This window comes from Caenimonas koreensis DSM 17982, assembly GCF_009646335.1.
Lineage (GTDB): Bacteria > Pseudomonadota > Gammaproteobacteria > Burkholderiales > Burkholderiaceae_C > Ramlibacter > Ramlibacter koreensis.
The window spans coordinates 169130-282666 of record NZ_WJBU01000009.1 but is presented as its reverse complement, the minus strand read 5'-3'; the positions used below and the strand labels follow the sequence as shown (position 1 = coordinate 282666).

Genomic DNA, 113537 nt, shown 5'->3' with positions numbered 1-113537 from the left:
GCAAGATGAACAGGCCCCAGCCCGGGCGCGGCGTGTAGCTGCCACGCTTGACGAGCCCCCAGAGCAGCCACAGCGCATTGATCAATGCACCGATGCTGATCGACAGGGCCAGCCCGGCGTGACGCAACCACGGCACCAGCACGACGTTCAAGAGCTGCGTGATGACCAGCACGACGATGGCGATGCGCACGGGCGTTCGCATGTCCTGGCTCGCATAAAAGCCGGGTGCCAGGATCTTGATCGCCACCAGCCCCACCAGGCCCACGCCATAGGCCGCCAGCGCGATCGAGACCATCTGCACGTCGGAATCCTTGAAGGCGCCGTAGTGGAACAGCACTGAGACCAGCGGCACGTTGAACACGAGCAGCGCAATGGAGCTGGGCACAGCGAGCAGTACGACAAGACGCAGCCCCCAGTCGAGCATGTTGGAGTAGCGCACGCTGTCGTCGGCCGCTTTGGCGCCAGCCAGTTGCGGCGTCAGCACCACGCCCAGCGCCACACCCAGCATCGCCGTCGGAAACTCCATCAGGCGGCCCGCGTAGTCGAGCCACGTGACGTTGCCAGGCCCGAGCCATGACGCAATCTGCGTATTGATCATCAGCGAGATCTGCGCAACGCCGACACCCAGCAGCGCGGGTGCCATCATCCCGGCCACCTTGCGCACGCCAGGGTCAGCCCAAGCCTCGCGCAGGCGATTCCACGTGATGCCGATGCGCGGCATCAGGCCCAGGCGTTTCAACGCCGGAATCTGCACCGCGAGTTGGAGGATGCCGCCCATCATCACGCCGCCGGCCATGGCGTAGATCGGCTCGATGCCAAGCGTCTTGAACCACGGCGCGCCCAGCCAGGCGGCGGTGATCATGCACAGGTTGAGCAACACGGGCGTAATGGCCGGCACTGCAAAGTTCTTCCAGGTGTTCAGGATGCCCGCCGACAGAGCCACCAGCGACATGAAGCCGATGTAGGGGAACATCCAGCGCGTCATCAGCACCGCCGCCTCGAAGGCGTGGGGCGACTGCTTGAAGCCGCTCGCCAGCATCCAGACCAGCACGGGCGCCGCTGCAACGCCAATCACGCAGGTGACCAGCAGCGCCCAGGCGAGGGCCGTGGCGACTGCGTCGATCAGCCTGTGCGTTGCCTCATCGCCGTCGGTTTCCTTCGAATAAGCCAGCGCCGGAACGAAAGCCTGGCTGAAAGCGCCCTCGGCAAAGAGCCGCCTGAACAGGTTCGGGATGCGGAAAGCGACGTTGAATGCGTCCGTCAGCGCGTTCGCGCCGAAGGTGGATGCCATCACCAGATCGCGCACCAGCCCAGTCACGCGGGAGGCGAAAGTCATCAGCGAAACGGTGGAGGCGGATTTGAAGAGGCTCATGGACTGCGGCGAAACCAGCGGAGTGTAGCCCCGCGGTCTATAATGGTGGGCTTTGCTGGCAACATCCTCAGACTCCAAGGAACCTACTCATGGCATCAGCCAAACCCAAGAAAAAGAACCCCCGCCTGGCATCCGGCCGCAAACGCGTGCGCCAGGACATGAAGCTGAACGCCGCGAACACCTCGCTGCGCTCGAAGTACCGCACTGCAATCAAGAACGTCGAGAAGGCCGTCGCCTCCGGTGACAAAGTGAAGGCGACTGAAGCTTTCGCCAAGGCACAAAGCGTGGTCGACAAGATCGCCGACAAGGAAATCTTCCACAAGAACAAGGCAGCTCGCGACAAGAGCCGCCTCGCCGCCAAGGTCAAGGCACTCGCCCTGGCCCCCGCCGCCGCCTGACGCTTCAGGCAAACAGCCCGTCCCTGCCAAGGGGCGCCGTTTGAAACGGGTGCGCTGCCAGCAAAGCAAAAAGCCTCCTCACGGAGGCTTTTTTGCGTCCAGGCCCCACCGCCAGCTACTTGCCGTCAGCGATTTCCAGCTCGTTGTCCTTGGCGAAATTCATCACGAAGTCCCAGGCCATGGGCTCGGCGGCGCGCAGCTCGGTGTTGACGATGACGGCCTTGACGCCATCGACCAGGTTGGGAACGCACCAGGGCGAATAGCTGAGGTGGCTGCCGGGCGTGGCGCCACCGGGGCGAAACGAGCTCATCACGCCAGCCAGCCGCTCTGCCCAGTCGCTGGGGCGGAACGTCTTGCCATCGCGGGTCCTGCCCAGGATGACGATTTGTTTGGCGCTGGGCAAAACCATGGATGTCGGTTCGTTGTTCGGGCCGGTTACGCGGGGGATCGGCCCCGTGCTGCGGCGCACAAGAATTCTATCTTATATAAGACTTGGACCAAGACGGGAAGCTGGGGCGGACGCACCGCAGCGGCCAGGCAGGGGCATCGCTGTGATGCGGAATTGTCATCCAACCAAGGCAATCTCTGTGCCTAGAATCTGTCCTCAGCGGCTCACTCGTTGAGCCGATTTCTTTTTTTGAGGAGCTTGAATCCATGTCATTCATCGAGGCAGCATCGCCCCACGTCATGAACACCTATGGCCGCGTGCCAATCGCGCTGTCGCACGGCCAGGGCGTGCGAGTGTGGGACGTGAATGGCAAGCAGTACCTCGACGCCCTCGGCGGCATTGCAGTGAACACGCTGGGCCACAACCACCCGCGCCTGGTGCCCGCTCTTCAAGACCAGCTGGCCAAGATCATCCACAGCAGCAACTACTACCACGTGCCCAACCAGGAAGTGCTGGCCAAGAAGCTGACCGAGCTCTCGGGCATGACCAACGTGTTTTTCTGCTGCACCGGGCTGGAAGCGAACGAAGGCGCGCTGAAGCTGGCGCGCAAGTTCGGGCATGACAAAGGCATCGAACGGCCCGAGATCGTCGTTTATGAGAAGGCATTCCATGGCCGCAGCATCGCCACGCTGTCGGCCACCGGCAATGAGAAAGTCCAAAAGGGGTTCGGCCCGCTCGTCGAAGGATTCATCCGCGTCCCCCAGAACGACATCGAGGCCCTGAAGGCCGCCACCGAAGGCAACAAGAACATCTCTGCCGTGTTCTTCGAAACCATCCAGGGTGAAGGCGGTGTCAACCCCATGCGCATCGAGTACCTGCAGCAGGTGCGCGAGCTGTGCGACCAGCGCGACTGGCTGCTGATGATCGATGAAGTGCAGTGCGGCATGGGCCGCACGGGCAAGTGGTTTGCGCACCAATGGGCCAATATCGTCCCGGATGTGATGCCGCTGGCCAAAGGCCTCGGCTCGGGCGTGCCGGTCGGTGCGATCGTTGCCGGCCCCAAGGCCGCGAACATCTTCGGGCCTGGCAATCACGGCACGACATTCGGCGGCAACCCGCTGGCGATGCGCGCTGGCGTCGAGACGATCCGCATCATGGAAGAAGACGGCCTGCTGGAAAACGCAGCGCGCGTCGGCGCTCACTTAAAGGGCGCGCTCGCGCGCGAGCTCGGCGCTTTGCCCGGCGTGGTCGAGATTCGCGGCCAGGGCCTGATGATCGGCGTCGAACTCGCCAAGCCGTGCGGTGTGCTCACACAGCAGGCGGCCGACGCGGGCTTGCTGATCAGCGTCACAGCCGACAGCGTGATCCGCCTGGTGCCACCGCTGATCCTGACCGAAGCCGAAGCCGACGAAATCGTCGCCATCCTTGCGCCGCTGGTGAAGGCATTTTTGGCCTGACCCAGCTCGCGCACTAGACTGCCCCCTTCATGCCAATCAAGCACTACCTCCAGTTCAGCGATTTCACGGCCGACGAATACGCGTGGCTGTTCGAGCGCGCGGCCCTCATCAAGAAGAAGTTCAAGTCGTACGAGAAGTACCACCCGCTCGCCGACCGCACGCTCGCGATGATTTTCGAGAAGGCCTCCACCCGAACGCGCGTGAGCTTCGAGGCGGGCATGTACCAGCTGGGCGGCAGTGTGGTGCACCTGACCACAGGCGACAGCCAGCTTGGCCGCGCAGAGCCCATTGAGGACAGCGCCAAGGTCATCAGCCGCATGGTGGACCTGGTGATGATCCGCACCTTCGGGCAGGACAAGATCGAGCGCTTTGCAGAGCATTCACGCGTGCCCGTGATCAACGGGCTGACGAATGAATTCCACCCGTGCCAGATTCTTGCGGACATCTTCACCTACATCGAGCAGCGCGGCTCCATCAAAGGCAAAGTCGTGGCTTGGGTGGGAGACGGCAACAACATGGCCAACACGTGGCTGCAAGCTGCCGAACTGCTTGGCTTCACAGTGCATGTGAGCACGCCCAGCGGCTACGAAGTGGACCAACACGTTGCTGGCCTGCGCAGCGCCGACAGCTACAAGGTTTTCAAAGACCCGATGGACGCATGCCGCGGCGCGCACCTGGTCACCACCGACGTGTGGACCAGCATGGGCTACGAGGCCGAGAATGAAGAGCGCCGCAAGGCCTTCACCGACTGGTGTGTAGATACCGAGATGATGTCTGTCGCCCAGCCTGACGCACTCTTCATGCACTGCCTGCCCGCGCATCGCGGCGAGGAAGTGCAGGCCGATGTGATCGACGGGCCGCAGTCGGTCGTCTGGGAAGAAGCGGAGAACCGCATGCATGCACAAAAGGCACTCATGGAATACCTGTTGCTCGGCAAGGTGGGCTGACCCATGGCTTACCCACTACGCCCCATCGCTTTCGTGCTGGCAGCCAGCAACCACGGCATGATGATCGTCAACCGCAACGACTACCGAATGGTCGATGCGGCGCACGGCTACGGCGTCGGCTACCAGATCCTCAACCAGTCAGCGTTCGACCCCAGCGAGATTGGCCTGGCCATCGCGCTGCTCGACGCGCGCCGCAAGCACTTCGGCAGTGGCGTCTGCGCCATCGACGGCGGCGCCAATATCGGCGTCCACACGATCGAGTGGGCGCGCCACATGCACGACTGGGGCTACGTGATGTCGTTCGAGGCGCAAGAGCACGTGTATTACGCGCTCGCCGGCAACATCGCCATCAATAACTGCATGAACGTGCATGCGTACCAGGCGGCACTCGGCGAGAAAGCGGGCGAGCTTTCAATTCCGCATGCCAACCCGCATGTGGCGGCAAGCTTTGGCAGCCTGGAGCTGCGCAAGCGCACCAACACCGAGTTCATTGGCCAGGACATCTCGTATGCGCCTGAGAAGATGACGACCGTGCCGATGATGACGCTCGACTCGCTGAGCCTGCCGCGCTGCGACTTCGTCAAGCTCGACGTCGAAGGCATGGAGGCTGACGTGCTCAAGGGCTCGCTGGACCTCATCAAGCGCACCCTGCCCATCCTGATGATCGAGGTGATCAAGTCGGACCAGGCGGTGCTCGAGTCGCTGCTCAAGCCGCTGGGCTACCAGGTGTTCAACCTCGGCATGAACCTGCTCGCGATCCACCAGGCTGACCCGACGCTCAAGTCCGTGAAGATCAGCGGCAACAACTTCACGCTCACAGCCTGAGCGCCCGCGCGCTCCACGGCGCGCTCCACGGCGCGCGTCACGAGGCGCGTCACGAGGCGCGCTACACAGCGCGCGTGCGAAAGGGCACTGAGCCGTCCCTGGCTTGCAGCTTGCCGAGCTTGACCAGCCTCGCCTCCACCGAAAAACGTGTGCGACCCAGCTTGGCCATGATCGCCTTGGTGTCAACGCCTGCATCGAATGCCACGACCAGCGCCTGGTCATCCGCTTCGGTCCACGGCTTGCCTGCATTGGGCGGCAGCACCTTCACGGGCACGTGGGGGAACGGCACATCGAGCGCTTTCGATACGACCACCAATGCACGAATGACCGGCGGCGCGTTGTAAGGGCTGTCGTCCGGCAAGGCCGCGCCAGTGACGGGGTGGATGCCCTGCGCGAGTGTGTCGATGATCTGGCGGGCGGCGTGCAGCTCCATGTCGGAAACCTCCTGTAGTGAATAGAATGAATTACTGTATCTTTATACAGCTTTCTTCGCAACGACCCAACGCCAGAGGCGGTTGACGCTGCAGGCGGCACGCACCAGATCCTTCATGCTTCAACTATTTCTGCGGCCTGTGGGCATTAACCGACACCACGCCATCGGCATCCGTCGCACACTTTTTTCCGATGAAAAAACTCTGGGACATCTCACCGCCTGTCAGCGACCAGTCGCCGGTATTTCCCGGCGACACGCCCTATGCGCAGGCGTGGAGCGCCACCCTCGGGCCGGGCTGCCCTGTCAACGTCGGCAAGATCACGATGTCGCCGCACGTGGGCGCGCACGCAGACGCTCCGCTGCACTACGGCAATGAGGGCTTCGCCATCGGCGCCGTCGACCTCGCGCCTTACCTCGGCGCTTGCCGTGTGATCCATGCGATCAACAAAGGCCCGCTCATCGAGTGGCATCACATCGCGCACGCCGTGCAGGACTTGCCGGCGCGCGTGCTGGTGCGCACTTACAAGCGCATGCCCGTCGATCGGTGGGACGGCGAACTTGCTGCCTTCGCGCCCGCCACCATCGAGCAGCTCGCCGCCCGCGGCGTCAAGCTCGTGGGCATCGACACCGCGAGCATTGACCCCGCTGACAGCAAGACACTCGACAGCCACCAGGTGATCCGCCGGCTCGACCTGCGCGTGCTTGAAAACCTGGTGCTCGACGACGTGCCCGAAGGCGACTACGAACTCATTGCCCTGCCCCTGAAACTGATGACAGCCGACGCCTCACCCGTGCGCGCCGTGCTGCGAGAACTATGACCACTACTTTGCAAGACTGCCGCGCGATGGACGCGCAAGACCCGCTGCGCCCATTGCGCGATCTCTTTGTCGTGCCGCAAGGCGTGACCTATCTGGACGGCAATTCGCTCGGCGTGATGCCGAAGTCGGCAGCGGCGCGCGTCGCGCAAGTGGCGACCGAAGAATGGGCGCAGGGCCTGATCCGCTCGTGGAACGCAGCAGGCTGGTTCACCATGCCGCAGCGCCTGGGCGACAAGCTCGCGCAACTGATGGGCGCGAAGGCAGGCGAAGTGGTGGTGACCGACAGCACGTCGATCAACCTCTACAAAGTGCTGAGCGCTGCGCTCACCATGGCAGCGCAAGACGCGCCGCATCGCACAGTTGTCGTGAGCGAGCGCACCAACTTTCCGACAGACCTCTACATCGCGCAGGGCCTGTGCAAGGCGAACGGATTCACGCTCGAACTCGTTGATGACGGCGCGCTGGATGCAGCGATGCGGCCCGATGTCGCGGTGCTGATGCTCACGCACGTCAACTACCGCACAGGCGCCATGCACGACATGAAGGCCATCACTGCTGCGGCACAGGGAGCAGGCGTGTTGACCATCTGGGACCTGGCCCACAGCGCAGGCGCAGTCCCTGTTGATCTGAATGGCGCCGACGCCGACTTTGCCGTGGGATGCGGCTACAAATACCTCAATGGCGGGCCGGGCGCACCCGCGTTCGTGTGGGTGCATCCACGCCACGCGGGCCGCTTCGAGCAACCGCTGTCTGGCTGGTGGGGCCACGCTGCGCCCTTCGAATTCGCGCCGGGCTATCGCCCCGCAGAAGGCATCTCGCGCTACCTGTGCGGCACGCAACCCATCATCAGCATGGCGGCACTTGAATGCGGGCTCGATGCCATGCTCGCCGCGCAACCACTGGGTGGCATGCAGGCACTGCGCGCCAAGTCGCTGGCACTCACCGACTTGTTCATCTCACTCGTCGAGCAGCGATGCGCGGGCCATGGCATCGAGCTCGTCACGCCTCGCGGCCACGCACAGCGCGGCTCCCAGGTATGCCTCACACGCAGCGAAGGCGCCTATGCCATCGTGCAGGCGCTGATTGCCCGCGGCGTGATCGGCGACTATCGCGCCGCCGATGTAGCCAGTGGCGTGCAGCAAGAGATCCTGCGCTTCGGATTCACGCCGCTGTACATCGGCTTCGAAGACACCTGGAACGCCGTTGAACACCTCAAACAGGTGCTCGACACCCACGAGTGGCAGCGCGCCGGGTTCAACCAGAAACACGCGGTGACGTGATGACAGGCAAACCAAACGACCCCAGCAGCCACCAGGGCGAGCACATCGTGGCGCAGGAAGGCGCGCAGCTGGATTTCAGCCGGTCGATGAGCTATGGCGACTACTTGCAGCTCGGCGCGATCCTCAATGCGCAAAAGCCGCTCTCGCCCGACCACAACGAGATGCTCTTCATCATCCAGCACCAGACAAGCGAGCTGTGGATGAAGCTGATGCTGCACGAGCTGGCAGCGGCCATCGCGGCAGTCGCAAGCGATGAACTCGGCACGGCATTCAAGATGCTCGCTCGCGTCTCACGCATCATGGAGCAGCTCGTGCACGCGTGGGACGTGCTCGCGACGATGACGCCACCCGAGTACAGCGCGATCCGCCCTTACCTCGGCCAGTCGAGCGGCTTCCAGAGCGCGCAGTACCGGTGCATCGAATTCGCACTCGGCAACAAGAACGCAGCCATGCTCAAGCCGCACGCACATCGCCCGGAGTTGCTTGCGCAGGTGAAGCAGGCTTATGAATCACCGTCGCTCTACGACGTGTCGCTTCAATTGCTCGCCCGGCGTGGGCTTGCACTGCCGCCGTCGCACCTGCAGCGCGACTGGACGCAGCCGTATGCCACCAGCGACGAGGTCGAAGCCGCCTGGCTCGTGGTGTATCGAAACCCCAGGGAGCATTGGGACCTGTACCAGCTCGGCGAAGAGCTCGCCGACCTCGAAGACGCGTTCCGGCTCTGGCGGTTCCGCCATGTCACGACAGTCGAACGCATCATCGGCTTCAAGCGCGGCACGGGCGGCACTGGCGGCGTGAGCTACCTACGCAAGATGCTGGATGTGGTCTTGTTCCCGGAAATCTGGAGGCTGCGCACGCAACTCTGACAGCTCATGCATACTGGCGCTTTGAGCTGTGCGCAGGGGTGAGGATTCGATGAGCAAGCGGCGAACCGCAAAAGGCCGCGAGCAGCCCGTGGAGCCGTTGCCGGCCGAAAAACGCGTGGCTCGCCGCACCGACAACAGCAGCGTCGCGTTTCGTACCAGCCGCCTGGAGCCGCGGCTGGTATGGGCCATTGCCCTCTTCACGATCTGGTCATGCCTGGTGCTCTCGCCCGGTGCCAGCGTTGTCTGGCTGCTGGCGCTGTATGCCTCCAGCATCGGCGCCTGGAGCCGGCTGCGACCAGCCGGGCACCAGGCGATCATGCTGGCCCGCGCGGCGCTGCTCCTGGTGGGCGCATTCGTGCTGCAAGTCAGTGCTGACACCGGCGGTGCGGACGGCCCCTACTTCATCTGGCCCGTCATGGTGGTGGCGGTTTACTCGCTGCTCGTCTCCGGCCGCTGGCGCTACGCCCTGTGGTCGCTGGCTGCGCTGGAGTTTGTCGTGTCCCGCGCCTTCTCCGGCACGGCGCCCTCGTGGCAGCTGGCGCTCGCCCAGGCCGGCGTGCTCGCCGCCATTTGCTTCATCGCGCACGAACTGCGCCAATCGATGGACGACATGGAAAACGTGGTGGAACAGGCCAGCACCGACCCCACCAGCCGCCTCTACAACGATGCCGGCTTCTTTGCCAATGGCAGCCTCATCTTCGACGACTGCCGCCGGCGCAACCGCCCCTTCACCATGGTGCTGCTCTACAGCGCCAACCTGCGCGACGTGGCCGACGTGGCGGGCAAGAAAGCGGCAAACCAGCTGTTCGGGCAACTGGTTCGCAGCATCGACGCCGCAACACCCGGTGGCAGCCTTGCCGCCCGCACGGATGCCGTGGAGTTCGGCCTGGCGCTCGCGGGCATGACGGCCGTGCAGGCCGGCGCTTTGCTGGAGGATAAATTCGGCCAGCCGCCCAAGGTCGAGGTCACGCTGAGCGACGTGAAACTCACCGTCATGCTGGATTCAGTGGTCGCGCAAGCCACCGCCGACGTCGCCACACTTGAAGACATGTACGACCGATTGCGTGCCAAGCTGCTGCGCCGCTCCGGCGTCGACCACACCAAGCCGGCCGAGATGCACAGCACGTTGCAAGGCATGCTGCAAAGCGACCCTGCCATTCCCTTCCATGCCCGGCCCACGGTGCCGATGCCGCTCGGCAAGACGCCCAGCTCGAAGCCGCGTCGGATCAGACCTGGCAGGGCCTGAAGCGGCATGGTGGCTGGGCTGCATGCCCGGCCTGCCTAGCCGCGATACAGCCACGGCTGGTCGAGCAGCCCTTCGCCCAGCACGCGCATCGCGATGTCGCGCCCCCAGCGGACGACGCCCGTCGAATGGAAGATGTCGCCGTTACCCTGAGCCCGGATCTGCACCTGCGCATTACGCTGCCAGCGATTGAGCGCATATCGGCTGAGCGCCAGCGGCACGTCGATGCCGGCCTCCTTCACCATTGCCAGGCAGCGTGCCAGCTCGACGCCATCCTCAATCGCCATCGCCGCGCCCTGCGCGAGGTAGGGTCGCATGGGATGCGCTGCATCGCCCACGAGCGCAATCCGCCCTGACGCCATCTCTGCGGCGCCACGCACGGCGGGCCGGTCATTGAGCGCCCACAGCCTCCAGCTGTGGATCGCGTGAATCAGCTCGCGCAAGGGCGCGCACATGTCGCCAAGCGCGGCATGCAGCTGCGCAGTGACGCCCGCCTGGTCCCAGTCGCGCAAATCGTCCGGCTGCTCGCCCTGGACAATCGCCACCACATTGAGCAGCTCGTCTCGCCGCACCGGATAAGCAACAACGTGCAGGCGGGGGCCAAGCCAGACGTGAACATCGCGCTGGCGCATGGCAGCCGGCAGGTCGGTCTGCTTGATGAGACCGCGGTAGGCCAGGTGCCCCGTGAAAGACGGCGGGGTGGCGCCTGCGACGTAGCGGCGCACGGCGCTCCACAGACCGTCTGCACCCACCAGCACATCGCACTCGACCGGTGAAGCCGCTGCCGATGTTGAAACCGAAACCACACTGCTGCCGGCAACGACGGACTCGATCACTGCGCCAGTGCGCAGGTCGACACCCGTCGCGCAGACCGCGTCGAGCAGCATCACCTGCAGGTCAGCGCGATGCATCGTGGCGTATGGCGCGCCGTAGCGCTGCGCGATGTCGTCGCCGAGCGAGAGTTGCCCCAGCGTCTTTCCGGTCAATGCACTGCGAATGCGCAAGCTGGACGGAAACGACGCCAAGGCCTGCAACCGGTCACCCAAGCCCATCGCCTGCAAGCGGCGCGTTGCGTTCGGCCCGAGCTGCAGGCCCGCACCGACCTCGCTGAATCCCACCGCCCGCTCGAACAGCCGGACATCGAAGCCTGCCTGCACACACGCCAGTGCTGTGGCCAGCCCGCCGATGCCACCGCCCGCAATGAATATCTGAGTGCCCATGAACGGCGATTGTGCCGAAAAGGATGCGCCGGCAAGCGCTGCACAAGGGGACGCGTTCCGCTCGAAGGACCTGCTACGCCCTCACGCGCCGACCTGCTCCGCATCCGCGAGCACGGCGAGAAAATCCACGATCTCGCTGCTGGCGAGCTTGACGATTTCCGCCGGCAATGGCCTTCTCGCACCACGCTTGAGGAACTCACCCACGCTGCGCGCGATGAGCTCACACGGCGCCACCAGCTGGATGTCGGGCATCGACGCGGCGGTGTTGGCGGCCAGGGCGACACTTGCCGCCAGCTCGATCGCCGGCTCGGGCCGGGAGCCGAGCAGCAGCGCCAGCGTCTTCACGTTGGCGAGCGACTCGCGAACCATGCGATGGCCGAGCGCGCGGCGCGAAATCACCTGCACGCGTGACGAATGGCCTTCCAGGTCCAGGTCGACGTAGGCGCCGCCCACATCACGGCTCGCCGGGTTGCCATCAGCGAATCGCTGGTACACCACGCGGCTGGCAAACCGGTCGCCGAGCTTGCGCAGCACATCGATGGAGCTGTTGTCGTCACAGGCCATGACTGCAATGCCTCGCTTGGGTCGCGGCGCTTCGCCGGGCGGCGGCAAGGTACAGGGCGCGCTCAGCTGGTGCCAGATCGCCGCGGGCGTCATCGAATTGCCGGACGATGCAATCGCATGGATGCGGCGCGCGAAGTCGAAGGGCTGGTCGGCCCCCTGCGTGGTGACGAGCGTGATCTTGTCGGCCAGCGCACGGTGGCCCCTGGTGCGGTGGATCAGGCGCATGCGCGCGTGCCGCGTGTCGCGGCCGGCGCGCCGCAGCGTGGCTTCGATGCCAGCTTCGCTGCCTTCGAGCCATATCACGAACCAGCCGCTGGCATACAGCAGCGCACCATGAACGTCCTTCGAGTCTTCGGCCGCCATGAAGCTGTGACGCACGCCGAACATCTGCTCCATGACGGAGCCATGCACCCGCGACTCACTCGCGACGACGACACGCAGGACGCGGTCTTGGTCGTTGGGGCGCACAGCAGTCATCATCTTCGTCGGCATGGGCGATTCCAGTGGTGGTGCGAGTGGTGAATTCGGTCGGGGCCGGGCGAGGTGCCGGTCCGGCGGGGCGCGCAGTCGCACAGGGCGCCCCACAAACTTCAGGTCGGTATTGTTTACACCTCAACTAAATCCGTCCAATGCATTGTTTGGCTAATATCAATGCAGTGGCTGCATTGCAGGGCCTGCTGAAACCTTCACAGGGAACGCGCCATGGATCTCAAACGCCTCGGGCATATCGTCGCCCTCGCCGACGAAGCGAATTTCTCGCGCGCTGCCGAGCGCGTGCATCTCAGCCAGCCCGCTTTCAGCCGCAGCATCCAGGCCGCCGAACACGAGCTCGGTGTCAGGCTGTTCGAGCGCGGCACCGGCGACGTCACCACCACACCAGCGGGCAACTTCGTTGCCGAGCGGGCGCGCCGCGTGCTGCAGGAGAGCCGCCGGCTCGAGCGCGATGTGCTGCTGTATCGCAAAGGCATGATCGGCCGCGTGTGCATCGGCGCCGGGCCCTTCGTGGCGGCTTCCCTGCTGCCACAGGTGGTAACTGACATTCGCGGGGAGTACCCCGAAGCGCAGCTGCACATCCAGGTGAACAACCCCGTGAGCATGCTGGAAGCGGTGCGCCGTGAAGAGCTGGACTTCTTCATCGGCGAAACGCGCGACGTGACGCGCGACGGCACGTTCGAAGTGCGCAAACTCGGCGGCCAGCGCGGCGGATTCTTCGTGCGTGCAGGCCACCCGCTCCTGGCCAGGGAGAAGCTGCGCATGGCGGATCTCGCACCGTTCGGCCTGGCGACCGGCCGCCTGCCAGGCCAGGTGCGCACGGGGCTGCACCGTGCCATGGGCATTCCAGCCGCCTCAACGCTGCCTGTGGCGGTGGAGTGCGATGACACGCACGTGTTGCGCAAAGTCGCGATGACGACCGACACGGTGATGATCGCCAGCCAGGAAATCCTCACGCAGGAAGTCAAGGCGGGCACGATGTATCGCCTGGCGTTGTCAGATGCCGGGCCCGCTTACACCGATCTCGGCGTTGTCTCGCTGGCGGGCCGCATGCATTCGCCGCTTGCCCAGCACGCGATCGAAAAACTCGCAGCCCTGGCAGAAGGCCTAGGCGAGTAGCTGCCTCAGCACGAACGGCAGAATGCCGCCGTGGCGGTAGTAGTCCACCTCGATCGGCGTGTCGATGCGCAGCTTGCAAATCACTTCCAGGCTGCTGCCGTCGGCGCGGTGAATCACGAGCCTGGCATCGCTTTGCGGCTTGAGCTCGGGATCGGGAATGACGTCGACCAGCTCTTCGCCATTCAGGCGCAGCGACTGCCAGGTGTCGCTGCCCTGGAACTGCAGCGGCAACACGCCCATGCCCACGAGGTTGCTGCGATGGATGCGCTCGAAGCTGCGCGCAATCACGGCCTTGATGCCCAGCAACTGCGTGCCCTTGGCGGCCCAGTCGCGCGACGAGCCGGTGCCGTATTCTTCGCCGGCAAACACCACCGTAGCGCGGCCCTGCGCCACATACTTCATGGCCGCGTCGTAGATGAACATCTTCTCGGCGTGGCCCGCAGCATCACGATAGAGCGTGACGCCACCTTCTTCACGCGAGCCATCGGCGGCCGCCGGAATCATCAGGTTCTTGATGCGCACATTGGCGAACGTGCCGCGCATCATCACTTCATGATTGCCGCGCCGCGCGCCATAGCTGTTGAAGTCGGGCTTCTTCACGCCGTGGGCAAGCAGCCACTGCCCGGCAGGTGAGCTCTCCTTGATCGAGCCGGCAGGCGAGATGTGGTCGGTGGTGATCGAGTCGCCAAAGAGCGCCATCACGCGCGCATTGCGCACCGACACATCGCCGCCCGCTGCAGCGGGCGCCATCTGGAAGCCTTCGAAGAACGGCGGCTCGGCGATGTAAGTGCTTTGCGGCCAGGTGTAGGTGCCGCCACGCACGCCGTGAATCTCCTGCCAGAGCGGACCGGGCTCGGTCTTGACCTTCGCATAGTTCGCGCGGAAGGCCTTGCCCTTCATCGCGTACTTCATCAGCGCGTGGATCTCGTCGCTGCCCGGCCAGATGTCGCCCAGCCACACGTCCTTGCCGCCTTTGCCCTTGCCCACGGGCTCGGTCATCAGGTCGCGCAGCACGGTGCCAGCAATCGCATAGGCCACCACCAGCGGCGGGCTCGCGAGAAAGTTGGCTTTCAGGTTGGGGTGAATGCGCGCCTCGAAATTGCGGTTGCCCGACAGCACGGCAGCGCACACCAGGTCGCTCTGCGTGATCGCTTCGTTGATCTCGGGCGTCAAGTCGCCTGCATTGCCGATGCAGGTCGTGCAGCCATAGCCCACCAACGAAAAGCCAAGCTTTTCCAGATAGGGCATCAGGCCGGATTCAGTGAGGTATTCAGTAACGATGCGCGAGCCCGGCGCCAGCGAAGTCTTCACGTGTGGCTTGACTCGCAGCCCCGCCTCGACCGCCTTCTTCGCGAGCAGGCCGGCAGCAAGCAGCACGCCAGGGTTGGAGGTGTTCGTGCAGCTCGTGATGGCCGCGATCAGCACGTCGCCATTGCCGATCGTCACGTCTTCCACCCGCACTTCAGAGGCTGCATCAGAGTGGGCTGAGGCGAGCGTCGGCTTGTTGCCTTCCATCTCCATGACCGAGCGCGGCGCCGCCAGCGGCGTCGGCGGGCTGGCCAGACTCTTCGGGTCCGGCGTTTGTCCGGCGCGCTTGACAAGGTGCCGCGTGAGCAACGTTTCCTTTGGCTGGTTGAAGCCGTTCTCGGTGGGCGGCTTCGAATACAGCGAGGCGAACTGGCTGGCAACCTTGCCGATCTCGATGCGGTCCTGCGGGCGCTTCGGGCCAGCCAGGCTCGGCGTGACATCGCCCAGGTCGAGCTTCACGACACTCGTGTAGTCGATCTCGCCGGCCACCGGAACGCCAAACAAGCCCTGCGCGCGGAAGTACGCTTCGAACGCCTCGATCTCGTCCTTCGTGCGGCCGGTGCCGGTGAAGTATTCGATCGTGCGTTCATCCACAGGAAAGAAGCCCATCGTGGCGCCGTACTCGGGCGCCATGTTCGCGATCGTCGCGCGATCGGGCAGCGCCAGCGTGCGCGTGCCCTCGCCGAAGAACTCGACGAACTTGCCGACCACTTTGTGCCTGCGCAGGATTTCCGTGACAGTGAGCACGAGGTCCGTCGCAGTGCAGCCTTCACGTAGCCGGCCCGTGAGCTCGAAGCCCACCACATCGGGCGTGAGCATGTACACCGGCTGGCCGAGCATGGCCGCTTCAGCTTCGATGCCGCCAACGCCCCAGCCGACGACGCCAATGCCATTGATCATGGTCGTGTGGCTGTCGGTGCCCACGAGTGTGTCGGGGTAGTACACGCCGTCTGCCGTCTTGAACACACCGCGCGCCAGGTATTCAAGGTTGACCTGGTGCACGATGCCGAAGCCCGGCGGCACCACGCCGAAGGTGTTGAACGCCTGCATGCCCCACTTCATGAACTGGTAGCGCTCGCGGTTGCGCTTGAACTCCAGCTTCATGTTCAGGTCGAGCGAATCCTTCGTGCCGTAGTGGTCCACCATGATCGAGTGATCGACCACAAGATCAACGGGCACCAGCGGCTCGATCGCTGCGGCGTTACGCCCCAGGCGTGAGGCAGCGCTGCGCATCGCAGCGAGATCGGCGAGCAGTGGCACGCCGGTGAAGTCCTGCAGCACGACGCGTGCGACGACGAACGGGATTTCGTCCGAGCGATCGGCATTCGCAAACCAGTTCGCAACCTGGCGAACGTGCTCAGCGTTGACCTTCAGGCCGTCGCAATTGCGCAGCACCGACTCGAGCACGATGCGCATGCTGACGGGCAGGCGATTGATCTTGGGGTACTGCTGCGCAAGAGCCGGCAGCGAGTGAAAGCGCCCGGTCTTGCCGGAGGCTGTCTTGAAGGTCTTGAGGGTGTGGGCGAAGGCGTGCGGCATCCGGGAAAACCTCGGTGTGGTTGCGGTTGCAGCCATTGTGCAACTCGCAACCAACCCCGTGGGGTGTGATGGCTTCCTGCCCAGCCGTGCCCCGCCCGCCGTACTCAGCCGTGGCGGACTTCGAAATCCTTCATGTAGGCCACCAGCGCCTTCACGCCTTCGATCGGCATCGCGTTGTAGATCGAAGCGCGCATGCCGCCGGAAATGCGGTGGCCCTTCAACTGGATCATTCCCTTGTCCGCCGCGCCTTGAAGGAACGCTTCATCGAGCGATTCGTCCTTGAGCTTGAACGGCACGTTCATCAGCGAGCGGTCTTCACGCGCGACCGAGTTGTAGAAGAACTTGCTCTCGTCAAGAAAGTCGTACAGCACCGCTGCCTTGGCCTCGTTGTGCACCTGCATCGCCGCCAGGCCGCCCTGCGCCTTGATGTGGTTGAACACCAGCCCCGCGATATAGATCGCGTAGGTGGGCGGCGTGTTGAACATCGAGTCGGCTTCGGCTTGCAGCTGGTAGTTGAAGGCCGAGGGCGTGATGGGCAAGGCGTGGCCGAGCAGGTCGTCGCGCACGATCACGATCGTCAGGCCCGAAGGCCCCATGTTCTTTTGCGCACCCGCGTAGATCAGCCCGTATTTCGACACGTCGAGCGGCCGCGACATGAGGTTCGACGACATGTCCGCCACGAGTGGCACGCTGCCCGTGTCAGGCGTCCAGTGATATTCAACGCCCCCAATCGTCTCGTTGGAGCAGATGTGCACGTACGAAGCCTGTGGGTCGAGCTTCCACGTCGATTGTTTGGGGATGCTGCGGAACTTGTCGCCCTCGCCGGTGGCGGCAATGTTGATCGTGCCGAACGTTTGCGCTTCCTTGAACGAGCGCTGCGACCAGTCGCCTGTGAGCACGTAGTCGGCCTTGCCTGTCTTGCCGATCAGGTTCATCGGCACGATGGCGTTCTCGCCAATGGCGCCGCCCTGCATGAAAAGCACCTTGTAGTTGGCTGGCACGGCGAGCAGTTCGCGCGCGAGCGCCTGCGCCTCGTCGTAGATCGAAATGAACTGCTTGCCGCGGTGGCTCATCTCCATGACCGACATGCCGCTGCCGTGCCAGTCGAGCATCTCTTGCGCTGCTTTGCGCAGAACGGGTTCGGGGAGCGTGGCGGGGCCGGGGCTGAAATTGAAGACGCGCGTCATGGAAATGGAGGCTGTAGGTACAGAGCTGGACTGTGCAGGATCGGTCTTCGAGCATACAAGACATGACGTGCCAGGTAGTGGGCAGGCGCCGGGGGAATGCCTACCATGACGTCATGAATACTGCGCCTGACTTCGCCCATCGCCCGACGCCGCGGCCGTTCGGCGAGCACCTGAAGCACTGGCGGCAACACCGGCGGCTCAGCCAGCTCGACCTGGCGCACCAGGCCAATATCTCCACCCGCCACCTGAGCTTCGTCGAGACGGGCCGGTCGGCGCCCAGCCGCGAGATGGTGCTGCGCCTGGCCGCACGGCTCGACGTCCCGCTGCGCGAGCGCAATACCTTGCTCGTTGCCGCCGGCTACGCACCGATGTACAAGGAGCACGCGCTGAGTGACCCGGCGCTGGCGAACGCGCGCAGCGCGGTGGAACTGATTCTCAAGAGCCACGAGCCGTATCCCGCCCTGGCGGTAGACCGGCACTGGAGCCTTCTCGCGGCAAACCGGATGGTCCCGCTGCTGATGGCGGGCGCCGACCCGGCGCTGCTGGAAGGCCAGGTGAACGTGCTGCGGCTGAGCCTGCATCCGCGGGGGCTTGCGTCGCGCATCCTGAACCTGAACCAGTGGCGCGCCCACATCTTCGAGCGGCTGCGCCAGCAGATTGAAGTGACAAACGACCAGGCGCTGGCCGATCTGCTGCAGGAGTTGCGCACGTACCCCGCAGCAAACGGCGCGCAGGACATCCGCATCGACGGCGAGCATCTGGGGGTGGTGATGCCGCTGTCGTTCCGCACGCCTGCGGGCGTTTTGAACTTCATCAGCACGACCACCGTTTTCGGCACACCCATTGACATCACGTTGCAGGAGTTGGCGCTGGAAACCTTCTTTCCGGCAGATCAAGCGACGTCCGGCGCCTTGCGTGACCTGGTGGCACAGCTTGAATGAGTGCGTGGCGCGGCCCGGACGTCCGCACATTGTCTTTGCCCGGCAATTCGAAAACTGTTACACCATATAGGTGTTCCCAGCCTCAACGTTCCGAAACGGGGAAGTGCTCTACGAAAGCCCGACCACGCGGGTTTTTCGATCGCTGCACCCACAACCCTATATCTGCAAAGAGCAGGTCGGACCCGATGCTGCGCGGCGCATGCGTCACGAGACCAGCTTGCTGCAACGGCTCAAAGCGATCGAAGGCATTGCCCGATTGGCGGTGGGCATCGAAGTCGACGGGATGCTCGTACTTCACGACCACGGGGGCACGACGCTGGCGCAGCAGCTGCAGGCGGGCCCCGTCGACGCTGACACGCTGGTGAAGCTGGCGATGCAGCTGGCTCGCACGCTGGCCGAAATTCACCGGCGCGGCGTGGTCCACCGGGACGTGAATCCCACCAACATCGTGATGTCGTCGTCCGGCGATGCTGTGCTGATCGACTTCGATCTGGCAGGCATGCCCGGGCAGCCCGGCTTTGTGCCGCCAGACGGCGAAGTCATGGGCACCCTGGCCTATCTGGCACCAGAGCAAAGCGGTCGGACCGGCCGCGCTGTGGATCAGCGCGCAGACCTGTACGCGCTGGGCGTCACGCTCTATGAGGCGGCCACAGGCCGGCTGCCGTTCGAATCACTTGAAACCCTGAACCTGATCCACCAGCACCTGGCGGTCGATCCGGTGCCGCCACACCAGCTTGACGCCCGGGTACCGGCGGGCCTGTCGGCCATCGTGCTGCGGCTGATGGCCAAGGCGCCGGAGCAGCGCTACCAGAGCGCCGACGGCCTGCTGAACGACCTGAGGCTGCTGCGCCAGAAACTGGACGCTGGCGATCACGGCATGTTCGAGCTGGGCGAGCGCGACTTTCCGGCGAGGCTGGCGCCACCGCGTCAGCTTGTCGCACGCGACGCCGAACTCGCCAGCCTGGCTGGCGCGTTTGCGCGTGCGCTCGACGAGCCGCAAGGCGCCGTGCTGGTCGAGGGCGCAGCGGGTGTTGGCAAGAGCGTGCTGATTCATGAACTGCGCGCTTTGGCTGCAGCGGCGGGCGGCTGGTTCGTCCACGGCAAATTCGACCAGTTCCAAAAGGACGCTGCCACCGCCGGCGCAGTGACACAAACTACCCAGGCAGTCGCTCGATTGCTGCTGGCCCTGCCACCCCAGGATCTGGCCGCGCAGCGCCAACGCATTCTCAGTGTGCTGGGCCACAACGCGGGCCTGATGACGCGCCTGGCGCCTGAGTTTGGTTTGCTGTTGGGTGCGCACCCCGCGGTGCCTGAAGTTGACCCGAGCCAGGCCGAGGAGCGCTTTCAACAGGCCATCTTGGACCTGCTCACAGCCATCGTGTCACCTGAGCGGCCGCTGGTGGTCGTGTTCGACGACCTGCACTGGGCCGGTCCGGCGTCCCTGCGCGGGTTCGCGCGCATGGTGAGTGAAAGCGGTGTGCGCGGCCTGCTGCTGGTGGGCGCATACAGACCCGAAGAAGTAGGCCCGGACGATGTCCTCACGCCGATGCTTGCGCAGTGGAGCCAGCTCGCTGCGCCGCCACTTCGAATTGCGCTGGGCAATCTCGATGAAGGCAGTACGGGGCTACTCCTCGAGAAGATGCTGCGCCTGGGAGGCGATCGCGCTCTCGAACTGGCGCGCGCAGTGCGCACCCTGAGCGCAGGCAATCCATTCGACACACTGGAGATGGTCAATGCATTGCGCGCAGATGGCGTGCTCGGTCACGACAATACCGGCTGGCATTGGAACAGCGATGAAGTGCGCCACTACGTCGGCGCCAGCAACGTGGTGGACCTGCTCAAGGCGCGTATCGAACGCCTGCCCGCCGCTTCTCGCGAGCTCGTGGAGTTCATGAGCTGCCTGGGCAACTCGGTGGAATTTCAGCTGCTGGCGGCGGCGGTGAGGCTGGGCGCGAGAGAGCTTGAAGAGCGGCTGGGCGCTCTGCTTGAAGACGGCTTGCTCCTTGCCGAATCGGTGGCCGGCCAGCGCATCGTGCGCTTTCGGCATGACCGGGTCCAGCAAGCCGTGATGGGCGCCCTGCCTGGCGAGCGGCGCATGCACCACCAGCTTGCGATGGCGCGATCGCTGTCGGCTCACCCCGCGTACGAGCACGAGGCAGCTGCGCAATACCTGCCCTGCGCCGGCGCGTTGCGCGAACCCGCCGAACAGCGGCTGGCTGCACGCCTGTTCGTTGACCTGGCACGTCGGCTCGCCAGCACGGCGACCTACCAGCTCGCCGAGCGGTACCTTGCCGCCGCCAGCGACCTGCTTGAACAGGGCGAGCCAGACACAGCCATGCGCGCGACGATCGACAAAGGTCGACACGCGGCTTTGTACAGCCTGGGCAGACTGCAGGAGTCCGATCCGGTATTTGCCGCGCTACGCTCACGCGCCACTGACGCGCTGGAGATGGTCGAGCCTACCTGTCTGCAGATGCGCAGCCTCTTTATGCGGGGGCAGACCGAGCAAGCCAAGACACTGGGACTGGACTTGCTCAAGCAGCTGGGCCTGCAAGTGCCGCCGAATTACGACGCGCCGGATACGCACGCGCGAATGGATGGCCTGGCGCAATGGGTGCGCGAGGACTCGCAACTGGACCACGGGCGCCGAAAGTGCATCCAGGACGAACGCCTGCTGGCCATCGCCAAAGTGCTGGGCCGACTGACGCGGCCGGCGTATTTTCCGCCGGACAGCAAGGCCTTCCAGTGGCTCTTGTTGCAATGCCAGCGCCTGTGGGCCGAACACGGTCCTTGTCCTGAACTGGTGTCAAGCCTGGGACGCATGAGCAGCATGCTCATCACGCTGCGTGGCGACTACCGGACTGCCTATGAGGTGTCACGCCACGTGCTGGCGGTGGGCCAGGCGCTGGGCTGGGAGCCGCAGACATCGGAGGCGCGCTTTCTCTTCGCGACGTTCGCGGGCCACTGGTTCGAGCCGCTCGAACAGGTGTTCCGGCAGTTGACTCAAGCGTGCGAAGGCGTGCGCTCTTCGGGCGACGCGTCCTATGCGGGCTATGTGCACGCCGTGCTGATCACAAGCCTGCTGGAGATCAACGCGACTGTGGGCGCTTCCATGACCGAGCTGCAAGCAGGCATTGCCATGTGCCAGCGCGCAGGAAACGTTCACGCGGCTGCGCAGCATATGTGCGAGCTCCAGATGCTGCGCGCACTGGCAGGGCAAACCACGCGGTGGGACAGCTTCGACGACGGCCAGTTCAGCGAACAGGACTTTCTGGCGCGAGTCGGGCAGCTGCCTTATATGCAGCACACCTACGCTGAGTGCCGCGCGATGCACGGCCTCATCATGGGCGAAGCCGACATCCTGGTGCCTCACGCAGTGCTCGGCAAGGCGCAGTCCGGCGATGTGGCCGGGTACTACATGAGCGTGTATGCCAACCTCTTCCATGCCTTGGCGCGTGCATGGCAACTGCGCGCGGGCGTGACCGCCGAAGAGCGCGAGCATCTCACCGATGAACTCCAGGCCAGTCGCGCATGGCTGGCCGCTCGCGCCGTGGACCAGCCCGCCAACTTTGCACACCTGCTGCGGCTGGTCGAGGCCGAACAAGCCTGGGCAATTGGCGACATGTGGGGCGCCGCAGCAGCCTTCGATGCGGCGTTTGCCGAGCCTGGCATCCGTGCGCGCCCTTGGCACCGCGCGGTCATCACCGAGCGCGCCGGCCTGTTCCACCTTGCGACAGGCGTGAGCCATATGGGCCGCCGGCTTGTGGCGGATGCACGCGACCAGTTCCTGGCCTGGGGCGCGAAGGCAAAGGTCGCCGTGATGCAGAGCCGCTATGACTTCCTCAGTGAGCCGCAGCCGGGCGAGACCCATAAGATTCGCGCTGGTATCGCCTCCGCAGCCTCCATGCCGGCACGCGCCAGCACCAGCGGCCTTTCGTCCGGCGAGATCGACCTGCTGGGTGTTCTGCGCGCGTCCCAGGCGCTCAGTTCTGAAACGAGCCCGGAGCGGCTAGCCACCCGAGTCACGCAGGTGCTGGCTGCCCTCACCGGCGCGACGCGCGTGCATGTACTCGCCTGGATAGACGACGACTGGCTGCTTCTGGCGCCGTCGCCCGGCGAGTCATCAATCCCTGTCGCCGTGGCCGGTCAACGCGGCGTGCTGCCACTGTCGGTCTGCTCTTATGCGCAGCGCACGGGCGAAGCACTCGTGGTGGACGACGTGCTGGCCGACGACCGCTTCTGGCGTGACCGGTACTTCGCCTTCCTGCCGCGCTGCTCGGTGATGGTTGCCCCTATCGTCGGCCAGGGCAATACACGCGCCATGCTCTATCTGGAGAACACGCAAGGCACTTCGACATTTAGCGCGCAACGGCTCGAAGCCGTGATGCTGATTGCCGGGCAGCTGGCCGTGTCGCTGGCGAACGCGTGGCTGTATGAGAGCCTGGAAGAGCGCGTACGCAAGCGCACGGTCGAGCTGGAAGAAATGCAGGAACGACTGGTGGACACAGCCAGGCGCGCCGGCAAAGCAGAGGTTGCGAACAACGTGCTGCACAACGTGGGCAACGTGCTCAACAGCGTGACCGTATCGACCAGCCTGGTACGTACAACCTTGGCCAACTCACGCCTGAGTGGCTTCGACCGCGCGCTCCAGATGATGAAAGATCGCGAGCGCCAGCTGGCGAGCGTGCTGCCCGGCGACATGCAAGGTGCTGCCTTGCTGGCCTACCTGGACAGCCTGGCCACGACGCTGCAGCAGGAGCAGAAAGACGCGCTCGACAACCTGGACCGCGTGACGCGCAGCGTGGACCACATCAGCTACGTCGTGGCGGCGCAGCAGTCGCATGCGGGCGCGTCCACCGTGGTCGAGTCCGCGCAGCCCCAAGACATCCTGGAGGAGGCGCGGGATCTCTGCAACGACGTGATCGCGCGTGGCGGCATTGACGTGACGCTGCGCAGCGAGGCAAACGCCGCCATGCTTCTGGATCGCTCGCGGCTGCTGCAGATCCTGGTGAACCTCGTCAGGAATGCGGCGCAGGCCATGGAGGGTATGCCTGCAGGCGCGCGGCAACTCATCTTGTCCGCCAGCGTGGTCGAACATGAACTGGGCGAGTACCTGCGCATCGCTGTGCAAGACGTCGGTGAGGGCATACCGCAGGAGCTGCTTACGCGCATTTTTGCGCACGGTGTTTCAGCGCGCAAAGGCGGACACGGCTTCGGCTTGCACAGCAGCGCGCTGGCTGCGATGGAGATGGACGGCAAGCTCACCGCGCACAGCGACGGGCCAGGACGCGGTTCGACTTTTGTGCTGGAAGTGCCAGCGATACCCGCTTAAGTGCGCGTCAGCTGCAAGGCTGCCTGCCTGCCGCGCTCAACATTCACGCGAGTGAGGATCGCCAGGCCCACGATGAACAGCCCGGCTGTCGACAGGATGGCCATCCGCTGGTTGCCACCGGTCAACCAGGTGATCGTGCCGTACGACAGCGGGCCAATAATGCTGGCCAGACGCAAAGCAAACGTCCACAGCCCATAGAACTCAGCGCGCTGCCCGGCTGGCGCGAACACACCAGCCAGTGCCCGCCCGGCCGACTGGCTCGATCCCATGCACAGACCGGCGATGGTGCAGGCCACCCAGAACTCGAGCTTGCTCGTCGAAGCAGACGCCAGTACACAGACGAGCGTCCATCCGACCAGCGTGGCGCCCAACGCGCGCTTGTGTCCGACGCGGTCCTGCAGGTAACCCCACGCGAAAGAGCCGCCGGCCGCAGCGAGGTTCAGCACGAAGATCAGCACCATCGTTTCCTGCGGCTTGAAGCCGATCACCTGTTCGGCGTAAATCGCTGCCAGCGAGATCGCCACTGCGATGCCGCCCTGATAGAACACGGCGCACGTCATGAGCCACATGAAGTCGGTGTATCGACGTGCCTGCCGGGCCGTGCTGCTCAACTGGTGCAGCGACGCGATAAAGCCGCCTTGGCGCAGCGATTCAACGTTGACTTGCGCACGCTCCTTGAGCAGCCAGAACGTGGCCAGCGATGCCAAGCCGTAGATCGCTGCCGTGATCAGCATCGTGACCGGCACAAACTCGGAAGCCGGGATTTTCTGCCCCTGCGCCCAGATCACATAGGCCAGGCAGATGCCCAGCGTCAGCATGCCGCCCAGGTAACCGAAGCTCCAGCCCCAGCCGCTCACCTTGCCCAACGACTCGGGCTTGGCAAGTTCTGGCAGGAAGGCAGCCGTGAGCGATTCGCCATACGTGTAGAACACGTTGGACACGATGATCAGGAACATCGCCAGCACCACCGCACCCGGCTGCGCCCAGACCAGTGCGGCCGTGCCGAGCACACAACCGACCGTGATGATCGCGAGCAAGCGTTTTTTCGCGGCGCGCAAGTCGGCATACGCGCCGATAGTGGGCATGGTCACCATCACGATCAGGTGCGAGATGCTCAAGGCCAGCGTCCAGGCAAAGGTGGCCCACGGCGCCTTTTGCGCAACGCCACTCACGAAGTACGCGGCAAACACGGCGGTGATGACCACCGTGGTGTAGCCCGAGTTGGCGAAGTCGTACATCGCCCAGCCAAACACTTCGCGCTTGCGAACACCGGGGTTCAATGCGTCCTGGGAAAACAGGTTCATGACATTTATGGATGAGGTACTTGTCGCCAGTTTAAGTGTCGCGGCGAACGCTCGCGTGAGCGCGGTCCGCGCCTACGGCTGAGTCTGCAATGGCTCACGGCATTGATGCGCAAGCGCCGACGGATGGACGATACGGCATTGACGACCATGGGACCAGCCCTTTGAGGGCCCTATTAACCGATATCGCTTCCGTCTGGAGTTACCTGATATGACATTTGCAAAAAACAAAATCGTTACCGCCGCCCTCGCCGTGGTCCTTTCCGGCACCCTCGGCCTGGCCATGGCAACAGGCTCTAGCGGCAGTTCAGGTGGCGGCTCTGGTGGTGGCACGGGTGGTGGCACGGGAGGCGGGTCGGGCAGTTCCGGCGGCGCGGGCGCTGGCGGTACCGGAAGTGGATCGGGCGGCGGCGGCGCTGGCAATGCGAGTGGCAGCAGCGCTGGTGGCGCGTCTGTTGGAACGGCCACTGGCTCTGGCATCGGCTCCGGCTCGAACGGGGGCGTGACGACGTCTACAGCAAACTCGGCGTCGATGGGCGGCTACGGCAAACCGGTCACTGCAATGGGCACAGGCTCGACGACAACGAGCTCGATCGGTACACCGATGGCGTCTACGTCGATGGGCGCAAGCGCAAAGAAGCGCAGTCACCGCGCGAAGGCCGATCGCAACTGACCGGCTACGGCCACGCCTTGGCTGACATTGCCTGACAAGGCGCGATGAAAGAAAAAAAAGCGGCCCGAAGGCCGCTTTTTTTGCGAGCCACGTGCGTGATCAGGCCGCGACTGAATCCGCAGCGTCCGTGTAGTCCTTCACCTTGTCGAAGTTCAGGTACTGGTACACCTTGTCGCTTGCCGCCGTGAGCACGCCCATGTCGGCCATGTATTCCTCTTTGGTTGGAATGCGTCCGAGCTTCGAGCAGATGGCAGCAAGCTCTGCGCTGCCGAGGTATACGTTGCTGTTCTTGCCCAGGCGGTTGGGGAAGTTGCGCGTGCTGGTCGAGAACACGGTCGCGCCTTCTTTCACCTGCGCCTGGTTGCCCATGCACAGGCTGCAACCTGGCATTTCCATACGCGCGCCTGCTGTGCCGAGCACGCCATAGTGGCCTTCTTCGGTGAGTTGCTTCGCATCCATCTTGGTGGGCGGAGCCATCCACAGCTTCACGGGAATGTCGCGCTTGTTTTCGAGCAATTTCGATGCCGCGCGGAAGTGGCCGATGTTGGTCATGCACGAGCCGATGAACACTTCATCGATCTTCGCGCCGGCCACTTCAGACAGTGTCTTCACGTCGTCCGGGTCGTTCGGGCAGGCCACGATGGGTTCGTGGATTTCGGCCAGGTCGATCTCGATCACGGCAGCGTATTCGGCGTCGGCGTCGGCCTTCATCAGCACGGGGTTCGCCAGCCACGCTTCCATCGCCTTGATGCGGCGGTTGATGGTGCGCACATCCGTGTAGCCCGACGCGATCATCCACTTGAGCATCGTGATGTTGCTCTGGATGTATTCGATGATCGGCTCCTTGTTCAGGTGCACGGTGCAGCCGCCTGCCGAACGCTCAGCCGAAGCGTCGCTCAGCTCGAAAGCCTGTTCGACCTTCAGGTCAGGCAGGCCTTCGATTTCCAGGATGCGGCCCGAGAAGATGTTCTTCTTGCCTTGCTTGGCGACCGTGAGCAGGCCCGCCTTGATCGCGTACAGCGGAATGGCGTTCACCAGGTCGCGCAACGTGACGCCGGGCTGCATCGTTCCCTTGAAGCGCACGAGCACGCTCTCGGGCATGTCCAGCGGCATCACGCCCGTGGCAGCGCCGAATGCGACGAGGCCGGAGCCGGCGGGGAAGCTGATGCCGATCGGAAAGCGCGTGTGGCTGTCGCCGCCCGTGCCCACCGTATCGGGCAGCAGCATGCGGTTGAGCCACGAGTGGATGATGCCGTCGCCCGGGCGCAGCGGAACGCCGCCACGGTTGCTGATGAACTCGGGCAGCTCGTGATGCATCTTCACGTCCACCGGCTTCGGATAGGCCGCCGTGTGGCAGAAGCTCTGCATCACCAGGTCGGCGCTGAAGCCCAGGCACGCGAGGTCTTTCAACTCGTCGCGCGTCATCGGGCCCGTCGTGTCTTGCGAGCCGACTGAGGTCATCTTCGGTTCGCAATACGTGCCCGGGCGCACGCCCTGGCCTTCAGGCAGGCCGCAGGCCTTGCCGACCATCTTCTGCGCGAGCGTGAAGCCCTTCTTCGTGTCGAACGGTGCAGTGGGCAGGCGGAACATCGTGGAAGGCGGCAGGCCCAGCGCCTCGCGTGCCTTGGCCGTCAGGCCGCGGCCGATGATCAGGGGAATGCGGCCACCGGCGCGCACTTCGTCGAACAGCACGTCGCTCTTGAGGCGGAACTCGGCGATCACCTCGCCGTTCTTGAGCGCCTTGCCTTCGTACGGGCGCAGCTCGACTTCATCGCCCATCTCCATCTTGCTCACGTCGAGCTCGATCGGCAGCGCGCCCGAGTCTTCCATCGTGTTGTAGAAAATCGGCGCGATCTTGCCGCCCAGGCACACACCGCCAAAGCGCTTGTTCGGCACGAACGGAATGTCTTCACCCGTGAACCACAGCACCGAGTTGGTGGCCGACTTGCGCGATGAGCCCGTGCCCACCACGTCGCCCACATAAGCCACGAGGTTGCCCCTGGCGCGCAGTTCCTCGATGAACTTCACCGGGCCGCGCTTGCCTTCTTCTTCGGGCGTGATGCCCGGGCGCGGGTTCTTGTGCATGGCCAGTGCATGCAGCGGAATGTCGGGGCGGCTCCATGCATCGGGCGCGGGCGAGAGGTCGTCGGTGTTGATTTCGCCGGACACCTTGAAGATGCTGACCTTGATGCTCAGCGGCACTTCGGGGCGGCTGGTGAACCACTCGGCATCCGCCCAGCTTTGCAGCACCGCTTTGGCGTTGGCGTTGCCCTTGTCGGCCTTGTCCTTGACGTCATGGAACTGGTCGAACATCAGCAAGGTCTTCTTCAGGCCCTCGGCTGCGACGCCGCCGACTTGCGCGTCGTCGAGCAAGTCGATCAGCGGGCTGATGTTGTAGCCGCCAAGCATCGTGCCGAGCAACTGCGTTGCATGTTCGCGCGTGATCACCGGGCACACCTCGGTGCCATGTGCCACGGCTGCCAGGTAGCTCGCCTTGACCTTGGCGGCGTCGTCCACGCCAGCGGGCACACGGTGCGTGATCAGATTGACCAGGAACTCGGCCTCACCTGGCGACGCCGTCTTGAGCAGCTCGACGAGTTCGGCGGTTTGCTGGGCCGACAGCGGCAGCGGCGGGATGCCGAGCGCGGCGCGTTCGGCGACGTGATTCACATAGGCTTGCAACATGATCTCTCTCCGTTCAAATAGTCTTGGTTTTCAGTTCGGCCCACTCGGCTTCGACGTTGCCGTGGTCGAGGGGCCTGCCGGTGTGGACTCAAGCAAGTTCACTGCCGGTTTTTTCTTCATCTCTTCTGCGAAGGTGACTTGCGCGGGGCTCTGGCATTCGTCGGCCAGGCGCTGGCCGAGCTTCTGGCTCATGAGCATCGACTTGTTGCCCAGCTGCAGCCACATTGCGCCGCGCTTCGGGTCTTCCAGGCGAATGGCGCCCGTGCGGCTTTCCACCGGGTGCATCGCAAAGCGGTAACCCTTGGTGGACACCAGAAAGAGGCCTTCACGCTTCATCGGTGCGATTTTTACCGTGGCGCCGAGTTCGCAGGGGATGTCGCCCACGAAGATCTTTTTGGCGACTTCAAGGTCAGCTTCAGTGAGCGTGACAGTCGGGTCGTCGTCGATGGGCGTCATTTCCTCCACTGCTTTCTGCGCCGAGGGAGCGAGCTTGGGCTTGGCAGGGGTTTTGGCAGCAGGCTTGGTTGCCGCCGGCTTGGCAGCAGGCTTGGCTGGCGCCGCTTGTGCGAGCGCGAGACCGGGCATCGCCGCAGCGATTGCCATCGCGCACAGCGCCCTGGTCATTGTGTGGGTGGTCGTGCTGTTCATACTGCCTGTCTCCTTGATGTGTTCTCGTGTTCGAACCATGGCTGCACTGTTTCGGGCAGGCGGCGCCCGGTGCGGTGCGCACGCTGCAGCACCTGCCAGTAGTAACGATAGCTGGCGCGGTCTTCAAGCTTGTGACGGTGGCTGATCGGCGCCCAGTCTGCAGCGGCCGCGGCCACCAGCACGTCAGACGCGATTTCGATTTCATGCTCGCCCGGCGCGAATGCTTCGAGGATCGGGCGGATCTGGTCGGGGTGGATGCTCCACATGCGCGTGAAGCCGAATTCGTCTGCAGCCCTGCGCGCAGCCGCCAGCATGGCCGCTTTGTCCTTGAATTCCGTCACGACGCAGTGCGAGGGCACCTTGCCATTTGCATGGCACGCCGATGCAATTTCAAGCTTGGCGCGCACCACCAGCGGATGGGTGAACTGCCCGTCGATGCCCATGCCCACAGAAGGAATGGCGCCGCCGTGGGCCGACACAAAATCCATCAGGCCGAAGCTGATCGACTGCACGCTCGTATGGGAAGCGATATCGAAGGCGCGATGCACGGCTGCGGGGGACTCAAGCAGTACATGCAGATGCAAATGCCCCGCACCCGCAGCGCCAAGCGCCTGCACGGCGGCATCGATATCGTTGGACGACTCGACCTTGGGCAGCATCACATGGCACAGGCGGCGGCCCGCCTGCCCCGCGATGATCGCGATGTCCTGCTCGAATGCAGGATGGTCCACCGGATGCACGCGAACGGCGACGCGTGCGCCGGGCCCAGCGGCATTTGCCAGTTCCACCACCAGCGCTGCATGCTCGGCTTCACCGCCGACCGGTGCGCCGTCTTCGCAGTCGAGCGTGACGTCAAAGACGCAGGCACCGAATTCTTCGGTCAGCTCTGCTTGCAGCTGCAAGCTCTTGCGCATGCGCGCCTCGACGCCGCTGTAGTGGTCGCACACCGGCAAAAAGCCGGCCTGCGCCTGGGCGCCGAGGAGGACGTCGCTGGGGTGTGTCACCAAATCACAGCAGGTGGGCCACGCCCGCTTGTTCGTCCTGCAGTTCCTTCAACGTCTTGTTGATGCGCTCCTGGCTGAACGCGTCGATCTCCAGGCCCTTGACGATTTCATACTTGCCGTCTTTGGTGATGACGGGGAAGCCGAACATCACATCCTTCGGAATGCCGTAGTCGCCATTCGAAGGCACACCCATCGTGACCCACTTGCCGTTCGAGCCGAGCGCCCAGTCGCGCATGTGGTCGATGGCCGCATTGGCCGCAGAGGCTGCCGACGACAGGCCGCGTGCTTCGATGATGGCAGCGCCGCGCTTGCCAACGGTCGGCAGGAACACATCAGCGTTCCAGACCTGGTCATTGATCGCGTCCTTGACGGACTTGCCGCCGATGGTGGCAAAGCGGTAGTCGGCGTACATCGTGGGCGAATGGTTGCCCCACACGGTGAGCTTTTCGATCTCGCCGACCTTGCCGCCGGTCTTGGCTGCAATTTGCGAGGCGGCGCGGTTGTGGTCGAGGCGCAGCATTGCGGTGAAGTTCTCGCGCGGCAGGCTGGGGGCGCTCTTCATGGCGATGTACGCGTTGGTGTTGGCGGGGTTGCCAACGACCAGCACCTTCACATTGCGGCTGGCGACCTTGTCGAGCGCCTTGCCTTGCGCCGTGAAGATCTGCGCGTTGGCAGCCAGCAGGTCGGCGCGCTCCATGCCGGGGCCACGCGGGCGGGCGCCGACGAGCAGTGCGTAGTCGGTGTCCTTGAAGGCCGTCATCGGGTCAGCATGCGCTTCCATCCCGGCAAGCAGCGGGAAAGCGCAATCCTCAAGCTCCATCATCACGCCCTTGAGGGCCTTTTGTGCCTTCTCGTCGGGGATTTCAAGCAGCTGCAGGATGACCGGCTGGTCCTTGCCAAGCATTTCGCCCGAGGCGATGCGAAACAGGAGGGCGTAACCGATTTGACCTGCGGCACCTGTAACGGCTACGCGGACGGGCTTCTTGCTCATGGGAAATCTCCGAATGACGATGGATGGAATCTGGTCTCGCGCTATGGCGTTTTGCCTCGTGCAAATGCCGTGCTGGAGAGCCCGCGAGTGTACCCGCGAAAACCCTAGCGCGTCAATTTGTCTTATGTCTTATATAAGATATGATTCGACCCAATTGCGATGGCCACCATGCCCCCTACCCCACCCGAAGCGAGCGTTGCCGATGCAGCGCAGGCCACGCCCGCTTTCAGCCCGCTCTACCAGCAGATCAAGAGCCTGATCCTGCAGAGCCTGGAGACGGGCGAGTGGAAGCCGGGTGAGGCCATTCCCAGTGAAATGGACCTCGCTGCGCGCTACCGCGTGAGCCAGGGCACCGTGCGCAAAGCCATCGACGAACTCGCTGCCGACAACCTCGTCGTGCGCCGCCAGGGCAAGGGCACGTTCGTGGCCACGCACTCCGAGCAGCATGTGCAATACCGCTTCCTCAAGCTGATGCCCGACAGCGGCGACCGCGACGACGAAGGCCCGGCGCAGCGCACGGTGCTCGAATGCAAGCGCGTGCGCGCCTCTGCCGAGGTGGCGCGTGCACTGGCCCTGCGCACTGCCGACAGCGTCGTGCAGGTGCGCCGCGTGCTCTCGTTCAGCGAAGTGCCGACCATCGTTGAAGACCTCTGGCTGCCCGGCAATGCCTTCAAGGGGCTGACGGCTGACCAGGTCGCGGGCTACCACGGCCCCACGTATGCCATGTTCGAAGTCGAGTTCGGCGTGCGCATGGTTCGCGCGGAAGAGCGCATTCGCGCCGTGGCGGCTGACAGCACAATTGCTGCGCTGCTCGGCGTGGCGCCGGGGACTCCATTACTCTCGGTAGAACGCGTGGCGTACACCTATAACGATGTGCCCATGGAATTGCGGCGCGGTTTCTACCGCACCGATACGCACCACTATCGCAACGAGTTGAATTGACGGGCTTTGGTGAAGGCTTCCCGTCAGCTTGCTGCGTTGCAATAGAATTTTGCAAATAACGACAACGAAAGCGATGCACATGACTGAGCTTGCCAAGAAGCGGCCTGAATTCCGGAATATCAACGCGCTCTCGGACCTTCCCACTTACCGGTTACCCGTTGCGGGCGTGGTTTCGATCCTGCACCGCATCAGCGGTGTGCTGATGTTCCTGCTGCTGCCGTTCATCATCTGGATGTTCGACGCTTCCATTTCCTCGGAATATTCGTTCGCAAAATTCCGTTCGGTCTTCAACAACGGCGTGTGGGTCTTGCCCGGGTTCCTGGTCAAGCTCGTGGTGCTGGCCATCATCTGGGCTTACCTGCACCACTTCATCGCCGGGCTGCGCCACCTCTGGATGGACGTGAGCCACAAAGCCGTGACGAAAGAATTCGGCGCCTCTTCGGCGACGTTCACGCTGGCGGCCAGCGTGCTGCTGACACTGGTGCTGGGCGCCAAGCTGTTCGGCCTTTACTGAGTATTTCGAGAACTACCCCATGAACGTGAACTACGGATCGAAGCGCGTCGTCGTCGGCGCGCATTACGGCCTGCGCGACTGGCTGAGCCAGCGCGTGACGGCCGCGCTGATGGCCATCTTCACCCTCGTCGTGCTGGCACAGGTGGTGCTCACACGCGGGCCGATCGGCTACGACAAATGGGCAGGCATTTTTGCTGCGCAGTGGATGAAAGTGCTGACGTTCACCGTCATCGTTTCGCTGCTGCTGCACGTCTGGGTGGGCATGCGTGACGTCCTCATGGACTACGTCAAGCCCGTCGCCATCAAGCTTTTCCTCCAGATCTTCGTCATCGTGTGGCTCGTGAGCTGCGCCGGTTGGGCCATCCAGGTCCTCTGGAGACTTTAAAAAAATGAGCTACACCTCCACCAACGTTTCCCGCCGCAAGTTCGACGTCGTCATCATCGGCGCCGGCGGCTCCGGCATGCGTGCCTCGCTGCAGCTGGCGCGCGCCGGCCTCAACGTCGCCGTGCTCTCCAAAGTCTTCCCGACACGCTCGCACACTGTAGCTGCGCAAGGCGGCATCGGCGCCTCGCTCGGCAACATGTCCGAAGACAACTGGCACTACCACTTCTACGACACCGTCAAGGGCTCCGACTGGCTCGGCGACCAGGACGCCATCGAGTACATGTGCCGCGAAGCACCGCGCGTGGTGTATGAGCTCGAACACATGGGTATGCCGTTCGACCGCAATGCCGACGGCTCCATCTACCAGCGCCCGTTCGGCGGGCACACCGCCAACTACGGCGAAAAGCCTGTGCAACGCGCCTGCGCGGCGGCTGACCGTACCGGTCACGCCATGCTGCACACGCTGTACCAGCAGAACGTCAAGGCCAAGACGAGCTTCTTCGTCGAATGGATGGCTCTCGACCTGATCCGCGACGCGGAAGGTGATGTCGTCGGCGTGTCCGCACTCGAGATGGAAACCGGCGAGCTGCATGTGCTCGAAGCCAAGACCACGCTGCTGGCCACCGGCGGCGCAGGCCGCATCTTCGCTGCCTCCACCAATGCCTTCATCAACACCGGCGACGGCCTGGGCATGGCGGCGCGCGCAGGCATTCCGCTCGAAGACATGGAGTTCTGGCAGTTCCACCCGACCGGCGTGGCCGGCGCGGGCGTGCTGCTCACCGAAGGCTGCCGCGGCGAAGGCGCCATCTTGCTCAACAGCAATGGCGAACGCTTCATGGAGCGCTATGCGCCCACGCTGAAAGACCTGGCGCCGCGCGACTTCGTGTCACGCTCAATGGACCAGGAAATCAAGGAAGGCCGCGGCTGTGGCCCCAACAAGGATTACGTGCTGCTCAAGCTCGACCACCTGGGCGCGGAGACGATCCACAAGCGCCTGCCCTCGGTGTACGAGATTGGCGTGAACTTCGCCAACGTCGACATCACCAAGGAGCCGATCCCGGTGGTGCCGACGATTCACTACCAGATGGGCGGCATCCCGACCAACATCCACGGCCAGGTTGTCGTGCAAAAGGGCGACGAGCACAACGCCGTGGTCAACGGCCTGTATGCAGTGGGCGAATGCTCATGCGTGAGCGTTCACGGCGCGAACCGGCTGGGCACCAACTCGCTGCTCGACCTGCTGGTGTTCGGCCGCGCGGCGGGCAACCACATCGTCGAATTCAACAACAAGAACCAGGTCCACAAGCCGCTGCCCAAGGATGCACTTGACCGCACCCTGACGCGCCTGAACCGCCTGGAAGACACCGCCAGCGGCGAGTACGCACAAGACGTCGCCAACGACATCCGCGCGTCGATGCAACTGCATGCCGGTGTGTTCCGCACGCAGGCCAGCATGGACCAGGGCGTGACCAAGATCGCTGACCTGCGCGCCCGTGTTGATTCGCTTGGCCTGAAGGACAAGTCGAAGGTGTTCAACACCGCCCGCATCGAAGCGCTGGAGGTCGAGAACCTGATCGAATGCGCGCAGGCCACCATCGTTTCTGCAGCAGCGCGCAAGGAATGCCGCGGCGCGCACATGGTGAGCGACTACGAGCGCCCGGTGGAAGACGCCGACGCGCCCATGGGCCGCGACGACAAGAACTGGATGAAGCATTCGCTCTGGTACAGCGAAGGCAGCCGCCTGTCGTACAAGCCCGTGAAGCTCACGCCCCTGACGGTTGATTCGGTGCCGCCGAAGGTGCGTACGTTCTAGTACGTACCTCCACCTACTCACGCCGATTCCAGCCAAATGCGACTAAATTAAAGAGTACATCGCCATGCAAAAACGGACCTTCCAGATCTACCGGTACGACCCTGACAAGGACGCCAAGCCGTACATGCAGACCATCGAGATCGAACTCGAAGGCAATGAGCGCATGCTGCTGGACGCGTTGATGAAGCTGAAGGCGCAAGACCCCACGCTGTCGTTCCGCCGCTCCTGCCGCGAAGGCGTCTGCGGCTCGGACGCGATGAACATCAACGGCAAGAACGGCCTGGCGTGCCTGACGAACATGCTCACGCTCAAGGGCACCATCGTGCTCAAGCCGCTGCCCGGCCTGCCCGTGGTGCGCGACCTGATCGTGGACATGACGCAGTTCTTCAAGCAGTACCACTCGATCAAGCCTTACCTCATCAACGACAACATCGCGCCCGACAAGGAGCGCCTGCAGTCCCCGCTCGAGCGTGAAGAGCTCAACGGCCTGTACGAGTGCATCCTGTGCGCGAGCTGCTCCACGAGCTGCCCGAGCTTCTGGTGGAACCCCGACAAGTTCGTCGGCCCCGCAGGTCTGCTGCAGGCCTACCGCTTCATTGCCGATAGCCGCGACGAAGCCACGAGCGAGCGGCTGGACAACCTTGAAGACCCGTACCGCCTGTTCCGCTGCCACACGATCATGAACTGCGTGGACGTGTGCCCGAAGGGCCTGAATCCCACGGCAGCCATTGGCAAGATCAAGGAATTGATGGTTCGCAGAGCAGTCTGACCATGACCCCCACGCTTGTCACTTCGTGTACTGCGCTGCCCCCCGAGGGGGCCGCGGCCGCCTCGGGAGCGGCCCAGCGCCGGCCGGACGATGCGCTTGTTGACGAGCGTGCCCTCTCCAAACTGAAGTGGCGCTGCCGCCGCGGTTTGCTGGAGAATGATCTTCTGGTCGAGCGGTTCTTCGCGCGCCACGAAGCTGCACTGACGGTGCGGCAGTCGGCGGCGCTTGGTGTGTTGATGGACTTGGCTGACAACGACCTGCTGGACCTGCTGCTTCGCCGCAGGGAGCCTGAAGGCGAAATAAATACGAGCGACGTGAGACAAGTGCTGGCCATGCTCCGCCCTGAAGGCGCGCCTGGTTTCGTGTTGAAAAATTAGCTGGAAAAACTTTTTATGAAACTCGCCGACAACAAAGCCACCCTGTCGTTCAGCAACGGCACCCCCAGCGTTGAGCTGCCCGTGTATCACGGCAACATCGGCCCGGACGTGATCGACATCCGCAAGCTCTACGCGCAAACGGGCATGTTCACGTATGACCCGGGCTTTCTTTCGACGGCTGCGTGCCAGTCGGCCATCACGTATATCGATGGCGACAAGGGCGAGCTGCTGTATCGCGGCTACCCGATCGAGCAGCTCGCGACGCAATGCGACTTCATGGAAACGTGCCACCTGCTGCTGTACGGCGAGCTGCCGAATGCAGAAGGCAAAAAGAACTTCACGCGTACCGTGACCATGCACACCATGGTCAACGAGCAGATGCAGTTCTTCCTGCGGGGCTTCCGTCGCGACGCGCATCCGATGGCCATCATGACGGGCCTGGTGGGTGCGCTGTCGGCCTTCTATCACGACAGCACCGACATCAACAATCCGCAGCACCGCGAGATCGCGGCCATCCGCCTGATCGCCAAGATGCCGACGCTGGTCGCCATGGCCTACAAGTACACCGTGGGCCAGCCTTACATGTACCCGAAGAACGAGTTGTCTTATGCCGGCAACTTCCTGCACATGATGTTCGCCACGCCGTGCGAGCCGTATGCAGTCAACCCCGTGCTCGAGCGCGCACTGGACCGCATCTTCACCCTGCATGCAGACCACGAGCAGAACGCTTCGACCTCCACCGTGCGTCTGTGCGGCTCGTCGGGCACCAACCCGTTTGCCGCCATCGCTGCGGGCGTGGCGTGCCTCTGGGGCCCGGCTCACGGCGGCGCCAATGAAGCTGCGCTGAACATGCTGGGCGACATCCAGAAAGCCGGCGGCGTCGAGAAAATCGGCGAGTTCATCAAGCAGGTCAAGGACAAGAATTCCGGCGTGAAGTTGATGGGCTTCGGCCACCGCGTGTACAAGAACTACGACCCGCGTGCCAAGCTGATGCAGGAAACCTGCAAGGAAGTACTGGGCGAGCTCGGCCTGGAAAACGACCCGCTGTTCAAGCTGGCGATGGCCCTGGAAAAGATTGCGCTGGAAGACGAATACTTCGTCTCGCGCAAGCTGTACCCGAACGTGGACTTCTACTCGGGCATCGTGCAGCGCGCCATCGGCATCCCGGTGCCGCTGTTCACCGCGATCTTCGCGTTGGCACGCACGGTGGGCTGGATCGCGCAATTGAACGAAATGATTGGCGATCCGGAATACAAGATCGGTCGCCCGCGCCAGTTGTTCACCGGTTCGAACCGCCGCGACGTGACGCCGCTCGCGCAGCGCTGAATCCAGGCGAATCACCAGCGCGCTCATCGGCAAAGCCGGCCATCGCCATCCGCGATGACCGGCTTTGTCCTTGCGGCGCAGCCTGAACAATTTTTTTGCAAGACTGGGACACCTTCATGGGCCGCACGCTTTACGACAAGATCTGGGACGAACACGTTGTCCACACCGAGGAAGACGGCACGTCCATCCTCTACATCGACAGGCACCTCGTGCATGAGGTCACGAGCCCGCAGGCCTTTGAAGGCCTGCGCGTGGCGGGCCGCAAGGTGTGGCGCGTGAGCTCTATCGTGGCAACAGCCGACCACAACACACCCACCACCGGCTGGGAGCGCGGCTACGACGGCATCGACGACCCGATCAGCAAGGAGCAGATCACCACGCTCGACAAGAACATCGCCGAGTTCGGCTCGGCTGCCTACTTCCCGTTCCTGTCGAAGCGGCAAGGCATCGTGCACGTGATCGGCCCCGAGCAGGGCGCCACGCTGCCGGGCATGACGGTAGTCTGCGGCGATTCGCACACCTCCACGCACGGCGCATTCGGCGCGCTGGCCCACGGCATCGGCACCAGTGAAGTCGAGCATGTGATGGCCACGCAAACCCTGCTCGCCAAGAAGGCGAAGAACATGCTCGTGAAGGTGGACGGCAAGCTCGTGCCCGGCACCACTGCGAAGGACATCGTGCTGGCGATCATTGGCCGCATCGGCACGGCCGGCGGCACGGGCTACACGATCGAGTTTGCGGGGTCGGCCATTCGAAGCCTGTCGATGGAAGGCCGCATGACGGTGTGCAACATGGCGATCGAGGCTGGCGCACGTGCCGGGCTGGTGGCTGTTGATGAAAAGACGATCGACTATTTGAAGGGCCGGCCGCTCGCACCGTCGGGCGTCGAATGGGACCACGCCGTTACTTACTGGAAGACGCTGCAGTCGGATGCGGATGCAAAGTTCGATGCCGTCGTCACGCTCGACGCAGCGCAGATCGTTCCGCAGGTCACATGGGGCACATCGCCTGAAATGGTGGTGGGCATCGATGGCCGCGTGCCCGACCCCGACAAGGAAAAAGACCCGGGCAAGCGCGACGCGATCGAGCGCGCGCTGACCTACATGAACCTGACCCCGGGCAAGCTGGTGAACGACATCTACGTTGACAAGGTGTTCATCGGCTCATGCACCAACAGCCGGATCGAAGATATGCGTGAGGCGGCCGCCGTCGTGAAAAAGCTCGGCCAGAAAGTCGCGAAGAACATCAAGCTCGCGATGGTCGTGCCCGGCTCGGGCCTGGTGAAAGACCAGGCCGAGCGTGAAGGCCTGCATGAAATTTTCAAGGCCGCGGGCTTTGAGTGGCGCGAGCCTGGCTGCTCGATGTGCCTGGCGATGAACTCCGACCGGCTCGAGCCCGGTGAGCGTTGCGCCTCCACCAGCAACCGCAACTTCGAAGGCCGCCAGGGCGCCGGTGGGCGCACGCACCTGGTGAGCCCCGCGATGGCCGCAGCTGCAGCGGTGCACGGCCACTTTGTGGATATCAGACAATTCACTTCCTGAACTTCTTAACCAACCACCCGGAGGCTCCATGAAGACCATCGCTACCGTCATTGCAATTTCCTTCGCGTTCATGCTTGCTGGTTGCAACACCGTCAGGGGCGTCGGCCAGGACGTGCAGAAAGCCGGCGAGAAGATCGAAGACGCGGCCAAAAAGAAGTAAAGCCGTTCAGCGTTGGGCGTTGAGCGTCCAGCGTGGAATTGCCTTGCCGCCCAATGCTCAACGCCTAGCGCACAACCTCGATATGCAGAAATTCACCATACACAAGGGCCTCGTCGCCCCGATGGATCGCGAAAACGTCGACACCGACGCGATCATCCCCAAGCAGTTTCTCAAGTCGATCCGCAAGACGGGCTTCGGCCAGAACCTGTTCGACGCATGGCGCTACCTTGATGCGGGCGAGCCCGGCCAGGACCCTGCATCGCGCAGGCCCAACCCCGATTTCGTGTTGAACCAGCCGCGCTACCAAGGCGCATCGGTGCTGCTCGCACGCAAGAACTTCGGTTGCGGCTCCTCGCGCGAGCACGCGCCCTGGGCACTGGACCAATACGGCTTTCGCGCGATCATCGCGCCGAGCTACGCCGACATCTTCTTCAACAACTGCTTCAAGAACGGGCTGCTGCCCATCGTGCTTGATGAAGCGAAGGTGAGCGAGCTGTTCGATGCAACGCACGCGTTCCCCGGCTACGAACTGACGATCGACCTCGACCGGCAGTTGATCGTCAAGCCCGATGGCGGCGCATTTGAATTCGAGGTGCAGGCCTTTCGCAAATACTGCCTGCTCAATGGCTTCGACGACATCGGCCTCACGCTGCGCCAGTCGGACAAGATCCGCGCGTTCGAAGCCGAACGCCTGGCCACCAAGCCCTGGCTCGCGCATTCACTGGCCGGCTGAACAAACAAAGACACACACTCATGAAGATCGCAGTTCTGCCGGGTGACGGCATCGGCACCGAAATCGTCGCGGAGGCGGTGAAGGTCTTGAACGTTCTCGACCTGCCATTCGAGATGGAGACAGCACTGGTGGGCGGCGCCGCCTATGAGGCCCACGGCCACCCGCTGCCCGATTCAACGCTCAAGCTCGCCAAGCAAGCGGATGCCGTGCTGTTCGGCGCCGTCGGTGACTGGAAGTACGACACGCTCGACCGGCCCCTGCGACCCGAGCAAGCGGTGCTGGGCTTGCGCAAGAACCTGGGCCTGTTCGCAAACTTCCGCCCCGCGATCTGCTACGACGAGCTCGTGTCGGCATCGAGCCTGAAGCCCGAGCTGGTGTCGGGCCTGGACATTCTGATCATTCGCGAGCTGACGGGCGACATCTACTTCGGCCAGCCGCGCGGCCGCCGTGTTTCACCGGACGGGCATTTCCCCGGCGCCGAGGAAGCCTTCGACACGATGCGCTACTCACGGCCCGAGATCGAGCGCATTGCACGCGTCGCTTTTGAGGCAGCCCGCAAGCGCAGCAAGCGCGTGACGAGTGTCGACAAGGCCAACGTGCTTGAAACCTTCCAGCTCTGGAAGGACGTCGTCACGGAAATCGGCAAGGACTACCCCGATGTCGCGCTCGACCATATGTATGTCGACAACGCAGCGATGCAGCTGGTGAAAGCGCCGAAAAAGTTCGACGTGGTCGTCACCGGCAACATGTTCGGCGACATCCTGTCGGATGAGGCAGCGATGCTCACCGGCTCCATCGGCATGCTCCCGTCGGCCAGCCTGAACTCAAGCAGCCAGGGCTTGTACGAGCCCAGCCACGGCAGCGCACCGGACATCGCGGGCAAGGGAATCGCCAATCCGTTGGCTACAATCCTGTCTGCTGCCATGATGCTTCGCTACTCACTCAACCAGCCCCAGGCCGCCGACCGTATCGAGTCGGCCGTCAAAGACGTGCTCGCGTCGGGCCTGCGCACGGCAGACATCTACTCCGAAGGCAAGACACGAGTGGGCACCCGCGAAATGGGTGACGCTGTCGTGGCCTCCATTACAAAGAAAACCACCAAGGGCTAGTCAAGCTCCGGTTCGTCGCGCCCCTCCCGGCCCGAGCGAGCCGGGGGCAGGAAAAGTTTGAAATCCATCCAGATCAACTTTGCAAAGGGCGTGTGACATGAGTATTTCCAGCGGACAACAACCCCTCGTCGGCCTCGTGGGCTGGCGAGGCATGGTCGGCTCGGTCCTGATGGACCGCATGCAGGCGGAAGGCGACTTCAACCTGATCGAGCCGGTCTTCTTCTCGACTTCCAACACCGGTGGCAAGGCCCCCGCCCAAGCGAAGAACGAAGCAACGCTGAAAGACGCTTTCGATATCGAGGCGCTGCGCAAGTGCGACATCGTGATCACCTGCCAGGGCGGCGACTACACGAGCGAAGTTTTCCCGAAGTTGCGCGCCACCGGCTGGAGCGGCCACTGGATCGACGCGGCGTCCACGCTGCGCATGAACAGCGACGCAATCATCATCCTCGACCCGGTCAACATGCCGGTGATCAAGAACGCGCTTGCCAAGGGCGGGCGCAACTGGATCGGCGGCAACTGCACCGTGAGCTGCATGCTCATGGGCGTCGGCGCACTCTATAAGGCAGGCCTCGTCGAGTGGATGTCCAGCATGACTTACCAGGCTGCATCTGGCGGCGGTGCGCAGCACATGCGCGAATTGCTCACGCAGTTCGGCACTTTGAACACCCAAGTGCGGTCGCTGCTCGACGACCCGAAGTCGGCCATTCTCGAGATTGACCGCAAGATCCTGAATCGCCAGCAGTCGATGTCGGCACTGGAAACCGAGAACTTTGGCGTTCCACTCGGCGGCTCGCTGATCCCGTGGATCGACAAGGACCTGGGCAATGGCGTGAGCAAGGAAGAATGGAAGGCTGGCGCCGAGACGAACAAGATCCTGGGCCAGGGCGAAGGTTTCGGCACACCCGCCACACCCATTGACGGCTTCTGCGTGCGCGTTGGCACCATGCGCTGCCATAGCCAGGCGCTGACCTTCAAGCTCAAGAAGGATGTGCCGCTTGCAGACATCGAAGCGCTGATCGCGAACGACAACGCATGGGTGAAGTTCGTGCCCAACACGAAGGAAGCAACATTGCAGCACCTCACGCCTGTGGCTGTGACCGGCACACTTGGCATTCCCGTGGGGCGCGTACGCAAGCTGGCGATGGGCCCTGAGTATGTGGGTGCCTACACGATTGGCGACCAGCTGCTGTGGGGTGCGGCCGAACCGCTGCGCAGGATGTTGCGCATCCTGCTTGACGCATAATCCGCGCGGCCATTGAAGAGTGCGCGTTTCGCATCGCGACCGCGCACATGCCTCTGGCGGCCCGGCTGTAATCAGTGGTTACAGGCCGTTGCCACAGGGCAACATGGAATCGAGCTTCGCCGCATCGGCAGATGGGTGCCTGACCTTAAGGACTGTCTCAGCTTGTCAGTCTAAAACATTGATGTTATGGTCCTTTTAGCAAATTCACTGTCGAGGCATTTGTCCGCATGATGAGAAAAAGATTGCCTGCAGGCCACGCGATGGGGGCGCAAAAAACGATCGAACAGCCGCGCTGGCGTTCAACTGCTTTGGCGGTTGCTGCGGCCGCGCTGCTGGGCTTGGCTGCTCCGCATGCCACAGCGCTGGGTCTTGGGCGCATCTCCGTGCAGTCAGCACTTGGCGAGCCGTTGCGCGCCGAAATCGACATCCCGGAAATCAACGCCGAAGAACTGGCTTCGTTCCGCACAACGGTTGCCTCACCGGAAGCCTTCAAGTCAGCCGGTCTGGACTACAACCCCGCTGTTGCCAGCATCCGCATCACCCTGGAGCGCCGGGCCGACGGTCGCTACTTCCTCAGGCTCGTCAGCTCGCGCCCCGTCAGTGACCCGTTTGTTGACCTGATTCTTGAAACTCAGTGGTCGTCCGGGCGCATCGTGCGCGACTACACGATGCTGTTCGATCCGCCGTCGTCTCGCCAACAGGCACCGTTGGCGGCGCAAGTCACACCTGCGGCGCCAGCAGCACGTACTGCCCTGCCACCACCCGCGCAAGCACAGTCGCCGGCACCTGCCAGCGCAGGCCGCGCACAACCGGCGCGCGCACCGGCCGCCCAGCCGCGGCAGGCCGCCACGCCGCGCCCATCCGGTGCGGGCACAAGCAAACAGGTCACCGTGCAGGCTGGCGATACAGCAGGGCGGATCGCATCGGCGAACAAGCCGGCGAACATCTCGCTCGACCAGATGCTGGTTGCCATGCTTCGCGCCAATCCCGATGCGTTCATCGGTGGCAACGTGAACAGGCTCAAAGCCGGCTCGGTACTCGATGTGCCGACAGGCGAAGAGGCGACTGCCGTGTCTGCCGATGAAGCACGCCAGACCGTCGTTGCCCAAAGCCGTGACTTCAACGAGTTCCGCCGCAAGCTCGCGGAAGGCGTGCCAACGTCGCGCACGCCCACTTCTGATCGCCAGGCGTCGGGCAAAGTCCAGGCCAAGGTCGAAGAAAAGAAGCCCGGCGCCGCCACACCCGACAAGCTCACCCTGTCCAAGGGCGCCGTGCAAGGCAAGGCACCGGCGGTCGAAGACAAGATTGCACGCGATCGCGCCGCCAAGGATGCGGCTTCTCGCGTCGCCGAACTGAACAAGAACATCGCAGACCTGAATCGTCTCGGTACAGCCAGCGCACCGGTCACGGGCGGGGCCAGTGCGGCCAAGCCCGCGATGGCACTGCCGGTCGGTGCCGCGAGCGCGGTCAAGCCCGCGTCCGCTGCTGCACCTGCAGCGCCCGCTGCCGCACCAGTCGCTGCTGCCTCTGCAGCCAAGCCCGCGTCGGCCGCCGCACCTGCCAGCGCCGCCAAACCAGCTTCGGCACCGGCCGCCGCAGCGCCTGTCGCGCCTGCACCTGCTGCCATGGCGTCAGCCGCCAAACCTGCAGCCTCAGTTGCAGCCGCTGTTGTGACGCCGCCAGTCGCTGCAGCACCGGTTGCGGCGCCTGTGGCCACCCCGGCGCCTGCCGCGTCAGCGCCTGCCGCTACACCGTTGACCGCCGTGGCCCCTGCTTCAGCGCCCGCTGCTGCAGCCCCTGCCAGCGCACCCACCGCTGCCGCCAGCGCGCCCGTAGCGCCACCTGCCGCTGCTGCCAAGCCGGCACCTGCGCCAGCCCCGGTTGAAACGAGCCTGATCGACGACATGCTCGAAAACCCGATCGTGCCCGCCACGCTCGGCGGTGTTCTCGCGCTGTTGCTCGGTTTCGGTATTTATCGCGCGCAGCAACGCCGCAAGTCCACGCAGGTCGACAGCTCCTTCCTGGAAAGCCGCCTGCAGCCCGATTCATTCTTCGGCGCCAGTGGCGGCCAGCGCATTGACACCAACGAAGGTGGAGCCACCGGCTCGTCGATGGTGTATTCGCCTAGCCAGCTTGATGCAGCCGGCGATGTCGATCCGGTTGCCGAGGCCGACGTGTACCTGGCCTACGGTCGCGACCTGCAGGCCGAGGAAATCCTCAAGGAGGCCATGCGGACCTCGCCGCAACGCGTTGCCATCCACGCCAAGCTGCTCGAGATCTACGCCAAGCGGCGCGACACGAAGGCCTTCGAGCTCGTCGCGACCGAAGCGTACGGCCTGACCCATGGCGAAGGGCCGGAGTGGGAACACATCTGCGAGCTCGGCACCGAACTCGACGCGGGCAATACGCTCTACCGTCCTGGCGGCCAGCCGTCGGCCGCTGCACAGGCATCGATGACCTCGACGGTGGCCGGCCACTTTGCAGCAGCAACGCAGCCAATGCCCGTCGGCGAGATGTCGTCGCCTGCGGCGCAAGCGCCCGATGTCGACCTCGACCTGGACTTCTCGCTCGACGACCCGGTGGCCGACAGCCAGCCCGCGCCGCTGATGGCTGCCACCGAGCCGACCATGGCGATGAGCGCACAAGCGGTCGCACCGCCGCCTAGCCTCGACATGGACTTCGGCGCAGCAACCGTCTCGCTCAATCATCCGCCCCAAATGAAGGCGCCTGACCTGCCCGAGCCCGTCCGCCTCGACGTGCCTGACCTGAACCTTGATTCGAACGCGCTGAACATCCCCGCACCCGCGCCGCAGGCAGCAGTGCCTGCGCCCGCACCGGCCTCCGGCATGATCGAATTCGACCTTGGCGCCCTGTCGCTCGACTTGGGCGACGGCAAGAAGGAAGGCGACACCGACGACGCCCCGTTGAGCACAGCGGGCTCGCCGCTCACCGCAAGTACCGACGACGGCCCGCTGGCCACCAAGCTGGCCTTGGCCGAAGAATTCAACGCCATCGGCGACCCGGACGGCGCGCGCAGCCTGGCGGCCGAAGTCGTTGCAGAAGCTTCCGGCGATCTGAAGGATCGCGCCCAGCGATTCCTCGCCGAAATCAGCTGAGCGCCTTCGGGCGCCAGCCTCTTGCACTCTAGGCCCGCCATGCGGCTGGCATTGGGTATCTCCTACAACGGGCAGGCTTACGAAGGCTGGCAGAGCCAGCTTTCGGGTCGCACCGTGCAAGACAACCTCGAAAGAGCGCTCACGGCCTTTGCCGCACAACGCATCTCCACCGTTTGCGCCGGCCGCACCGATGCCGGTGTGCATGGCCTGATGCAGGTGGTCCATTTCGACACGGACCTGCAGCGCGAAGAGTTCTCATGGACGCGCGGCACCAACCGCTTCCTGCCGGCCGACATTGCCGTGCAATGGGCGCGGCCTGTACCCGACTCATTTCACTCGCGCGCGAGCGCCCTCGCCCGCCGCTACTCGTATGTCGTGCTCGAGTCGCCCGTGAGGCCCAGCGTTGACGCGGGCCGCGTCGGCTGGGTGTTCCGCCCGCTCGACATCGACGCCATGCGCGAAGCAGCGGCAGCGCTCGTTGGCAAGCACGACTACACGTCGTTCCGCGCGTCGGCCTGCCAGGCGCTGAGCCCCGTCAAGACGATGGCGCGCATCGACATCTCCCGCCGCGGGGCGTACTGGCGGTTCGACTTCGAGGCCGACGCCTTCCTGCACCACATGATCCGCAACATCATGGGTTGCATGCTCGTCATCGGCCAGGGCTTGAAGCCGGCGGGCTGGATGCAAGAGGTCTTGCAGGCACGCGACCGCGACGCAGCCGCACCAACGTTCTCACCCGACGGCCTGTACTTTGTAGGCCCGGTGTATGGCCCCGAGTGGAACCTGCCGCAGCGCACGCCTGCGTATGATGGTTTGCCATGAGCCACCCTGCTTCCAGCGAGCGCACGCGCATCAAGATTTGCGGCCTGACGCGTGAACATGACGTCGACGCTGCCGTTGACGCAGGCGCCGATGCCGTCGGCTTCGTCATGTACGCGAAGAGCCGCCGGTACGTCACGGTGCAGCGCGCAGCCGAGCTGGCCCGGCGGCTGCCGCCCTTCGTCACGCCGGTTCTGCTTTTCGTCAACGAAGCGCCTGAAGTGGTGCAACAAGCGTGCACGCAGGTGCCTGGCAGCATCGTGCAGTTCCACGGCGATGAAACGCCGCAGCAGTGCCACGCGGCCACGGACAACGGTCGCCTTGCGTACATCAGGGCCGCTCGCATCCCGCTCGATGATTCGCCGTTCGACTTGGTAAGATTCGCAGCAGATTTCGCCGCTGCGAAGGGCATCCTCCTTGATGCCCATGTCGATGGTTTTGGCGGCTCCGGGAAAACATTCAATTGGTCACGCCTGTCCGCAAACGTCCAGCCCGGCCCGGCAGAGCACGCCGCGCTGCGTCACCTCGTTTTGTCTGGTGGCTTATCGCCTGCAAATGTGGGCGATGGCATCGCGCAAGTACGGCCGCGTTGTAAAACGCTGGCCGTCGATGTGAGCTCCGGTGTCGAGCTCGATGGCCCGGGCAACCAGGGCATCAAGGACCCGGAAAAAATCAATCGGTTCGTCGCTGCCGTTCGCGCTGCCGACGTCCTTCTTGCAAAGTCGACTCATGGCCTCCGATCACCCAACCTATCAACAACCTGACCCGACAGGCCACTTCGGGAAATACGGCGGCAGCTTCGTCAGCGAAACGCTGACGCACGCCATTGCCGAGCTGCGTGACGCTTACGCCAAGTACCAGAACGACCCGGAGTTCCTCGAAGAATTCCGCTACGAACTCAAGCACTTCGTGGGCCGTCCTTCGCCGGTGTATCACGCCGCGCGCACCAGCCGCGAGCAAGGCGGCGCGCAGATCTACCTCAAGCGCGAAGACCTCAACCACACCGGCGCCCACAAGATCAACAACGTGATCGGCCAGGCACTGCTCGCCAAGCGCATGGGCAAGCCGCGCGTGATTGCCGAAACCGGCGCCGGCCAGCACGGCGTGGCCACCGCAACGATCTGCGCGCGCTACGGCCTCGAGTGCGTCGTGTACATGGGCATCGACGACGTGCGCCGCCAGAGCCCGAACGTGTATCGCATGAACCTGCTCGGCGCGACGGTCGTGCCGGTCGAGTCGGGCAGCCGCACGTTGAAAGACGCGTTGAACGAAGCGATGCGCGACTGGGTGACGAATGTCGAAAACACGTTCTACATCATCGGCACCGTCGCAGGCCCGCATCCGTACCCGATGATGGTGCGCGACTTCCAGAGCGTGATCGGCAACGAGTGCATCGCGCAAATGCCCGAGCTGGCTGGCACACAGCCTGATGCCGTGGTCGCCTGCGTGGGCGGAGGAAGCAACGCCATGGGCATCTTCTATCCGTACATCAACTTTGAAAACACACGCCTGATCGGCGTGGAGGCGGCGGGTGAAGGCCTGGATAGCGGCAAGCACTCTGCTTCGCTACAGCGCGGCAGCCCGGGCGTGCTGCACGGCAACCGCACGTACATCCTGCAGGACGACAACGGCCAGATCACCGAAACGCACAGCGTGAGCGCGGGCCTCGACTATCCGGGCGTTGGCCCCGAGCACGCCTGGCTCAAGGACATCGGCCGCGCCGAATACGTCGGCTGCACCGACAAGGAAGCGCTCGAAGCGTTCCACTACCTGTGCCGCATCGAAGGCATCATCCCCGCGCTCGAATCGGCTCATGCCGTGGCCTATGCGATGAAGCTCGCCAAGACCATGACACCCGACCAGAAGATCCTCGTGAACCTCTCCGGCCGCGGCGACAAGGACATTGGCACCGTCGCCGATCTTGCAGGCGTCGAGTTCTACGACAGGCCTTCGATGCGCGGCATCCACGTGAAAGGCGGCAAGCTGTGAGCCGCATCACCACCACGTTCGATGCGCTCAAGGCCGCAGGCCGCAAGGCGCTCATCCCTTACGTCACTGCCGGCTTCCCGTTTGCTGACATCACGCCTGATCTGATGCACGGCATGGTGGAAGCAGGCGCTGACATCATCGAGCTGGGCGTACCGTTCTCCGACCCGATGGCCGACGGCCCCGTCATCCAGAAGGCCGGCGAGAAAGCACTGGCGCTCGGCATCGGCATGACGCAGGTGCTGGCGATGGTGACGGCCTTTCGCGAGAAGAACACCACTACGCCCGTCGTGCTGATGGGCTACGCCAACCCCGTCGAGCGCTACGACCTGAAGCATGGCGACGACGCATTCATCCGCGATTGCGCTGCAGCCGGTGTCGATGGCGTGTTGATCGTTGACTACCCGCCCGAAGAGTGCGAAGCGTTTGCGGCCAAGCTGCGCAGCAACGGCATGGACCTGATCTTCCTGCTTGCGCCCACCAGCACCGATGAGCGCATGGCGCTGGTCGCCCGCGTCGCGAGCGGCTACGTGTACTACGTGTCGCTCAAGGGCGTGACTGGCGCGGGGCACATGGACACAGGCGCCGTCGAGCAGATGCTGCCGCGCATCCGCCAGCACGTCAAAATACCCGTTGGCGTGGGCTTTGGCATCCGTGACGCACAAACTGCGCAAGCGATTGGCAAGGTGGCCGACGCCGTGGTGATCGGCACCAGGATCATCCAGCTGCTTGAGAACAAACCGCACGAGCGGGTCGTTGCCACCTGCGCGGAGTTCCTGCGGGGCATCCGCCTGGCGCTCGACAAGCCATAATCCGCCGATTGACGAGGAATCAACTATGAGCTGGCTCGAAAAACTGCTTCCGCCGAAGATTCAGCAGACAGACCCGGCCGACCGCCGGCAAGTGCCTGAAGGGCTATGGATCAAATGCCCCAGCTGCGAGACGGTGCTGTACAAGACCGACCTGGAGCAAAACCAGAACGTCTGCCCCACCTGCAGCCACCACCACCGTATAGGCGCCCGCGCACGGCTGAACGCATTCCTCGACGCAGAAGGCCGCTACGAAATCGGCCAGGAAGTACTGCCCGTCGACGCGCTCAAGTTCAAGGACAGCCGCAAATACCCCGACCGCCTGAAAGAAGCACTGGAGAACACCGGCGAGACCGATGCGCTCGTTGTCATGGGCGGTGCGGTGCACAGCATCAGCCTGGTGGCAGCCGCGTTCGAATTCGACTTCATGGGCGGCAGCATGGGCTCGGTAGTAGGCGAGCGCTTTGTGCGTGGCGTCGAATCCGCGATTGAACAGAAAGTGCCCTTCCTGTGCTTCACCGCGACCGGTGGCGCGCGCATGCAGGAAGGCCTGCTCTCGCTCATGCAAATGGCCAAGACCAACGCGGCACTCACGCGCCTGGCCAAGAAGGGCCTGCCCTACATCAGCGTGCTGACCGACCCGACCATGGGCGGCGTGAGCGCAGGCTTCGCGTTTGTGGGTGATGTGGTGATTGCCGAACCCAAGGCGCTGATCGGTTTTGCCGGGCCGCGCGTGATTGAGTCCACCGTGCGCGTGACGCTGCCGGAAGGCTTCCAGCGCGCTGAGTTCCTGCAGACCAAAGGCGCTGTTGACTTCATCTGCGACCGGCGTGAGCTGCGCAAGACGGTAGCGCATACGCTGGCGATGTTGCAGCGGCAGCCGGCTGATGCGGTGGATTGATACGGTGGGTTGAAGGTCTGAGTGGCGGTGGTTCGACTCCGCCCCAGGCCACCACCCCTTCTACGCCTAGTCCCTCCCGACTAGGCGTTTTCGTTTGTGCGACAAGGACTTAGCTCCGAAATGTCGCTCACAACGTCCCAAGTCGTTCCGTTACATCCTGCGTTTGCCCGTACCCCAACCCGTGCCCTAGAGTCATTTCATTGAAATTGGCTTCTGGGGGTACGGGCATCATGGGACAGCTGAGCGAAACGCAGATCAAGGCCTCCAAGCCGGGGCCGAAAGAGTTCTTCCTCAACGATGGCGACAACCTGTTCCTGCGCGTGCGCAGCACGGGCAAGGCCTGGATCTATCGCTACGAGAAGAGCGGCAAAACGGTCAAGCTCGGGCTGGGTCCGTACCCCGCAGTGACCCTGGCGCAGGCCCGTGCCAAGGCCCACGAGGCCAACAGCTTGCGCGCCGAAGGTCAGGACCTCAAGGAAGTTCGTCGGCAGAAGGAAGAGCAGCAGCGCGTCTCCAAACTGAACACCTTCGAGCTGCTGGCGCGCGCCTGGGTTGCCAGCGCCAGGAAGGATCGACAGTGGTCAAACGGCTATGCCGACAAGGTCATCCGGCACCTGGAGATCCACACCTTCCCCTGGGTCGGCGACCGACCCATTGAGACGATCGCGCCGACCGAGATCGTGCGATGCCTGCACCGGATCAAGGACCGCGGCAATCTGGAGACCGCCCAGCGCGTTCGCGAGGCCGTGCAGCACGTCTACCAGTACGCCGTGGACGTCGGCGCCTTGGAGCCGGCCAGGAACTTCGTCAACAAGCGCACCGCCGGTCTGCCATCGCCGCGCAGCCGACACTACGCCGCAATCACCGATCCGACGCAGCTCGGACAACTTCTGCGCGACATCCGCGACTACAACGGCGCCTTCATCACACGCTGCGCCCTGCGGCTTGCACCGATGATCTTCCAGCGGCCTGGCCAACTGCGCCTTGCCGAATGGGAGGACATCGACCTCGACCGCGAACTCTGGCGTTGCCCGCCCGAGAAGATGAAGCTGCGCGAATGGCAGAAACGTGACGTCCGCACGCCAGCACACTTGGTGCCACTGCCGCGCCAGGCGACCGCGCTGCTTCAGGATCTGTACCCGCTGACCGGTCCGACAGGCCCGGTCTTCCGCAGCATGTCGCGTCGCTCGGAGAAGAGTCGCTACATCAGCGACAACACCATCAATGCCGCGCTGCGCACCATGGGCTACGACACGAAGGAGCAGATCACCGGCCATGGTTTCCGTGCCACCGCCCGCACCATGATTCGCGAGTACCTGGGCTGGGACTCGGACGTCATCGAGCGCCATCTGGCGCACGTGTCCGACGAGGAGCTGGGGGACAGCTACGACCGTACGACCTTCCTGGTTCAGCGCAAGACGATGGTGCAGCAGTGGGCCGACTTCCTGGACGAGCTGGAGGCCGGAAGGATGCCTGTGCAGGACGGGGACAACGTGCTGCAGTTCGTGAGGGCACCAAGCCATCCAGCCCGGCGTGCCTGATGCATCGTGTTTGCAGTGCCTTTGCTGATGCGGGCAGACCGTGACGTCCGGACTTCAAGAGGAGATACCACATGACTACGGGATTCCCGTATAATTCCAACGGAGCGCTGCGCATCGTTGTCGAGACGCCAACCTTCCAGAAGCAGGCCGAAAGAGTCTGGTCGGAAGATGAGCGATTGGCTTTCATCGACTGGATCGCAGCCAACCCGCTGGCGGGGGATGTTGTTCCGGGTGCAGATGGTGCGCGCAAAGTGCGCTGGGCGCGTGCCGGGGCGGGCAAGTCGAGCGGTGCAAGGGTGATCTACTTCAACCTGACCGAGGAAGAGATCGTGTTGTTGGTGGCGGTGTACGCCAAGGCGGAGCGCGGGAATATGGCTCCTTCCGAGATCAGAAAGGCGGTGTGACGTGGGCATCAGGAAGATCGACATCGAAGCCGTGGCAAGGGCCATCGAGGCCGATGCGGGCGAGGTGCTGCCTGACCTGCGTCAGGCGTTGACGGAAGCCAAGGAGGGCGTGGGACGCGTGAACACGCCTGAACAAATCCTGGTGCGCCAAGCTCGACAAAAGAGCGGACTGACGCAGGCCGATTTTGCCGAGCGCATCGGAACACCCGTGGCGACTTTGCGCGACTGGGAACAAGGCCGGTTCTCGCCGCCGGGGGCGGCATTAAAGTTGTTGCAACTCATCGTGATGCACCCCGAACTGTCCGCGGAATTGGCGGTCGCTTGAGTGAGGACAAATCGTTCCGAGTGCTCACCGCCGACTGGTTGACCTCTTCTCCTGTCGACACCACCCGTGGCCGTGATCACTGGCTCACGCTTACGCGTTGGCAGATTGCTTGGTGAATGCGAGTTGGTTAGGCGCCGGATGCTCACCCGGGATTGGGCGGAGAGCCAGGTGCGGTTGCAGACACCTGCCGGACACGGGCGCCTGACAAGCTTCGCTTCACCTCGCAGGTCGTCAAGGGGCGAAAGCCCGCAGGATCGCCAATCCACGCCTGCAGCGCTTCCCTGCGCCATCCCGTTGCCCGACCGCCAAGTGACACCTGAAGTGGAAACTCGCCAGCGGCGATACGCCGGTAGATGCTGGACCGGCTCAAGGCGGTGATGCGGATGACGTCGGCGAGGCGGTAGAACGCCGGCTCGGGGCTGGAAGAAAAAGCTGTAGTTTCCTGCGCATGTGGCATGGGCTGCACCTTCTTGAACATTCCTGACAGCCACGAGGTTGCTACATCCCGCCGAGATGCGAAACCCACTACGGCGAAATCACGCGCAGTGGGTCGTACCGTCGGGGGAATGGCGCACGGCGCACGCCGGACAGCGAGTCCTTGAAGGATTGTTTCCCTCTACTCGGAGTGCTTGACGCCTCTTGCTGCCAACCAACTCTTCATCTCCTCGATCTCATGCTGCTGGGCGGCGATGATTTCGCGTGCCAACTTCCTGTTCGCAGGATCCTTGCCGTACTGGAGTTGAATTTGCGCCATGTCGATGGCACCCTGATGGTGCGGGATCATTCCCAGTACGAATGCCACGTCCGGATCGGGGTGCTGAATGCCCACCTGCATCGGCCCGTGCATCTTTGCCATGCTGGCTTCATAGGCGCCGCGCGCTGAGCCACCTGATGCGCTTGCAGGCGGCGCTGCATGCCCAAGCCCATGAGCGCCCGCAGGGGCGGGTGGCGCGGTCGCTTTGCCGATGGCCTGCGGCCCATGCGGGTGTTCGGCACTGTACGTGTGGGTCGCCATCTCTGCGGTGGTCGGGTTTGCTTCACCGTTCGGGCCGTACAACGCGAGATGCAGGCCCCAGTAGCCGCTCGCAAAAACCACCAGAGCAGCGCTGAGAGCGGCCGGAATGGTCCAGGCCGAGCGCCGGATGGCGAAGCGCACCTGGGGCGTCGGGTCAGCGGCAATGGCCACGATGATCGCCATGATCAAGGCGTGTCCGACCAGGTCGATGCGCCCGAACGGATACACGGCCGCGTTGAAGATCACGAAGAGCGTGATCGCCGACAGGCGCCGCACCAGTGCCGTCCATAGCAGGCCGAAACCCATCGTGAACTCGGCCACGCCCGCCATCGGGATGAACACGTCGCGCGGCATGCCGAATGTGAGGAACGGTTTTTCTTCAACGAGGGGGTAGAACCAGTCCGGATAGGCGAACTTCTCAAGGCTCGACCACATCAGCGCGATGGCCACGCCCCAGCGCAGCACTTCAAACCGGTACTTTCGCCATTCAGGCTTGTTCGACGATTCAAGCACCAGGTAACCCGCAACCGACACCCCGAGCGCCAGGTAGTCCAGCAGGTGGAACAGGTCGTACTCGGTGAGCGCCAGCACCCACAGCAGAATGATGCCGGCGGCCGCCAGCGGCATCGTCCGGCGCGAGAAGACGAAGGCGGCGATCAGCAATTGCATCCACGACACCCATTCGTTCGGCGTCTTCAAGTCTGGCGTCAGATAGACCCCGCCGACCGCGAAGATCGCGACGAAGAAGGCCGCGATGACCACCCGAACGAAATCGTCCAGGCGCAGCCACAGTGGGTTCATCACCTTGTCCATGCCGGCGAGGATGCTTTGTCCGATGGACATCTTCTCGATGGCCCGGGTGGCCAGAAAGAACACCAGCACCAGTGCGATGCCAATCCAGAACCACTGGTTCGTGAGCGTCGCGCTCAAGGGTTGCGGTGGCGCGCCCACAATATAGGGCGCAAACCATTTCACATGGGCCTCAGCGGCCAAGGCCGTCGCAGCGCATCCCAAGGCGGCGATTCGCAGCAACGGTCGCAGCCGCCCGGGACTCGTGCCTTCAATTCGCTTGCTTGCATTCTTCTTCATATTCACTTCCTTCCGGATCGTTTATTCGAATGGCCCGTGCGGACCCCATCAGGGATGAAGCACCGTCACCAACAGCAGGGTGTCGAGGTGCGCCTGCACGCGGTGGGGCTCTGCGGCGGGCAGCATCACCAAGGTGCCTGAAGCCAGTCGGCACGTGCGCGAGGGCGTCACGACATCCGCCTCCCCCGAAAGGCACTGAATCGTGATCTCGCCAGGCACGTGGTGTTCCGGCAGTGCATGCCCTGCTGCCAGCACGACCCGCATCAGTTGCAGATGCGGGGTCTTGAGCAAGCTGCTGCTGACCGCCGTACCACGCGTCTCGTCGGTGGCGTGCAAGTCGATGACCTCCAGGGGCTGAGCGTGTTTGAGTGCCATGGCGCTTTGCGTTTGATATAGATCAGAGAGGGGCGCGGTGAGGTGGCCGCTTGAAGGCATCATAAGATATATTGCAAGTAAATCTTATGAGCGATACGACGTCCCAAACCGCGCAGGACCGGATGCCCGGCAGCGAACTTTGCACCGAGGCCGAGGTCGCTGCCCTCGTGCACACGTTCTATGCGCGGGTCCGCCAGGACGGGGTGCTGGGCCCGATCTTCGACGCACACATCGGCGACTGGGACCACCACCTGGCCAAATTGGTGGACTTCTGGTCAGCCATCCTCAGGCGCACCGGCCGGTTCGCGGGCGCACCCATGCCCAAGCATGCGGTGTTGCCCGGCCTTTCAGCAGAGCTGTTCCAGCGCTGGCTGAAGCTCTTCAGGGAGAACGCGGCCGCCCAGGCCAATCGGGCGATGGCCGGGCAGGCTTGCGCCATGGCCGAGCGCATCGCGCAAAGCCTGTGGATGGGCTACCAGATCAGCCGCGATCCGGACGCCGTGCCCACGGCGCTGGCTTGAGACTGCGTGCCATGACTGAGCTGCTGCAGATCCAGGAGCCGGGGAGGGTGAAACTCCCAGCGCCGCAATGGGCGGCATTTCTGGAACTAGGCTTCCGGCCGTTGTACTTGGCCGGCTGCTTCTGGGCGGCCGTGTCGGTGGCGCTGTGGGTGTTCGCCCCCGTCATGCTGCGCGGGCAGTTGGCCGGTGTCATCTGGCATGCGCACGAGATGCTCTGGGGCTTCATCGCCACCATCGCGGTGGGCTTCCTGCTCACCGCAGGGGCGAACTGGACCGGCATCAATCCTCTCAAAGGAAAGGCGCTGGGCGTGCTCAGCGTACTGTGGGTGACGGCCCGTGCCGCCTATCTCATACCCGGTACTACCTCCTTCTGGGTGGCCGTGGCGAGCGAACTGGTGTTCTTCATGGGCGCCGCCATCGCGTTGGGCCGTGCCATCTACGGTACGCGCAGCCAGCGCAACTACGGTGTGCCGCTGCTGGTCCTCGCCTTGGGCGTTGCCGATGCCTTGTTCCTGCTCGCCGCCTGGCAGGGCGACTACGTGCGGCTCATGCAGCACTTCAACACAGGCCTGCTGTGCATGGGAGTGATCGCGCTGCTGGTGGCCAGGCGGGTGATCCCATTCTTTGCCATGCGTGCGGTGCCGGGTTTGAGCATTCCGATGCACACGCACAGCGGCCATTGGCAACTGGCGGCGAGCGGCCTGGCCATCGGCAGCGGGCTGCTCGGCTGGTCGGAGGCGACAGCCCTTTTCCTGACCGTCGCGGGAGTCATCGCCGTGGTCCAGGTATTGGCCTGGAAACCCGGTGCCGTATGGCGCGTGCCGCTGCTGTGGATTCTCTATGTCGGTTACGCCGCGCTTGGCGCGGGGTTGCTGGTGGCGGCTGCGCACGCCGCAGGCGCCGTGCTGCGCGCTGCCTGGCCGGCGCACGTGATCGGCGTGGCGGGGTTTTCCGTGCTGATCATCGGCATGGTGACGCGCACGGCGCTGGGACACCTGGGGCGGCCGCTGCGCACGGACCGCCTGATCGTGTGCTGCTATGGGCTGGTGATCGCGGCGGCGGCGCTGCGCCTGCTGGCGCTGCTGCCCACCGGCCTTGCTCTGGCCGCACTGCACGCCTCCGCCAGCGCCTGGGTGCTGGCCTTCGCACTGTACCTGTGGCGGTTCTTTCCGATGTTGATTCGCCCGCGCATCGATGCGGCGCCGGTGCTCAGACCCGACAAGATCGCGGTTCGCTCGAACCCACCCCAATGAACAAGGCATCGCCATGCGCCTGACCACGATGACCGACTACGCGCTGCGCCTGCTGATGTACGTGGCGCAGCAGCCTGATCGCCTGTGCACCATCTCCGAGGTGGCGCAAGCCTACGCCATATCGGAAGCACACCTGATGAAGGTGACGCACCAGCTCGGTCTGCAGGGCTGGATCGAGACCGTGCGTGGCAAGGGTGGTGGCATGCGCCTGGCCCATGCGCCGCGCGATATCAACCTGGGCGCCGTGGTGCGCGGCATCGAGCCCGACTTCGCCCTGGTCGAGTGCTTCTCCACTGACAATCAGTGCGTGCTGACCGGCCAGTGCCGGCTCGCTGGCGTGCTCGGAGGTGCGCTGCAGGAGTTCATGGCGCACCTGGATGGGTTCTCGCTGGCCGACTTGCTGCCCGGCACCGACCTGCTGATCAACCTGCTGCCCAAAGCGGGCCAGCGGATGAAGCCACAGCGCCGGCAGGTGGCATGAGGAATTGCCCATGAGCTACGGCGTTCTGCTGGTGCTACACCTGCTCGCTGCCATCGCCTTTGTGGGCACGGTGTTCTTCGAGGTGGTGATGTTGGAGGGTGTGCGCAAGCACTTGCCCCAGGAGACGATGCGCGCGGTCGAGCGCGCCATCGGCGACCGCGCCACCGCCGTGATGCCCTGGGTGCTGCTGACACTGTATGCGGCTGGCCTCGGCCTGGCCTGGCAACACCGCGCAGCGCTGACGCAGCCGCTGGCCAGCAGCTTCGGGCTGCTGCTCACGCTCAAGATCGCGTTGGCCCTGAGCGTGTTTGGGCATTTCGCCACGGCCATGGTCTGGCGCCGCCGGGGCGTGCTGGGAGATCAGCGTTCACGCCGGCTGCACCTGAGTGTCTTCTGCCATGTGCTGGCCATCGTGCTGCTGGCCAAGGCCATGTTCTACCTGCAGTGGTGAGGAGGAATAGGGGGATGGCACTGGCCGATCACTATCTCCTGATCAAGGCCGCGCACGTCGGGCTCGCGATGCTCAGCGGAGGCCTCTTTGCCGGCCGGGGCGTGGGCGTGCTGTTGGGCGCTGAGATGCCCATGTTGACTCCCGTCCGTCGGCTGAGCCAGGTGATCGATACCGCCTTGCTCGCGGCCGCTTTGCTGCTGCTGGCGACCTTGCAGCTCAACCCCTTCGCCACACCGTGGCTGCTGACCAAGCTCATGCTGCTGGTGGCCTACATCGTGTTGGGCACGATGGCGCTGCGGCGAGCGCGGACCCTGAGGGGCAAGGCACTGGCGTTTGCCGCAGCCCTCACGTGCTTCCTGATGATGTTCGCCATCGCCAGGACCCACGACCCGCTGGGATTCCTGCGGCTCGTGGGCCTGTGATGAACGTGATTACTTCGACAGCGTGAGCGTGCCCTTCATGATGGACGCGTGGCCCGGGAAAGAGCAGAACCAGGCATAGCTATCTCCAGCCTTGAGCTTGGAGACGTCGAAGCTGACCGAGTCGGTTTCACCGCCGCCGATGACCTTGGTGTGCGCGATGACCCGTGCATCCCCGGGCTTCACATAGGCCTTGTCCAGCCCGGCGGGAATGCCGTCGGCCGCCACGCCCTGTGCATCGGACGCCTTGCTCAATACCCAGTTGTGGCCCATGGCGACCTTGGGAAGCTTGCCCACGTGCTTGAGCTTGACGTTGAACTGCTTGCAACTCGCTGGCACCGCGATGCTGCTCTTGTTGAACTGCATGGCGTCGTTGCTTTCGATTTCCACATCGCACGTGGCGGCCAGCACGGGGCCGGCCGCCAGTGTGGTCAGCATTGCGGCCATTAATGCTCCTACGGTGTATCTCATCTTCATTGTTCTCTTTCAGTTGAATTGAACTCTTTTGCCGGGCTGCGGCACAGATCGACCGCAGCCCGGACCCTCAAACCCGTGCCTGACCCAGGCGCTGTCCAGGCTGTTGCTGCGGGGCGTCCTTGGCCCACAGACCCAACACCACCTGCAGCGCCATCGCGATGGCGCCGCCGATGAATACCACGTCGCCGAAGGTGCGCACCCAGCGCAGGTTCTGCAGCAGTGGCTGCTGCATGAATTCCTCGCTGCGTGCGTACCACAGGCCTTCGCTGACGCTGGCGTGAAACTGGATGATCCCGATCGGCAGCAGGCTGGTGAAAATCATCAGCACCAGGCCGACATTCAGACCCCAGAAGGCGGTCTTCATCAGCGGTGCGCTGAACTGGTAGTCCGGACGCAGGTAGCGCAGCACCAGCAGCGTGAAGCCCAGCGCCAGGAAGCCGTACACCCCGAAGAGCGCGGCGTGCGCGTGCACTGGCGTGGTGTTCAGGCCCTGGATGTAGTACAGCGAGATCGGCGGGTTGATCATGAAGCCGAAGACACCGGCGCCCAGCATGTTCCAGAACGCCACGGCGACGAAGCACATCAGCGGCCACTTGAGGTTTTCCATCCAGGGCGCGCGTGCCTTCAGGCGCCAGTTCTCCCAGGCCTCATGGCCCAGCACGATCAGCGGCACCACCTCCAGCGCACTGAAGCTGGCGCCGACGGCCATCACCGGGGTGGTGGTGCCAGCGAAATACATGTGGTGGAAGGTGCCGGGAATGCCGCCCAGCATGAAGAGCGAGGCCGAGGCCAGGCTGGCTGCCGTCGCCATACGCGCAGACACCAGGCCGAGCGTGGCAAAGATGAAGGCCAGCGCCGTGGTGGCGAACACCTCGAAGAAGCCTTCCACCCAGAGGTGCACCACCCACCAGCGCCAGTATTCCATCACCGAGAGGTGGGTGCGCTCCCCGTAGAAGAGGCCCGCGCCATAGAACAGGCCGATGGCACCCACCGAGGCCGTGAGCAACGCCAGCAGGTTCTTGTCGCCCCCGGGCTTCAGGAGCGCCGGCACCACGCCGCGCAGCATCAGCACCAGCCACAGCAGGATGCCCACGTACTTGCCGATCTGCCACAGGCGCCCCAGGTCGACGTACTCATAGCCCTGATGGCCGAGCCAGAAGTTCCACTCGGGCGGCATCACCTGCGCGATCGCCAGGTAGTTGCCGGTGAAGGAGCCCACGACCACGGCGACCAGCGCCCAGAACAGCACATCCACGCCGAGCTTCTGGAACTTCGGATCCTTGCCGCCGTTGATCAGCGGTGCCAGGAACAGGCCCGCGGCCAGGAAGCCGGTGGCGATCCAGAACAGCGCGGCCTGGATGTGCCAGGTGCGGGTCAGCGAATAAGGGAACCACCGCGAGACGTCGATGCCATAGAACTGCTGTCCCTCGACCGTGTAGTGCGCGGTGAAACCGCCGATGAAGACCTGGAAGACGAAGAGCGCCACCACCAGGAAGAGGTATTTGCCCAAGCCTCGTTGCGATGGCGTGAGCGCAAAGGTGGTCAAAGGGTCGCGCGCAGCGGGTGCCGGCAGTGGTTCTTCGTGGTTACGCAGGAACGCCCACGCCCAGACGAGAAAGCCCACGCCGGCCAGCAGCACCACGATGCTGGCGATGGACCAGACGATGTTCTCGCTGCTCGGCTGGTTGCCGATCAGGGGCTCGTGCGGCCAGTTGTTGGTGTAGGTGACCTTTTGCCCCGGTCGCTCGGTGGCTGCAGCCCAGGCGGTCCAGAAGAAGAACTGCGTCATCTGCTGGCGCCGCTCGGCACTGGGCAGCGTGTTCTCCTTCATGGCGAAGTGCTCCCGGCTTTTCTGAAGCGCGGGCGCGTCGGAGAACAACTGGTCGTAATAGGCAGCGGTTTGTGCGATGGCCTGGACACGGTGCGCCGAGAGTTTCAGCACCTGCGCGTCATCGACGCGGTTGGAGCGGTATTCAGCCTTGAGCTGCTCGCGCAACGCGGCCTGCGCGGGGCCATCGAGCGCCGCATAGGCCTTGCCGTGTACCTGCTGCGCGGCCAGGTCGAGCCAGGCGGTCAGCTCGCGATGCAGCCAGTCGGCCGTCCAGTCGGGCGCCTGGTAGGCGCCGTGGCCCCAGATCGAACCGAGCTGCATGCCGCCCACCGACTGCCAGGCCGTCTGGCCGTCGAGGATGCCCTCGCGGTCGAACAGCACCTTGCCATCCGGGGTGGTGACCTGCGCCGGGATCGGTGGCGCCTGCCGATAGACCTCGCTGCCGTAGTAGCCCAGCAGCGAGAAGGTGACGATCAGCACGCCGATCAGCGTGAACCAGAGTTTCTTGTACGAGCCCATGGGTTTCTCCTTGGTCAATGCACGGCTGCCGGCGCGAAGCGCTCGAACAGGATGTTGTTTTCGGTGTGGATGTGCGCCATCAGGTCCTGGCGGAAGGTCCGCAGGCCGGCGTAGAGCGCACGCCAGGTGGTGCAGGCCGCGCGCGGCGCGGTGATGCCATCGGTCAGTTCTTCCATCCTGCGCAGCGCGACGCCGTGGTCGTCGTGTTCCATGCGCATGACGGTGATCGGGGCGCCGGCCATCGCGCCATGGCCGCGCGCGATCATGGGGAACAGCACGTCTTCCTCCTTGCGCATGTGGCTCTCCAGCTCCTGCGCCATGGCCGAGAGATGTTCGGCCAGACCAGCCGGACAATCAGTGCGCTCGCCATGCACCTGCTCGACCTTGCGCGCCAGGCGGATGAGTTCGGGCAACTGCTCGCGGTGTACCGCGTGGAAGCGGGTCAGGATGTGGTCCACCAACTCGGTGGGCGTCGCCTGGTCCCAGTCGCGCTCGCCATCCTGCGCGCTGCGGCATTGCAGGGACTGCAACTCCAGCACGATCGGAGCGGGATCCACTCCAGCCGCCGCCGCGGCCGAGCGCAGCGACTGGTTGCCGCCGCAGCAGAAGTCGAAGTGATGGGCGTCGAACACGCGCGTGGCACCGGAGATGCGTCGCGCGAGCTGCCCCAGGGATTGGTCAATGAGTTCCATCGTGGGCTCCTTTTCGTCGGGGGGTTAAAGGGGGCCGGCCTTGTAGACGCCGGGTACCGGCACGCCGGTGACTTCGAGTACACCGACAGCACCTTTGCCGGCGCGCGACAGCGCGTGGTCCACCAGCAGATAGCTGCCCGGGTGCTGGACCTTGATTTCGACGATGGTCGCGCCGCCCGGGGCGACGAGCGTGGTCTGCACGTCGTGCTTGATGCCGCTGAACGAGCCTTCGCTGTACACGGTGTCGAAGATTTCGCCGATGACGTGGAACGACGAGATCTTGTTGGGGCCTCCGACGCCGAAGTAGATGCGCACCGTCTCGCCCACCTTCGCCTGCAGCTTGTGGGTCTTGCTCAAGGCGCCGACCTCGCCATTGAACACGTAGTAGTCGGGGAGTTCGTTGGCCATCTTCTCGAGATCGGCCTCCTGGTGCACCTTGGCGCCGTGCGGCCGGCCCGTGTACATCTCGCCCTGCATCACGTAGTACTCGCGGTCTACCTTGGCCAGGCCCCCTTCGGGCTCCACCAGGATCATTCCGTACATGCCCGCCGCGATGTGCTGCGGGACCAGCGGCGTCGCGCAGTGGTACACGTACAGACCCGGGTTGAGCGCCTTGAACGTGATGGCCTTCTCCTGGCCGGGGGCGACCTGGGTGTGCTCGCCGCCGCCGTGGCCGCCGGTCACGGCATGCAGGTCGATCGAGTGGATCATCTTGCTGTCGCGGGCGTTGGCCAGGGTCAACTCCACCGTGTCGCCCACGCGGGCGCGCAGCATCGGGCCTGGCACCTGGCGGTCGAAGGTCCAGTAGGTGAAGCTGGTGCCGTCATCGAGCTTGCCGGGCAACTCGACCGTCTCCATGCGGTACTTCAGCGTCTTCGGTGCCCGCGTACCGATGGCCGCCGGCACCCCGGCTGGGTTGGCCGCCACGCTGACGGCAGACGGGTCCGCCGCGCGCTGCGGCACAGGGGCGGGGGTGTAGAGCGCGAGTGCCGCCTGGCTCGAATCGGTGTTCGCGGCGGGCACGGTCCCCGCGTCGGCAACCGCAGTCCCGCTCACCTGGAGTTTTCCCTCCATGCCGATCTGCCGGTGGCCGGGAATCGAGCAGTAGTAGGTGAAGGCGCCCGAGCGCGGCACCTTGAAGCGCAATGTGGTCTTGCCGGTGCCGGCGCTGAACTTGGCCGAGGCGACGTTCAGTTCGGGAATCACCAGGTCGTGCTCGGCGCCTTCGCCGCTTTCCAGCACGATCTCGATCGTGTCGCCCGCGTTGGCCGAGAGCGTGGGGTTCACTTGACCCTTGTCGTCGACAAAGACCATCTTGCCGTCGACGATGTTGGTGTGCAGGTCGTAGCGCTTGGTCGCTGCAGGCTGGGCTGCCGCGGTCGCGGTTCCGGAGGATGCCGCTGCGTTGTGCATCGAGTGACCTGCAGGCTGTGCCTGCACGGACAGGGTAACGCCCAGGAGGCAGATGGCAGTGGCAATGGCGCTAGAGCTGAGGGTGCGTTTCATGTTGCTTTCCTTGGTCGGATGCCGGTTCGGCGCTATCACCAATGCGAGTCGCATGCCACAGGAAATCCCATAAAAATCAATAGGTTGAAAACACAATGGTGCTATAGACCATGCTTTATCAGGGTTTCATTTACCATCCAGGGTGTCCATGACCATTTCCGCCATCCAACTCCTTCTCGTGGCCGACCTCGTGGCTGACCTGCCGGTGGCGGTACGTCTGCAGCGGCTGGTGGGCAGCCTGCGCGTGCATTTCGGATGCGGAGCTGTCGCCTTGCTCAAGCTGGAGCAGGAGCACCTACGGCCGGTGGCGGTGGACGGGCTTTCCAGTGACGCACTGGGACGGCGCTTCGCGGTCAAGGACCATCCGCGCCTGGCGGCCATCCTGCAACGGCGCGGCGTCACCTGTTTCCACCACGATAGCGTGCTGCCCGATCCCTACGATGGTCTGATCGCCGAACGTGCGGGAGAGCCGATGGCGGTGCACGACTGCATGGGCATGGCGCTGGACGTGGAGGGCGAGCGCTGGGGAGTGATCACGCTGGATGCGCTGGAGGTCGGGGCCTTCGGCGCGCAGGCCCAGAGTGACATGGCCGAGCTTGCCTGCGCGGTCGAGGCTGCGGTGCGGGTGACCCGTCTTGAATCGGAGATTCGCGGCCTGCGATTGTCCGCCGGCGCCTTGCCTGCGGGTGCGCCGGAGCAACGCGAAGACAGCGAGATACTGGGCCAGAGTGAAGCCATCACGCACCTGCTGCACGAGTTGCAGGTGGTGGCCGATTCCGAGCTGCCGGTGCTGTTGCTGGGGGAGACGGGTGTGGGCAAGGAACTGTTCGCGCACCGGCTGCACCGGCTGTCGCGGCGTGCGTCCAAGCCGCTGGTGCACGTGAACTGCGCTGCCTTGCCGGAATCATTGGCGGAGAGCGAACTGTTCGGCCATGCGCGCGGAGCATTTTCTGGCGCGGTGAACGACCGGCCCGGTCGTTTCGAGGCGGCAGAGGGCGGCACGCTGTTCCTGGACGAAGTGGGTGAGCTGCCACTGTCCATCCAGGCCAAGCTGCTGCGCACGCTGCAGAACGGCGAGATCCAGCGCCTTGGGGCCGACCGGCCGCGGCGGGTGAACGTGCGCGTGATCGCGGCCACCAACCGAAGTCTGCGCGAGCATGTGCGCGACGGATCGTTTCGTGCGGACCTGTACCACCGGCTGTCGGTGTATCCGATTCCGATCCCGCCGCTGCGCGAGCGGGGCAACGACGTGCTGCTGTTGGCCGGGCGCTTTCTGGAACTCAACCGGGCACGGCTGGGTCTGCGCAGCCTGCGGCTTTCGGCTGCGGCCGAAGAGGCCTTGCGCCGCTACCGCTGGCCGGGCAATGTGCGCGAGTTGGAGCATGTGATCAGTCGCGCGGCGCTGAAGGCGGTGAGCCGGGGCGCCAACCGCAAGGATATCGTGACGCTGGAGGCGGACATGCTGGATCTCGATGCACTGGAGATGGCCGAAGGCGCAGTAGCGGCCGGTGTCGACCAAGCTGTCGGTGCACCCGGTGTGTCGCGATCCGTAGCCCCCCTGCACGAAGTCGTGGAAGCCAGCCAGCGTAAGGCGATCCGGGAGGCACTGGCATTGCATCAGGACAACTGGGCTGCGGCAGCGCGCACATTGGGATTGGATGCCAGCAACCTGCACAAGCTGGCGCGACGGCTCGGACTCAAGAAGTAGCCGGCGGCACGGCGGGCCTGCGGCTCTCCAGACCCATCACAGTGTGTACTTCCTGTTCTGCAATGGCACGGTTGCATCCCAACCCAGTTCGCGCTGGATGCGTTCTCGCAAGGCCTCCGAGGCCTCAGGCTCACCGTGGACGATGAACACCCGCTTGGGAGCACGCTGGAAACCGGATAGCCAGCGCAGCAACTCGCCAGCATCGGCATGTGCGGACAGCATGGGCAGTTCCGCCACATCGGCGCGCACGTTGATCCATTCGCCGTGAATCTTTACCTCCCGCGCGCCTTCCAATAGCTTGCGCCCGCGCGTGCCGGCGGCCTGGAAGCCTGAAAACAGCAGCGTGTTGCGGTGGTCGCCCGCGAAGGCGGCGATGTGGTGCAACACACGCCCCCCGGTGGCCATGCCGCTGGCCGAGATGATGACCTTGGGGAAGCGATTGGCGGACAAGGCCTTGGATTCCTCCACCTCCTTGACGTAGGTGACCGCAGCGCAGGCAGCTTCGTAGTCGCGCGCGGTGAGCTTGTGCTCGCCCGCGTGCTCATGCAGGAGCTGCGTGGCGCTGCCCGCCATCGGACTGTCGAGGTACAACGGCACGTTGGCCAGCCTGCCGGCCTGGCGCAGCAGCCACAGGTGGTGGATCAGGGACTGCGCCCGGCCGACCGCGAAGGCCGGAATCACCACAGTGCCACCGCGCTGCACGGTGCATTCGATCACGCGTCCGAGTGCCTCCACCGGGTCCGCGACATCGTGACTGCGGTTGCCATAGGTCGATTCGATGACGACATAGTCAGCCTGCGGCACCGGCTCAGGGTCGTGCATCACCGCATCGTTGTAGCGTCCCAGATCGCCAGAGAAGACGATGCGCTGGCCCCCGATGTCGATCTGTGCTGTCGCTGCGCCCAGGATGTGGCCAGCGCGGCGCAGGAGCAATGTGGCGCCACCGGGAATGGCGACGCTGTGGTGCAGTCGCACGGGCGCAAAGGCCGCGATGGCACGCTCGACTTCGCGCACCCCGTACAGTGGCCGTGCGGGTGCGTGCCTGGAGAAACCATGCCGATTCGCGAAGTCCGCATCCTTTTCCTGCAGGTGCGCGCTGTCGCGCAGGATCAGCTCAGCGACGTCGCGCGTGGCCGGGGTCGCATAGATCTTCCCGGAAAAGCCATCGTGCACCAGCTTGGGCAGGTAGCCCGAATGGTCAAGGTGCGCATGGGTGAGCACAACCGCATCGATGTCGCGGGGGTCGATGGTGAGTCGCTCCCAATTGAGCTCGCGCAAGTTCTTCAAACCCTGGAATAAGCCGCAGTCGATCAGCAGGTGGGTGTCACCATGGGAGAGCAGGTGCTTGGAGCCGGTGACGGTGCCGGCTCCGCCCAGACTGGTCAAGGTAAGCATGGGAAGCCTTTTGTGTGGATGGTCATGATGCGTCGATGCGCGGCAGAAGAGGTCGCTTGGCGCATCCGATCTTCAGATTTTCGCGTGCTGCTTCAGGCCTTGGACACCATGAACGCAGTGAGGGCGGCCGCGGTCATCGCTGCCGCAAAGCCAAAGGTCACGCGCCATCCCAATGCCGTTCCGCCGATGAGCCAGGAAAGAAGGGTTTTCATGGTCATGTTGGCCACCACCGCTAATCCGGCAGCGATCGTAGCGGCTTGGGTGGGCAAGGCTCCCTGGCCGTTCATGTGCATCACAGTCAGCAGGATGGCATCGACGTCGAGCAGGCCGGACAACAGCGACAGGGCATACAAGCCCGCATCGCCCATCCATTGCTGCGCGGCCCGCGTCAGCAGCGCCAGCACGCCGAGAAGAAGGCCGAAGCCCAGCGCGGTGCTCAGATCGAAGACATCCCCCGCATCGGTGGCTGGTGTTGTCGCTTCGGATTGCGCCTCGGACGGCAACCGCAAGAACGATGCGCCGAGAAGCGTTGCCGCGCCAACGACCATCGCAGCGCCCATGGAGCTCCAGAGCGCAGGTTGCAGAAGCAGAACCAGCGCGGTCATCCGCAGAAACATCATTGCCGAGGCGGCCAGAATTCCGGAACTGGCCGCCCGCAGGATGGCAGGGTCCTTGCGGCAGCGGCGTGCCAGCGCCAAGGTCGCCGCCGTCGAAGAAGCCAGTCCGCCAAGCAAGCCGGTCCAAAAGATGCCGCGGCTGGGTCCCGTCCATCGAATAGCCAGGTGGCCACACAGCGAAAGACCGGCGATCAAAACCACTGCCCACCAGAGGCGGTACGGATTGAGTGCCTCGTACGGGCCAAAGCCGCGGTCCGGCAGCATCGGGAGGATGCCCTTCACCGACACCTGTCAGGGTGTCGACTACTGGTCTGACGACTTGCCCTCGCAGACGCGACTACTTGTGTGCCACGATTACAAGGCAACGGAAAGGGATCACTATGCTTGGGAGACCACCGTGGAGGACGAGCGCTTGCGGAACGTGCACGTGCCAGGGGGTGAGCGCCGAAGAGTTCGTGGCCATGTGCGAAAGACGGGACACCGCATTGTCAGCACCCAACCTGCTGCTGCCGTCCATTCAAGTCAACATCCGAGCGGGGCGGCTGCCTGCAGCCGAATCCAGTGGCGTGCGCTACCTGAAGGTGCCGATTCGTCTGGCGACATGAGCCAACGCATTGCGTCCGCGCATCGGCTCCAGTGGCTTGGGCCATCACCCGGCTGAGTTGCTCTTGCAGCGCCAAAAGCCGCTGCTTCTCTTGCGCGACTTCTCTCTTGTCCTCAATCCAGTTCATCGAGGGCAAGAAAATGCCTCGCGCGGGAGCTCTCGGCTTTGGAGCCCCTGTCGGTTCTTGATTCGCTTCGTCTGTAATGGCTTGCTCCTGAAGTTGGAGCCTTCACGATAGGCAGAGCGTGCGGCAGTCGCCAGTCGAAATGGGCGCAAAGATGGGCTGATTTCGCCATCAGCTCAAAGACCGACATTCAGCGCGGCTTGACCACTCGGCTGCCCGGAGCCATCTTGGGCCATTATGCTTCTGTCGAAGACGCTTCGGCAGGCGACAGCACCGATGGGAACGCGCGTGCTAGATCACCTGATCGTCGCAAGCAGCACGATCGTGCCGATGGACGGATGTGGGCCATGCAGCGCCTGCAGCCTGCGGCCCCATGCGACTGGACGCCCTACACGTTCGGTGCTTCGCTTCCTTCCACAGGCGTGTCGGTCTTCGGCGCCAGACTCACAGACCAGTGACCACCTTCTTCCTGGCGGGGGATCAGCAGGTCGTAGCTCTTGAGCATGTTCAGCAAGCCGGAGTGACCGTAGGTCTGCGGCGAAAAGGCAGGGTCGGTGCGCTTGAGGTATTGGCCCAACACGCCCAAGCCCACTTTGCCTTCGGACGTGTCGCTGGCCAGCAGTGACACGGCTTCGACCACGAAGCGAGGTCGGCGCTTGATGGCCGGCTTCGGTGCTTCGGGCTTCGGCGCCTCCGCTTTGACGGGCTCGACCTTCACCGCTTTGGGGACGGCTTCAGCGGCGGCTTCGGCAGGTGGTTCGGGGCGTGTCCATTCGAAGAACTGGTCGCTTGCGTTACGCAGCGCGTCGGGCGTTTTGGGTTCGCCCACGATGCAGACTGTCGCGCCGCGCTCGCGCAACTTGCGGCACAGGTACGCGAAGTCGGAGTCGCTGGTGACCAGGCAGAAGGTGTCGGCTCGCTGGTCGAAGAGCGCCTCCAGTGCATCGAGAGCCAGAGCGATGTCTGCAGTGTTCTTGCCCGCGGCGTACTGGTATTGCAGGCAAGGCGTGAAGGCCAGGCGCACCAGCGCTTCCTGCCACTTGTGGGCGAGCGTGCCTTGGTTGCCGTAGCCACGCCGAAGGACGACACGGCCGAACTGGGCCACCATGCGCAGCGCGTGTTCGAGGATGTCTGGCGAAACGTTGTCGCAATCGACGAGGACGGCGACACGGGTTTCGGTGGTGGGTGACAGGTTGCTCATCCGGATTTCTGCTTCTTGGAAATGAACGTTCACAGACAGTAACGGATTTCGGGCGTCCCGGCCAAGGAGCCGTGGCCGGCCGCGCTGTCGTGCTGCGCATCGAGCCACCTGCGGCGTCTCGCCCCATTCGGGCTTCCATCATTCCCTCGCGCTGCTCGGCTGACGCCTGTCGCCCTTAAGAGCCTGCGCGCTGCGCTTGCCTCCAGGGGATCGGCTGTGCAGCCCATCCCCGCCGCGCTGCGCTTGGCGCCCCTGCAGGCCCGCCGAACAGGCTGCGCCTGATCGGCCTTCGCGCCTGGCGGCGCTGCGCGCTTCGCTTGCGTGGTGCCGGCGCCGAGAGCGGACGTTGCCGCAGTCGCCGTCTTTCCTGAGCCCATCACCTTGTTCGCGACTGTAGCCCGCGGCCGGGTGCCGTCAAGGCGCGCAGGGCCGTGTCCTCGGCTGCGCCTGCGGGCCGCACCAACCCTGCGCTTGTCTCCTTGACGGCCCCCGTCCACGGGCTCCCTTTCGTCGCGGGCGATGAACTCAGGAAAGACGGTGGCAACGAGGCCGACCTGGGACTTCGCGCCGACCCCACCGGAAGTCCGAAGAGGGCTCTGAATCTAGGAATCCGGTCGGGGTTCTTCAACAGCCAACTTCATTGGAGAAAGACCATGCAACTCGCTTCCCGTTTCGCACCGCGCTCGCCGGTGCTGCGCTCCGAACATCCCCTGTCGGATGACCAGATCAGGGCCGTGGCCCCGTCCATCTTTGCGGAGTCTCCCCACGAAAGCCGATCCGAGCGGTACAGCTACATCCCCACCGCCACGGTGTTGCACAAGCTGCGCGGTGAAGGCTTCCAGCCCTTCATGGTGTGCCAGACCCGCGTGCGCCACGACGACAGGCGCGAGTTCACCAAGCACATGCTGCGGCTGCGCCACGCCAGCCAGATCACCGCCCGAGGTGTCGCCAACGAAATCATCCTGCTCAATTCGCACGACGGCACCAGCAGCTACCAGATGCTCGCGGGCGCCTTCAGATTCGTTTGCCAGAACGGGCTGGTGTGCGGCGACACCGTGGCCGATGTGCGCGTGCCCCACAAAGGCGACGTGGCCGGGCAGGTCATCGAAGGGGCCTATGAAGTCCTGAACGGCTTCGAGCGGGCGCTGGCGTCCCGCGAGGCCATGCAGGCCATCACGCTGAACGATGGCGAATCCCAGGTGTTCGCCCGCGCCGCGCTGGCCCTCAAGTACGACGACGAGAGCAAGCCCGCGCCCATCACCGAAATGCAGGTGCTGACGCCGCGCCGCTTCGACGACCGCAGCCCCGACCTGTGGAGCGTGTTCAACCGCACACAGGAAAACCTCATCAAGGGCGGCTTGCAGGGCCGGGCCACCAATGGGCGGCGCCAGAGCACCCGCCCCGTGCAGGGCATCGACCAGAACCTGCGCCTGAACCGCGCGCTGTGGCTGCTCGCCGATGGCATGCAGCGGCTCAAGGCCTGAACCCCCGAAACCCCACGCGGAGGGGCCATCACGCCAACACGGCCCCTTCGTTCTTCGCTCCGTTGGCTTGTCCGTTTCTTCACTCGATAGGAGTTTCATCATGAACACCGCAACCCTTCACGAAACCACCGCCATCGCCGCCGCCTTGCAGACCGTGGCCGCCATCGGCGCGGGCCAGAGCCTGCTGCTGATTCCGCTGTCGCGGCTGCGCCCGTCCTCGCGCAACGTGCGCAAGAGCGGCGGCACGTCGATCCCCGAACTGGCCGCGAGCATCGCGCGTGTGGGCCTGCTGCAAAACCTCACCGTGGTGTTGTCTCCGGATGGCGAGCATTACGAGGTGGTCGCCGGCCGGCGGCGCCTCGCCGCGCTCAAGCTGCTGGTCAAGCGCCGCAAGCTCGCCAAGGACCATGAGGTGCCGTGCCTGCTGGTGCCCGATGCGGCGGCGCGCACTGTCAGCCTGACGGAGAACGTGCAGCGCGAAGCCATGCACCCAGCCGACCAGTTCGAGGCGTTCGCCGCGCTCATCAAGGAAGGCCGTCCCATCGAGGACGTGGCCGCCGATTTCGGCGTGACGCCACTGGTGGTGCAGCGCCGCCTCAAGCTCGCCAACGTCTCGCCCCGGCTGCTGGCGGACTACCGGGCGGACGCCGTGACGCTGGACCAGTTGATGGCCTTAGCCATCACCGACGATCACAAGGCGCAGGAAAGCGCCTTCTACGACTCGCCGCAGTGGCAGCGCAGCCCCGATGCGCTGCGCGATCACCTGACGCAGGAGGAAATCGATGCGGGCCGCGATCCGGTGGCCCGGTTCGTTGGGCTGGACGCCTACGAGCGGGCGGGCGGCGGCTTGCGCCGCGACCTGTTCGCCGATGAGCAGAGCGGCGTGTTTCTGGCCGATGCCGTGCTGCTGGACGCACTGGCCCGCGACAAGCTCGCTGCCGTGGCCGAGGACGTGCGCGCCGAGGGCTGGGGTTGGCTGGAGGCGGTGCCGCGTGCCACTTACGCTGACCTGCACGGCTTCCAGCGCGTGCGCGCTTCGCGCCGCGAACCGGGCAAGGCCGAGGCCAAGCGCATCGCCAAGCTCGAAGCGGAGCAGGCCAAGCTGCAGGGGCGGCTGGACGACGAGAACGAGGCCATCGGCAACCGACGAGCTGCACACGCTGCATCCGCTGGTCACTCAGGCCCGGTGGCTCTTTGGACCTGAGTTCGACAGCAGCGAATACGCCTCCAACGTAAGCCTGCGAACGGCCACTGCAAAGATTTTCGGCAAGCGCGTTTCCACCACTGCTTTTGCCAACGCTAGGCAGCGGCCCGACATTGTGTCGCTGGCCGATGCGACTTGCTCCGTTGTGGGCACCGAGGCATTTGACTCGGTGAACTCCAGTTTGATGCGCATCCAGGACGTGCTGATCATCGAGCTCAAAAAGGGCAAGTCGGCCATCGGGCGCGAAGAGATGAACCAGGCTGACGGCTACATCCAAGACTTTCTGGGCAGCGGCGCGTTGGACGGCACGCCCACGTTCAGAGCCTTTGTCGTCGGGTACGAGATCGCGCCAAAGACCGCTCGAGAAAAGGAAATCAAGGAAGAGAGTGTTCTTCGCGGCAAGGTGATGGCGACCACCTACGGGCAGCTCACCAGAACGGCGCATCAGCGGCTCTTCCGCCTCAAAGAGCGGATTCCGGCGCGGTATGAAGACGTGTCGGGCGCCGACCTCTCGGCCAGGGTCATGCAGACGGCGACGCAAGCCCCTCTGTCGCTTGTCTCGACAAGCGTTGATCAACCTGAGGCGTAGTGTGGGCCATGGCCCAGAAACGAGGCGGCTCTCAGTCATTCCGCCCAGTACCGCAAAACAAAGCAATTTGGGACATGCGAGCAGCTGTTGCTTTTCTGCGACCGTACCCTGACCCGTACCCTGAAAAATTTGTAACTGCGCGGAAGCTACGAAAATAGGCGCTTTCTGGGGTTTTTGCGATTCCGCACCAGTTTCCCAAAATTGAAGAGGGTTAGCAGCTTGCTGGTTGCTGACCCTTTTTTGCTTTTCTGTCGTTCTTCTTCCTGCCAGCCAGCCGTTGCGAATATTGCGTTTAATGCGTATATTTCGTTCTAGGCGTTAGCGTAGCGCCTGCGTTTCAAAGGACCTGTCATGACCCAGATACTCGACCCCGCCAGCGAGATGGAGGCGGAAATGGCTGGTGCCGCGACTGCGTGTCTGGTTGCGGCCCTGGATCACTCGAAGGCGAAGGCTGTCAGGGTGACCATCGAAGTGGATCGGGACGACAAGGGCGAGCCCCCGGTGCTGGTCTTGCCTCCGCGCGCGTTGCGCTTCCTGGCCGACGTGCTGCGCCAGATGGCCAAGCGCGAGCCCATGATGCTCGTCCCACAGAAGCTGGAGCTCACGACGCAGCAGGCTGCAGCGCTCCTGAATGTGTCCCGCCCCTTTGTGATCAAAGAGATCGAAGCGGGACGGCTGAAGTGCCGGCTGATCAATCGACATCGGCGCATCGAATTCGAAGAACTCATGCGTTACAAGGAGGAACAGAAGCAACGTTCCGCCGGTGCCCTCAAACGCTTGAATGACCTCTCCCAGGAGATGGGCGAGGAGTTGTGATTGGCGGGAAGTGCACAGTACACAGCAGTCCTCGATGCCAATGTCCTGTATCCGGCGTTGCTGCGGGACGTGCTTCTCAGTCTTGCCGATGCAGATTTGTATAGCGCCAAGTGGTCAGTCCACATCCGCGAGGAGTGGACACGCAGCCTTCTGAGGGACCGGCCCGGTATGCGAGTTCAGATTGCCGCCGCTGCGCAAGCCATGGAGGACGCGATTCCTGATTGCCTGGTCTGCGGCTATGAACACCTGATCGAGGGCTTGCAGCTTCCGGACGCTGATGACCGCCACGTGCTGGCAGCCGCAATCACCGGCCATGCGGACGCGATCGTCACGTGGAACGAAAAGGACTTCCCCAAAGAGGTCCTGGATCCGTTCGGCATCGAAGTGCAGACGCCCGATGAATTCGTTCTGAACCAGCTGATGCTGGAGAAGTTCACCGCGCTCGCCGCCCTCAAGAGAATGCGTGAGCGGTGGGCACGGCCCCAGTACAACGCGACAGCATTGGTCGCCCTCTTGGAAAAGCGTGGACTGCCGCAGACTGCCGCCCACCTGCGCGACGTCGTGGCACTCCTCTAGCTGGCTTACCGCGAGCCAGTTTGCATTTGGCCCCTACCGCAACACCGCCGCCTGCAAATACCCCAACACAATCGCCGCAATCTGCAGCGCCACTAAAAAAGCCAGCGGCGACAGGTCAATTCCGCCCACCAGCGGAATCAGCTTGCGCCAGGGCCGCAGCAGCGGCGCGCACAGCTTGTCGATCACATCGGCCATCGGCGAATCGGCCTGCACCCACGACAGCACGGCGTACAAAATCATCAGGCCTATCAGGCCTGAGATCACCAGCCGCAGCACGCCAAAGATCGCCAGCACCGGCAGCATCTCCAGCCCGCCCATGCGGCCCATCAGCAGCCACAGCAGCCCGAACTGCGCCAGCTCGATGAGGTACACGGCCACCAGGCTCGACGTATCGACCTTGCCGATGGCAGGCAGCACTTTGCGAAGCGGCAGCACGATCCAGTCAGTGAGCGCAAACACAAAGCGGCCGATCGGGTTGTTGAAGCCGATGCGCTGGTATTGCATGTACAGCCGCAGCAGGCAGGCACCGCCGAAGAGGCCGGCGATGACATCGAGCAGGAAGGAAAGGATTTGGTAGGCCATCAAGCTCGCATCAGTAGGTCGTGGGATGATAGCGGCCAGAACGAGCAACCCCTATGTCGTCGTCCCTCACCTTGCAGTCTTTGCCGCTGTTCCCGCTGGGCACGGTCCTCTTCCCGGACGGGGTGCTCCCTCTGCGGATCTTCGAGGTGCGCTACCTCGACATGATCGGCCGCTGCCACAAGGCAGGCGCACCGTTTGGCGTTGTTTCGCTCACGCAGGGCAACGAGGTGCGCCAGCCCGGCAGCACCGAAGTGTTCTCCGCCGTCGGCACGCTTGCGACCATCAGTGATTACGAGGCGCCCCAGCCCGGCCTGATGGTGATTCGCGCCCTTGGCGCGCAACGCTTCAAGATCACGTCGCGCGACCAGCTCAAGCACGGCCTGTGGATCGCCGATGTGGAGGCGATGTCACCCGACATGGTCGTGCCCGTTCCTGATGACCTGAAGAACACCGCCGACGCGCTCGCCCGGCTGATCCAGTCGCTCGAACAGCGCGTGGATGCGCCGGGCCAGATGCCGATTCAAGGCCCATGGAAGCTCGACGACTGCGGCTGGGTTGCCAACCGCTGGTGCGAGCTGCTGCCCTTGCCCGTGCAGCTGAAGCAGCGCCTGATGGAGCTCGACAACCCCCTCGTGCGGCTGGAACTGGTGAGTGATGTGCTCGCGCGCACGGGCATCGCGAACTGATCAGCGCAAACCGCCGCTGCACGTTACCGCGCGTCGTACTCCGGCACTTGCGAGCGCAGCCAGTCGCGCACGGCTTCACGCGTCGGCAGCGGCCCGGCTTCATTGATCCAGCGCGTCACGCCTGCGCTGTCGGGTAGCTCCACACTCGTCTTCGCGATGCGCAACTTTGGGTGCGGCGTGGGCTGCGTCGTCTCGTCGTCGGCCAGCAATTCCTCGAACAGCTTCTCGCCCGGGCGCAGGCCGGTGTAGGTGATCGGAATTTCCTGCTCGGTGCGGCCCGACAGGCGAATCAGCATGCGAGCGAGTTCGACGATCTTCACCGGCTCGCCCATGTCCAGCACAAAAATCTGGCCCGAGCGCCCCATCAACCCCGCCTGCAACACAAGCTGCGCAGCTTCGGGAATGGTCATGAAGTAGCGAACGATGTCCGGGTGCGTCACCGTCACCGGCCCGCCGCGGGCGATTTGCGCCGTGAATAGCGGCACAACCGACCCGCTGGAGCCGAGCACATTGCCGAATCGCACGGACACGTACTGCGTGTCCGCAAACTCCGCAGCAACCGACTGCACCATCAACTCCGCGAGCCGCTTGCTCGCGCCCATCACGTTGGTCGGGTTCACCGCCTTGTCGGTGGAGATCATCACGAAGCGGCGCGCGCCGCACTCGCCCGCGATACGCGCAGCGTTCACCGTGCCGAGCACATTCGTGCGCAGCGCCTCGATTTCGTTGAGCTCTTCCATCAGCGGCACGTGCTTGTAGGCGGCTGCATGAAAAATCACCGCAGGCCTGTGCTTCATCGCGATGGCACGCACACGATCAGCTTCGCGGATGTTCGCCGTGTAGTAGCTGCCCGGCATCTGCGGATGCGCGTTGCGCAGCTCCTGCTCTAGCTGGTACACGGCAAACTCGGACACATCCACGCAGATCAGCCGCCCCACACCAAAGCGCGCAACTTGCCGGCACAACTCCGAACCAATCGAGCCACCTGCGCCCGTCACCATCACCGTCTGACCAGACAACAGATCGGCAAGGCCTGCGGTATCGAGCTGCACAGGCGTGCGGCCCAGCAAATCTTCAAGCTCGATGCGGCGCGGCTCGCCGCCGTTCGCAGTGAGCCATTCGTCAGGCCGCGGCATGGTCAGCAGCGTGATGTGCGAACCAGCGGCGCTAAGAAGCGCCTCATGCCGCTCGGCTGAACCCGCAGGGCTTGCAATCAACGCCGCATCAGCCTGCGCCATCGCGCAGACATCAGCGATGTCGCGTGCCGGGCCGAGCACGCGCACATCCTGGATCGACTTGCCCACCTCACTCGCGACGGGTGAAGCGATGCCAACAGGCTCCCACTGGTGCGAGCCCTTGAGCGCACGCAATGCATCGGCTGCGTCCTGCAACGAGCCGACGATGACGACACGCCTGCCAATGCCGCGCGCGAGCGTCTTGCGTTCGATGAAAGTACGCCAACCGGCACGCGCCGCACCGAGCAACACCAGCGCAATGAGCGGCTGCAGGATGAGCACCGAGCGCGGGAACGACGGCACGCGCAGCATCAGAATCGCGGCGGCCGTCAGCAACGCGCCGGCCATGATGCCGGTCGCGAGCTGGCGCAGTTCAGGCAAGCCGATGTAGCTCCACACCTGCCGATAAACCCGCGCGAACGACAGGCCTGCCGCGTAGCCCGCCAGCGCCCACGGAATCGAATACACGGCCATGCGCGCATATTCATCCGGGATGTCGAAGTTAAATCGCAGCCAGAACGCGGCCCAGCCGGCCAGCAGCACCAGCAACAAATCGACCACCAGCAGCACGAACGAATTGCGCGACAGCTGCACTCACGCCCCCACTTGCGCGAGTGCGCGCCGCAGCTGCTCGATCACGCGCGCCTGCTGGTCGTCAGTGAGGTTCGAGCCCGAAGGCAGGCAGATGCCCGATTCGAACAACCGCGCGGCCACATCACCACTTTCATGCGCGAAGAACGGCGCCCCGCGATACAGCGGCTGCAGATGCATCGGCTTCCACACCGGCCGCGCTTCGATCGAATGGCGTTCGAGAAACTGCAGCAACTCAGCCTGCCTGCGCGCGAGATCGCCACCCGGCAGTGTGAAGCAGCTGAGCCAACGTGTGGAGCGCATGCCCGCAGGCTCGGGCATCCATTCGATCGCGCTGCCCGCGAGCGCGTTGCGATACGTCTCGAACACCTGGCGCCGTTTCGCGACCCGGTCGTCGAGCACGCGCAATTGGCCGCGGCCGATGCCGGCCAGCACATTGCTCATGCGGTAGTTGAAGCCGATCTCGGTGTGTTCATAGTGCGCAGCCGGCTCTCGCGCCTGCGTCGAGAGCTTGCGCGCACGCACGACCAGCGCTTCATCGTCAGCCACCAGCATGCCGCCGCCCGACGTCGTGATGATCTTGTTGCCATTGAACGAGAAGATGCCGATGCGGCCAAAGCTGCCACTCGCGCGGCCCTTGTAAGTGGCACCCAGCGACTCCGCCGCGTCTTCAAGCACCGGCACGCCATAGCGCTCGCAGATCGCCACGATCGCATCCATGTCCGCGCTCTGGCCATACAGGTTGACCAGGATCACGCAGCGCGGCATGCGGCCTTCGCGCCTGGCCCATTCGAAGGCGCGCTCGAGCGCCTGCGGGCACATGTTCCAGCTCTCGGGCTGCGAGTCGATGAACACCGGCTGCGCGTTGCAATAAAGAATTGGATTCGAACTGCCGACGAATGTGAGCGACGAACAGAACACCGTGTCGCCCGCCTTCACGCCCAGCAAAATCAGCGCGAGATGAATCGCCGCCGTGCCCGAACTCACCGCTGCCGCATGGCCCACGCCAACGTAAGCCGCCAGCTCACGCTCGAAGCCATCGACGTGCGGGCCGAGCGGCGCGATCCAGTTGGTTTTGAAGGCGTCTTCGACGAACGCGGTCTCTTCCTCACCCAGGTGCGGCGACGAAAGCCAGATGCGCTGCGACATCTCACGGCGCAGCATCACGTCCACGGCGCGGCCCTGCTTGTCGATCACGGGCAAATGGTCGATCTGGTGTTTATCGAGCAAGGCCATGCCGGCTGCGAGATTGGCGTCGATGCCAATACTGACCGGCGTTTGTGCAGGCAAAGCGGAGATGGGCGACTGCTCACTCGTGTGCAGCAATGCGGCGCGCCGCAAGTCACCATCAGTCAACGTGCGAAGCAGCGTTCCATCGGGCGCGGTCACCAGCAGCACGCCACGGCCTGTCGTGTTCAGGCGCACGAGCGCATCGTGCAACGTGCAGCTCGCTGGGACGCACAGCGCGATGAAGTCTTCGCCCGTCATTGCAGCCTGCGCGCCGGAACGCCAGCGTAAGTGCCCGGCTCGTCGATGTGATCGACCACCACGGCGCCTGCGCCAATGGTCACGTCATCAGCGATGCGGATACCCGGCAGCACCGATGCGCCAGCGCCGACCAGCACACGCTTGCCGATGGAAACACCGCCGCCCAAAGCCGCGCGAGGCGCGATGTGCGAGAACTCGCCGACCACCACATCGTGATCAACCACTACGCCGTGATTGACGATCACCGACGTACCCAGCGAAGCGCCAGGCGCCACCACGGCCTGGGCCGCGATGAAGCAGCCGGGCGCGAGCGTGGCGAATCTGGAGATGGAAGCCGTGGGATGCGTCACCGTTGCCAGCGCCCCCGCACGCAGCGCAGCGCACTCGCGCTCACGATGCGCCGCCTTGCCGATGGCCACATGCACCGGCACGCCCACGGCCATGGCCTGGGCGATCGGCATCAGCATCACGCCATGCAACAGCTCGCCGCTGCCACCATGTGGCAGGTCACCACCACTGCGCGCCGGATCACGGTCACACGCAAACACGCGCGACCATTGGCCGCCCGCCAGCGCCGCATCGGCAACCACGCGGCCATGCCCGCCCGCGCCCAGAATCAGCAAACTTGCCACTGCAGATGCCCGTCAGGAATGTTGAATCAATAACTGTTGAATTTCTCGAGGAGATGCGGGCCAGCCGGCAATGACGCCAGCAATGCAGCGATGCGCTCGCCCGCCTTCCCATCGCCCCAGAGATTGTCACACGGCCACCGGCCGTGAGCCACTGCCGCACGCACCGCGCTTTCGATAGCGCCGGCCTCAGGCTGTACGTCTGCGACATTCGCATTGCGCTCACGCAGCTGCTGCCTGTCGCCGATGTTCACCACCGGTGTGCCGAATGTGGCCGCTTCGATGATGCCGGCGGATGAGTTGCCCACCAGCACTTCGCAATGCCGCAGCGCCGCGGCGAACTGCGCGCGTGGCAGGTGCCGCAGCCTTACGGAGCCTGCAGGCAGCGCCGACTGGCCCAGTGCATCCAGTGCATCAAGAATCGCGAGCGAACCGGCATCGGCGTTCGGGTCGAGCCAGAGCACCGGCAGTCCCACCCGGCTCAGCGCCGCGATCACAGCCTCGGTCTGTACGCGAGATTGATCAGCCTGTTGCACAACCGGATGGAACATCGCGAGCACGAAAGGCCCATCGCCGGGCAAGCCGAGTGCGCACACGCTGTCGCTGCGCGGCACATCGCCCAGTGCAGCGAGCCCATCGAGCCCCGGCGCCCCGGTGACGAACACACGCGCCTCACTCTCACCCATGCGAACCAGCCGCTCGCGCGAGCCTTGCGTGGCGACGAAGTGATACGTCGCGAGCTTGCTGATCGCATGCCGCATCGGCTCGTCCACCGTGCCGGAGCGTTCACCACCGTGGATGTGCACGCACGCCACACCCGTATGCAGCGCGGCAATGGCACCCGCGAGCATCTCGCCGCGATCGCCGAGCACGATGAGAAAGTCTGGCTGCTCACGCACCAGCATGTCAGTCACGCCGCGCAGGCAATCCGCCAGCGCAAAGGCCATGCCGGGGCCGGTGCGGTTGTCCATGTCGAGAGGAATTTCTGCGCACACAGGCAAGCCGCTCGCGCGAACCTCATTCACCGTCTCACCGTGATCGCGGCTCAGGTGCATGCCCGTGACAGCGATCTTCAAGTCGACGCCAGGTGTCGCGGCCACACGATCGAGCGTGCTGCGCAGCAAACCGAAATCGGCGCGCGTACCGGTGAGGTACACCAGCCGCCGCACGCGTGCGTCACTCACTTCGGTGCCCCGCCTTCGAACTGGTCCCATTGCAAGACGCTGTTTTTCGCAATCGGTTCCCGCGCGACATGCCCGACTAGCAGCGGCAATTCACGCGGTGCGATTCCGGTGGCAGGTCGGCGGCACATGAGCATCGCTTCAGTCACCTTCGTGCCAGCAGCGATGTCCACGGCGGCGGCCACGCTGCGGCGCGCCACACGCGCCGTATCGCGCTCCTGCGCGGTAGGCACCTTCACGCCGTCACCCAGCATCGCGCTCACACGCCGGATGCCATCGACCATGCGCTTGAATTCACCGGGCTCCAGCGAAGCGCTGTGGTCCGGCCCCGGCAACGCGCTGTCGAGCGTGAGGTGTTTTTCGATCAAGGTCGCGCCGACGCACACAGCCGCAATCGATGCCTCGATGCCAAGGCTGTGGTCCGAATAGCCGACCTGAACACCCAAATCGCGGGCCATCGTACGAATGGCTTCCAGATTCAGCGATTCATCCGGCGCCGGATAAGCCGACGTGCAATGCAGCACCGTCACGCCCTCCAGATCGCCGCGTGCGCCGCGAATCCATTGCAGCGCCTCGTGGATTTCATCCATCGTCGCCATGCCGGTGGAAATGATCAGCGGCATGCGTTGCTTCGCAGCGTGTTCCACCAGCGCGCGATGCGTCAATTCACCCGACGACATCTTCAGCCGCTTGACGCCCAAGTCCACCAGCATGTCGACGGCATCCACGGAAAACGGTGTCGAGAAGAACTCGATGCCGATCTTGTCGCAATGCGCCTTCAGCTTCTGGTGCTGCGAGCGCGACAGCTCCAGCGAGCGAAGCATCGCGAACTGGTCGGTGCTGCCCGTCTGGCGTTCCTGGTATTGCGCGGTCGGTGCACCGGGCACGACGAGGTCTTCCGCGCGGAAAGTCTGGAACTTCACCGCGTCAGCGCCTGCATCCAGCGCCTCTTCGCACAGCTGCATCGCCATGCCCAGGTCACCGTTGTGATTCACGCCCGCTTCGGCGATCACGAAGACATGCCGATTCACCATGCTGTCCAGCCCCCATCCACGACAAGGTTGTGCCCCGTCATGTATTTCGACGCGTCGCTCACGAGAAAACGCATCGCGTTCGCCATGTCGTCCGCCTGCGCCATGCGGCCGAGCGGCGCGCGGCTGGAATAGTTTTCTACGAACGTGTCGTTCTGCCCGCTGAACACGCCACCCGGCGTGATCGCATTCACGCGCACGCCCTTTGCGCCCCAGTAACTCGCGAGGTATTTCGTCAGGCCCCACAGCCCCGCCTTGCTCGCGGAGTAGATGGCCGGTGTGTTGATCGCGCGGCCCATGTACTGCGAGCCTTCGTAGATGCGCTGGTCCGGCGCGACGATGCCGTAGATCGACAACGTGTTCACGATGCTTCCCTTGCCGCGCGCGGCCATGCCCGCACCGAACGCCTGCGCACACAACATCGCGCCGGTGAGGTTCACGCCCATCACCTCGTTCCAGTCGGCGAGCGGAAACGTTTCGAAGGGCTCGAAGAAGTTGTCGGACTTGGTCGCTGCGTTGTTCAGCAACGCATCAGCGCTGCCCCACTTCGCTTCGAGCACCGCGCGGGCCGCCTTCACCGATTCGGGGTTTGCAACATCAGCCACGCAATGCATCAGCGAGTCGCCCTGGGCACCCAGCTTGTCCTGCATCAGCCCTGCATCGCGATCAATCGCGAAAACGCGCGCGCCCGCCTCAAGAAAATTACGCGTGACCTCGCTGCCGATGATGCCGGCGGCGCCGGTCAACACCACTACTTTGCCGTCGAGGCGGAATGCGTCGCTCATGCGAGTCCTTTTCGTTTCATCAGCAGCTCGACAATGTCGAAGTCGATGGGGTGGTCGATGTCGATGGACCGCTCGCGCGGCATCACATGCAGTTTGATTCGCGGGTGTGCCCACAGCGATGAAGCGAGCGTGCGGCGATGCCACACGTAGATCGACGCATTCATCGCATACACCTTGGGCGCGAGCTGCCTGCCCGCGACTTCGCTCGTTGGCGGGCACACACGCTCGTAGAAACCATTGGCCTTTTGTTCGACCATGTTGAAATACGGATTCTTGTCCGACTCGTAGCCCGTGATCACGGCGTCGGTGTCATCCGTCAGCAATTCGGCGCAGGCGCGTATGTCGTCCATGTCGCGCAGGGGCGAGGTCGGGTCGAGGTCGATGATGCGCGTCACTGGCATTGCATTCGCCTCGACCCACTCGACCAAGTGCTGGATCACCGGTAGCTTGCCTGCCGTGGCGGTGGCGAGTTCTGCGGGCCGCACAAAGGGCACGGACGCGCCGTGTGCCTTGGCGACTTGCGCGATGGCCGCATCGTCCGTCGACACGAACACGCCTTGCGCCAGGCCGCATTGCAGCGCCTGCTCGATCGTCCATGCGATCAGCGGCTTGCCCATGAGCGGCCGGATGTTCTTGCCGGGAACGCCTTGCGATCCGCCGCGCGCACAGATGGTGATGATGGTGTTCATTGCGCCTTCATCCGCCATGCAGACGCTTCAAGATCGATCATCCATTGCGTGACATGCAGCGACTGCGCAAGCGAATAGCGCGTGGGTGTTGCGCTGCCGAGCGCGTTGAGCAGATCTTGCATCGCGAGCTTGTAAGTTGAGCCCATGTCCCAATCAGACGGCTGCGCAGGCAGGTCCAGCTTGCCGTCGCCAGTCTCCAGCGTGAGCGACTTGCCGACGATATCGAGCCGCAACGTGCCCTTGTCACCCACCACACAGTACTGGCGCACTGGCTTGCGGCTCGTGTAGTCGAGCGTGATCTGCACGGGCAAGCCGCTCGCCATCTGCAAGGTGATGGCAGCTGCGTCATCCGAATCGATTTGCAGCCCGCCGCTGCGGCCCGCTGCGGCCTGGCCGTGGGCAATATCGCCGAAGAGGTTCACGGCGCTGTCGAGCTCATGCACCAGGTCGAAGATCACGCCACCGCCCTGGTCGCGATGGGCGCTGTAACTCTCGCGGTAATCGCGGCCCGGCCGCCAGTCGGGCAGCCATTGGCCCACTTGCAGTGTTGCGATAGCAATGTGGCCTGCCAGCCCGTCGCTGATCGCCTGCTGCAACTTCTGCACCGCGCCCAGGTAACGCAGGTTGCAGCCGACGACGCTGGGCTTGGCCCAGCCCTGCGCGATGTCATTGCGCAGGAAGCGCAGCGCATCCGCGTTGGTGACGACAGGCTTTTCAATATAGAGCGCCTGCGCAGCATCCATCAGGATCGCCAGGTCATGCGCGTGCCGCGACGAAGCGCTGCACACCACTGCCAGTTGCGGCTTCCTTGCCAGCGCTGCCTCAACAGTCGGCACAACGGTGATGTCGTTCTGCCGGGCCCACGCCGCCGATTCATCGCTGCCGCACACCATGGCCAGCTGCGCGCCAGGCGCGAGTCCGCGCAGGTTCAGGGCATGGCGCTTGCCGATGGAACCTGCCCCGGTCAGCAGGACCCGCAGGGGCTCGTCGGCAGCTCGGTTTTGCATAATGCGAACATTATTTCACCCCCGGACCACCGAATGCCTGCACCTGTCTTGCAGATCGTCCATTGCATTGACACGGAAGGGCCGTTGCAAGAGCCGCTCGCTGCCACCTTCGAGCGGATCAAGTCCATCTTCGGCATCGATCTGCCGCCGTCTGCGCACACACTGCGCCAGCTCCAGCAACGCCAGATCGATCTTGGCGGGCTCGAAGCCGAAGTCGCGCAGGTCGTGCGGCCTGATCTGCTCGCCTACAACAACGACTGGGCCGCGATTGCGGCCATGCTCGATGACGCGATGAGCCCCGCCTTCCGCAACCAGATGCGCGACGACTTTGGCGCCGGCTGGGCCTACAGCTGGCACGTGATGGACCACGTGGGCTACGCAAGCAATCCGCGCAACAAGGCAATGGGCTACGGCGAAGTGTTCCGCTTCTACCGCGACGCCGTGCAGCGCGCGGGCCTTGGCGTCGATGAAATCAACTGGCACTTCCACCCGCTGTTCCCCGACGGCGATCCGCTGAAGGCCGCAACGTCTTACACCAACACCTACGCGCAGCTCAACCAGATCCTCGCGCGCAGGCTCATTGATGAAGGCTGGTTTCCTGTGGCCAACCGGCCCGGCTTTCACAGTGAGCGGCCGGACAGCCATGCTTTCCTGGAGCAGTGGATTCCGTTCGACTACGCCAACCAGTCGTTCGAGGAAGAGTCCGGCCAGCGCGACTTGCGCGGCGGCCGCTTCGGCGACTGGCGGCGCGCACCCTTGGAGTGGACGGGTTATCGCCCGTCGCACCGCGACTACCAGCGGCCCGGCGAGATGAACCGCCGCATCTTTCGCTGCCTGAATGTCGGCACGCGCTTTCGCGAGCTGCGGCAAGAACACGTCGATCAGGCGTTTGCACAGGCGACGAGCACCGGCAGCGCGATCCTTGCGTTTGCCGATCACGACTACCGCGACATTCGCCCCGACGTGCAGCGCGTGCGCGAACTGGTGAGCAACGCCCGTGGCAGGCACGGCGCTGTGCAGATCAAGTTCAACGGCGCAGTCGCTGCTGCGCGCGAGCATCTCGCAGCAACCGGCCAAGCGCCGGCGCAACCACCGCTGCAACTGGCGATGTCGTTCGACGATTCGATCCTGAGCGTGCGCTGCACCGCCGGCCAATGTTTCGGCCCGCAGCCGTTCCTGGCCTACAAGACGCGCGCTGGCCACTACATCCACGACAACTTCGATGTGCAGACGCCCGAGGAGCATTGGACCTATGTGTTCGATGCGCAGACGGTTCCGCTGGACCAGGTGGAGTCCATTGCGGTCGGCAGCGCCGGGATAGATGGCAGCGTGGCCGTGGTGAGGCACCGCTTGTGAAGCGTGTGCTGGTGGTGAGCTACGGCGGTGCGCACGTGGCCGCGGCGCTGCCTCTTTACGCTGCATTGCGCGACGCAGGTATCGAGCCTGTGATGCTCGGCCTGACGACTGCTGCCGATGTGCTGCGCCGCCACGGCATTGCCGGCACGCGCTTTCTGGATCACGTGGATATCACTGACCCGCATGTCCGACGCTGGGGCGACTACCTCTGCCAGTTCCATCATCGCGATGGCATTGGCATCTCGCGGGAAGAGTCGGTGGCTTATCTCGGCGCGAGCCTGGCTGAGCTGGTCGGTGAGGTGGGCGAAGAAGAGGCGCTGCGACGGTACGCTGCGCAGGGGCTGAATGCACTGCTGCCTGTGAAGACGCTGCAGCGCATCATCAAAGCTGAGCGCATCGACGGCGTGATCGCCACCGATTCTCCCCGTGCGGAACGTGCTGCGCTCAATGCAGCGGCGCTGCTCGGGCTGCCGTCCGTCTGCCTGCTCACGAGCTTTCCGCATATTGGCCTGCACTACCTCCAGCGCAGCGACAACGGCGCGGTGATGTGCGTGCTGAATGAGCGCATCAAGGCGCAGCTGGTCGCGGCGGGTCGCGCGGGCGATTCAGTGCGCGTCACAGGCAATCCGGCCTTCGATGCGCTCGTCACGCCAGACGCAGATACCCGACGCGCTTCGCTGCGCAGCGAAGCACGGCTGGCACCCGGCGACTGGGCTGTGCTCTGGGCCGAGCAGCCCGAGCCGGACAACCCCGGCCTGCCGGTCGAGATGCGCGAACGCTTGGCTGACATCTGCGCCCGTCGCGGCTGGAAACTCATCGTGCGGCTCCATCCCTCCAGCCAGGCCGCCACACAGGCCGTGCTCGCAGAAGGCGTGCTGCTCAGCCCGCGTACGGAGAGCGTGCGCGACGCATTGCTGAAGTGCGACGCCGTCGTCACCTTCACATCGACCATCGGTTTCGAAGCGCTCGTGCTCGACAAACCCGTCGTGGTCGCAACCGTGTCGCAGTACAGCCACTACGTCGACTACCGCGAAGACGATGGCGTGGCGCTGGCCGCCTCGCTTGATGGCGTCGAAACAGCGCTCGCCTCTTTCCACGACAACGACGCGCATGCACAGCAGCTCACGCGCGCACGCCGCGCCATGCCCCGTGGCGGCCATGCGGCTCGCGCAGTGGTCGATGCGCTGGCCGGCCAGAGTGCAACGGCCGCATCGGGGACAATCGACGCCTCATGAACGAATCCGGCAGCAGCACCCCCCAAATCGACCTGCATAAGCGGGGCGACGCCTACCTGGCCACGTCTTACAGCCAGGAGAACCGGCCACTGAGCCCCTACGTGAAGCGCATGTCCAAACACCTGCACGACACGGTGTTTGGTGGGCGGCTGGGCAAGCTGCTCGACATCGGCTGCGGCCGCGGCGACCAGATGCGCGCGTTTGCGGAACTGGGCCTGGAATGCAGCGGCACCGATATCGCCAACAGCGCGACGCAGCTGGCGAGTGGTTTCGACGTGCGCGTCGCCAATCTCGAAACTGATCCACCGCCGTTTCCCGCTGAGAGCTTTGACTTCGTTTACAGCAAGTCCGTGATCGAGCACATGCGCCACCCCGACCGCTTTCTCGATACGGCCCTGCACTCGCTCAAGCCGGGCGGCACGGCGTGCATCCTCACACCGAGCTGGTTTCACACCTACCGCATCTTCTACATGGAGTACACGCACGTCACGCCGTTCACCATCGAGTCGCTGAAAACGGCGATGACGATGGCGGGCTTCGTCGATGTGGAAGTGCGCTATTTCTACCAGCTGCCCTTCCTGTGGCGCATGCCGGGGCTGATGCCGCTCATCAAAGTGCTGGGCTCGCTCGTTGGCATGCTGGGCCTGCCCTACCGGCCACTGCGCAACGTGCCGTGGCCAACGGAGATGAACAACGTCATCCGCTTTTCGCACGACGTGATGCTGCTGGGCACAGGCCGCCGCGCGCCATGACGACGATCCGCATCGCGGACCTGAACCCGGCGGGTCACACGTCGTTTTCGTTTTACGACTTCCTGCCCGGAAGCGGGTTTGCCGTTGAAGGCGCACCCGCAGCAATGGCAGCACCTGCCGCCACGAGTCGCCTGCTGGCCGCTGACCTGCTCACGGTGAGCGACGAGGCGCTGGACAGCTACGCGGCGCTGCTCCTCACGCACGGTCATCGCCTCAAACCCACCGCCGATATGGAGCGCCTGGCCGGCGCGACGGCACACGGCTTTGCGGCACTGATTGGCAATGACGCCATGCGGCCACGGCGCATGCGCCTCACGCGCACCAGCCTGATGCTGCGCGTGATCCTCGATCGCACGCAGGACACATCGAGCGTCATCGCCGAATCAACGCTTGCATCGAAGAGCCCGTGGGACTTGCTGGGCGACTGGGCAGTGACTTGCGACGACGACAACGTGCGCAGGCTCAAAGGCAATACCGTCACATGGAGCCGCCGCCTGGGCCTGCCGACGCAGCTCGACTTGCTGGGTGATGCGCTGTGGGTCGGCTCGCATTACAGCGCCGGCGGCTATGTCATCAGCAAGCTCACTGCCAAATCGCCGCACGTCGAAATCGTCACGCACGACGCGCCGCTGGTGCTGGCGTTCGACTTCAACGGCGCACGCTATGCGCTCGATGCGAATGGCGCACTGTTCGATGTTGATGGCACCGCTATCGGCATGAAGCTGCTGCAGCTCGCAGGCAAGGTTCATCGGGCGCGCGTGATTGGCAACATGCTTTACGCGTTCGACTGGGGGCAAGCTGGCATCGGCTTCGCCATCGAGCTCGACACGCTGGCAATCACCGTGTTCTCGACTGGCCCGGTGACCGTCTGCAACGATGTGTGCGGTGACGAAAACGCGCTCTACGCCATCTGCAAACTGCAGGGCCGTGTGTTCAAGATGGCGCGCGGATCAAAGCACGTTGCCACCCGCCTCGGTGCAGGCGTCCAGCGCGGCCAGCTGCTCGACCCGATCATGATCCGGCGCAATGCCGACGGCACGCTCAACGTGCTGAACTGGTTCTCGTCGAAGCTGGTGCGGATGCAGGCGTTCTAGCGCGCTGCGACAACGCGTTACTCGAACGGTTTCGCCCACAGCGCCAGCGCGGCCAGCGCGCGCAACTCACGTGTGAAATTCGCAGTGCCTGCGCGGTGCTGTTCGAGCATGCCCGTCACCACATCGGCCTTGAACAGCTTCGCCAGCAGCCCACTGCCTTCCAGCGTGGAGTTCAACCACGCATAGCTGCTGCTGCGAAACCACTCGCCCACCGGCACGGTGAACATCTGCTTCTTGCGATACGCCAAGTCGTGGCCGATCATCGGCGCCACGGCCTTCTTGTACCAATGCTTCTTGTCACCGGCATGCAGCTTCGTATCGCCACCGGAGCGGAAGGCCAGCTCCATCATTCGCCAGTCGAGAAAGGGCGTGCGCGCTTCAATCGACACGGCCATGCCCATTCGGTCAGGCTTGACGAGGTTGTTGCCAGACAGGAGCAACTGCATGTCGAGGTATAGCGCCTGGTTGAGCCTGCCGTGGTGCGCCGACTCATCGAACCAGCGGCTCGCCGCGGCGTCAAAACTGTCGATGGATGAGAGGTGCTTGGCAACGCTGTCTTGATAGAGCGCGAGCTTGGCCTGCGGTGTGAAGAGCGAGATCGAATCGAAAAAGCTGCGGCGAAACGTGTTGTCATCGAGCGCGTCAATGCCATCGCGGCCGAAGAACTCTGAGTATTTGTCGTAGCCCGCAAAGAGCTCGTCGCCACCGTCGCCGGTCAACACCACCTTCACGTGCTTCGCCGCCAGCTCACTCACGCGCAATGTCGGCATGAACGACGCATCGCCGTGCGGCTGGTCAAGGTGATACAGCACGTGCGGCCAGCGCTCGAGCATGTTCAGCTCGGCGACTTCCATGGTGTGCTCGCAGCCGAAACGGCGCGCGGCTTCAGCGGCGAATTCCGACTCGTCAAAGCGTGGGTCGGCAAAGCCAATGCAGAACGTCTTGACGGGGCTTTGCACGTGCCGCGCCATCAGGCCGACGATGGTGCTCGAATCGACACCGCCCGAAAGGAAGGCACCCCACGGCACGTCTGCACGCAGGCGGATGCGCGTGGCGTCGTCGAGGATGGACATGAACTCTTCAGCCCACGCGTTGAACTCGTAGTGCTGCTCGCGCTGCAGTGACAAGTCCCACCAGCGATGCGTTTCCACACCGGTGCGCGTGAACTTCATCCACGTGCCGGGCATGACGTGCTTCACACCTTGCCAGATGGTCCACGGCGCGGGAATGTAGTTGAACGTCAGGTAGTGGTGCACGGCTTCGAGATCAATCGCGTCGAGGCCGTTGCGCGCCGAGGTCCACGGCAGCATCGCCTTCAGCTCGGACGCGAACACCACGCGCTCGCCGTCGTCGGCCACGTACAGCGGCTTGACGCCGATGCGGTCGCGCACGAGGTACATCGCGTCTTGACGCGCGTCGTCGATCGCGATCGCGAACATGCCGTTGAGTTTGGCCAGGCCCGCGATGCCTTCGTGCTCGTAGAGCCGCAGGATGACTTCCGTATCGGAGTGCGTGCGCAGCTCGATGCCGCGCGCGCGCATGTCGGCTGCGAGCTCGATGTAGTTGAAGATTTCGCCGTTCTGCACGACCGCGACCTGGCCGTCGTCGGACACCATCGGCTGGTGGCCGCCGCCAATGTCGATGATCGACAGGCGGCGGTTGCCAATGGCCACGCCACGCGCGGGCTGGCTCCAGATGCCTTCGTCGTCCGGCCCGCGGTGCGCGAGCCTTTGAGCCATCGCTTCGAGCGCATCGGCAGGCAATGCGCGGCGCGCGCGGTCCCAGTAGCCGAAGATGCCGCACATGCTAGTTGGCTCCTTTGCCTGTGAGGCGGGCTATGGTCCAGATGACGATCTGCAAATCAAGCCGCAGCGAATGCTCGCGCGCATATAGCAGGTCGAGCGCCAGCCGCTGCTCCTGTGTGCCTTCCGAGCGCACTTTCGCCTGCGCGAGCCCGGTGATGCCGGGTCGAACGGAGCATCGCAAGTGCCAGTCGGCATCGCTGTACAACGCGCGCTGCGCCGGCACATCAGGCCGTGGCCCGACCAAGCTCATGTCGCCCTTGATCACGTTGAGCAACTGCGGCAGCTCGTCGATGCTTGTGCGGCGCAGCACGCGGCCAAAGGCAGTGATTCGGGGGTCGTTGTCCTGCGTCTGGTAGGAGCCCAGCGCCGCTGCGTTCTTCACCATGCTGCGAAACTTGTACATCGCGAATTCGCGGCCGCCGAGGCCGATGCGCGTCTGGCGGAACAGCACGGGAAAGCCGGACTCGAGCACGATGGCCACCACCGCGAACAGCAGGATCGGCCACAGCAGGATCAACACGGCCAGCGCAACGACGAAATCAATCAATCGCTTCATCATGCGGCGCCCATGCTGTCGGCAATGGTGTCGATGATTGCGGCGATGCGCACGCGGTCAGCCTCGATCTCAGCGGGTGTGCGCCGCGCAAGCTGCGCCTCTGCGGCGCGCAGCTTTGCAACTTCCTGCTCGAAGCTGCCGCCTTCGCCGGGACGATGAAAGGTGCGCGAGAGGATCACGGCGTCAGAGCCCAGGCGCAAATGCTCGGCGAGCACGTCGCGGCCGGGCAAGTGGCCCTCATCGAGCCGCGCAATGCCGCCAAAGCCGAAGCGCAACCCATGTCCTTTCGCGGTGGCGGCCACGCGATCAACCATGCCGCGCGCCAGCGGCTCGAACATGAAGCGGCAGCCCAGCGACAAGTGCAGGTCGTTCAGGCCGACGAACACTTCCGCCAGCCCCGGCGTAGCGACCCAGTTCTCGATGCAGGCCAGCGCGTCTGCCGTTTCAAGCAGCGTGACGACAGGCGCGCGGCCGCCAACGATGTCGATGAAAGTGCGCACGTCGTCGGCGGTGCGGAACATCGGCAGCATGAGCATGTCGGCGCCTTCGCCCAGCACCGCCTCGACTTCTTCGCTGGTGCCGTCGTGCAGCGGATTGACGCGCACCATCAACGGCGAGCGGCGCAGCACGGATTTGATGCGGCCCACGTCCTGCAGCGAATGGGCGCTGATGAAGGTGTTGCGGCCGGCCTGCCGCTCAGCCTTGCCCATGCGTTCCAGGTCCACGAACAGGCGAAAGCCGCCGAGGTCGTCGCAGCGCTGCGCGAACGCTGCATCGTTCGTGATCTGGAAAAGTTCAAGCATGGGGAGCGGGGATTATCGCGTGAGGGCAGCACGCAAGTCGCTGCTGGCCCACCACGACACCGCCAACACGAACGCGGCTGCAGCCGCTGCGGCGGCCAGACCGGCGAACAGTGATGCCGGCTGCAAGCCCTGCGCTGCGGCGAGCGCCACTGCAAGCAGCGCCACCAGCGCCACGGCCATCGTGCGCCATGGCATCCACGCGCGGGACTGCGCGCCCATCGCAGCCACGGCGCAGACGGCGACGACGCACAGCAAGCCGTTCAGCACGACCATGAGCCGCGCTCCGTCGCCAAGGCCCGCTGCGCCCGCTGCGAGTAGCGCGACCAGGGCCACGGCATACGCAGCAACAGCGCCTTTCATCTGCGCGCGCGCAGCAAGCACCGTGAGCGCCACGGCAATCACCGCTTGCGGCAGCAACCCCCACGCGCCGATGGCGCCCCATTGCGCGATATGGCCCAGCGCTGCTGCGTCCATGCGGCCCCAGCCGAACAGCAGTTGCGCCAAAGCAGGCGAGCCGACGAGCAAGCCCGCAGCTGCAGCGCAAGCCAGCACCCACGCGAGTGCGAGCGCCATGCGGACCGCAGCCGCGCTCGCCTGCGTGTCGCCAGCCGCCATGGCCGTGGCGATGCGCGGGAACGCGAGTGTCGCCACCAGCTGGATCGCCAGGACCAGCGGCAGCTCAACGAGCTTCCACGCGTAGTTGAAAGTAGCCAGCGCGCCCTCGCCGCCGTGCGAGGCGAGCGAGCGGGCCGCGAACGGCAGCGCGAGCGGCAGGCCCGCGGAGAGTGCCGCCCACAGCCAGATTGGCGGGGCGGGCAATGCGGCGTTGGGCCCCTCGACATTGGCAGCGGGAGCTGCGCCCGACGGTGCGCGCCACCGCAACCACGCGAGCCGCGCCAGCATCGCGCCGAGCAAGCCCGCACCAAGCAGCCAGATCGAATCGGCGGGTGCGAGTGAAGCCGCGAGCACGATAGTCGCGATGAGCACGACATTGACGACGAGGTTCGCCCCATACATGCCGGTGAAATCGCGCTCGTGCTGCAGGCGCGTCGCCCACAACGAAGCCAGTAGCGCGGCGGGCAAGGCCAGCGCGCTCCAGATCAGGCCCTGAGCCGCCGCAGGCAGTTGCGCAGCTGGCAGTCCGCCAGCCAGCCACTGCGCTGCCGGAGCACGCAGCAACACCAGCAACACCGCCATCACGCCACCGGCAACCACCAGGCCCGTCGCCACGCGCCGCTGGGTCGCCGCCACATGCGCTGCGCCCTGCCCGGCCCATGCGGGCACCAGCACGTAAGCCAGCGCGCCGCTGGCGAGAAAGCCAGCCAGCCAGTCCGGCAGCGTCAACATCAGCACGACCACATCGGCGAGCCCCGACGCGCCAAATGCTGCCGCCTGCGCCGATTCGCGCAGCAAGCCAAGCAGCCGGCTGGCCAGCAGCAGGGCCAGGGACAGGGCACCGGCTTTGAGGAACATGGCGGGGATTATCGAGTGGGCCCGGCAGCAGCCCGTGAAAAACTAGAATGGAGGGCTTATGTCTGACCAGAACACCCCTTCCGCACCCGCCACGCCGCCTGTCGACGAGAACCAGCTCATCGCCGAGCGCCGCGAAAAACTCAAGGGCCTGCGCGAGGCCCAGGTGGCCGGCAAGGGCGTCGCTTTTCCCAATGACTTCAAGCCGTCGCACCGCTCAGCGCCCCTGCTGGCCGAGCACGACGCAAAAACTCCCGAAGCACTCGAAGCAGCAGCGATTCCCGCCAGCGTGGCCGGCCGCATGATGCTCAAGCGCGTGATGGGCAAGGCGAGTTTCGCAACGATCCAGGACGCCACGGGCCGCTTCCAGCTGTACATCCAGCGCGACGCGGTGGGTGAAGACGTTTACGCCGCGTTCAAGCACTGGGACTTGGGCGACATCATTGCCGCAGAGGGCAAGCTGTTCAAGACGCGCACGGGTGAGCTGTCGCTGCACGTCACCACGCTTCGCCTGCTCACCAAGAACCTGCGCCCCATGCCGGACAAGTTCCACGGCGTGGCCGACCAGGAAGTGAAGTACCGCCAGCGCTACATCGACTTGATGATGGACGAAGAGGCGCGCAAGCGCTTCGTCGCGCGCAGCAAGGCCGTGAGCGCCATTCGCGAATTCATGGTGTCGCACGGCTTCCTCGAAGTCGAAACGCCGATGCTCCACCCCATTCCCGGTGGCGCAAATGCCAAGCCGTTCGTCACGCACCACAACGCGCTTGACCAGCCGATGTATCTGCGCATTGCGCCCGAGCTGTACCTCAAGCGGCTGCTCGTCGGCGGCTTCGAGCGCGTGTTCGAGATCAACCGCAACTTCCGCAACGAAGGCATCTCGGTTCGCCACAACCCCGAATTCACGATGATGGAGTTCTATGCGGCGTACTGGAACTACCAGGACTTGATGGACTTCACCGAGGCGCTCGTGCGCGACGCTGCGATGAAAGCGCGCGGCACGCTGCACCTGTCGTACAGCGGCAAGCCGGTTGACCTGGAAAAGCCGTTCGCGCGGCTCACCATTCGCGAAGCCATCATCAAGCACACCGACGCAGGCGCCAACGTGGACGACCGCGAGTGGCTGACCAGCGCGCTTCGCAAGCTCGGCATGAATGAAGAGAAGAACAAGCTGGCCGCACGTTCGCTGGCGAGCCTGCAGGTGCTCTTCTTCGAAGAAACCGTGGAAGAAAAGCTCTGGGAGCCGACCTTCATCATGGAGCACCCGACGGAGATTTCTCCGCTCGCGCGTGCCAACGACGCGCGTCCTGAAGTGACGGAACGGTTCGAGCTGTACGTCACGGGCCGTGAATTCGGCAACGGCTTCTCGGAGCTGAACGACGCTGAAGACCAGGCCGCCCGCTTCAATGCGCAAGTCAGCGCAAAAGATTCTGGCGACGACGAAGCAATGTTCTTCGACCACGACTTTGTCCGTGCGCTCGAATACGGCATGCCACCTGCTGGCGGCTGCGGCATCGGCATCGACCGCCTGATGATGTTGCTGACGGACAGCCCCAGCATTCGCGACGTGATCCTCTTCCCCGCCCTGCGCCACGAAGGCTGAGCGGCTGTGGTGGACGTGCGCGCCGACACGCTCGGCATTGACTTCGGCACGTCCAATTCGGCGGTGGCCTGCGTGGGTGCGGACGGCATTGCGCGTCTGGTGCCGCTGGAAGGCACTGAGATCAACATTCCCACGGCCGTGTTCTTCAACGCAGAAGAACGCAGCATTCACTTTGGCCGCGAGGCAATCGCGCTTTATCTAGCAGGTGTCGATGGGCGGCTGATGCGCTCGCTCAAGAGCCTGTTGGGCAGCAGCCTGTTGCATGAGCAAACGCGCGTGCCCGAAGGCATGGTGAGCTTCCAGGACGTGATCTCGCGCTTCATCCGCGAGATTGTGTTGCGTGCCAACAGGCAGCGCGGCGTCGAAGTGCGGCGCGCAGTGATCGGCCGGCCCGTTCACTTCGTGGACGACGCTCCTCAGCGCGACAAGCAGGCGCAGGCGGCGCTGCAAAAGGCCGCAGCGGCTGCAGGGCTGGTAGAGATTTCATTCGAGCTGGAGCCGATTGCCGCGGCTTTCGACTACGAGATGCGGCTGGCCAAAGAGTCTGTCGTGCTGATCGTCGATATCGGCGGCGGCACCTCTGACTTCACCGTGGTGCGGCTCGGCCCCGAGCGGGCGCGGCACACAGATCGCGCCAGCGATGTGCTGGCGACCAGCGGCGTGCATATCGGCGGCACGGACTACGACCGCAAGCTCAGCCTCGAGCGGGTGATGCCGCTCTTCGGCTTGCGTCATATCGGCCCGCTCGGGCGTGAGGTGCCGAACTCGGTGTTCTTCGATCTCTCGACGTGGCACTTGATCAACTGGCTCTACGCGCCCAAATCGCTGCGCCAGATGGAAGACTTGCGCACCAGCTATTCGGACAAGCGCTTGCACGACCGGCTGATGACGGTGTTGAACGAGCGGCTGGGTCACCGGCTCGCCAGTGAAGTTGAGCAGGCGAAGATCGCGAATTCAATATCGGACGATGGCGCGCGTGTCGATCTCTCGCGTGTAGAGCCAGGCCTGTTCGCTGCGTTCGATTCGCATGACATGGGCCGCGATCTCGATGGCCTGCTGCAGCAAGTCGTGCAGTGCGGACTGGAGTGCGTGCGCAGTGCGGGCCTGGCGCATGGTCAGCTCGACGCGATCTATCTTACCGGCGGGTCATCAGCACTGCGGCCATTCCAGACGGCGTTGCAGCAGGGCTTTGCGGGTGTGACGCTGGTGGAAGGCGACTTGTTCGGTGGCGTGGCATCGGGGCTGGCTTATGCAGGCCAGCGGCGGGAATTGAAAGCTGTTATCAGCGCACGCTGACTGCAGGCGCATCTTCAAGGCACTGCGTCTGCCGGACACTGGCGCACCGCATTGCACTTTAGAAATATTGCTTGTACCAAAGTTCCAAATCTGGACACTATACGAATCGCCTTCACGAGGTTTTGTGGACATTTGTATAGCTGCCTATGGCCGTTGCCAAGCCTAGATTGAAACCACCCGGCGCCGCCGGCCAATTCAATCTGGAGGTGATCATGCAGCGTTCTGGAGACAAGCAATCTTCGTTCAAGACATCCCGCAAATGGACCCCTGTTTTCTTGCTTTGCGCATTGATGTTCACGGCGGCGCCACAAGCCTTTGCGCAGATTCTCATCGGGCAAACGGCGGGCTTCACCGGCCCAGTCGCGGCAGGCGTGAAGGAAACGCTCGACGGCGCGAAGCTCTACATCGACAAGGTGAACCAGTCCGGGGGCATCCGCGGCAAGACGATCGAGCTCGTTTCGCTCGACGACAGCTTCGACCCGAACAAGGCAGCCGAAAACGGCCGTGTGCTCATCGAGGAGCGCGGCGTTGTGGCGTTGTTTCTCACGCGAGGCACGCCGCACACCGAGGCAATCATCCCCCTGCTTAACAAGCACAAGGTGCCGCTTGTCGCCCCTTCGACGGGCGCTATGGTGTTACACGAACCCGTGCAGCGCCATGTCTTCAATGTTCGCTCAACGTACCAGCGCGAAGCGCAAAAGGCAGTCGAGCAGTTGACTTCCATCGGCATGCAGCGCGTGGCGATCGTCCATGCGGACGACTCATTCGGGCGCGACGCGCTCGAGGGTGCCAACAAGGGCTTCGAGTCGGCGCGGCTCAAGCCCGTGGTCGTCATCAAGGCAGACCGCTCCAAGCCTGACTTCGGTGCGATCGTGTCAGGCATCGTCGAGTCGGGGGCCCAGGCGGTTCTCTGGTTCGCCTCCGGCAATTCGGTCGCCGACGGCATTCACAAGCTTCGCGCCGCAGGCTCTTCTGCCCGAGTCATCACGCTTTCCAACAATGCGTCGTCTGGTTTCATCAAGAGCCTGGCGGGCAATTCGCAGGGCGTGATGGTGACGCAGGTGTTTCCTTATGAGCGCTCCATGAGCACGCGTTTCGTTGTCGAGGCGCTCGCGCTGTCGCACTCGAAGGGCCTGGAGGTGTCGCCCGCGATGCTGGAAGGCTTCGCAGCCGCCAAGGTTCTGGTCGAGGCTTTGCAACGCGCGGCGCCCCGGCACACACGCGAGCGCATCCAGGCGGCGCTGGAGTCGATGAAGAAGTTCGACCTGGGTGGCATGGATCTCAGCTTCAGCGCCACCGACCACACCGGCCTGAATTTCGTGGACCTGTCGATCATTGGCGATCACGGCAAGTTCAGGCGATAGCGTTCAGCGTTCACGCTGGTCAATTCGACCCGCGCTGAACAAGGGGGCACCGCCCCTCGCTCTCCCGCCAGGTCAAGCAGGCAGCAACGTCAGCGCCTGAATGTAATCGGGGCTTGTCATCAGGTCATCCCACGCGAGCGGCTGGCCCACTGGCAGCAACGCAAGGCGCCGCGCGTCACTTGCCGGCCTTGCACGCCACGCACCTTTCAATTGCGCAGCGGCCAGGCCGGCAATGAGTTCATCGACGGGCTTGCCCTCGCCCACCGACTGGTTGCACAGCAGCACCATGTCGCAGCCCGCATTCAGGGCGGCGACTGCTGCGTCGGTGTAGCTCACTTCGCGTCCATCGATCAGCCGTGCGCCCGCCATGCTCAAGTCGTCGCTGAAGATCGCGCCGCCGAAGCCGAGCTGCGCACGCAGGATGTCGTCGAGCCATTTGCTTGAAAAGCCTGCTGGCCGCGCATCGACCTTGGGGTAAATCACGTGAGCGGGCATCACGCTCGACAAGCTCGTGCTCAAGCCGCCGTAGGGCACGGCATCGTCTTTCAGGATCGCCGTGAGCGAGCGGTTGTCAATGGGGATGTCGGTGTGCGAATCGGCCTTGACGAACCCATGCCCCGGAAAGTGCTTGCCGCAGTTGGCCATGCCCGCGCGCAGCAAGCCGTGCATCAGGCTCTTGGCGAGCAGCGTGACGATGCGCGCGTCGCCATGAAAGGCGCGGTCGCCGATCACGCCGCTGGCGCCCCAGTCGAGGTCGAGCACGGGCGTGAAGCTCAAGTCAACACCACAGGCACGCAGCTCGGCGCCCAGCACATAACCTGCGGCTGTGGCGGCATTGGTCGCCATCAACGCGCTTGTGCCTTTGCCGCCGTCGCGCATCCACAGCTCGCCCAGCGAGCGCATCGGCGGCAGGTGCGTGAAGCCATCCGTGCGAAAGCGCTGCACGCGCCCGCCTTCGTGATCCACGCAAATCAGCAGGTCTTCGCGCAGTGACTTGATTTCAGCCGTGAGCGCGGTGAGTTGCCGGCGGTCTTTCCAGTTGCGGGCGAACAGGATCATGCCGCCGACGAGCGGATGCATCAGGCGCTTGCGGTCGGCGGCCGTCAGTTCAAGGCCGGCGATATCGATGATGAGAGGTGCGTGTGAGGTCATGAATTCAGTTTTTTTCGACCACGACGAAGCTCGCCGCGTAGTCAGTCTCGTCGGTCACGGTGACGTGTGCGGTGAGGCCCTGGGCGTCGAACCATTCTTTCAGCACGCCATGCAGCACCACGTAGGGCTTGCCGCCGGGTGCATTGGCGATCTCGCACAGGCGCCATGTCATCGGCATGCGCATGCCCATACCGATTGCCTTGCTGAATGCTTCCTTGGCCGAAAAGCGCGTGGCCAGATAGCGCACACCGCGCTCGGGCCAGCGGGCACTGCGGGCTTTCCACACGCGGATTTCACCCTCGGACAACACCTTCTGCACGAAGCGCTCGCCGCGCTTGTCGAACGACTCGCGGATGCGGCGCACATCGCAGATGTCCGTGCCAATGCCGTAGATCATGGCGCGGTGGGGAAGGCCTTGTCGATGCAGGCCAGGTACGCCTTGACGGCGGCGATATAGCCAAGCTCCAGTGCGTCTGAAATCAGTGCGTGGCCGATCGACACCTCCTGCACTTGAGGCGCCGCCTTGAGGAAGGCCGAGAGGTTGTCGAGATTCAGGTCGTGGCCTGCGTTAACGCCCAGGCCCGCGGCGTCGGCGGCACGCGCGGCATCGGCGAAGTCCTGCAACACCTTGTCCTGCGAGGGCGTGCCAAAGGCCGAGGCGAAGCTCTCGGTGTACAGCTCGACACGATCAGCGCCCACGTCCTTGGCGCCCTGCATGGCTTGCGCGACGGGGTCCATGAACAGGCTCACGCGCACGCCAAGCGACTGCGCTTCCACGATCAGCGGGCGCAGGCGCTGTGCGTCTGCAGCGAGGTCCCAGCCGTGGTCGCTGGTGAACTGGCCTTCACTGTCGGGCACGAAGGTGCACTGGTGCGGCCGCAGTTCGCGAATGAACGGCATGAGGTTCTGGAACGGGTTGCCTTCGATGTTGAACTCGGCTTGCGGCCAGCTCTTCTTGAGCATCGCGGCCAGCTCGTACACATCGTCACTGCGGATGTGGCGCGCATCGGGCCGCGGGTGAACGGTGATGCCGCGCGCGCCCGCCTGCAGGCAGAGCGTGGCGGCTGTCGTGAGGCTGGGGATGCCCAGGTGGCGAGTGTTTCGCACCAGGGCAACCTTGTTGAGGTTGACGGAAAGCGCGGTTTTGTGGGTGTGCGATGTCATAGCGCCTGCAGGTCGATCATGAGCTGGCGGGTGCGCAGCTGGGACACACCGCAATGGTAGTTCAGCATGGCGCGCAGCTGCGGCTTGAGCTCTGCCATGAAGCCCGCTGCCTGCTGCAGCGTGGCGTTGAAAGGTGCTTCGTCATCCAGCGCGCGTTGCAGTGATTCCCACTGCGCGCCTGTGAGGCTTGCGCGCGTGTCGTCGCTGCGGCTTTCGACAACGCCTGCTTCGGGCAACAGCGAATAGCGCGTGTGCGCGCCCAGCGGCGCAAGTGTTGATGTCTGCTGGTCAAGCGCGGGCAACAGGCCGATGTCGCGCAGCAGCAGCAGCTCGAACGAACGCAGCGCGGGTTCGAGCGCTTCGCCGTGTTCGCAGGCCAGCACGCTCACGGTGGCGGCGTAGCTGTCGAACAGGCTCGGGTGCGGATCGTCGCGCGCGAGCAGGCGCAGCACGAGCTCGTTCATGTAATAGCCGGAGAGCAGCGCGTCCCCCGTGGGCATGACGTGGCCACCCACCCATTCGGCACCTTTGAGCGTGCGGATTTCTCCCTCACCACCGAAGGCCACACGCAGCGGCTGCAACGGCAACAGCACGGGCCGGAAGTTGGAGCTGGGCCGCTTGGCGCCTTTGGCGACGAGCGCAATGCGCCCATAGCGGCGCGTGAACACTTCAAGAATGAGGCTCGACTCGCTCCAGTCGTAGCGATGGATGACGAAACCGGGCTCGTCGGCGATGCGTTTCATCGCAAAGTCAGGGGCAGAGCAGCCGCGCAGCGGCAAACGTGGGGGCTGGCTTCATTCGTATCCGAAGCTGCGCACGCGCGCTTCGTCGTCTGCCCAGCCGGAGCGCACCTTGACCCAGATCTCCAGGAAGACCTTGCAGTCCATCAGCTTCTCGAGCTCCTGGCGTGACTCCATGCCGATGCGCTTGAGGCGCTCGCCCTTGTCGCCGATCACCATGGCCTTGTGGCTGTCACGCTCCACCACGATGGTGGCCGCGATGCGCACCATGCGCTTGTGCTTCGGGCTGGGCTCTTCCTCGAATTTCTCGACGATGACGGTGGAGGTATAGGGCAGCTCGTCGCCGGTGAAGCGGAAGAGTTTTTCACGAACGGTTTCGCTCGCCAGAAACTTCTCGCTGCGGTCCGTGAGTTCGTCTTCTGCGTACATCCACGGTTGCTCGGGCAGGTACTTTGCGCAGATGCCGAACAGGCGCTCGATGTCTTTCGAATTTTTCGCCGACATCGGCACTATTTCGGCGAAGTCGTGGCGGCCGCCCATCTCCCCGAGCCACGGCGCAACGTCGCCGCGGCGATTGAGCTCGTCGAGCTTGTTGGCCAGCAGGATGATCGGGATGCCGGGCTTGAGCAGCTCAAGCACCTTGGCGTCGGCGCTGTTGAACTTGCCGGCCTCGACGACGAACAGCACAAGATCGACATCGCCCACGGTGCCCAGCACCGTCTTGTTCAGCGAGCGGTTGAGCGCCGTGCCGTGGCGCGTCTGGAAACCGGGCGTGTCTGCGAACACGAATTGAGTTGCACCGACGGTGCGGATGCCCGTGATGCGATGGCGCGTGGTCTGCGCCTTGCGCGAGGTAATGCTGATCTTCTGGCCGACCAGTGCATTGAGCAGTGTGGACTTGCCGACGTTGGGTTTGCCGACGATGGCAATCAGGCCGCAGCGTTGCGGTCCGGCAGGCGTTGCCGCTGCGGGATCGCCGGGCGTGGTGGTGTCGGCTGGAATAGGTTCGGTCATTTGCCGCGGGCTTTCAGTTTCATGAGCATGGCGGCTGCTGCAGCCTGTTCGCCTGCGCGGCGCGACGCGCCGATGCCGCGCTCGACGGCCTGCAGTTCAGCGATTTCGCACTCGACTTCGAAGGTCTGCTTGTGGGCAGCGCCGAGCGTAGCGGCAACGCGGTAGAGCGGCAGTTTCATCTTGCGGCCCTGCAGCCATTCCTGCAGCTCGGTCTTGGGGTCCTTGGAGGCTGCCGCCATCGCAGGATTGATTTCGGCGTCCTTGAAGAGGCGGTGCACCAACGCTTCAGCCACGGTATAGCCGGCATCGAGGTGCACGGCACCGATCACCGCTTCGAGTGCATCCGCGAGGATGGAGGGCCTCTTGCTTCCGCCCGAGCGCGACTCGCCCTCGCCCAGACGCAACACATCCGGCAGGCCGAGCGCCACTGACAGATGGTGAAGCGAGTCTTGCCTGACCAGGCTCGCCCGCATGCGGGACAGCTCGCCCTCGGGCAGGTTGGCGAGTCTTTCGAACAGCAGCGAGGAGACGGCGAGGTTGAGAACGGAGTCGCCGAGGAATTCAAGCCGCTCGTTGTGGTCAGCCGAAAAACTGCGATGCGTCAGCGCGCGGACCAGCAGCGACTGGTCGGCAAATTGATGCTGCAAGCGCGCTTGCAGGGCGACAAGCTGGCCATTCACGTGAGGGCTGTGCGCGCGCAGCTTGTCATGGGTGTCACTTGGCCGTCGACTGGCCTTGCCCTTCGTACTTCAGCAGCAGGAAGGCGGGGCCGAACATGTGGATTTCGCGCGAGTATGCGTACTTCACGATGATCTGGTCGTTGACTTTGGTGATGTCGAGGTCCTTGCCGGTCACTGACTTGATGTCGTCGACCTGGGCGGCCTTGTCGAAGCTCTTGCGGATCTCGATCACGGTGCCTTCCTGCGCCGACTTCGTCACAGCCTTCTGGATCGCCTGGTATTCAATGACGGTCGGGAACGCCTGCGCGCCCAGCACACCGAGGCAGGCGAGCACGCCCACCACGAAAAGCAGCCCCACGAAGGAGATGCCGGCTTGTCTAGTCTTGAGTCCACGTGTCATGTCACATCCTCGAGCGAAGAGATTTCTATTGGAATGAGCCGATGCGCTTGAAGCTGCCGAAGTTCATCCAGATGAAGAACGCCTTACCCACGATGTTGCGGTCAGGAACGAACCCCCAGTAGCGCGAGTCCAGCGAATTATCGCGGTTGTCGCCCATCATGAAGTAGTGGCCTTCAGGCACTTTGCAAACCACCCCCTCCACACTGTAACGGCAAAGGTCACGCTGGGGAAAGTTCTCTGCGCCCGGAATGAAGGCGGGGCGGTTGTCGTCATTGAGGATGCGATGGCGCCTGTCGCCGAGCAACTCCTCGAACTGCTTGAAATAGGCCGTCGAATCTTCGTCGAAGAAAGCGGGCAGCTCCTGCTTCGAGACTTCCTTGCCGTTGATCGTAAGCCGCTTGTTCAGGTAGGCGACCTCGTCGCCAGGCAGGCCCACAACGCGCTTGATGTAGTCGAGGCTGGGCTTGGGCGGATAGCGGAACACCATCACATCGCCGCGCTGGGGCGCAGTGCCTTCAGTCAGCTTGGTGTTGAGTACCGGCAAGCGCAGCCCGTAAGTGAATTTGTTGACCAGGATCAGGTCGCCCACCAGCAGCGTCGGGATCATGGAGCCTGACGGGATCTTGAAGGGCTCGAACAGGAACGAACGCAGCACGAACACCGCGATGATCACGGGGAACAGGCCTGCGGTCCAGTCGAGCCACCACGGCTGCTGCATCTGGCGCTGCACGACAAGATCGCGCGCAGCTGGCGTGACTTCACCGCCGCGGGCGAGCTGCTCGCGCTCCCAGTCCTGCGCGACCTGCGTCGCGATCTGGCGCCGGCGCGGCAGGAAGACCATGCGTTCAGCCAGCCAGTACAACCCGGTGACGACTGTGGCCAGGAACAGCAGCAGCGCGAAGTTGCCTTCGACGACACCGAAGTACCACGCACCAGCGTAGCCCACGAACGCCGCGAGAACGGCAGCAGTGATGAATTGCATTTAGTCTTCCACCTGCAGGATCGCCAGGAATGCTTCCTGCGGGACTTCCACGGAGCCAATCTGCTTCATGCGTTTCTTGCCTGCCTTTTGTTTCTCGAGGAGCTTGCGCTTGCGGCTGATGTCACCGCCGTAGCATTTTGCCAGCACGTTCTTGCGCAACGCCTTGATCGTTTCACGCGCGATGATGTTCGCGCCGATGGCCGCCTGAATGGCGACGTCGAACATCTGGCGGCTGATGATCTCGCGCATCTTGCCGACGACGGCACGGCCACGGTAGGCCGACTGCGAGCGATGCACGATGATCGACAATGCATCGACCTTCTCGCCGTTGAGCAGGATGTCGACCTTCACGACATCGGACGCGCGGAACTCCTTGAAGGTGTAGTCCATCGACGCATAGCCGCGGCTGACGGACTTCAGCTTGTCGAAGAAGTCCAGCACGATCTCGCCAAGCGGCAGCTCGTAAGTCAGCATGACCTGCTTGCCGTGATACGCCATGTTCAGCTGCACGCCGCGCTTCTGGTTGGCCAGCGTCATGACGGGGCCGACGTATTCCTGCGGCATATACAGATGCACGGTGACGATCGGCTCGCGGATTTCCTGGATGCGGCCCTGGTCCGGAATCTTGGAGGGGTTCTCGACCATCACGATCTCGCCGCCCGGCATCACGACCTGGTACACGACGCTTGGCGCCGTGGTGATCAGGTCCTGGTCGAATTCGCGCTCAAGCCGCTCCTGCACGATCTCCATGTGCAGCAAGCCGAGGAAGCCGCAGCGAAAGCCGAAGCCCAGCGCCTGACTAACTTCCGGCTCGTAGTGCAGCGACGCATCGTTGAGCTTGAGTTTTTCGAGCGCGTCGCGCAGCGAGTCGTATTGGTTGGCTTCGGTCGGGTACAGGCCCGCAAACACCTGCGGCTGGATTTCCTTGAAGCCCGGAAGCGCTTCAGTGGCCGTCGCCGACGCGCCGCCCGTGCCGGCCTTGATCAGCGTGATGGTGTCGCCGACCTTGGCAGCCTGCAGTTCCTTGATGCCGGCAATGATGAAACCCACCTCGCCCGCTTCCAGCGACTGCCGCACTTCGCTGGACGGCGTGAACACGCCCAGGTTGTCGGCGTTGTACATCGCGCCGGTTGCCATCATCTTGATGCGCTCGCCCTTGACCAGCCGGCCATCGACGACGCGCACGAGCATCACGACGCCGACATAGGTGTCGAACCAGCTGTCGATGATCATTGCGCGCAGCGGGCCGTCCGGGTTGCCGCGCGGCGCGGGAATGCGCGAGACCACGGCTTCCAGAATTTCGTCGATGCCCATGCCGGTCTTGGCGGAGCACGGAATGGCATTCGACGCGTCGATCCCGATCACTTCTTCGACTTCGGCCTTCGCGTTTTCAGGATCAGCCTGCGGCAAGTCCATCTTGTTCAGGACCGGAACGACTTCAACGCCGAGGTCCAGAGCGGTGTAGCAGTTGGCAACCGTCTGGGCCTCAACGCCCTGGCTCGCATCGACAACGAGCAACGCGCCTTCGCATGCGGACAACGATCGCGAGACTTCATACGAGAAGTCAACGTGACCCGGTGTGTCGATCAGATTGAGGTTGTAGACCCGTCCATCGCGTGCTGTGTAGCGCAGCGCAGCGGTCTGCGCCTTGATGGTTATCCCACGCTCGCGTTCAAGATCCATCGAGTCGAGTACTTGCTCTTCCATCTCGCGATCGGAGAGTCCTCCGCAACGCTGGATCAAGCGATCGGCGAGCGTCGATTTGCCGTGATCGATGTGCGCGATGATCGAAAAGTTTCTGATGTGATTCATCAACGGGAACGCTTAAGTGATTGAATTCAAAAGGCACGGGACAAAGAAAAAAGGGCGCGTCGAGTGGTGACGCGCCCTAAACCAACAATCTATGGCAACTGCGATAGTTGGAGCTTCATTGTAGGCAAAAAGCCCCGAACGTACAGAGACCGGCAAGCCCACAAGGGCTCGTTGCAGACCGGCAACATCAATGTTATTCACAACTTATCAACAAAATTGGGGGATGGAGTTTGGGAAAACGTGTGGGTGATCTGTGGATCGGCTATAAAGCCGCCCTGAATGTCCCGCATGGTGGACTGCGGACCTTTCGATATGCCGCAAACCGTCGCTCCTGAGCTCTGATTCTATCCAAAAAGGTTGCTAGCCCATTTATAAGTTAGCGCGCGCAAACCGATTTTCCATTGCTGAGCAGGTCGAAAAAATTTGGCCGCGCCCGTCTTTTTTTGGTCACCGCCTGAAAAAAGCCCCAAACCCTAGTCGGGTGTTGGGGCCTTCTGATCACCTGGACCTGACTTATCGGCTGGGTCGGATCAGCACATAGCTGGCCAGATCGCCGCGCCGCAGCAAAACGGGAACCGGCTTGGTCTTGTCGATCTTCGCGGCGGCGGCGTCGAACTCCTTCACGCTCGCCACTTCGGTATTGCCAATCGCGACGATCACGTCGCCCTCGCGAATGCCGGCGCGTGCGGCGCCATCCGTCACTGCATCCACCTTCACGCCGCCCTTGACCTTCAGTTCTTTCTTCTGGTCGGCGGTGAGCTCGCTCACGGTGAGCCCGATGGATTGCGCGGCCGGCGATCCCTTGGATTTTTCTTCCTTGGCGGCCGGCGCCTTCGCGACCTTCTCGGGTTCGATCTCGGCGATCGTCACGGTGAGATCTTTCGAGCCGCCGCGGCGGAAGACCGTCACGGTGCTGCGCGTCCCCGGCTTGGTGTTGCCGACAACGCGCGGCAGGTCAGTGGCTTTGTCGATCACCGTGCCGTTGAACTTGGTGATGATGTCGCCAGCCTCCACGCCGGCCTTGTCGGCAGGCGAGCCGCTCTCGACGCTGCGCACGAGTGCGCCTTGCGGGCGGCCCAGACCGATCGACTCGGCGACGTCCTTGGTGACCTGGTCGATCTGCACGCCGATGCGCCCGCGTGACACGCGGCCCGACGAGCGCAGCTGGTCGCTCACACGGATGGCCTCGTCGATCGGGATTGCAAACGAGATGCCCATGAAGCCGCCGGAGCGCGAATAGATCTGGCTGTTGATGCCGACCACTTCACCGCGCATGTTGATTAGCGGGCCGCCGGAGTTGCCGGGGTTGATGGCCACGTCGGTCTGGATGAACGGCAGGTAGTCACCCGTGTCGCGCTGCTTGGCGCTGACGATGCCGGCGGTGACGCTGTTGTCGAGGCCGAATGGCGAGCCGATCGCCATGACCCATTCACCGACGCGCAGGCGGTTCACGTCGCCGATTTTCACGGCAGGAAAACCGCTGCCTTCGATCTTCACGACGGCCACGTCACTGCGTTTGTCGAAGCCGATGATCCGGGCCTTAAATTCGCGCTTGTCCTTGTCGGGCAGGGTGACGATTACCTCGTCGGCGCCTTCGACGACGTGGGCGTTGGTCATCACATAGCCGTCAGACGTGAGGATGAAACCAGAGCCGACACCGCGCGGCTGCGACTGCTCTTCATCCGGGGCCGGACGATTGGGGCGAGGTGTCTGCCCACGCGGCACATTGGGCATGGGCTGGCCAAAAAAGCGCCGGAAGAATTCCTGCATTTCTTCATCCATGCCGCCCGGCAGGCCCGACGCGCTGGTGCGGACCTTCTCGATCGTGCGGATGTTCACCACCGAAGGCCCGACCTGCTCGACGAGATCCGTGAAGTCCGGCAAGGTGCGCGACTGCGCGACGACGGGCTTGGCCGGGATGAGGGCTACGGTGGTCGTCACCGCCAGTGCGGCGACGACGGCATAGGCCCGAACTTTTTTCCATTCAATCTGGAACATGTCGACCTTTCAATGAACAGGGATTCGAAGGGGATCCGTGGGGATTTGGGGGCTTACTTGCGCCGCTCAAGGCTTTGCGCGAACGCGCGCAGCGTCTGGGGCGGGACCTCGCCCACTGCGGTGAGCCACCAGTCCTGCAAGTGGTGGGTGAGCGTGTGCGTCGCGCCGCTGGCGAAGATGCCTTCCTGCGTGTGGCGGCGCGCGTCGAAATTCTCGACAAAGAGCGACACCGCCGCCAGGCCGTCTGAAAAAATCCAGTGCATCGCGCCCTCGGAAGGCGAGCCAGCCGCGCCTCCCGGGCGCTTGTAGCAGTTGATCGGCTTGAAGCCCGCCACTGCGGCGCGAAGCTGCCAGCCCTCTTTGTCGGCGGTGGTCTTCAAAGCCTCGGCACGCTCGATGCGCCAGCCGTCAGTGGCCGACATCATCTGGTTCAGCTTGTCCAGGCGCACGGGCGCGTCGAGCTGGAGTTCGGAAAATGCGGCCTGCTCGAGCACCGCGCCATCGCTGTCGACGGTTTGCAGCTTCACGACAAGGCCGGACTTGCGCTCGCTCCAGATGCGATAGCCGTAGCGCAGGTTGTCTTTGGGAAGCAGCTGGACGACGTCGGTAAAAAAGCCGGCAACCCGGTCATGCCCGATACGGCGTGCGCTGTAGAAATCAGGGATGGAGCTGTCGGTGGACTTGAGCAGGTTCGGGAACAGGCCGAGCGACTCCCGCTTTTCGGTGCGCACGACATGATGCTCGGGCAGGAAAGTCACCACCTCATCGTTGCGGCGGAAAGTGGACCGAGGCGCACCCGTCAGGGATTCGACGCGTTCGATCTGCTGGTCGCCCTCGCACGCATGCCAGATGCGCGCGCTTGACATCGCCCCGTTGTTGGACGACACGACGAACGTCCCGATGTAGCTGCGCACGCGGGATGCTTCATGCATGCGCACCAGCCATTCACTGACCGAGCGTTCAGGCCCACTGGACACTGCCGGGGGCGGCATGTAGCCGGGTCCGCCCTGGGGCAGCGGCTGCACCTGCGCCTGCGCGGCACTCAGCCCGCACAGCCAGACTGCCGCTGCAAGCGTGTTCGTCCTGCGAAATGTCTGCATGGGTCGGTCACCGCCTAGCGGCTCGCCCCTTCGAAGGTGGCGTTGCGGATAAATCCGGCTGGCATTTGCAGCGCAGTCGCGCCACCGAGCTCGCGATGGGCCGCCAGGAATTCGTCCAGACGCGGATCGCGCATCATCGCGCCGCGTTCACTACCCGCCAGCACAGTGCCGGCAGGCGGCTGGGCCGCGGCCAGTTGCGGTTGCGCATTCGAGCCGGGCTGGACACTGGCCACCGTCCAGCCGATAGCCGCAACGGCCGCAAGCGATGCAAAGCCGGCCACCAGCTTCCAGCGAAAGCTCGAGTCGTTGGCAGCGTCGCTCGCAACGACAGCGCCAGTGATCACCTGAACCTGTTCGCTCGCGCGCACCGGCGCCTGTTCCAGGCGAAGCCGTTCATGCAAGCGGCTCATGAAGGCATCGGGCACTGCGGCATTGGAGCAGTCGCCCGAGCGAAGCACATCGCCGATCAGATGGTAGGTGTGCCAGGTCTGGCGTGCAGCTTCATTGCCCGCGACCAGCTCGACGCCATGAGCAAACTCGTCGCCGCTCAACTGACCGTCTGCCAGCGCCGAGACGATCTCGGTGATTTTCTGATCCTGCATGTTGTCCATCATCTCTTGCCTTCCCGTTCGGGCTTCACCACCGCTTGCCTGTCTGGTTTTCCAGCATGGGCTTGACCTTGGTCGAAATCGCTTCGCGAGCCCGAAAGATTCGGGACCGCACGGTACCGATCGGACAATTCATCACTTCCGCGATCTCTTCATAACTCAGGCCCTCGATTTCGCGCAGCGTCACCGCCTGGCGCAACTCTTCAGGCAATGCTTCCATGGCGGCGTTCACCGCAGCCGCAATCTCCTTGGCTGCAAGCACTGTTTCCGGGGTTTCAGACGAGGTTAGTTCGTTCTGAACGCCGGAAGTTTCATCTTCTTCATCGCCGCTTGCGCCGCGCAACGCAGTTTCCGAGACAGTCGGGTCGCGCTTCATGTCGACCAGCGCCTTTTTTGCCGTGTTGACGGCGATGCGATACAGCCATGTATAAAACTGCGCCTCGCCCCGGAACTGCGCTAGCGCGCGGTAGGCGCGGATGAACGTCTCCTGGGCGATGTCTTCGATGAGGTCGGTGTCGCGAACCATGCGGCCGATCAACCGCTCAATGCGGCGCTGGTACTTCAGCACCAGCAGCTCAAAGGCCTTGTGGTCACCCGCGACGGTACTCTCGACCAGCATCAGGTCGGTATCGGAGGAGGTAGGTGGAGAGGGCGACTTCGTCATGATCGACCCGCCGCGGGCTGCGCCATGGGCAGCGGGTTGGGTCTGGCGCGCGAATATACCGCACGGCGCAGGTCATCCCAGCTCGCCGGCTCGCGCGAGCGCTCCAGCCAGAGCCAGCGGCTCGCGTCGCCGGCCTGCCATTGCAGCAGCATCCACTTCTGCAAGTCGAGCCGTGTGGTCACGGTGCCCTCGCGCGTTGCAAGGTGCTGCGTCCATTGCCAGCTCTCGCCGTCCCAGTGCAGCTGCCCAACTGCGCTGCGCCACCATGCGACGCCCGCGCAGACGCCGGCTGCCACCACAGCGAGCGCCATCGCGAAGCCGCGCCACCCAGGCGCTGCCGCGGTAGTCCACCACATCAACACCGACGCGAGGCCCAACAGCCAGAGCAGCAGGGAAAGCCATCCCGAGAAACGCGAACGCCCCACCGGGTAAGTCACCGACGGGGCGTTGTGCATTGATGGTCAGCGGGCAACGTCGCGATTCGTGAGCGCTGCTCAGCGCAGACGCTTGAAGACCAGGGTGCCGTTGGTGCCGCCAAAGCCGAAGTTGTTCTTCACGGCCACGTCGATCTTCATGTCACGCGCTGTGTTGGCGCAGTAGTCCAGGTCACACTCCGGGTCCTGGTTGAAGATGTTGATCGTGGGCGGGCTTTTCTGCTCATGCAGTGCCAGCACCGTGAACACCGATTCGATGCCGCCTGCGCCACCGAGCAGGTGACCCGTCATCGACTTCGTCGAATTCACCACCAGCTTGCGCGCGGATTCGCCGAACGCGAGCTTGATCGCGTTGGTTTCATTCAGGTCGCCCAGCGGCGTCGAAGTGCCATGCGCGTTGAGGTAGTTCACCTCATCCGTATTGACGCCTGCATCGCGCAGCGCGCTCACCATTGAACGGCGGGGGCCATCAACGTCAGGCGCAGTCATGTGATACGCATCGGCACTCATGCCAAAGCCCGAAAGCTCCGCATAAATCTTTGCACCTCGCGCTTTCGCATGTTCGTACTCCTCAAGCACGAGAACGCCCGCACCCTCACCCAGCACGAAACCATCTCGATCCTTGTCCCAGGGGCGCGAAGCCGTGGTCGGATCGTCGTTGCGAGTGGACAGGGCACGCGCCGAAGCAAAACCGCCGATCCCCAAAGGAGAAATCGCCGATTCCGCCCCGCCGGCAATCATCACGTCGGCGTCACCGCACTGGATGAGCCGCGCCGAAAGGCCGATGGCATGAAGGCCCGTCGTGCAAGCCGTGACAACTGCGATATTGGGGCCGCGAAAGCCGTATTTGATCGACACATGACCTGAGATCATGTTGATGATCGAGGCTGGCACGAAGAACGGCGAGATACGGCGCGGGCCGCGGTTCGTCAGATCGGCGTGGGTGGTCTCGATCATGGGCAAGCCGCCAATGCCAGCGCCGATGTTCACGCCAATACGAGTGGACTCGTCGACATCGAGCGCGTCATTGACCTTCAAGCCGCTATCGACCACCGCCTGGCAGGCTGCCGCCAGGCCAAGGTGGATGAACCGGTCCATGTGGCGGGCTTCCTTCTCGGCGATGTAGTCGCCGATGTTGAAACCCTTCACTTCACCGGCGAACTTCACCGCGAACGGGCTGGCGTCGAACAGCGTGATATCCGCGATGCCCGACTTGCCCTCGATGAGATTGGCCCACGATTGCGCCACCGTATTGCCCACAGGGCTGACACAGCCCAGGCCGGTGACGACGACTCGGCGTCCAGTCATGGCATGCCCCAACTAGTCAAAGCCAACTGACCTCAGGCCTTCTGGTGCGCGTTGGCGTAATCGATGGCGTTTTGCACGGTGGTGATCTTCTCGGCGTCCTCATCCGGGATCTCGATGCCGAACTCGTCTTCGAGCGCCATCACCAGTTCCACCGTGTCCAGCGAGTCGGCGCCCAGGTCAGCCACGAAGGCCTTTTCGCTGGTGACTTGCGACTCTTCCACACCGAGTTGCTCGGCGATGATTTTTTTGACACGTGCTTCGATATCGCTCATGGTTCCCTCAAAGGGTTGTAAATAGATCCGCGATTTTAATGCGCTACAGGGACCAATCCCTGTAGGCGCCCGCCGGGCGGATAGACCGGCGTTGAACGCCACGGTGGCTGGCCTCTCAGCCCATGTACATGCCACCGTTGACGTGAATTTCCTGCCCGGTCACATAACCGGCCTGCGGAGAAGCCAAAAAACCAACTGCGTGCGCAATATCAGCTGGCTTGCCCAGGTGCCCCAGCGGAATCTGCCCCAGCAGCGCCTTCTGCTGCTCTTCAGGCAGGCTGGCTGTCATGTCGGTTTCGATGAAACCCGGCGCCACGCAATTCACTGTGATGCCGCGGCTGCCCAGTTCACGGGCCAGCGCGCGCGTCATGCCGGCAACACCAGCCTTCGCGGCCGCGTAGTTGGCCTGGCCGGGATTGCCCGACGCGCCGACAACCGATGTGATATTGATGATGCGGCCGTAGCGCTGCTTCATCATCGTGCGCATGACTGCGCGGCTCATGCGGAACACGGCTTTGAGGTTGGTGTCGAGCACGGCGTCCCAGTCGTCGTCTTTCAGGCGCATCGCCAGCATGTCGCGCGTGATGCCCGCGTTGTTCACCAGCACGTGGAGCGCGCCATGCTCTTTCACGATCGAATCAATCAATGCTTCACCGGCGGCGGCATTGTTCACGTCCAGGGCTGCGCCGCGGCAACCTGCATGCGTGCGAAGCGCCGTGGTGATTTTTGCTGCGCCGTCGTCCGTCGTGGCGGTGCCGGTCACCTTGAAGCCGCGCTGGGCGAGCTCGGCAGCAATCGCGGCGCCAATACCCCTCGACGCGCCTGTAACCAGGGCCACTTGCCCCTCGGTCTTCATGGTCATGCGAGCAGCCCTTTCGCCTCGGCCAGTGATGCGGGGTCGAACATTGCCACGCCCGTCAGGTCGCCGTCGATGCGCTTGACCATGCCTGCCAGGACTTTGCCCGGCCCGCACTCCACGACCGTCGTGATCGCGCGCGCCTTGATGGCCTGCACACATTCGACCCAGCGAACCGGCCCGAAGGCCTGCTCATAGAGAGCGGCCCGGATGCGATCAGGATCCGTCTCTATCTTTGCCTCGATATTGTTGATGACCGGAATTTGCGGCTGCGCGAATTGCGTTGCCGCGAGCTTGTCCTTGAGCTTTTCGGCTGCAGGCTTCATCAGGCTGGAGTGGAACGGCGCCGACACCGGCAGCGCCAACGCGCGCTTGGCACCATTGGCCTTCAACACCTCGCAGGCCTTTTCGACCGCGGCCTTGCTGCCGGCGATGACGGTCTGGGCAGGGTCGTTGAAGTTCACCGCCTCGACGACTTCGCTGCTGTTCGCGCCGAACGTGCGAGCAGCTTCCGCGCAACCATCTATCACCTGTTGCGCAGGCATGCCCAGGATGGCTGCCATTGCACCGGTGCCGACCGGCACCGCCTCTTGCATGGCCCGCGCGCGAAAGCGCACCAGCGGAGCGGCCTGCGCGAGGCTGAGCACACCGGAGGCAACCAGCGCCGAATACTCACCCAGCGAGTGGCCCGCCACGGCGGCCGGCGCATAGCCGCCCTCAGCCAGCCACGCACGATAGACCGCGACACCGGCTACCAGCATCACAGGCTGCGTGTTGGTCGTCAGGCCAAGCGCTTCCTTCGGCCCCTCCTTGATGAGCCTGGCCAGGTCTTCGCCCAACGCGTCCGAGGCTTCCTGCAGCGCGCCCGTCACAGCCGGGTGATCGCCCCATGCATCCAGCATGCCGACGGACTGCGAACCTTGGCCTGGAAAAACAAATGCAAACGGTTTCATTCTTGTGTTTGAAAAAATGGATCGGCTCAGAAGTCGAGCAGCACCGCGCCCCAGGTAAAGCCGCCGCCGACGCCTTCGAGCATCAACGTGTCACCTTTTTTGATCTTGCCGCTTCTCACCGACGCGTCCAGGGCCAGCGGGATTGATGCGGCAGATGTATTGCCATGCTCGTTCACTGTCACGATGAGCTTGTCGAGCGACATCTTCAGCTTCCTGGCGGTGCCTTGCATGATCCGGATATTCGCCTGGTGGGGAATAAGCCAGTCGATGTCGGCCTCGGTACGGCCTGCCTTGGTCAGGGTGGCGCGCGCGGCATCTTCAAGCACGCCGATCGCCAGCTTGAAAACGGCCTGGCCATCCATCTTGAGCAGCGGATCGCCCAGGATCTTGCCGCCCGAAACAGTACCCGGCACGCACAGGATGCCCACGTGCTTGCCGTCAGCGTGGAGGTCGGTCGCCAGAATACCCGGGGTGTCCGAGGCTTCGAGAACAACAGCGCCAGCGCCGTCCCCAAAGAGAACGCAGGTCGTGCGGTCGGTGAAATCAAGGATGCGCGAGAAGACTTCTGCGCCGATGACCAGCGCCTTGCTGGCCGAGCCGGTGCGGATCATTGCGTCAGCGATCGTGAGCGCGTAGACGAAGCCGCTGCACACCGCCTGAACATCGAACGCCGCGCACCCGGCAATGCCGAGCTTGTTCTGCAGGATGCAGGCCGCTGACGGGAACACCATGTCGGGTGTCGATGTGGCGACGATGATCAGGTCGATTTCGTCGGCGTTGCGGCCGGCTGCCTCCAGCGCGTTGCGCGCTGCCTGAGCGCCCAGGTCGCTGCTGGTGACATCAGGCGCTGCAAAGTAGCGGGAATGAATACCTGTGCGCTCAACGATCCACTGGTCGGACGTTTCGATTCCGGTGGCCGCCAGTTCGGCAGCAAGATCCGCATTGGTCACACGCCGCGGCGGCAGGTAGCTTCCGGTGCCGGTAATGCGCGAATATTTGTTCATCGATCAGGCGGCTACAGCGTCGTTTTTATCAGGCGGTGACAGCGTCATTGTTGGGCACAGGCTCATCAGGTGCGGCCAGCAAGGGCCGGGCATGGGCAATTCGGGCCTGGACGCGCTCAAGCAAGTTGTTTCGGGCCGCATCATAAGCCCGATTCAAAGCCTGCTCGAAAGCGACCTCGTCGGCTGAGCCATGGCTCTTGAAGACAAGGCCGCGCAGGCCCAAGAGTGCCGCGCCGTTGTAGCGACGGTAGTCAACCCGATTTTTAAAGGAAGATAGGATCGGATAGACAGCAATTGCTGCAATTTTGGTGAAAATATTTCGAGAAAACTCTTCCTTCAGGAAGCCACCAATCATTTGGGCGAG

General features: G+C 64.0%; 107 protein-coding genes and 1 pseudogene (2 of these 108 running past the window's edge). 53 read left to right on the top strand and 55 right to left on the bottom strand.

The features are described from left to right. Positions 1–1372 carry the 5' portion of a murein biosynthesis integral membrane protein MurJ gene (gene murJ / locus GHT07_RS10930; protein WP_153585096.1) on the bottom strand. The gene continues 194 nt to the left of window position 1, outside the view, so 1372 of the gene's 1566 nt are visible here — the first part of the coding sequence; it begins with the start codon at positions 1370–1372; its stop codon lies off the left edge, out of view. A gap of 89 nt (positions 1373–1461) precedes the next feature. Here murJ and rpsT point away from each other — a divergent pair, with 89 nt between their 5' ends. After that, complete coding sequence (rpsT, locus tag GHT07_RS10925) at positions 1462–1770, top strand: 30S ribosomal protein S20 (RefSeq protein WP_153585095.1); 309 nt, start codon at positions 1462–1464, stop codon at positions 1768–1770. Between the two features lie 115 nt (positions 1771–1885). On the opposite strand, the gene GHT07_RS10920 is transcribed toward rpsT, so the two are convergent. Next, on the bottom strand, positions 1886–2179 hold the full coding sequence (locus tag GHT07_RS10920) for a DUF3579 domain-containing protein (RefSeq protein WP_153585094.1): 294 nt from the start codon (positions 2177–2179) through the stop codon (positions 1886–1888). Positions 2180–2424: 245 nt separating this feature from the next. Between GHT07_RS10920 and GHT07_RS10915 the strand changes: the two genes are divergently transcribed. Genes GHT07_RS10915 through GHT07_RS10905 form a run of 3 tightly spaced genes read left to right on the top strand, consistent with a single transcriptional unit; the run spans position 2425 to position 5387 of the window. Further along, positions 2425–3615: an aspartate aminotransferase family protein gene (locus GHT07_RS10915; protein ID WP_153585093.1), complete on the top strand. Its 1191-nt coding sequence runs from the start codon at positions 2425–2427 to the stop codon at positions 3613–3615. Between the two features lie 29 nt (positions 3616–3644). Continuing rightward, a complete protein-coding gene (gene argF, locus GHT07_RS10910; RefSeq protein ID WP_153585092.1) occupies positions 3645–4562 on the top strand; it encodes an ornithine carbamoyltransferase in 918 nt (305 codons plus the stop codon). A 3-nt stretch (positions 4563–4565) separates the two neighbouring features. Next, complete coding sequence (locus tag GHT07_RS10905) at positions 4566–5387, top strand: FkbM family methyltransferase (RefSeq protein WP_153585091.1); 822 nt, start codon at positions 4566–4568, stop codon at positions 5385–5387. Between the two features lie 61 nt (positions 5388–5448). Here the strand turns inward: GHT07_RS10905 and GHT07_RS10900 are convergent, their stop codons facing one another. Further along, a complete protein-coding gene (locus tag GHT07_RS10900; RefSeq protein ID WP_153585090.1) occupies positions 5449–5820 on the bottom strand; it encodes a hypothetical protein in 372 nt (123 codons plus the stop codon). A gap of 191 nt (positions 5821–6011) precedes the next feature. On the opposite strand from GHT07_RS10900, the gene kynB reads away from it, so the two are divergent. From kynB to GHT07_RS10880, 4 genes are read left to right on the top strand one after another with little or no spacing between them, the layout of a single operon-like run. Beyond that, positions 6012–6638, top strand: coding sequence for an arylformamidase (gene kynB / locus GHT07_RS10895; RefSeq protein WP_153585089.1), 627 nt, complete (start codon positions 6012–6014; stop codon positions 6636–6638). Further along, positions 6635–7918 carry a kynureninase gene (gene kynU, locus GHT07_RS10890; protein ID WP_153585088.1) on the top strand — a complete coding sequence of 428 codons (1284 nt, stop codon included), beginning with the start codon at positions 6635–6637 and terminating at the stop codon, positions 7916–7918. Before kynB ends, kynU begins: the two co-directional genes overlap by 4 nt. Next, entirely contained in the window at positions 7918–8784 is an 867-nt protein-coding gene (gene kynA / locus GHT07_RS10885; RefSeq protein ID WP_153585087.1) for a tryptophan 2,3-dioxygenase, read from the top strand. The genes kynU and kynA overlap by 1 nt, the downstream gene beginning before the upstream one ends. 49 nt (positions 8785–8833) lie before the next feature. Further along, a complete protein-coding gene (locus GHT07_RS10880; protein WP_153585086.1) occupies positions 8834–10030 on the top strand; it encodes a GGDEF domain-containing protein in 1197 nt (398 codons plus the stop codon). Positions 10031–10065: 35 nt separating this feature from the next. Here GHT07_RS10880 and GHT07_RS10875 read toward each other — a convergent pair whose 3' ends face one another. Then, positions 10066–11247 carry an FAD-dependent monooxygenase gene (locus tag GHT07_RS10875; protein WP_153585085.1) on the bottom strand — a complete coding sequence of 394 codons (1182 nt, stop codon included), beginning with the start codon at positions 11245–11247 and terminating at the stop codon, positions 10066–10068. Positions 11248–11328: 81 nt separating this feature from the next. Continuing rightward, positions 11329–12303, bottom strand: coding sequence for a BLUF domain-containing protein (locus GHT07_RS10870; protein WP_153585084.1), 975 nt, complete (start codon positions 12301–12303; stop codon positions 11329–11331). 210 nt (positions 12304–12513) lie between these two features. Here GHT07_RS10870 and GHT07_RS10865 point away from each other — a divergent pair, with 210 nt between their 5' ends. Further along, complete coding sequence (locus GHT07_RS10865) at positions 12514–13422, top strand: LysR family transcriptional regulator (RefSeq protein ID WP_153585083.1); 909 nt, start codon at positions 12514–12516, stop codon at positions 13420–13422. Here GHT07_RS10865 and GHT07_RS10860 read toward each other — a convergent pair. Further along, positions 13411–16269, bottom strand: a complete 2859-nt coding sequence (locus tag GHT07_RS10860) for an aconitate hydratase (RefSeq protein ID WP_407646621.1) — start codon at positions 16267–16269, stop codon at positions 13411–13413. The genes GHT07_RS10865 and GHT07_RS10860 overlap by 12 nt on opposite strands. A gap of 104 nt (positions 16270–16373) precedes the next feature. After that, positions 16374–17456: a 3-phosphoserine/phosphohydroxythreonine transaminase gene (gene serC, locus GHT07_RS10855; protein ID WP_153585081.1), complete on the bottom strand. Its 1083-nt coding sequence runs from the start codon at positions 17454–17456 to the stop codon at positions 16374–16376. Positions 17457–17569: 113 nt separating this feature from the next. On the opposite strand from serC, the gene GHT07_RS10850 reads away from it, so the two are divergent. Together GHT07_RS10850 and GHT07_RS10845 are read left to right on the top strand one after the other, a co-directional pair. Continuing rightward, a complete protein-coding gene (locus tag GHT07_RS10850) occupies positions 17570–18397 on the top strand; it encodes a helix-turn-helix domain-containing protein (RefSeq protein ID WP_153585080.1) in 828 nt (275 codons plus the stop codon). 70 nt (positions 18398–18467) lie between these two features. Further along, positions 18468–23729 (top strand): AAA family ATPase, encoded by a 5262-nt coding sequence (locus GHT07_RS10845; protein ID WP_323740888.1) that lies wholly within the window; start codon positions 18468–18470, stop codon positions 23727–23729. On the opposite strand, the gene GHT07_RS10840 is transcribed toward GHT07_RS10845, so the two are convergent. Next, positions 23726–25033: an MFS transporter gene (locus tag GHT07_RS10840; protein WP_153585078.1), complete on the bottom strand. Its 1308-nt coding sequence runs from the start codon at positions 25031–25033 to the stop codon at positions 23726–23728. The two genes, GHT07_RS10845 and GHT07_RS10840, sit on opposite strands and share 4 nt — an antisense overlap. 208 nt (positions 25034–25241) lie before the next feature. On the opposite strand from GHT07_RS10840, the gene GHT07_RS10835 reads away from it, so the two are divergent. After that, positions 25242–25703, top strand: coding sequence for a hypothetical protein (locus GHT07_RS10835; RefSeq protein ID WP_153585077.1), 462 nt, complete (start codon positions 25242–25244; stop codon positions 25701–25703). 99 nt (positions 25704–25802) lie between these two features. On the opposite strand, the gene GHT07_RS10830 is transcribed toward GHT07_RS10835, so the two are convergent. Genes GHT07_RS10830 through GHT07_RS10815 form a run of 4 tightly spaced genes read right to left on the bottom strand, consistent with a single transcriptional unit; the run spans position 25803 to position 31031 of the window. Next, positions 25803–28388, bottom strand: coding sequence for a bifunctional aconitate hydratase 2/2-methylisocitrate dehydratase (locus tag GHT07_RS10830; protein ID WP_153585076.1), 2586 nt, complete (start codon positions 28386–28388; stop codon positions 25803–25805). 30 nt (positions 28389–28418) lie between these two features. After that, a complete protein-coding gene (locus tag GHT07_RS10825; protein WP_228488283.1) occupies positions 28419–29036 on the bottom strand; it encodes a hypothetical protein in 618 nt (205 codons plus the stop codon). Next, positions 29033–30040, bottom strand: a complete 1008-nt coding sequence (locus GHT07_RS10820) for an HpcH/HpaI aldolase/citrate lyase family protein (RefSeq protein WP_407646620.1) — start codon at positions 30038–30040, stop codon at positions 29033–29035. Before GHT07_RS10820 ends, GHT07_RS10825 begins: the two co-directional genes overlap by 4 nt. A 4-nt stretch (positions 30041–30044) precedes the next feature. Then, complete coding sequence (locus GHT07_RS10815) at positions 30045–31031, bottom strand: malate dehydrogenase (RefSeq protein ID WP_153585075.1); 987 nt, start codon at positions 31029–31031, stop codon at positions 30045–30047. 159 nt (positions 31032–31190) lie between these two features. Here GHT07_RS10815 and GHT07_RS10810 point away from each other — a divergent pair, with 159 nt between their 5' ends. From GHT07_RS10810 to GHT07_RS10710, 21 genes are all read left to right on the top strand, one after another. Beyond that, complete coding sequence (locus GHT07_RS10810; protein WP_153585074.1) at positions 31191–31973, top strand: GntR family transcriptional regulator; 783 nt, start codon at positions 31191–31193, stop codon at positions 31971–31973. A gap of 79 nt (positions 31974–32052) precedes the next feature. Then, positions 32053–32487, top strand: a complete 435-nt coding sequence (sdhC, locus tag GHT07_RS10805; RefSeq protein WP_153585073.1) for a succinate dehydrogenase, cytochrome b556 subunit — start codon at positions 32053–32055, stop codon at positions 32485–32487. A gap of 19 nt (positions 32488–32506) precedes the next feature. After that, positions 32507–32872: a succinate dehydrogenase, hydrophobic membrane anchor protein gene (sdhD, locus tag GHT07_RS10800; protein ID WP_153585072.1), complete on the top strand. Its 366-nt coding sequence runs from the start codon at positions 32507–32509 to the stop codon at positions 32870–32872. Between the two features lie 4 nt (positions 32873–32876). Further along, complete coding sequence (sdhA, locus tag GHT07_RS10795) at positions 32877–34685, top strand: succinate dehydrogenase flavoprotein subunit (RefSeq protein ID WP_153585071.1); 1809 nt, start codon at positions 32877–32879, stop codon at positions 34683–34685. Between the two features lie 64 nt (positions 34686–34749). Continuing rightward, on the top strand, positions 34750–35454 hold the full coding sequence (locus GHT07_RS10790; RefSeq protein ID WP_153585070.1) for a succinate dehydrogenase iron-sulfur subunit: 705 nt from the start codon (positions 34750–34752) through the stop codon (positions 35452–35454). A gap of 2 nt (positions 35455–35456) precedes the next feature. Beyond that, a complete protein-coding gene (locus GHT07_RS10785) occupies positions 35457–35831 on the top strand; it encodes an FAD assembly factor SdhE (protein WP_153585069.1) in 375 nt (124 codons plus the stop codon). 15 nt (positions 35832–35846) lie between these two features. Continuing rightward, a complete protein-coding gene (gltA, locus tag GHT07_RS10780; protein ID WP_153585068.1) occupies positions 35847–37157 on the top strand; it encodes a citrate synthase in 1311 nt (436 codons plus the stop codon). Between the two features lie 116 nt (positions 37158–37273). Continuing rightward, positions 37274–38698, top strand: coding sequence for a 3-isopropylmalate dehydratase large subunit (gene leuC, locus GHT07_RS10775; RefSeq protein ID WP_153585067.1), 1425 nt, complete (start codon positions 37274–37276; stop codon positions 38696–38698). 28 nt (positions 38699–38726) lie between these two features. After that, positions 38727–38858 carry an entericidin A/B family lipoprotein gene (locus GHT07_RS10770; protein WP_153585066.1) on the top strand — a complete coding sequence of 44 codons (132 nt, stop codon included), beginning with the start codon at positions 38727–38729 and terminating at the stop codon, positions 38856–38858. 82 nt (positions 38859–38940) lie between these two features. Continuing rightward, positions 38941–39591 (top strand): 3-isopropylmalate dehydratase small subunit, encoded by a 651-nt coding sequence (leuD, locus tag GHT07_RS10765; protein WP_153585065.1) that lies wholly within the window; start codon positions 38941–38943, stop codon positions 39589–39591. 20 nt (positions 39592–39611) lie between these two features. Then, entirely contained in the window at positions 39612–40700 is a 1089-nt protein-coding gene (gene leuB / locus GHT07_RS10760) for a 3-isopropylmalate dehydrogenase (RefSeq protein ID WP_153585064.1), read from the top strand. A 97-nt stretch (positions 40701–40797) separates the two neighbouring features. After that, on the top strand, positions 40798–41946 hold the full coding sequence (asd, locus tag GHT07_RS10755) for an aspartate-semialdehyde dehydrogenase (protein WP_153585063.1): 1149 nt from the start codon (positions 40798–40800) through the stop codon (positions 41944–41946). A 227-nt stretch (positions 41947–42173) separates the two neighbouring features. Continuing rightward, positions 42174–45062 carry a FimV/HubP family polar landmark protein gene (locus tag GHT07_RS10750; RefSeq protein WP_153585062.1) on the top strand — a complete coding sequence of 963 codons (2889 nt, stop codon included), beginning with the start codon at positions 42174–42176 and terminating at the stop codon, positions 45060–45062. A 39-nt stretch (positions 45063–45101) separates the two neighbouring features. Beyond that, complete coding sequence (truA, locus tag GHT07_RS10745) at positions 45102–45884, top strand: tRNA pseudouridine(38-40) synthase TruA (RefSeq protein WP_153585061.1); 783 nt, start codon at positions 45102–45104, stop codon at positions 45882–45884. Then, positions 45881–46645, top strand: a complete 765-nt coding sequence (locus GHT07_RS10740) for a phosphoribosylanthranilate isomerase (RefSeq protein WP_153585060.1) — start codon at positions 45881–45883, stop codon at positions 46643–46645. Before truA ends, GHT07_RS10740 begins: the two co-directional genes overlap by 4 nt. Beyond that, complete coding sequence (gene trpB, locus GHT07_RS10735) at positions 46611–47870, top strand: tryptophan synthase subunit beta (RefSeq protein WP_153585059.1); 1260 nt, start codon at positions 46611–46613, stop codon at positions 47868–47870. The genes GHT07_RS10740 and trpB overlap by 35 nt, the downstream gene beginning before the upstream one ends. Then, entirely contained in the window at positions 47867–48679 is an 813-nt protein-coding gene (trpA, locus tag GHT07_RS10730; protein ID WP_323740887.1) for a tryptophan synthase subunit alpha, read from the top strand. Before trpB ends, trpA begins: the two co-directional genes overlap by 4 nt. 25 nt (positions 48680–48704) lie before the next feature. Further along, positions 48705–49577, top strand: a complete 873-nt coding sequence (gene accD / locus GHT07_RS10725) for an acetyl-CoA carboxylase, carboxyltransferase subunit beta (RefSeq protein WP_153585058.1) — start codon at positions 48705–48707, stop codon at positions 49575–49577. A gap of 230 nt (positions 49578–49807) precedes the next feature. Then, positions 49808–51118, top strand: a complete 1311-nt coding sequence (locus GHT07_RS10720; protein ID WP_153585057.1) for a tyrosine-type recombinase/integrase — start codon at positions 49808–49810, stop codon at positions 51116–51118. Positions 51119–51189: 71 nt separating this feature from the next. Beyond that, complete coding sequence (locus GHT07_RS10715; protein ID WP_395687108.1) at positions 51190–51522, top strand: DNA-binding protein; 333 nt, start codon at positions 51190–51192, stop codon at positions 51520–51522. A 1-nt stretch (position 51523) separates the two neighbouring features. Beyond that, positions 51524–51847 (top strand): helix-turn-helix domain-containing protein, encoded by a 324-nt coding sequence (locus GHT07_RS10710; protein WP_323740886.1) that lies wholly within the window; start codon positions 51524–51526, stop codon positions 51845–51847. A 142-nt stretch (positions 51848–51989) separates the two neighbouring features. On the opposite strand, the gene GHT07_RS10705 is transcribed toward GHT07_RS10710, so the two are convergent. From GHT07_RS10705 to GHT07_RS10695, 3 genes are all read right to left on the bottom strand, one after another. Further along, positions 51990–52304 (bottom strand): helix-turn-helix transcriptional regulator, encoded by a 315-nt coding sequence (locus GHT07_RS10705; RefSeq protein WP_153585056.1) that lies wholly within the window; start codon positions 52302–52304, stop codon positions 51990–51992. 159 nt (positions 52305–52463) lie between these two features. Further along, complete coding sequence (gene copM, locus GHT07_RS10700; protein WP_153585055.1) at positions 52464–53951, bottom strand: CopM family metallochaperone; 1488 nt, start codon at positions 53949–53951, stop codon at positions 52464–52466. Positions 53952–53999: 48 nt separating this feature from the next. Then, entirely contained in the window at positions 54000–54326 is a 327-nt protein-coding gene (locus GHT07_RS10695) for a cupin domain-containing protein (protein ID WP_153585054.1), read from the bottom strand. A 122-nt stretch (positions 54327–54448) separates the two neighbouring features. On the opposite strand from GHT07_RS10695, the gene GHT07_RS10690 reads away from it, so the two are divergent. Genes GHT07_RS10690 through GHT07_RS10670 form a run of 5 tightly spaced genes read left to right on the top strand, consistent with a single transcriptional unit; the run spans position 54449 to position 57454 of the window. Further along, positions 54449–54847, top strand: a complete 399-nt coding sequence (locus GHT07_RS10690) for a group III truncated hemoglobin (protein WP_153585140.1) — start codon at positions 54449–54451, stop codon at positions 54845–54847. Positions 54848–54858: 11 nt separating this feature from the next. Then, positions 54859–56100 carry an NnrS family protein gene (locus GHT07_RS10685; RefSeq protein ID WP_153585053.1) on the top strand — a complete coding sequence of 414 codons (1242 nt, stop codon included), beginning with the start codon at positions 54859–54861 and terminating at the stop codon, positions 56098–56100. Between the two features lie 13 nt (positions 56101–56113). Then, positions 56114–56581 carry an RrF2 family transcriptional regulator gene (locus tag GHT07_RS10680; RefSeq protein WP_066272792.1) on the top strand — a complete coding sequence of 156 codons (468 nt, stop codon included), beginning with the start codon at positions 56114–56116 and terminating at the stop codon, positions 56579–56581. 10 nt (positions 56582–56591) lie between these two features. Next, positions 56592–57032 carry a CopD family copper resistance protein gene (locus tag GHT07_RS10675; RefSeq protein ID WP_153585052.1) on the top strand — a complete coding sequence of 147 codons (441 nt, stop codon included), beginning with the start codon at positions 56592–56594 and terminating at the stop codon, positions 57030–57032. 14 nt (positions 57033–57046) lie between these two features. Then, on the top strand, positions 57047–57454 hold the full coding sequence (locus GHT07_RS10670) for a SirB2 family protein (protein WP_153585051.1): 408 nt from the start codon (positions 57047–57049) through the stop codon (positions 57452–57454). 9 nt (positions 57455–57463) lie between these two features. Here the strand turns inward: GHT07_RS10670 and azu are convergent, their stop codons facing one another. The 4 genes from azu to nirK form a co-directional block, all read right to left on the bottom strand. Beyond that, positions 57464–57898 (bottom strand): azurin, encoded by a 435-nt coding sequence (gene azu / locus GHT07_RS10665; protein ID WP_228488281.1) that lies wholly within the window; start codon positions 57896–57898, stop codon positions 57464–57466. A 97-nt stretch (positions 57899–57995) separates the two neighbouring features. Beyond that, positions 57996–60278 carry a nitric-oxide reductase large subunit gene (locus tag GHT07_RS10660; protein ID WP_153585049.1) on the bottom strand — a complete coding sequence of 761 codons (2283 nt, stop codon included), beginning with the start codon at positions 60276–60278 and terminating at the stop codon, positions 57996–57998. Positions 60279–60292: 14 nt separating this feature from the next. Continuing rightward, positions 60293–60970: an iron-sulfur cluster repair protein YtfE gene (gene ytfE, locus GHT07_RS10655; RefSeq protein WP_153585048.1), complete on the bottom strand. Its 678-nt coding sequence runs from the start codon at positions 60968–60970 to the stop codon at positions 60293–60295. 24 nt (positions 60971–60994) lie between these two features. Next, positions 60995–62476: a copper-containing nitrite reductase gene (gene nirK / locus GHT07_RS10650; RefSeq protein ID WP_153585047.1), complete on the bottom strand. Its 1482-nt coding sequence runs from the start codon at positions 62474–62476 to the stop codon at positions 60995–60997. A gap of 148 nt (positions 62477–62624) precedes the next feature. Between nirK and norR the strand changes: the two genes are divergently transcribed. Continuing rightward, on the top strand, positions 62625–64184 hold the full coding sequence (gene norR, locus GHT07_RS10645; RefSeq protein ID WP_153585046.1) for a nitric oxide reductase transcriptional regulator NorR: 1560 nt from the start codon (positions 62625–62627) through the stop codon (positions 64182–64184). A gap of 36 nt (positions 64185–64220) precedes the next feature. Here norR and GHT07_RS10640 read toward each other — a convergent pair whose 3' ends face one another. Together GHT07_RS10640 and GHT07_RS10635 are read right to left on the bottom strand one after the other, a co-directional pair. Further along, complete coding sequence (locus GHT07_RS10640; protein ID WP_153585045.1) at positions 64221–65579, bottom strand: MBL fold metallo-hydrolase RNA specificity domain-containing protein; 1359 nt, start codon at positions 65577–65579, stop codon at positions 64221–64223. A gap of 92 nt (positions 65580–65671) precedes the next feature. Then, positions 65672–66478 carry an MgtC/SapB family protein gene (locus GHT07_RS10635; protein ID WP_153585044.1) on the bottom strand — a complete coding sequence of 269 codons (807 nt, stop codon included), beginning with the start codon at positions 66476–66478 and terminating at the stop codon, positions 65672–65674. Positions 66479–66633: 155 nt separating this feature from the next. On the opposite strand from GHT07_RS10635, the gene GHT07_RS21740 reads away from it, so the two are divergent. After that, positions 66634–66801 carry a hypothetical protein gene (locus GHT07_RS21740; RefSeq protein ID WP_194792900.1) on the top strand — a complete coding sequence of 56 codons (168 nt, stop codon included), beginning with the start codon at positions 66634–66636 and terminating at the stop codon, positions 66799–66801. Positions 66802–67312: 511 nt separating this feature from the next. Here the strand turns inward: GHT07_RS21740 and GHT07_RS10625 are convergent. Beyond that, entirely contained in the window at positions 67313–68125 is an 813-nt protein-coding gene (locus GHT07_RS10625) for an NYN domain-containing protein (protein WP_153585043.1), read from the bottom strand. Positions 68126–68778: 653 nt separating this feature from the next. Between GHT07_RS10625 and GHT07_RS10620 the strand changes: the two genes are divergently transcribed. The 5 genes and pseudogenes from GHT07_RS10620 (at position 68779) to GHT07_RS10600 (ending at position 72794) form a co-directional block, all read left to right on the top strand. Then, on the top strand, positions 68779–69609 hold the full coding sequence (locus GHT07_RS10620) for a DUF932 domain-containing protein (protein ID WP_153585042.1): 831 nt from the start codon (positions 68779–68781) through the stop codon (positions 69607–69609). Positions 69610–69709: 100 nt separating this feature from the next. Further along, positions 69710–70744: pseudogene (locus GHT07_RS10615) on the top strand (ParB/RepB/Spo0J family partition protein); the annotation flags it as partial. A gap of 214 nt (positions 70745–70958) precedes the next feature. Next, a complete protein-coding gene (locus GHT07_RS10610) occupies positions 70959–71402 on the top strand; it encodes a hypothetical protein (RefSeq protein ID WP_194792899.1) in 444 nt (147 codons plus the stop codon). Positions 71403–71753: 351 nt separating this feature from the next. Continuing rightward, positions 71754–72218 (top strand): helix-turn-helix domain-containing protein, encoded by a 465-nt coding sequence (locus GHT07_RS10605; protein WP_153585039.1) that lies wholly within the window; start codon positions 71754–71756, stop codon positions 72216–72218. Continuing rightward, positions 72219–72794, top strand: a complete 576-nt coding sequence (locus GHT07_RS10600) for a PIN domain-containing protein (protein WP_153585038.1) — start codon at positions 72219–72221, stop codon at positions 72792–72794. A 33-nt stretch (positions 72795–72827) separates the two neighbouring features. Here the strand turns inward: GHT07_RS10600 and GHT07_RS10595 are convergent, their stop codons facing one another. Then, a complete protein-coding gene (locus tag GHT07_RS10595) occupies positions 72828–73376 on the bottom strand; it encodes a YggT family protein (RefSeq protein WP_153585037.1) in 549 nt (182 codons plus the stop codon). Positions 73377–73429: 53 nt separating this feature from the next. Here GHT07_RS10595 and GHT07_RS10590 point away from each other — a divergent pair, with 53 nt between their 5' ends. Then, positions 73430–74062 (top strand): LON peptidase substrate-binding domain-containing protein, encoded by a 633-nt coding sequence (locus GHT07_RS10590; RefSeq protein WP_153585036.1) that lies wholly within the window; start codon positions 73430–73432, stop codon positions 74060–74062. A gap of 23 nt (positions 74063–74085) precedes the next feature. Here GHT07_RS10590 and GHT07_RS10585 read toward each other — a convergent pair whose 3' ends face one another. The 8 genes from GHT07_RS10585 to GHT07_RS10550 are packed head-to-tail and all read right to left on the bottom strand — an operon-like array spanning position 74086 to position 82698. Beyond that, the gene (locus GHT07_RS10585; protein WP_323740885.1) at positions 74086–75891 is read right to left on the bottom strand and encodes a polysaccharide biosynthesis protein; all 1806 of its coding nucleotides are present in this window, start codon (positions 75889–75891) and stop codon (positions 74086–74088) included. Further along, complete coding sequence (locus GHT07_RS10580; protein ID WP_323740884.1) at positions 75892–77376, bottom strand: aminotransferase class I/II-fold pyridoxal phosphate-dependent enzyme; 1485 nt, start codon at positions 77374–77376, stop codon at positions 75892–75894. Next, the gene (locus GHT07_RS10575; RefSeq protein WP_323740883.1) at positions 77373–78008 is read right to left on the bottom strand and encodes a NeuD/PglB/VioB family sugar acetyltransferase; all 636 of its coding nucleotides are present in this window, start codon (positions 78006–78008) and stop codon (positions 77373–77375) included. The genes GHT07_RS10580 and GHT07_RS10575 overlap by 4 nt, the downstream gene beginning before the upstream one ends. 26 nt (positions 78009–78034) lie before the next feature. After that, on the bottom strand, positions 78035–79189 hold the full coding sequence (gene neuC, locus GHT07_RS10570) for a UDP-N-acetylglucosamine 2-epimerase (protein WP_323740882.1): 1155 nt from the start codon (positions 79187–79189) through the stop codon (positions 78035–78037). Next, entirely contained in the window at positions 79186–80220 is a 1035-nt protein-coding gene (gene neuB / locus GHT07_RS10565; protein ID WP_153585034.1) for an N-acetylneuraminate synthase, read from the bottom strand. The genes neuC and neuB overlap by 4 nt, the downstream gene beginning before the upstream one ends. Continuing rightward, positions 80214–81002, bottom strand: coding sequence for an SDR family oxidoreductase (locus GHT07_RS10560; protein WP_153585033.1), 789 nt, complete (start codon positions 81000–81002; stop codon positions 80214–80216). The genes neuB and GHT07_RS10560 overlap by 7 nt, the downstream gene beginning before the upstream one ends. Next, the gene (locus tag GHT07_RS10555) at positions 80999–81691 is read right to left on the bottom strand and encodes an acylneuraminate cytidylyltransferase family protein (protein WP_153585032.1); all 693 of its coding nucleotides are present in this window, start codon (positions 81689–81691) and stop codon (positions 80999–81001) included. The genes GHT07_RS10560 and GHT07_RS10555 overlap by 4 nt, the downstream gene beginning before the upstream one ends. Beyond that, positions 81688–82698 carry a Gfo/Idh/MocA family protein gene (locus tag GHT07_RS10550; protein ID WP_153585031.1) on the bottom strand — a complete coding sequence of 337 codons (1011 nt, stop codon included), beginning with the start codon at positions 82696–82698 and terminating at the stop codon, positions 81688–81690. Before GHT07_RS10550 ends, GHT07_RS10555 begins: the two co-directional genes overlap by 4 nt. Before the next feature lie 33 nt (positions 82699–82731). On the opposite strand from GHT07_RS10550, the gene GHT07_RS21310 reads away from it, so the two are divergent. The 4 genes from GHT07_RS21310 to GHT07_RS10535 are packed head-to-tail and all read left to right on the top strand — an operon-like array spanning position 82732 to position 87135. Then, positions 82732–84054: a hypothetical protein gene (locus GHT07_RS21310; protein ID WP_194792898.1), complete on the top strand. Its 1323-nt coding sequence runs from the start codon at positions 82732–82734 to the stop codon at positions 84052–84054. After that, the gene (locus GHT07_RS21735) at positions 84051–85289 is read left to right on the top strand and encodes a UDP-N-acetylglucosamine 2-epimerase (protein ID WP_194792897.1); all 1239 of its coding nucleotides are present in this window, start codon (positions 84051–84053) and stop codon (positions 85287–85289) included. Before GHT07_RS21310 ends, GHT07_RS21735 begins: the two co-directional genes overlap by 4 nt. Further along, positions 85286–86041: a class I SAM-dependent methyltransferase gene (locus GHT07_RS10540; RefSeq protein ID WP_153585029.1), complete on the top strand. Its 756-nt coding sequence runs from the start codon at positions 85286–85288 to the stop codon at positions 86039–86041. The genes GHT07_RS21735 and GHT07_RS10540 overlap by 4 nt, the downstream gene beginning before the upstream one ends. After that, entirely contained in the window at positions 86038–87135 is a 1098-nt protein-coding gene (locus GHT07_RS10535) for a hypothetical protein (protein ID WP_153585028.1), read from the top strand. Before GHT07_RS10540 ends, GHT07_RS10535 begins: the two co-directional genes overlap by 4 nt. A gap of 17 nt (positions 87136–87152) precedes the next feature. On the opposite strand, the gene asnB is transcribed toward GHT07_RS10535, so the two are convergent. The 4 genes from asnB to GHT07_RS10515 are packed head-to-tail and all read right to left on the bottom strand — an operon-like array spanning position 87153 to position 91772. Then, positions 87153–88940, bottom strand: coding sequence for an asparagine synthase (glutamine-hydrolyzing) (asnB, locus tag GHT07_RS10530; RefSeq protein WP_153585027.1), 1788 nt, complete (start codon positions 88938–88940; stop codon positions 87153–87155). Position 88941: 1 nt separating this feature from the next. After that, on the bottom strand, positions 88942–89499 hold the full coding sequence (locus tag GHT07_RS10525; RefSeq protein WP_153585026.1) for a sugar transferase: 558 nt from the start codon (positions 89497–89499) through the stop codon (positions 88942–88944). Then, positions 89496–90299 (bottom strand): aldolase/citrate lyase family protein, encoded by an 804-nt coding sequence (locus GHT07_RS10520; protein ID WP_153585025.1) that lies wholly within the window; start codon positions 90297–90299, stop codon positions 89496–89498. The genes GHT07_RS10525 and GHT07_RS10520 overlap by 4 nt, the downstream gene beginning before the upstream one ends. A gap of 12 nt (positions 90300–90311) precedes the next feature. Continuing rightward, positions 90312–91772 (bottom strand): lipid II flippase MurJ, encoded by a 1461-nt coding sequence (locus tag GHT07_RS10515; protein WP_153585024.1) that lies wholly within the window; start codon positions 91770–91772, stop codon positions 90312–90314. Positions 91773–91830: 58 nt separating this feature from the next. Here GHT07_RS10515 and lysS point away from each other — a divergent pair, with 58 nt between their 5' ends. From lysS to GHT07_RS10500, 3 genes are all read left to right on the top strand, one after another. Then, complete coding sequence (gene lysS / locus GHT07_RS10510) at positions 91831–93372, top strand: lysine--tRNA ligase (RefSeq protein ID WP_153585023.1); 1542 nt, start codon at positions 91831–91833, stop codon at positions 93370–93372. A gap of 9 nt (positions 93373–93381) precedes the next feature. Further along, positions 93382–94668 carry an Hsp70 family protein gene (locus GHT07_RS10505; protein WP_407646619.1) on the top strand — a complete coding sequence of 429 codons (1287 nt, stop codon included), beginning with the start codon at positions 93382–93384 and terminating at the stop codon, positions 94666–94668. A gap of 212 nt (positions 94669–94880) precedes the next feature. After that, complete coding sequence (locus GHT07_RS10500) at positions 94881–96032, top strand: ABC transporter substrate-binding protein (protein WP_407646617.1); 1152 nt, start codon at positions 94881–94883, stop codon at positions 96030–96032. Between the two features lie 72 nt (positions 96033–96104). Here the strand turns inward: GHT07_RS10500 and nagZ are convergent, their stop codons facing one another. From nagZ to plsX, 20 genes are all read right to left on the bottom strand, one after another. Continuing rightward, entirely contained in the window at positions 96105–97184 is a 1080-nt protein-coding gene (gene nagZ, locus GHT07_RS10495; RefSeq protein ID WP_153585022.1) for a beta-N-acetylhexosaminidase, read from the bottom strand. Between the two features lie 4 nt (positions 97185–97188). Beyond that, positions 97189–97581, bottom strand: coding sequence for a holo-ACP synthase (gene acpS / locus GHT07_RS10490; RefSeq protein ID WP_153585021.1), 393 nt, complete (start codon positions 97579–97581; stop codon positions 97189–97191). Then, positions 97578–98348: a pyridoxine 5'-phosphate synthase gene (locus tag GHT07_RS10485; protein WP_153585020.1), complete on the bottom strand. Its 771-nt coding sequence runs from the start codon at positions 98346–98348 to the stop codon at positions 97578–97580. The genes acpS and GHT07_RS10485 overlap by 4 nt, the downstream gene beginning before the upstream one ends. Then, positions 98345–99091, bottom strand: a complete 747-nt coding sequence (gene recO / locus GHT07_RS10480; RefSeq protein WP_153585019.1) for a DNA repair protein RecO — start codon at positions 99089–99091, stop codon at positions 98345–98347. Before recO ends, GHT07_RS10485 begins: the two co-directional genes overlap by 4 nt. 51 nt (positions 99092–99142) lie before the next feature. Further along, a complete protein-coding gene (era, locus tag GHT07_RS10475; RefSeq protein WP_153585018.1) occupies positions 99143–100102 on the bottom strand; it encodes a GTPase Era in 960 nt (319 codons plus the stop codon). Further along, complete coding sequence (gene rnc, locus GHT07_RS10470) at positions 100099–100782, bottom strand: ribonuclease III (protein WP_323740880.1); 684 nt, start codon at positions 100780–100782, stop codon at positions 100099–100101. Before rnc ends, era begins: the two co-directional genes overlap by 4 nt. A gap of 34 nt (positions 100783–100816) precedes the next feature. Then, positions 100817–101182 carry a DUF4845 domain-containing protein gene (locus GHT07_RS10465; protein ID WP_153585016.1) on the bottom strand — a complete coding sequence of 122 codons (366 nt, stop codon included), beginning with the start codon at positions 101180–101182 and terminating at the stop codon, positions 100817–100819. Positions 101183–101207: 25 nt separating this feature from the next. Then, entirely contained in the window at positions 101208–102164 is a 957-nt protein-coding gene (gene lepB, locus GHT07_RS10460; protein ID WP_153585015.1) for a signal peptidase I, read from the bottom strand. After that, the gene (lepA, locus tag GHT07_RS10455; RefSeq protein ID WP_153585014.1) at positions 102165–103976 is read right to left on the bottom strand and encodes a translation elongation factor 4; all 1812 of its coding nucleotides are present in this window, start codon (positions 103974–103976) and stop codon (positions 102165–102167) included. A 513-nt stretch (positions 103977–104489) separates the two neighbouring features. Then, positions 104490–105974, bottom strand: a complete 1485-nt coding sequence (locus GHT07_RS10450; RefSeq protein WP_153585013.1) for a DegQ family serine endoprotease — start codon at positions 105972–105974, stop codon at positions 104490–104492. 53 nt (positions 105975–106027) lie between these two features. Continuing rightward, positions 106028–107074 (bottom strand): MucB/RseB C-terminal domain-containing protein, encoded by a 1047-nt coding sequence (locus GHT07_RS10445; RefSeq protein WP_153585012.1) that lies wholly within the window; start codon positions 107072–107074, stop codon positions 106028–106030. A gap of 14 nt (positions 107075–107088) precedes the next feature. Continuing rightward, entirely contained in the window at positions 107089–107676 is a 588-nt protein-coding gene (locus GHT07_RS10440) for a sigma-E factor negative regulatory protein (RefSeq protein ID WP_228488280.1), read from the bottom strand. Between the two features lie 34 nt (positions 107677–107710). Continuing rightward, on the bottom strand, positions 107711–108346 hold the full coding sequence (rpoE, locus tag GHT07_RS10435; RefSeq protein WP_153585010.1) for an RNA polymerase sigma factor RpoE: 636 nt from the start codon (positions 108344–108346) through the stop codon (positions 107711–107713). Beyond that, on the bottom strand, positions 108343–108801 hold the full coding sequence (locus tag GHT07_RS10430) for a hypothetical protein (protein WP_153585009.1): 459 nt from the start codon (positions 108799–108801) through the stop codon (positions 108343–108345). Before GHT07_RS10430 ends, rpoE begins: the two co-directional genes overlap by 4 nt. A gap of 39 nt (positions 108802–108840) precedes the next feature. Then, on the bottom strand, positions 108841–110088 hold the full coding sequence (fabF, locus tag GHT07_RS10425) for a beta-ketoacyl-ACP synthase II (protein WP_153585008.1): 1248 nt from the start codon (positions 110086–110088) through the stop codon (positions 108841–108843). A 32-nt stretch (positions 110089–110120) separates the two neighbouring features. Beyond that, positions 110121–110360 carry an acyl carrier protein gene (gene acpP / locus GHT07_RS10420; protein WP_153585007.1) on the bottom strand — a complete coding sequence of 80 codons (240 nt, stop codon included), beginning with the start codon at positions 110358–110360 and terminating at the stop codon, positions 110121–110123. Positions 110361–110475: 115 nt separating this feature from the next. After that, positions 110476–111222 carry a 3-oxoacyl-ACP reductase FabG gene (gene fabG, locus GHT07_RS10415; RefSeq protein ID WP_153585006.1) on the bottom strand — a complete coding sequence of 249 codons (747 nt, stop codon included), beginning with the start codon at positions 111220–111222 and terminating at the stop codon, positions 110476–110478. Continuing rightward, a complete protein-coding gene (gene fabD / locus GHT07_RS10410) occupies positions 111219–112169 on the bottom strand; it encodes an ACP S-malonyltransferase (protein WP_153585005.1) in 951 nt (316 codons plus the stop codon). Before fabD ends, fabG begins: the two co-directional genes overlap by 4 nt. Positions 112170–112195: 26 nt before the next feature. Continuing rightward, positions 112196–113173: a beta-ketoacyl-ACP synthase III gene (locus tag GHT07_RS10405; RefSeq protein WP_153585004.1), complete on the bottom strand. Its 978-nt coding sequence runs from the start codon at positions 113171–113173 to the stop codon at positions 112196–112198. Between the two features lie 28 nt (positions 113174–113201). Next, positions 113202–113537: the 3' end of a phosphate acyltransferase PlsX gene (plsX, locus tag GHT07_RS10400; protein WP_153585003.1), read on the bottom strand. The gene runs 714 nt beyond the window's last position; the window shows 336 of its 1050 coding nt (coding positions 715–1050); its start codon lies off the right edge, out of view — the gene reads right to left on this strand; it ends in the stop codon at positions 113202–113204.

Bases quoted from the DNA above. Each gene is read 5' to 3' on its own strand.
- rpsT (WP_153585095.1), top strand. From the start codon at position 1,462: ATGGCATCAGCCAAACCCAAGAAAAAGAACCCCCGCCTGGCATCCGGC.
- GHT07_RS10920 (WP_153585094.1), bottom strand. From the start codon at position 2,179: ATGGTTTTGCCCAGCGCCAAACAAATCGTCATCCTGGGCAGGACCCGC.
- GHT07_RS10915 (WP_153585093.1), top strand. From the start codon at position 2,425: ATGTCATTCATCGAGGCAGCATCGCCCCACGTCATGAACACCTATGGC.
- argF (WP_153585092.1), top strand. From the start codon at position 3,645: ATGCCAATCAAGCACTACCTCCAGTTCAGCGATTTCACGGCCGACGAA.
- GHT07_RS10905 (WP_153585091.1), top strand. From the start codon at position 4,566: ATGGCTTACCCACTACGCCCCATCGCTTTCGTGCTGGCAGCCAGCAAC.
- GHT07_RS10900 (WP_153585090.1), bottom strand. From the start codon at position 5,820: ATGGAGCTGCACGCCGCCCGCCAGATCATCGACACACTCGCGCAGGGC.
- kynB (WP_153585089.1), top strand. From the start codon at position 6,012: ATGAAAAAACTCTGGGACATCTCACCGCCTGTCAGCGACCAGTCGCCG.
- kynU (WP_153585088.1), top strand. From the start codon at position 6,635: ATGACCACTACTTTGCAAGACTGCCGCGCGATGGACGCGCAAGACCCG.
- kynA (WP_153585087.1), top strand. From the start codon at position 7,918: ATGACAGGCAAACCAAACGACCCCAGCAGCCACCAGGGCGAGCACATC.
- GHT07_RS10880 (WP_153585086.1), top strand. From the start codon at position 8,834: ATGAGCAAGCGGCGAACCGCAAAAGGCCGCGAGCAGCCCGTGGAGCCG.
- GHT07_RS10875 (WP_153585085.1), bottom strand. From the start codon at position 11,247: ATGGGCACTCAGATATTCATTGCGGGCGGTGGCATCGGCGGGCTGGCC.
- GHT07_RS10870 (WP_153585084.1), bottom strand. From the start codon at position 12,303: ATGCCGACGAAGATGATGACTGCTGTGCGCCCCAACGACCAAGACCGC.
- GHT07_RS10865 (WP_153585083.1), top strand. From the start codon at position 12,514: ATGGATCTCAAACGCCTCGGGCATATCGTCGCCCTCGCCGACGAAGCG.
- GHT07_RS10860 (WP_407646621.1), bottom strand. From the start codon at position 16,269: ATGCCGCACGCCTTCGCCCACACCCTCAAGACCTTCAAGACAGCCTCC.
- serC (WP_153585081.1), bottom strand. From the start codon at position 17,456: ATGACGCGCGTCTTCAATTTCAGCCCCGGCCCCGCCACGCTCCCCGAA.
- GHT07_RS10850 (WP_153585080.1), top strand. From the start codon at position 17,570: ATGAATACTGCGCCTGACTTCGCCCATCGCCCGACGCCGCGGCCGTTC.
- GHT07_RS10840 (WP_153585078.1), bottom strand. From the start codon at position 25,033: ATGAACCTGTTTTCCCAGGACGCATTGAACCCCGGTGTTCGCAAGCGC.
- GHT07_RS10835 (WP_153585077.1), top strand. From the start codon at position 25,242: ATGACATTTGCAAAAAACAAAATCGTTACCGCCGCCCTCGCCGTGGTC.
- GHT07_RS10830 (WP_153585076.1), bottom strand. From the start codon at position 28,388: ATGTTGCAAGCCTATGTGAATCACGTCGCCGAACGCGCCGCGCTCGGC.
- GHT07_RS10825 (WP_228488283.1), bottom strand. From the start codon at position 29,036: ATGAACAGCACGACCACCCACACAATGACCAGGGCGCTGTGCGCGATG.
- GHT07_RS10815 (WP_153585075.1), bottom strand. From the start codon at position 31,031: ATGAGCAAGAAGCCCGTCCGCGTAGCCGTTACAGGTGCCGCAGGTCAA.
- GHT07_RS10810 (WP_153585074.1), top strand. From the start codon at position 31,191: ATGGCCACCATGCCCCCTACCCCACCCGAAGCGAGCGTTGCCGATGCA.
- sdhC (WP_153585073.1), top strand. From the start codon at position 32,053: ATGACTGAGCTTGCCAAGAAGCGGCCTGAATTCCGGAATATCAACGCG.
- sdhD (WP_153585072.1), top strand. From the start codon at position 32,507: ATGAACGTGAACTACGGATCGAAGCGCGTCGTCGTCGGCGCGCATTAC.
- sdhA (WP_153585071.1), top strand. From the start codon at position 32,877: ATGAGCTACACCTCCACCAACGTTTCCCGCCGCAAGTTCGACGTCGTC.
- GHT07_RS10790 (WP_153585070.1), top strand. From the start codon at position 34,750: ATGCAAAAACGGACCTTCCAGATCTACCGGTACGACCCTGACAAGGAC.
- GHT07_RS10785 (WP_153585069.1), top strand. From the start codon at position 35,457: ATGACCCCCACGCTTGTCACTTCGTGTACTGCGCTGCCCCCCGAGGGG.
- gltA (WP_153585068.1), top strand. From the start codon at position 35,847: ATGAAACTCGCCGACAACAAAGCCACCCTGTCGTTCAGCAACGGCACC.
- leuC (WP_153585067.1), top strand. From the start codon at position 37,274: ATGGGCCGCACGCTTTACGACAAGATCTGGGACGAACACGTTGTCCAC.
- GHT07_RS10770 (WP_153585066.1), top strand. From the start codon at position 38,727: ATGAAGACCATCGCTACCGTCATTGCAATTTCCTTCGCGTTCATGCTT.
- leuD (WP_153585065.1), top strand. From the start codon at position 38,941: ATGCAGAAATTCACCATACACAAGGGCCTCGTCGCCCCGATGGATCGC.
- leuB (WP_153585064.1), top strand. From the start codon at position 39,612: ATGAAGATCGCAGTTCTGCCGGGTGACGGCATCGGCACCGAAATCGTC.
- asd (WP_153585063.1), top strand. From the start codon at position 40,798: ATGAGTATTTCCAGCGGACAACAACCCCTCGTCGGCCTCGTGGGCTGG.
- GHT07_RS10750 (WP_153585062.1), top strand. From the start codon at position 42,174: ATGATGAGAAAAAGATTGCCTGCAGGCCACGCGATGGGGGCGCAAAAA.
- truA (WP_153585061.1), top strand. From the start codon at position 45,102: ATGCGGCTGGCATTGGGTATCTCCTACAACGGGCAGGCTTACGAAGGC.
- GHT07_RS10740 (WP_153585060.1), top strand. From the start codon at position 45,881: ATGAGCCACCCTGCTTCCAGCGAGCGCACGCGCATCAAGATTTGCGGC.
- trpB (WP_153585059.1), top strand. From the start codon at position 46,611: ATGGCCTCCGATCACCCAACCTATCAACAACCTGACCCGACAGGCCAC.
- accD (WP_153585058.1), top strand. From the start codon at position 48,705: ATGAGCTGGCTCGAAAAACTGCTTCCGCCGAAGATTCAGCAGACAGAC.
- GHT07_RS10720 (WP_153585057.1), top strand. From the start codon at position 49,808: ATGGGACAGCTGAGCGAAACGCAGATCAAGGCCTCCAAGCCGGGGCCG.
- GHT07_RS10715 (WP_395687108.1), top strand. From the start codon at position 51,190: ATGACTACGGGATTCCCGTATAATTCCAACGGAGCGCTGCGCATCGTT.
- GHT07_RS10705 (WP_153585056.1), bottom strand. From the start codon at position 52,304: ATGCCACATGCGCAGGAAACTACAGCTTTTTCTTCCAGCCCCGAGCCG.
- copM (WP_153585055.1), bottom strand. From the start codon at position 53,951: ATGAAGAAGAATGCAAGCAAGCGAATTGAAGGCACGAGTCCCGGGCGG.
- GHT07_RS10695 (WP_153585054.1), bottom strand. From the start codon at position 54,326: ATGGCACTCAAACACGCTCAGCCCCTGGAGGTCATCGACTTGCACGCC.
- GHT07_RS10690 (WP_153585140.1), top strand. From the start codon at position 54,449: ATGCCCGGCAGCGAACTTTGCACCGAGGCCGAGGTCGCTGCCCTCGTG.
- GHT07_RS10685 (WP_153585053.1), top strand. From the start codon at position 54,859: ATGACTGAGCTGCTGCAGATCCAGGAGCCGGGGAGGGTGAAACTCCCA.
- GHT07_RS10680 (WP_066272792.1), top strand. From the start codon at position 56,114: ATGCGCCTGACCACGATGACCGACTACGCGCTGCGCCTGCTGATGTAC.
- GHT07_RS10675 (WP_153585052.1), top strand. From the start codon at position 56,592: ATGAGCTACGGCGTTCTGCTGGTGCTACACCTGCTCGCTGCCATCGCC.
- GHT07_RS10670 (WP_153585051.1), top strand. From the start codon at position 57,047: ATGGCACTGGCCGATCACTATCTCCTGATCAAGGCCGCGCACGTCGGG.
- azu (WP_228488281.1), bottom strand. From the start codon at position 57,898: ATGGCCGCAATGCTGACCACACTGGCGGCCGGCCCCGTGCTGGCCGCC.
- GHT07_RS10660 (WP_153585049.1), bottom strand. From the start codon at position 60,278: ATGGGCTCGTACAAGAAACTCTGGTTCACGCTGATCGGCGTGCTGATC.
- ytfE (WP_153585048.1), bottom strand. From the start codon at position 60,970: ATGGAACTCATTGACCAATCCCTGGGGCAGCTCGCGCGACGCATCTCC.
- nirK (WP_153585047.1), bottom strand. From the start codon at position 62,476: ATGAAACGCACCCTCAGCTCTAGCGCCATTGCCACTGCCATCTGCCTC.
- norR (WP_153585046.1), top strand. From the start codon at position 62,625: ATGACCATTTCCGCCATCCAACTCCTTCTCGTGGCCGACCTCGTGGCT.
- GHT07_RS10640 (WP_153585045.1), bottom strand. From the start codon at position 65,579: ATGCTTACCTTGACCAGTCTGGGCGGAGCCGGCACCGTCACCGGCTCC.
- GHT07_RS10625 (WP_153585043.1), bottom strand. From the start codon at position 68,125: ATGAGCAACCTGTCACCCACCACCGAAACCCGTGTCGCCGTCCTCGTC.
- GHT07_RS10620 (WP_153585042.1), top strand. From the start codon at position 68,779: ATGCAACTCGCTTCCCGTTTCGCACCGCGCTCGCCGGTGCTGCGCTCC.
- GHT07_RS10605 (WP_153585039.1), top strand. From the start codon at position 71,754: ATGACCCAGATACTCGACCCCGCCAGCGAGATGGAGGCGGAAATGGCT.
- GHT07_RS10595 (WP_153585037.1), bottom strand. From the start codon at position 73,376: ATGGCCTACCAAATCCTTTCCTTCCTGCTCGATGTCATCGCCGGCCTC.
- GHT07_RS10590 (WP_153585036.1), top strand. From the start codon at position 73,430: ATGTCGTCGTCCCTCACCTTGCAGTCTTTGCCGCTGTTCCCGCTGGGC.
- GHT07_RS10580 (WP_323740884.1), bottom strand. From the start codon at position 77,376: ATGACGGGCGAAGACTTCATCGCGCTGTGCGTCCCAGCGAGCTGCACG.
- neuB (WP_153585034.1), bottom strand. From the start codon at position 80,220: ATGGTGAATCGGCATGTCTTCGTGATCGCCGAAGCGGGCGTGAATCAC.
- GHT07_RS10560 (WP_153585033.1), bottom strand. From the start codon at position 81,002: ATGAGCGACGCATTCCGCCTCGACGGCAAAGTAGTGGTGTTGACCGGC.
- GHT07_RS10555 (WP_153585032.1), bottom strand. From the start codon at position 81,691: ATGAACACCATCATCACCATCTGTGCGCGCGGCGGATCGCAAGGCGTT.
- GHT07_RS10550 (WP_153585031.1), bottom strand. From the start codon at position 82,698: ATGCAAAACCGAGCTGCCGACGAGCCCCTGCGGGTCCTGCTGACCGGG.
- GHT07_RS21310 (WP_194792898.1), top strand. From the start codon at position 82,732: ATGCCTGCACCTGTCTTGCAGATCGTCCATTGCATTGACACGGAAGGG.
- GHT07_RS10540 (WP_153585029.1), top strand. From the start codon at position 85,286: ATGAACGAATCCGGCAGCAGCACCCCCCAAATCGACCTGCATAAGCGG.
- GHT07_RS10535 (WP_153585028.1), top strand. From the start codon at position 86,038: ATGACGACGATCCGCATCGCGGACCTGAACCCGGCGGGTCACACGTCG.
- asnB (WP_153585027.1), bottom strand. From the start codon at position 88,940: ATGTGCGGCATCTTCGGCTACTGGGACCGCGCGCGCCGCGCATTGCCT.
- GHT07_RS10525 (WP_153585026.1), bottom strand. From the start codon at position 89,499: ATGATGAAGCGATTGATTGATTTCGTCGTTGCGCTGGCCGTGTTGATC.
- GHT07_RS10520 (WP_153585025.1), bottom strand. From the start codon at position 90,299: ATGCTTGAACTTTTCCAGATCACGAACGATGCAGCGTTCGCGCAGCGC.
- GHT07_RS10515 (WP_153585024.1), bottom strand. From the start codon at position 91,772: ATGTTCCTCAAAGCCGGTGCCCTGTCCCTGGCCCTGCTGCTGGCCAGC.
- lysS (WP_153585023.1), top strand. From the start codon at position 91,831: ATGTCTGACCAGAACACCCCTTCCGCACCCGCCACGCCGCCTGTCGAC.
- GHT07_RS10500 (WP_407646617.1), top strand. From the start codon at position 94,881: ATGCAGCGTTCTGGAGACAAGCAATCTTCGTTCAAGACATCCCGCAAA.
- nagZ (WP_153585022.1), bottom strand. From the start codon at position 97,184: ATGACCTCACACGCACCTCTCATCATCGATATCGCCGGCCTTGAACTG.
- acpS (WP_153585021.1), bottom strand. From the start codon at position 97,581: ATGATCTACGGCATTGGCACGGACATCTGCGATGTGCGCCGCATCCGC.
- GHT07_RS10485 (WP_153585020.1), bottom strand. From the start codon at position 98,348: ATGACATCGCACACCCACAAAACCGCGCTTTCCGTCAACCTCAACAAG.
- recO (WP_153585019.1), bottom strand. From the start codon at position 99,091: ATGAAACGCATCGCCGACGAGCCCGGTTTCGTCATCCATCGCTACGAC.
- era (WP_153585018.1), bottom strand. From the start codon at position 100,102: ATGACCGAACCTATTCCAGCCGACACCACCACGCCCGGCGATCCCGCA.
- GHT07_RS10465 (WP_153585016.1), bottom strand. From the start codon at position 101,182: ATGACACGTGGACTCAAGACTAGACAAGCCGGCATCTCCTTCGTGGGG.
- lepB (WP_153585015.1), bottom strand. From the start codon at position 102,164: ATGCAATTCATCACTGCTGCCGTTCTCGCGGCGTTCGTGGGCTACGCT.
- lepA (WP_153585014.1), bottom strand. From the start codon at position 103,976: ATGAATCACATCAGAAACTTTTCGATCATCGCGCACATCGATCACGGC.
- GHT07_RS10450 (WP_153585013.1), bottom strand. From the start codon at position 105,974: ATGTTCCAGATTGAATGGAAAAAAGTTCGGGCCTATGCCGTCGTCGCC.
- GHT07_RS10445 (WP_153585012.1), bottom strand. From the start codon at position 107,074: ATGCAGACATTTCGCAGGACGAACACGCTTGCAGCGGCAGTCTGGCTG.
- GHT07_RS10440 (WP_228488280.1), bottom strand. From the start codon at position 107,676: ATGCAGGATCAGAAAATCACCGAGATCGTCTCGGCGCTGGCAGACGGT.
- rpoE (WP_153585010.1), bottom strand. From the start codon at position 108,346: ATGACGAAGTCGCCCTCTCCACCTACCTCCTCCGATACCGACCTGATG.
- GHT07_RS10430 (WP_153585009.1), bottom strand. From the start codon at position 108,801: ATGCACAACGCCCCGTCGGTGACTTACCCGGTGGGGCGTTCGCGTTTC.
- fabF (WP_153585008.1), bottom strand. From the start codon at position 110,088: ATGACTGGACGCCGAGTCGTCGTCACCGGCCTGGGCTGTGTCAGCCCT.
- acpP (WP_153585007.1), bottom strand. From the start codon at position 110,360: ATGAGCGATATCGAAGCACGTGTCAAAAAAATCATCGCCGAGCAACTC.
- fabG (WP_153585006.1), bottom strand. From the start codon at position 111,222: ATGACCATGAAGACCGAGGGGCAAGTGGCCCTGGTTACAGGCGCGTCG.
- fabD (WP_153585005.1), bottom strand. From the start codon at position 112,169: ATGAAACCGTTTGCATTTGTTTTTCCAGGCCAAGGTTCGCAGTCCGTC.
- GHT07_RS10405 (WP_153585004.1), bottom strand. From the start codon at position 113,173: ATGAACAAATATTCGCGCATTACCGGCACCGGAAGCTACCTGCCGCCG.